Origin of the sequence: Bradyrhizobium iriomotense (genome assembly GCF_030160715.1) — a bacterium.
Classification (GTDB): Bacteria; Pseudomonadota; Alphaproteobacteria; order Rhizobiales; family Xanthobacteraceae; genus Bradyrhizobium; species Bradyrhizobium iriomotense.
In genome coordinates this window covers 1-81,126 of record NZ_BSOW01000038.1, presented here as the reverse complement: position 1 = coordinate 81,126, position 81,126 = coordinate 1, and the positions used below count along the sequence as shown (strand labels likewise).

Annotated in this window: 72 protein-coding genes, 1 tRNA gene and 6 pseudogenes; 47 read left to right on the top strand and 32 right to left on the bottom strand. The window is 59.2% G+C overall.

Annotated features, from left to right (window positions below; genetic code table 11):
* Nucleotides 1–412 precede the first annotated feature (412 nt).
* The 7 genes from QQL28_RS38090 to QQL28_RS38060 form a co-directional block, all read right to left on the bottom strand.
* Nucleotides 413–1,198: a DUF427 domain-containing protein gene (locus QQL28_RS38090; protein ID WP_284273941.1), complete on the bottom strand. Its 786-nt coding sequence runs from the start codon at nt 1,196–1,198 to the stop codon at nt 413–415.
* Nucleotides 1,199–1,259: 61 nt separating this feature from the next.
* Nucleotides 1,260–3,236, bottom strand: a complete 1,977-nt coding sequence (gene ftsH / locus QQL28_RS38085) for an ATP-dependent zinc metalloprotease FtsH (protein WP_284273940.1) — start codon at nt 3,234–3,236, stop codon at nt 1,260–1,262.
* 142 nt (nt 3,237–3,378) lie between these two features.
* Complete coding sequence (locus QQL28_RS46345) at nt 3,379–3,633, bottom strand: FAD-dependent oxidoreductase (protein ID WP_431309709.1); 255 nt, start codon at nt 3,631–3,633, stop codon at nt 3,379–3,381.
* Between the two features lie 306 nt (nt 3,634–3,939).
* A complete protein-coding gene (locus QQL28_RS38075; RefSeq protein WP_284273939.1) occupies nt 3,940–4,185 on the bottom strand; it encodes a DUF6894 family protein in 246 nt (81 codons plus the stop codon).
* A 364-nt stretch (nt 4,186–4,549) separates the two neighbouring features.
* A complete protein-coding gene (locus tag QQL28_RS38070) occupies nt 4,550–6,004 on the bottom strand; it encodes a sensor histidine kinase (RefSeq protein WP_284273938.1) in 1,455 nt (484 codons plus the stop codon).
* A 79-nt stretch (nt 6,005–6,083) separates the two neighbouring features.
* Nucleotides 6,084–8,195, bottom strand: coding sequence for a heavy metal translocating P-type ATPase (locus QQL28_RS38065; protein WP_284273937.1), 2,112 nt, complete (start codon nt 8,193–8,195; stop codon nt 6,084–6,086).
* A 244-nt stretch (nt 8,196–8,439) separates the two neighbouring features.
* Nucleotides 8,440–9,012, bottom strand: a complete 573-nt coding sequence (locus QQL28_RS38060) for an alpha/beta hydrolase (protein ID WP_348522551.1) — start codon at nt 9,010–9,012, stop codon at nt 8,440–8,442.
* 628 nt (nt 9,013–9,640) lie between these two features.
* Here QQL28_RS38060 and QQL28_RS38055 point away from each other — a divergent pair.
* The 13 genes and pseudogenes from QQL28_RS38055 to QQL28_RS37990 all read left to right on the top strand — a co-directional run bounded on the left by QQL28_RS38055 (nt 9,641) and on the right by QQL28_RS37990 (nt 21,497).
* Nucleotides 9,641–11,278: an ATP-binding protein gene (locus tag QQL28_RS38055; protein WP_284273936.1), complete on the top strand. Its 1,638-nt coding sequence runs from the start codon at nt 9,641–9,643 to the stop codon at nt 11,276–11,278.
* Nucleotides 11,197–11,895: a response regulator transcription factor gene (locus QQL28_RS38050; protein ID WP_431309708.1), complete on the top strand. Its 699-nt coding sequence runs from the start codon at nt 11,197–11,199 to the stop codon at nt 11,893–11,895. Before QQL28_RS38055 ends, QQL28_RS38050 begins: the two co-directional genes overlap by 82 nt.
* A gap of 205 nt (nt 11,896–12,100) precedes the next feature.
* Entirely contained in the window at nt 12,101–12,574 is a 474-nt protein-coding gene (locus QQL28_RS38045) for a response regulator transcription factor (RefSeq protein WP_284273935.1), read from the top strand.
* A gap of 136 nt (nt 12,575–12,710) precedes the next feature.
* Complete coding sequence (locus QQL28_RS38040) at nt 12,711–13,055, top strand: hypothetical protein (RefSeq protein WP_284273934.1); 345 nt, start codon at nt 12,711–12,713, stop codon at nt 13,053–13,055.
* Between the two features lie 16 nt (nt 13,056–13,071).
* On the top strand, nt 13,072–14,049 hold the full coding sequence (locus tag QQL28_RS38035) for a helix-turn-helix domain-containing protein (protein WP_284273933.1): 978 nt from the start codon (nt 13,072–13,074) through the stop codon (nt 14,047–14,049).
* Nucleotides 14,050–14,138: 89 nt separating this feature from the next.
* A pseudogene (locus tag QQL28_RS38030) lies at nt 14,139–14,998 on the top strand (alpha/beta fold hydrolase).
* Nucleotides 14,999–15,058: 60 nt separating this feature from the next.
* Complete coding sequence (locus QQL28_RS38025) at nt 15,059–16,033, top strand: zinc-binding alcohol dehydrogenase family protein (protein ID WP_284273932.1); 975 nt, start codon at nt 15,059–15,061, stop codon at nt 16,031–16,033.
* A gap of 204 nt (nt 16,034–16,237) precedes the next feature.
* The gene (locus QQL28_RS38020) at nt 16,238–16,726 is read left to right on the top strand and encodes a YkgB family protein (RefSeq protein WP_284273931.1); all 489 of its coding nucleotides are present in this window, start codon (nt 16,238–16,240) and stop codon (nt 16,724–16,726) included.
* 492 nt (nt 16,727–17,218) lie between these two features.
* Nucleotides 17,219–18,301, top strand: a complete 1,083-nt coding sequence (locus tag QQL28_RS46005; protein WP_348522550.1) for a DUF417 family protein — start codon at nt 17,219–17,221, stop codon at nt 18,299–18,301.
* A 275-nt stretch (nt 18,302–18,576) separates the two neighbouring features.
* A pseudogene (gene hemA / locus QQL28_RS38005) lies at nt 18,577–19,761 on the top strand (5-aminolevulinate synthase); the annotation flags it as partial.
* Between the two features lie 213 nt (nt 19,762–19,974).
* On the top strand, nt 19,975–20,706 hold the full coding sequence (locus tag QQL28_RS38000) for a heme ABC transporter permease (protein WP_284273930.1): 732 nt from the start codon (nt 19,975–19,977) through the stop codon (nt 20,704–20,706).
* A gap of 3 nt (nt 20,707–20,709) precedes the next feature.
* Nucleotides 20,710–20,889 (top strand): heme exporter protein CcmD, encoded by a 180-nt coding sequence (gene ccmD / locus QQL28_RS37995; protein WP_284273929.1) that lies wholly within the window; start codon nt 20,710–20,712, stop codon nt 20,887–20,889.
* The gene (locus tag QQL28_RS37990) at nt 20,886–21,497 is read left to right on the top strand and encodes a DsbE family thiol:disulfide interchange protein (RefSeq protein WP_284273928.1); all 612 of its coding nucleotides are present in this window, start codon (nt 20,886–20,888) and stop codon (nt 21,495–21,497) included. Before ccmD ends, QQL28_RS37990 begins: the two co-directional genes overlap by 4 nt.
* 242 nt (nt 21,498–21,739) lie before the next feature.
* Here QQL28_RS37990 and QQL28_RS46340 read toward each other — a convergent pair whose 3' ends face one another.
* The 3 genes from QQL28_RS46340 to QQL28_RS37980 are packed head-to-tail and all read right to left on the bottom strand — an operon-like array spanning nt 21,740 to nt 23,394.
* Nucleotides 21,740–22,024 carry a DUF6510 family protein gene (locus QQL28_RS46340; RefSeq protein WP_431309707.1) on the bottom strand — a complete coding sequence of 95 codons (285 nt, stop codon included), beginning with the start codon at nt 22,022–22,024 and terminating at the stop codon, nt 21,740–21,742.
* A 4-nt stretch (nt 22,025–22,028) separates the two neighbouring features.
* Nucleotides 22,029–22,790 (bottom strand): ferredoxin reductase, encoded by a 762-nt coding sequence (locus QQL28_RS37985; RefSeq protein ID WP_284273927.1) that lies wholly within the window; start codon nt 22,788–22,790, stop codon nt 22,029–22,031.
* Nucleotides 22,777–23,394: a sulfite oxidase-like oxidoreductase gene (locus QQL28_RS37980; protein WP_284273926.1), complete on the bottom strand. Its 618-nt coding sequence runs from the start codon at nt 23,392–23,394 to the stop codon at nt 22,777–22,779. Before QQL28_RS37980 ends, QQL28_RS37985 begins: the two co-directional genes overlap by 14 nt.
* A gap of 242 nt (nt 23,395–23,636) precedes the next feature.
* Here QQL28_RS37980 and QQL28_RS37975 point away from each other — a divergent pair, with 242 nt between their 5' ends.
* The 10 genes from QQL28_RS37975 to ureG all read left to right on the top strand — a co-directional run bounded on the left by QQL28_RS37975 (nt 23,637) and on the right by ureG (nt 31,779).
* Nucleotides 23,637–24,422, top strand: a complete 786-nt coding sequence (locus tag QQL28_RS37975; RefSeq protein WP_284273925.1) for a cytochrome P460 family protein — start codon at nt 23,637–23,639, stop codon at nt 24,420–24,422.
* Between the two features lie 90 nt (nt 24,423–24,512).
* Nucleotides 24,513–25,046 carry a cytochrome P460 family protein gene (locus QQL28_RS37970; RefSeq protein ID WP_284273924.1) on the top strand — a complete coding sequence of 178 codons (534 nt, stop codon included), beginning with the start codon at nt 24,513–24,515 and terminating at the stop codon, nt 25,044–25,046.
* Between the two features lie 58 nt (nt 25,047–25,104).
* Nucleotides 25,105–26,382, top strand: a complete 1,278-nt coding sequence (locus tag QQL28_RS37965; protein ID WP_284273923.1) for a lactonase family protein — start codon at nt 25,105–25,107, stop codon at nt 26,380–26,382.
* A 114-nt stretch (nt 26,383–26,496) separates the two neighbouring features.
* Nucleotides 26,497–27,408 (top strand): urease accessory protein UreD, encoded by a 912-nt coding sequence (locus QQL28_RS37960; RefSeq protein WP_284273922.1) that lies wholly within the window; start codon nt 26,497–26,499, stop codon nt 27,406–27,408.
* Between the two features lie 25 nt (nt 27,409–27,433).
* Nucleotides 27,434–27,736 carry an urease subunit gamma gene (locus tag QQL28_RS37955; protein WP_284273921.1) on the top strand — a complete coding sequence of 101 codons (303 nt, stop codon included), beginning with the start codon at nt 27,434–27,436 and terminating at the stop codon, nt 27,734–27,736.
* Nucleotides 27,737–27,745: 9 nt separating this feature from the next.
* The gene (locus QQL28_RS37950; protein ID WP_284273920.1) at nt 27,746–28,324 is read left to right on the top strand and encodes a HupE/UreJ family protein; all 579 of its coding nucleotides are present in this window, start codon (nt 27,746–27,748) and stop codon (nt 28,322–28,324) included.
* A complete protein-coding gene (locus QQL28_RS37945; RefSeq protein WP_284273919.1) occupies nt 28,321–28,662 on the top strand; it encodes an urease subunit beta in 342 nt (113 codons plus the stop codon). Before QQL28_RS37950 ends, QQL28_RS37945 begins: the two co-directional genes overlap by 4 nt.
* A gap of 12 nt (nt 28,663–28,674) precedes the next feature.
* A complete protein-coding gene (gene ureC / locus QQL28_RS37940; protein ID WP_284273918.1) occupies nt 28,675–30,378 on the top strand; it encodes an urease subunit alpha in 1,704 nt (567 codons plus the stop codon).
* A gap of 37 nt (nt 30,379–30,415) precedes the next feature.
* The gene (locus QQL28_RS37935; RefSeq protein ID WP_284273917.1) at nt 30,416–31,114 is read left to right on the top strand and encodes an urease accessory protein UreF; all 699 of its coding nucleotides are present in this window, start codon (nt 30,416–30,418) and stop codon (nt 31,112–31,114) included.
* A complete protein-coding gene (ureG, locus tag QQL28_RS37930; RefSeq protein WP_284273916.1) occupies nt 31,111–31,779 on the top strand; it encodes an urease accessory protein UreG in 669 nt (222 codons plus the stop codon). Before QQL28_RS37935 ends, ureG begins: the two co-directional genes overlap by 4 nt.
* 7 nt (nt 31,780–31,786) lie before the next feature.
* On the opposite strand, the gene QQL28_RS37925 is transcribed toward ureG, so the two are convergent.
* Both QQL28_RS37925 and QQL28_RS37920 read right to left on the bottom strand, forming a co-directional pair.
* Nucleotides 31,787–32,368 carry a sensor histidine kinase gene (locus QQL28_RS37925; RefSeq protein ID WP_284273944.1) on the bottom strand — a complete coding sequence of 194 codons (582 nt, stop codon included), beginning with the start codon at nt 32,366–32,368 and terminating at the stop codon, nt 31,787–31,789.
* 817 nt (nt 32,369–33,185) lie between these two features.
* On the bottom strand, nt 33,186–33,887 hold the full coding sequence (locus QQL28_RS37920) for a response regulator transcription factor (RefSeq protein WP_284273915.1): 702 nt from the start codon (nt 33,885–33,887) through the stop codon (nt 33,186–33,188).
* 605 nt (nt 33,888–34,492) lie between these two features.
* On the opposite strand from QQL28_RS37920, the gene QQL28_RS37915 reads away from it, so the two are divergent.
* A complete protein-coding gene (locus QQL28_RS37915) occupies nt 34,493–35,161 on the top strand; it encodes a response regulator transcription factor (RefSeq protein WP_284273943.1) in 669 nt (222 codons plus the stop codon).
* A 32-nt stretch (nt 35,162–35,193) separates the two neighbouring features.
* Entirely contained in the window at nt 35,194–35,655 is a 462-nt protein-coding gene (locus tag QQL28_RS37910) for a response regulator transcription factor (protein ID WP_284273914.1), read from the top strand.
* Between the two features lie 45 nt (nt 35,656–35,700).
* On the opposite strand, the gene QQL28_RS37905 is transcribed toward QQL28_RS37910, so the two are convergent.
* Complete coding sequence (locus QQL28_RS37905) at nt 35,701–41,232, bottom strand: trifunctional serine/threonine-protein kinase/ATP-binding protein/sensor histidine kinase (protein WP_284273913.1); 5,532 nt, start codon at nt 41,230–41,232, stop codon at nt 35,701–35,703.
* 348 nt (nt 41,233–41,580) lie between these two features.
* On the opposite strand from QQL28_RS37905, the pseudogene QQL28_RS37895 reads away from it, so the two are divergent.
* The 5 genes and pseudogenes from QQL28_RS37895 to QQL28_RS37875 all read left to right on the top strand — a co-directional run bounded on the left by QQL28_RS37895 (nt 41,581) and on the right by QQL28_RS37875 (nt 46,177).
* Nucleotides 41,581–42,448: pseudogene (locus tag QQL28_RS37895) on the top strand (branched-chain amino acid ABC transporter permease).
* A gap of 28 nt (nt 42,449–42,476) precedes the next feature.
* Complete coding sequence (locus QQL28_RS37890) at nt 42,477–43,673, top strand: substrate-binding protein (protein ID WP_284273911.1); 1,197 nt, start codon at nt 42,477–42,479, stop codon at nt 43,671–43,673.
* Nucleotides 43,674–44,744 carry a branched-chain amino acid ABC transporter permease gene (locus QQL28_RS37885; protein WP_284273910.1) on the top strand — a complete coding sequence of 357 codons (1,071 nt, stop codon included), beginning with the start codon at nt 43,674–43,676 and terminating at the stop codon, nt 44,742–44,744.
* Nucleotides 44,731–45,465 (top strand): ABC transporter ATP-binding protein, encoded by a 735-nt coding sequence (locus QQL28_RS37880; RefSeq protein WP_284273909.1) that lies wholly within the window; start codon nt 44,731–44,733, stop codon nt 45,463–45,465. The genes QQL28_RS37885 and QQL28_RS37880 overlap by 14 nt, the downstream gene beginning before the upstream one ends.
* A gap of 10 nt (nt 45,466–45,475) precedes the next feature.
* On the top strand, nt 45,476–46,177 hold the full coding sequence (locus QQL28_RS37875) for an ABC transporter ATP-binding protein (protein WP_284273908.1): 702 nt from the start codon (nt 45,476–45,478) through the stop codon (nt 46,175–46,177).
* 474 nt (nt 46,178–46,651) lie between these two features.
* Here QQL28_RS37875 and QQL28_RS37870 read toward each other — a convergent pair whose 3' ends face one another.
* Both QQL28_RS37870 and QQL28_RS37865 read right to left on the bottom strand, forming a co-directional pair.
* Complete coding sequence (locus QQL28_RS37870; RefSeq protein WP_284273907.1) at nt 46,652–47,404, bottom strand: site-specific integrase; 753 nt, start codon at nt 47,402–47,404, stop codon at nt 46,652–46,654.
* Nucleotides 47,405–48,408: 1,004 nt separating this feature from the next.
* The gene (locus QQL28_RS37865; RefSeq protein WP_284273906.1) at nt 48,409–50,235 is read right to left on the bottom strand and encodes a sensor histidine kinase; all 1,827 of its coding nucleotides are present in this window, start codon (nt 50,233–50,235) and stop codon (nt 48,409–48,411) included.
* A 505-nt stretch (nt 50,236–50,740) separates the two neighbouring features.
* Here QQL28_RS37865 and QQL28_RS37860 point away from each other — a divergent pair.
* From QQL28_RS37860 to QQL28_RS37850, 3 genes and pseudogenes are all read left to right on the top strand, one after another.
* Nucleotides 50,741–51,119 (top strand): annotated as a pseudogene (locus QQL28_RS37860) (NUDIX hydrolase).
* 1,053 nt (nt 51,120–52,172) lie between these two features.
* Nucleotides 52,173–52,355 (top strand): hypothetical protein, encoded by a 183-nt coding sequence (locus tag QQL28_RS37855; RefSeq protein ID WP_284273905.1) that lies wholly within the window; start codon nt 52,173–52,175, stop codon nt 52,353–52,355.
* Nucleotides 52,356–52,504: 149 nt separating this feature from the next.
* Nucleotides 52,505–52,894 (top strand): response regulator, encoded by a 390-nt coding sequence (locus QQL28_RS37850; protein WP_284273904.1) that lies wholly within the window; start codon nt 52,505–52,507, stop codon nt 52,892–52,894.
* 422 nt (nt 52,895–53,316) lie between these two features.
* Here the strand turns inward: QQL28_RS37850 and QQL28_RS37845 are convergent, their stop codons facing one another.
* Complete coding sequence (locus QQL28_RS37845; RefSeq protein ID WP_284273903.1) at nt 53,317–53,559, bottom strand: hypothetical protein; 243 nt, start codon at nt 53,557–53,559, stop codon at nt 53,317–53,319.
* A gap of 588 nt (nt 53,560–54,147) precedes the next feature.
* Here QQL28_RS37845 and QQL28_RS37840 point away from each other — a divergent pair.
* The gene (locus tag QQL28_RS37840) at nt 54,148–54,327 is read left to right on the top strand and encodes a hypothetical protein (protein ID WP_284273902.1); all 180 of its coding nucleotides are present in this window, start codon (nt 54,148–54,150) and stop codon (nt 54,325–54,327) included.
* Nucleotides 54,324–54,563: a hypothetical protein gene (locus tag QQL28_RS37835; RefSeq protein ID WP_284273901.1), complete on the top strand. Its 240-nt coding sequence runs from the start codon at nt 54,324–54,326 to the stop codon at nt 54,561–54,563. The genes QQL28_RS37840 and QQL28_RS37835 overlap by 4 nt, the downstream gene beginning before the upstream one ends.
* A gap of 536 nt (nt 54,564–55,099) precedes the next feature.
* Here QQL28_RS37835 and QQL28_RS37830 read toward each other — a convergent pair.
* The 5 genes and pseudogenes from QQL28_RS37830 to QQL28_RS37810 all read right to left on the bottom strand — a co-directional run bounded on the left by QQL28_RS37830 (nt 55,100) and on the right by QQL28_RS37810 (nt 59,577).
* Entirely contained in the window at nt 55,100–55,351 is a 252-nt protein-coding gene (locus QQL28_RS37830; RefSeq protein WP_284273900.1) for a hypothetical protein, read from the bottom strand.
* Between the two features lie 69 nt (nt 55,352–55,420).
* Nucleotides 55,421–56,416, bottom strand: a complete 996-nt coding sequence (locus tag QQL28_RS37825) for a catalase family peroxidase (RefSeq protein ID WP_284273899.1) — start codon at nt 56,414–56,416, stop codon at nt 55,421–55,423.
* Between the two features lie 224 nt (nt 56,417–56,640).
* Nucleotides 56,641–57,809, bottom strand: a pseudogene (locus tag QQL28_RS37820) (saccharopine dehydrogenase family protein).
* 462 nt (nt 57,810–58,271) lie between these two features.
* Nucleotides 58,272–58,835: a hypothetical protein gene (locus QQL28_RS37815; protein WP_284273898.1), complete on the bottom strand. Its 564-nt coding sequence runs from the start codon at nt 58,833–58,835 to the stop codon at nt 58,272–58,274.
* A gap of 412 nt (nt 58,836–59,247) precedes the next feature.
* Nucleotides 59,248–59,577: a hypothetical protein gene (locus QQL28_RS37810; RefSeq protein WP_284273897.1), complete on the bottom strand. Its 330-nt coding sequence runs from the start codon at nt 59,575–59,577 to the stop codon at nt 59,248–59,250.
* 473 nt (nt 59,578–60,050) lie between these two features.
* On the opposite strand from QQL28_RS37810, the gene QQL28_RS37805 reads away from it, so the two are divergent.
* From QQL28_RS37805 to QQL28_RS37790, 4 genes are all read left to right on the top strand, one after another.
* Entirely contained in the window at nt 60,051–61,178 is a 1,128-nt protein-coding gene (locus QQL28_RS37805; protein ID WP_284273896.1) for an ABC transporter substrate-binding protein, read from the top strand.
* Between the two features lie 19 nt (nt 61,179–61,197).
* Nucleotides 61,198–62,217, top strand: coding sequence for an ABC transporter permease (locus QQL28_RS37800; protein ID WP_284273895.1), 1,020 nt, complete (start codon nt 61,198–61,200; stop codon nt 62,215–62,217).
* Complete coding sequence (locus QQL28_RS37795; RefSeq protein WP_284273894.1) at nt 62,211–62,999, top strand: ABC transporter ATP-binding protein; 789 nt, start codon at nt 62,211–62,213, stop codon at nt 62,997–62,999. The genes QQL28_RS37800 and QQL28_RS37795 overlap by 7 nt, the downstream gene beginning before the upstream one ends.
* Nucleotides 63,000–63,150: 151 nt before the next feature.
* Entirely contained in the window at nt 63,151–63,951 is an 801-nt protein-coding gene (locus QQL28_RS37790) for a class I SAM-dependent methyltransferase (protein WP_284273892.1), read from the top strand.
* Nucleotides 63,952–64,138: 187 nt separating this feature from the next.
* Here QQL28_RS37790 and QQL28_RS37785 read toward each other — a convergent pair whose 3' ends face one another.
* Nucleotides 64,139–64,588 carry a hypothetical protein gene (locus QQL28_RS37785; RefSeq protein ID WP_284273890.1) on the bottom strand — a complete coding sequence of 150 codons (450 nt, stop codon included), beginning with the start codon at nt 64,586–64,588 and terminating at the stop codon, nt 64,139–64,141.
* 7 nt (nt 64,589–64,595) lie between these two features.
* Nucleotides 64,596–65,870, bottom strand: a complete 1,275-nt coding sequence (locus QQL28_RS37780) for an adenylate/guanylate cyclase domain-containing protein (protein WP_284273888.1) — start codon at nt 65,868–65,870, stop codon at nt 64,596–64,598.
* A gap of 344 nt (nt 65,871–66,214) precedes the next feature.
* Here QQL28_RS37780 and QQL28_RS37775 point away from each other — a divergent pair, with 344 nt between their 5' ends.
* The gene (locus QQL28_RS37775) at nt 66,215–66,487 is read left to right on the top strand and encodes a hypothetical protein (protein WP_284273886.1); all 273 of its coding nucleotides are present in this window, start codon (nt 66,215–66,217) and stop codon (nt 66,485–66,487) included.
* Nucleotides 66,488–66,759: 272 nt separating this feature from the next.
* Here QQL28_RS37775 and QQL28_RS37770 read toward each other — a convergent pair whose 3' ends face one another.
* From QQL28_RS37770 to QQL28_RS37745, 6 genes are all read right to left on the bottom strand, one after another.
* Nucleotides 66,760–67,281 (bottom strand): hypothetical protein, encoded by a 522-nt coding sequence (locus tag QQL28_RS37770; RefSeq protein WP_284273883.1) that lies wholly within the window; start codon nt 67,279–67,281, stop codon nt 66,760–66,762.
* A gap of 225 nt (nt 67,282–67,506) precedes the next feature.
* Nucleotides 67,507–68,469, bottom strand: coding sequence for an alpha/beta fold hydrolase (locus QQL28_RS37765; RefSeq protein WP_284273881.1), 963 nt, complete (start codon nt 68,467–68,469; stop codon nt 67,507–67,509).
* Between the two features lie 315 nt (nt 68,470–68,784).
* Nucleotides 68,785–69,276, bottom strand: a complete 492-nt coding sequence (locus QQL28_RS37760) for a DUF3237 domain-containing protein (RefSeq protein WP_284273880.1) — start codon at nt 69,274–69,276, stop codon at nt 68,785–68,787.
* Nucleotides 69,277–69,302: 26 nt separating this feature from the next.
* Nucleotides 69,303–70,616: an MFS transporter gene (locus tag QQL28_RS37755; RefSeq protein ID WP_284273879.1), complete on the bottom strand. Its 1,314-nt coding sequence runs from the start codon at nt 70,614–70,616 to the stop codon at nt 69,303–69,305.
* A complete protein-coding gene (locus QQL28_RS37750; protein WP_284273878.1) occupies nt 70,616–71,272 on the bottom strand; it encodes an RNA-binding protein in 657 nt (218 codons plus the stop codon). Before QQL28_RS37750 ends, QQL28_RS37755 begins: the two co-directional genes overlap by 1 nt.
* A 249-nt stretch (nt 71,273–71,521) precedes the next feature.
* The gene (locus QQL28_RS37745) at nt 71,522–71,923 is read right to left on the bottom strand and encodes a nuclear transport factor 2 family protein (RefSeq protein ID WP_284273877.1); all 402 of its coding nucleotides are present in this window, start codon (nt 71,921–71,923) and stop codon (nt 71,522–71,524) included.
* A 107-nt stretch (nt 71,924–72,030) separates the two neighbouring features.
* On the opposite strand from QQL28_RS37745, the gene QQL28_RS37740 reads away from it, so the two are divergent.
* The 4 genes and pseudogenes from QQL28_RS37740 to QQL28_RS37725 all read left to right on the top strand — a co-directional run bounded on the left by QQL28_RS37740 (nt 72,031) and on the right by QQL28_RS37725 (nt 74,986).
* Nucleotides 72,031–72,396, top strand: coding sequence for a LysR family transcriptional regulator (locus QQL28_RS37740; protein WP_284273875.1), 366 nt, complete (start codon nt 72,031–72,033; stop codon nt 72,394–72,396).
* A gap of 18 nt (nt 72,397–72,414) precedes the next feature.
* Entirely contained in the window at nt 72,415–73,299 is an 885-nt protein-coding gene (locus QQL28_RS37735) for a DUF6537 domain-containing protein (protein WP_284273874.1), read from the top strand.
* Between the two features lie 6 nt (nt 73,300–73,305).
* Entirely contained in the window at nt 73,306–73,668 is a 363-nt protein-coding gene (locus QQL28_RS37730) for a YciI family protein (protein ID WP_284273873.1), read from the top strand.
* Nucleotides 73,669–73,754: 86 nt separating this feature from the next.
* Nucleotides 73,755–74,986 (top strand): annotated as a pseudogene (locus QQL28_RS37725) (acetyl-CoA C-acetyltransferase).
* Between the two features lie 680 nt (nt 74,987–75,666).
* Here the strand turns inward: QQL28_RS37725 and QQL28_RS37720 are convergent.
* A complete protein-coding gene (locus tag QQL28_RS37720; protein WP_284273872.1) occupies nt 75,667–75,843 on the bottom strand; it encodes a hypothetical protein in 177 nt (58 codons plus the stop codon).
* A gap of 1,393 nt (nt 75,844–77,236) precedes the next feature.
* On the opposite strand from QQL28_RS37720, the gene QQL28_RS37710 reads away from it, so the two are divergent.
* A complete protein-coding gene (locus QQL28_RS37710) occupies nt 77,237–78,871 on the top strand; it encodes a recombinase family protein (protein WP_284273871.1) in 1,635 nt (544 codons plus the stop codon).
* On the opposite strand, the gene QQL28_RS37705 is transcribed toward QQL28_RS37710, so the two are convergent.
* Nucleotides 78,842–78,914: transfer RNA gene (locus QQL28_RS37705), tRNA-Arg, on the bottom strand. The two genes, QQL28_RS37710 and QQL28_RS37705, sit on opposite strands and share 30 nt — an antisense overlap.
* A 185-nt stretch (nt 78,915–79,099) precedes the next feature.
* On the opposite strand from QQL28_RS37705, the gene QQL28_RS37700 reads away from it, so the two are divergent.
* Nucleotides 79,100–79,519: a CopG family transcriptional regulator gene (locus tag QQL28_RS37700; RefSeq protein ID WP_284273942.1), complete on the top strand. Its 420-nt coding sequence runs from the start codon at nt 79,100–79,102 to the stop codon at nt 79,517–79,519.
* A 4-nt stretch (nt 79,520–79,523) separates the two neighbouring features.
* Complete coding sequence (locus QQL28_RS37695) at nt 79,524–80,708, top strand: extracellular catalytic domain type 1 short-chain-length polyhydroxyalkanoate depolymerase (RefSeq protein ID WP_284273869.1); 1,185 nt, start codon at nt 79,524–79,526, stop codon at nt 80,706–80,708.
* 212 nt (nt 80,709–80,920) lie between these two features.
* Here QQL28_RS37695 and QQL28_RS37690 read toward each other — a convergent pair.
* The coding region (locus tag QQL28_RS37690; protein WP_284262526.1) for a transposase at nt 80,921–81,126 on the bottom strand (206 nt) is incomplete at its 5' end.

Sequence of the window (81,126 nt, the reverse complement as noted above, 5' to 3'; positions counted from 1 at the left end):
ACGACAAAGCCGAGCCCTTCGTCTGGACCAAGAAAAAGGTCCGTCAACGCCGCTTCAAAGGCCGCCGTATCACTCAGCTCTGATTCCGGGTACTAGGGCTGGACGTTCGTCTCCTTGGAGAAGCGGCTTATTCGGAGGAAAGAGGACCGTCCTCTTGATCCACATAGGGGTCTCTGCTGCAAGAGCCGGGAGGTCATGATCGGGCAACCAGCCTGCAACGATAGCCCTCGCGTAGTCGCGGCCGGCCCAGCAGTCCACTCTCGTAGCCCGCGAGCCAGCTGCCGCGAGTCCATTCAGTCACCTGACCGACGACGTTGATGCGGAGCCGTTATCGTTTCGCCGCGATACGACGGATCAGCCCACCCGGATCGCCTCGTCGCAGGCTCTGCCGCTTCAAAGCGAACTCTCGACGTTAAGAGAACGGCGTGATTGGTCGATCTTGCAGCACCCCATCGACGTACAGATCGACGTGCTCGTTGTAGAAGCTGAGCAGGTTTTCGATCTTCGGGCACTCGGGAATTGGCGCCGGATAACTCCACACGATGTCCTTGACGAGCTTATCGCCCACCCGAGCCGACCAGTAGCGCGCAACGCCTTTATACGGGCACCGACTGACAGACTCAGTGGGCTCGAGCAGATCCATGCGCACGTCCAGCTTCGGAATGTAATAGCGGGTCGGCAGCCCAGTCTCAAAGAGGAGGATGGGCCGGAGAGTTTCACCCAGTGTCACGCCTTCAATCTCCACCCGCACGTGCCTTGAGCTGTGAACCGTGTCGACTCTCGTATACGGATCTCGAGGATGAACAAAGACCTGCTCGTCCTCCTCGAACCACGCGTCCATCTCATTCCAGAAGAAAGTGAGGTGGCCTTCGAGTGCGGCTCGATAGCCTGTCGGCGTGATGTAGGCGCGGGCCGCATTGTCCGCGATACGATCCTTCACCACCACGCGCCAGCGAATGGTGTCCGCCGCTTGCTGTAACTGCTCTAGATACTCCGTCCCGACATCCGCAATTGGAAACCAGTAAGCCGGTGGCCGCTTCGTTTCATAGACGAGGAGAACGTGTTCGCTGTCGGCGATCAGCTTGCCACCAAAGTACGTCCGTATCCGGCGAGAGCTGCGTTCGATGTGTACTCCCTCCTTCAGCCGGGCCCGCTCCTCAGCAGCTGGAACGATCGGTTGCGCGAGTGGCTCAGTCATCTTGAATCTCCTTCCTCTTGGAACGACGGACCCGACAAGTGAAGATGCAGGAACGAATCCGTCAGCCAACTGTTTCGGGCTGCTTCGTTGTAAGCCGGATCGCAGGGAACTGATCCGCGGTCAACGTCTCGCGGGCAAGTAGCAGGCGGCCGCCTTCGTCGAGGTCGACACGCCGTGTGCGTAGGATGGCAGTCGCCTGCTCGAAGGCCTTCGTGATGATGTCGCGCACCGCCACGTCGATCTCGCGCTCGGTCGTCTCGGAGGCGTCGACGCCGCTGGTCGAAGTCCCAAGGAACGGCTGCGGCGCGGCTGAGTAGGTGCGCTGGCCCACCGTTTCGTCCATGCCGAACCGGGTGACCATCTGCAGCGCGATATCGGTTGCACGCTGCAGGTCGTCGGCCGCGCCGGTGGAGACTTCACCGTCGAAGATCAGCGCTTCCGAAGCGCGCCCGCCCATCAGCACGGCGATGCGGTTGGCGAGATCGTGGCGGGCGAGCACGAAGCGATCCTCGGTTGGGCGCTGTATGGTGTAGCCGAGCGCGCCGACGCCGCGCGGGATGATCGAAACCTTGTGCACCGGATCGACGCCGGGAAGGCTCGCGGCGACCAGCGCATGCCCCATCTCGTGATAGGCGACGCGGCGGCGTTCCTCCTCGCCCAGAACTCGGCTCTTCTTTTCCAGTCCCGCCACGATGCGCTCGATCGCCGCGGTGAAGTCGGCGAGCGTCACCGCTTCGGCGCTGCGCCGGGTCGCCACAATGGCGGCCTCGTTGACCAGGTTGGCAAGATCGGCGCCGGTGAAGCCGGTGGTCAGTCCGGCGATCTGTTCGAGGTCCACGCCCGGGGCCAGTCGTATCCTGGCCACGTGCACCTTGAGGATTTCCAGCCGGCCGGAGCGGTCGGGCCGGTCGACCAGTACCTGACGGTCGAAACGGCCTGGTCGCAGCAAGGCTGGATCGAGGACCTCCGGCCGGTTGGTGGCACCGAGCAGGATCACGCCGGTCGTCGGGTCGAACCCGTCAAGTTCGGCGAGCAACTGGTTGAGCGTCTGCTCCTTCTCGTCGTAGCTGCCGAATGCGCCGGGGCCGCGGCTGCGGCCGAGCGCATCGAGCTCGTCGATGAAGATGATGCAGGGCGCTGCCTTGCGCGCCTGCTCGAACAGATCGCGCACGCGCGCCGCGCCGACCCCGACGAACATCTCGACGAACTCGGCGCCGGAGATCGAGAAGAACGGAACGCCAGCCTCGCCCGCTACCGCGCGCGCGAGCAGCGTCTTGCCGGTGCCGGGCGGGCCGACCAGTAGGATGCCCTTCGGGATGCGTGCGCCGAGCCGGCCGAAGGAGGTCGAATCGCGCAGGAAGGCGACTACTTCCTGCAGCTCGAACTTCGCCTCGTCGACGCCGGCCACGTCCCTGAAGGTGGTCCTGGTGTCGGTCTCGACATAGACCTTGGCGCGCGACTTGCCGATCGACATCAGGCCGCCAAGGCCCTGGCGTTCCGCCACACGGCGGAACCCGTAGGTCCAGATCAGATAGAAGATGAAGATCGGCAGCACCCACGACAGGATGGTAGAGAGGAAGGTCGACGACGGCGCGCCGGTGATGACGACGCCGTGGGCGCGCAGCTTGTCGGCGAGCCCGGGCTCGACGCGGACCGTGTAGAACATCTTTCGGCCGTCCGGGAACGGCTCCTTCAGGATCCCCTGGATAGTCTCCTGTCCGATCAGCACTTCCGCGATCTTGTTCTCGCCGACGAGCCGCTCAAATTGGCTGTACGGAATGGTGTCGACCTGAGTGAAGCGCAGCAACAGGAACTGGACCAGCAGCACGCCGAGGAAGGCCGCAAAGATGTACCAGGTCGCAAACTGGTGCTTGCGCTCCTCCGGCTCCTTCGGTGTGCTTCTTTCCGTCTTGCTTGTTCCAGGCCCGGGGCTGGGCGCCTCGGCATATCCAAGCAATTTCAGAAATCGCCAGCCTGGCGTTGACTTTTTCGTATCTTTCGACGGTTGATCGAGCATGTCGGTTTCCGTCGGCGACATGTCGCACATCGCCATTCTAACTGACCCACCGCCATCCACAATTAGAGTTCTGCGCGTATGGAGTCCAGCATAGCGGCGCCGGATTCGAGCAAGACCAATCAAAGCGCGGCAAACGACAAACAGTCAGTGTGTGCCGTGGCGATTAACATGCTCGGCGTGCGGAGAAGCCTCGATGCCAAATGCAAGAAGACCGCCATCGACTGCGACCGTTGACGCCGATTCGAGAGAACGATCCGATGACTAGCATCTTCTTGGGATCGCAGCCGCGTAGGGCGCAGGTGCCGCCAAACGGGCGATGGTCAATCATCGCGACCGAGCGCCCCGCTTTACGCATGCGCCCCGCTGCCGCCTGCGCGGCGGTACCAGTGCCGATGACAAGAAGATCATACGCATCCATGGGTTATCTCCAGCGGAAGCGGCGGCCATAGACTCCGATCGGACGACACAGTGTCATTCGCCCCTTGTTAGACTCCGCCACCTGCTCGGAAATGTCTCTTCCTCTATTGCTCTGAGATTCGCGTGATTGCGCCTGAACGGCCCGCATCATGATTCCATCCCGAGTATCGGGTGTAAATCGGCGCCAAAGCATGACCCCGTCAGCGTCACGAGAATCAAGGAGTTGTCGTGCCGATCGACGTTGGGACCGCGCGCTGCTGAACAAGCGGCGAAGCGCATTTGATAGCGCCGAGCTTTGCATATGAAGTCACCGATAGCTCTCAATGTGCTTGCCCTGTACGAACGCGAACGGCACCACGAAAATCTCGCTACCAAGCTCGTCGCTGACGTGCAGGACCCAGTCCCGGCAATCCCTTGCGCTGTTTGCCACGATGAGAGACCGAACAACTCCTGCGGCGTGGTCACGCGCTTCAATCAGATTGTCCACAGCTGCGCCGCATTGATCAATCAGTACCCCCCGATTACTAGAACAATGGAAATAGACGTGGGTCACATTCGGCCTCTTCGATCGCTTCCTCTCAACTTGGTGATCCGCGTAGCGCCGCAGCTGCAAGGCCGTTTTAAGATATCGGCCAAAACTCAAGCTGGCTTTTCCATTTCTCTCGCAGATGTATCGATGATGCTATTTCTGGTGTGCTAATGGGTTAACCAGTAGCCATCGAGGTAGAGGTCCGACGACTTTTGGTCAGCCAGCCGTTTCATTGTTCTGTCGTCGCGTCGGTTGCCGTCAAGTTGTCTGCCTATCAGGGCAGATCGGAAGAGGCCGGCCGACGTTCAATACGGCGCGGATGACCCAAATCGGAGCTCCGCGTCAGCCCGCGCTATGCGCGGATGGTAATCAAAGACAGCGCACGAGATCACAACGAGTTGTCCGGGCGCACAGGCAGCGTGAATGCAAATGCAGCCCCTCTGTGCTCGGCTGCGGTTGCCCACAATCGTCCATCGTGCGCCTCAATGATTGAACGGCAGATCGAGAGGCCTATTCCCAAACCGCTCGGCTTGGTCGTGTAGAAGGGAGCAAAGACTCGATCGATGCTCTCAGGCGCCATGCCGGGGCCTGAATCCTGCACCACGACGAGTACTTCTTTCTGATCGGCTTTGTCGGTCTTAATTAGCAGCTGTCGCGTCCCTTCGTCTGAGCCGCTCATTGCTTCGAGCGCGTTTATAACCAGGTTGAGGACGACTTGTTGCAGTTGGACTCGATCCCCTAGAACAGGCGGCAGGCCCTCGGTGAGCTGCGTCTCAACGGAAACACGGTTCTTGGCCGCTTCGTGCTGGGTCAGTGCAACGACCTCGAGGATCGCTTCGTTGATAACCAATGCGTCTCTTCGCTGAGGGGCCTTCTTGACGAAGGAGCGTATCCTGTCGACGATCTCTTGGGCGCGTTTGACATCCTTGGCGATCCGTCCGAGCCGCTCTTTTGCCTTCGCGAGATTCGGCGGCTCGGCGCTCAACCATCGCAATGCGCTCCCGGCGCTAACAGCCGCGGCCGTGATCGGCTGAGCGACCTCATGCGCAATCGACAAGGACAGCTGCCCGATCGCGGAAACGCGGTTTGCGTGCGCTAATTCTAGCTCAACCTCGCGATGCCTTTGCTCGCTTTCGCGGAGCGCCAGTTGTGCGTTCTTGCTATCGGTCAGATCGAGCACGAAGGCAACACCTTCCTTTGGCGTTCCTTCGAACATCGCCATTCCGACCAGTACCGGCACACGACGACTGCTTCTTTGTATGTATTCCGTCTCGTATGGGTGGACCACTCCGGACGCGTTTAGCCCGGCCAGCCGCTGCTCGTCGACTCTGTGCGTTTCGGCTGGAGTCAATTCCGTCCAGCCCAGGCGGTTGGAGATGAGCTCGTCGCGCACGTATCCAGTAATCCGGAGAAAGGCCTCATTCGCGTCAACGATCCGACCATCAGGACCCCAGATAAAGATACCGACGATGTTGGCGTCGATCAGGCGGCGAACTCTCGCCTCCCGCCTTTGAAGTTCGACGAGAAGTTCGATAAAGCCGATGGATATGGAGACCACCGCAAACGGAATGACTAGCCAGCCGAGGTTGCGATGAAGAGCCTCCATGGCCTTTATTGCTTCGTCCATCGCAGTGACCATGGGAAGGACGTGCATGATCGCGAGGTCGGCGGCATAAAGTAAGGCAACAGCCAGCAGTCCCGAGTTGATCAGCAGCAGGCTGATTCGCGGCCGTTCGAAGCGCTTTCCAGGATTGATCAGGCGGCAACGCCATATGCCATAGACGGTCACCCCTATGATCAGGAGATCGACAGCCGTCATCAGAGGCACGGAATTCGAGATCATGGCTTTGTCCGGAAATCGCGGTCGAATGAACTTGACAGGCGCGACCCTCGTCTACCGGCCGCCCTATCTCGCCGCAGAGCTACTTTCGCGGCTGTGTCGCAGTACTGCCGCCGTTCGCAACCAAGGTTCGGGCACGCGCGAGCAACTGCGCGTTGATGGCGACGATGATCGTGCTTGCTGACATGAGGGCGGCGCCGACGGCTGGACTTATGACGATCCCCCACGGATAGGCCACGCCGGCGGCCAGCGGAATCGCGACAATGTTGTAGGCCGTCGCCCACAAAAGATTCTGAAGTATCTTTCTATAAGTCGCGCGCGAAAGCGCCACGATGGTGAAAACGTCGCGGAGATCGCTGCGCACCAGAACGATATCCGCTGACTCGACCGCGACTTCGGTTCCGGCGCCAATCGCAATGCCGAGATCGGACTCGACCAAGGCTAGTGCATCATTGACACCATCGCCGATCATCGCAACAGTGACGCCGCGCGCCTTCACCTCGCGGACTTTCTCAAGCTTTTGGTGCGGCAAGACTTCAGCGAAGTAGTCGTCAAGGCCAAGTCGAGCGGCGACCGACTTGGCAACCGCCATGGCGTCGCCCGTGATCATCATGCAGCGGATTCCCATTGCCTTGAGGCGCGCGATTGCATCGAATGACTCTTTGCGAATAACGTCGGCAAGCGCGACCGCGCCGACTGGCTTATCATCTATCAGTAGGTAGACGACGGTATTGCCTTCGTCGCCCAGCTCGTCGATACGCTCGTTTGGCGCGTCCAGTCCTCGCTTGCGGACATAGTGGGGACTCACGACTCTGACGCTATGTCCTTCAATCACGGCCTCAGTACCTTGGCCTGGCAGATTTTTGAAATTCCGGACCGGCTTCGGCGTGACGCTGCGGTCCTTGGCACCCCGCATGACGCCCTGCGCGATCGGATGCTCTGACTGACTCTCAAGCCCTGCGGCCCACGCTAGTATCTCGCGCTCGGATAGATCAGACAGCGCAACGACTCCCACTACGCCAAAGCGGCCTTCCGTCAAGGTGCCGGTCTTGTCGAACAGCGCCGCACCCAGGCCATGGGCGCGTTCGAAGGCCGCGCGATCGCGGATAAGAAGACCACGCTGCGCCGTAAGCCGCGTGCTCACTGCAACGACCAAAGGGACCGCGAGACCGAGCGCGTGCGGGCAGGCGATGACCATAACGGTCGCCATGCGCTCGATCGCGTAGTCAAAGCCGAAGCCAAAAGCGAGCCATGCGACGAGCGTTGCGCCGCCGACGGATAGAGCAATGTAGGTCAGCCACAAGGCAGCGCGATTGGCCAGGTCCTGGGTCCGAGAGCGGGTCTCCTGCGCCTGTTGGACCAGCGCAATGACCTGAGCCAGATATGTCTGATCCCCGGTCTTGCGCACAACAACGGTCACAACACCCTCGCCGTTCACCGCCCCGCCGACAGCCTCCCGGCCCACGGTCTTCTCGACAGGTCGCGACTCTCCGGTCAGCATCGATTCGTTGAAGCCGGAGTAGCCCTTGGTAATCACGCCATCGATCGGTACTCTCTCGCCAGGCTTGACCAGGACGCGGTCGCCGGGCCGCAATTCTGCGATCGGGACATCTTCGGCGTCATCATTCGGTTTGAGCCGGTGTGCGGTCGCCGGTAGAAGTTGAACCAGCGCCTCCAAGGCGCGCGAGGCTCCCAAGACGGATTTCATCTCGAGCCAATGTCCGAGGAGCATGACATCGACGAGCGTCGCCAGCTCCCAGAAGAACACCGTTCCGGGGAGACCGAAGACCACTGCGCTAGAATAGAAAAACGCCGTCGAAATAGCGACCGCAATTAGCGTCATCATGCCTGGCTGGCGCGCCCTGAGTTCGTTGTGGATTCCCTTGAGGAAGGGCCAGCCGCAGTAAAGATAGACCACCGTAGAAAGACCAAAGAGGACGTAAGACTCTCCCCTAAAGGCAAGCCGCTCGCGCAGGCCGAGCAAGTCCTGCACAAGCTGTGACAAAGCAAGAATCGGAACGGTGAGAATCATCGCGACCCAGAATCGATTCCGGAAATCTGTAACCATCGCCGCGTGGCCGTTTCCGGCGTGGCCGTGATCCATATGCATGTAATGGTGCGCGACGGGGCTCATGTGGCCCATATTCGCATGATGCATTGATCCATGAGCCTCGAGCTGACGTGCAGATCTCATCATCGCACTCCTCGTCGCGGGTCAACACGGACCGCTGTCGAAAGGAAACCGCAACATTGCGATGGAGACCGCCGCAAGTCGATACGCCGCGGCTTCAAATTCCGCAATACTGAGAAAATCACCGCAAAGAAAATACTGGCCACCGCGATCTTGAGAATCGACTGGCGGCACCTATCGACGGGCAACCCGCTCGGAAATCCCATCGGCGACGTTGGAAGCAGTACGCCAGCCGATCGCTGGGTCTCTAACTACTCGGACGGGCGGCCGAATTGGTTATAGCCTGGAGAATTATTTCGACGACCAATTCTGGCGCGGTGACCGACGGTGTGTGGTCGACTTCTTCCGATCGAATTGTTGCGCTCATACGTTGTGCCAAGAATAACTGTGTAGCCGGGGCGATCATCCGATCTTCTTGAGCAACAAGATACCAGAACGGTTTTGCTTTCCATGCCGGCTTGGGTGCCTTTTCCTGAATGCATGCAAGAGCAATGGGACGCTGCGTCGCCGCGAGGAGGGCAGCCTGCTCGGGTGAAGCATCTTGACAAAAGGCAGTGCCAAACCGTTCGTCGGGCATGCAGAGGAATCCATCGGTGTCAGGCGTGAGTTGTGGCGCCTCCGGATGCAGGTTCTCACGATAGAATACCTCACCAACCGTCTGGCTTTGATCGGGCGTCAGGGCCGCAATGAAGACCAGAGATTGGACCCTTTCGTTGATACTTGCTCCTATGACGGCGCCAGCATAGGCATGCGCGACAAGCACCACTGGACCATCGGTGCGTTCCAGCGCGCGCTCAAGTGCAGCGATATCATCTGACAAGGACGTTAGCGGGATCGAAGCACAAGGATCCTCAGTCCCTTGAACTGCAACGACGTGATAACGCGTGCCCAGTTAAAGCCGTCGGCCCAAGCGCCGTGAATCAGTACGACTCTAGATGTTGTCCCGGATGCGTTCATAACCATTTCCCTCCTCGCTGACTAGCTTTCGGCTGATTTTGATTGTGAAGCTGCGCAATGGACGGATCGAGATTGTTTTCGATACGATCCCCCGCTCCGACTTCGCCCTCCTGAACCATTCTAAATCAAAAGCCCGGCCGATGATGCGACGCCAGCAGCGCCAGCATCTCGGTGGGCCGCCGGATCCGAGAAACCAAGGACGTATGAGCTACGCCGTGTGTGTAGTGGCAGAACACTTTCAACCCGGCTAGTAACTTGCATGGCTGGATCTTAGCCATGCGACTCCCGCCTAACGGCGGGCCAGCTTTGATCTAACCCAAGTCCTTTCGCGAGTTGCTGAGATTTGGTTACAGGCACACAAAGAAGTTACTCGCCAACCGCGGTGCAGTTGCGTGACGGGATGTGATGAAGCCGGACGCTCCAAATCGGGCATGTACGGCCGCGTGGTGGGATATTTTCCGGCACTAATCGAGGATGAGAGAAGTCTCGCTATGAGGCTTGAGAGCGAAACGCACGAACTAGAGGCGATCGCCAAAGCGTTCCAGATAATCTCGAAAGAGATGAGCTACGAAGGCGTGGCCAGGGCACTCCTGAAGGAAGCGCTCAGCTATTCCGGGGCCGCCCGAGGCGGCGTTTTGCTTAGCAAGGGGGGTGAACTGCTCGCCAAGGCAGATGCAAGCTTTCCTCGTGAAAGGGCGGAGTTCTTTACCTCTCACCCCGTGGCCGGCGAATTCCGCCTGCCGGCGGATATCAGCGAAAGGGTCCTTGCTCGGCAAGAGACCGTCGTCAGACAAGCCAGTAGTAGAGGCTCGGCGCTCATTGATCCCGTCGAGCCACCGCCGCAAAGCATAACCCAGCTGTGCCTGCCCCTGGTTCATCAAGAGCGAACAATCGGGGTTCTCTACCTGGAATCGGAGCGCAGGGAGACATTCACGTCCAGGTGCATCTCGATGATATCCATGCTGGCTTCGCAGGCCGCCGTCTTCTTCGAATCCACGCAGCTCTTCGAGGCACTCCGTGAGACCAATTTGTGGATGGTCAAGGGTCAGCAGATCGGCCGGATGGGCAGCTATCGCTGGAACACGCGGACCCTGCTCTCGCGAGCATCGCGCGAATGCTACCGCATATTCGACGTCGACCTTGACGTAAATCCGGTACCGTTCGAAGTGTTTAAGAGCCGCATATACCCTGATGACCTCCCTGATTTGGAGCAAGCGCTCGCGGAGGCCGTCAGTGCCAAGTCGCCGTTCAGTCACGAGTACAGAGTCGTCCATAGAAATGGCTCGATCCTGCATGTCGCCGCTGTAGGACAATTCGACCTCGGCCCCACCGGCGACGTGGAACTGGAAGGGATTATCACCGATATCACTGAACGGAAGGCCGCGGAACAGGCGCTCACGGATGCGCGAAATGAACTCGCTCGAGCCGTCCGTCTCGCATCGCTCGGCGAACTCGCAGGCTCCATTGTTCACGAGATAAATCAGCCTCTGACCGGAATCATCATGAGCGCGGAGGCTTGCCTTCGGTGGCTCGCACGGGAGCCTACCGAGCCTGGTGAAGCTCGCAAGTCCGCGCTGCGCGTCATTGAACAGGGACGCCGGGCGAGAGACGTCGTCACTGGCCTCAGGTCCTTGGCGCGCGCTGCGCAGCTCAAATTTACCGACGTTCAGATCAATGACGCCATCGAGGAGATTCTTCTTCTCTTGAAAAGAGACATTGAACGCGCCGACGTCACGCTCAGGACGGCCCTCGACAGGTCGAAACTCATTGTCGAGGGGGATCGAGTGCAGCTTCAGCAGGTCGTTCACAACCTCGTGCGCAATGCAATCGACGCCATGATCGCCACCAACGAAGGGCCTCGCCTTCTGACTGTTTCTTCAAAGGCGGCCGAAGGGCATGTCTCTGTTGAGATCGCTGATACCGGGATCGGCATCGCCTCCACGAACAGGGAGCGACTGTTCGATGCGCTCTACACGACCAAAGGTGACGGTCTGGGCCTTGGCCTGTCGATCTGCCGCAAAATCATCGCTGTCCATGGAGGGCGTCTATGGGTGGAGGAGAACACGGCTCATGGTGCGACATTCACTTTTACCCTCCCGCTTCGCCCATCGGCCACCGTGAGCAACTGAAAGTGTCGTCGTCAGTTTTTGTTCATGTCGTCGACGACGACCAGGCGGTCCGGGAGTCACTTGGAGACCTGCTCCGGTCGATGGACTACCAGGTAATGCTTCATGGATCTGCCTCAGAGTTTCTCAGTGCCGAATTGCCGGACGCGCCGGCATGTCTGGTACTTGACGTTCGAATGCCGGGCACAAGCGGCCTGGAGCTACAGGAGTACATGACGCGCATCAATATTTCGATGCCCGTTATCCTAATGACGGGCTTTGGCGACATTCCAATGTCTGTGAAAGCTATGAAGGCCGGTGCGGTCGACTTCCTCACCAAGCCGATACGGGAGCAGGATTTGATAGATGCCGTCGCCACCGCGGTTCGAATAGACCAGGGCCGGCGCAACGACCTCGTGCATATTATTCGATTGCGAGAGCGGTATAAGCTCCTGACGCCGCGTGAAAGGCAAGTGATGGTGCTTGTGGCGACCGGGTTGATGAACAAGCAGGTCGCGAGCGAGCTTTCCATCCGCGAAGCCACCGTGAAAATGCATCGCGGCAGCGTCATGCGAAAGATGGGAGCAAGATCTGCAGCTACGCTCGCTCGGATGGCGGAAGCTCTCAACATTCAGAGGTAAGGCGCGACCGTAACCTTGGTACCAAGAGTACCGACCAAGGTATGGGCCTGAGCATCACAACCGAGAGATTGCGGCCATGCGCGATCGAAAGCATGGTTCGGCTAAACCTTGTGCTGCCAATCGGCACCGGGGAGCCGTCTGCTCACAGGGGAGATGATGCAATGCGCATCCCTTCTCGATTGCATAACAGCCACGGTCTGTTCGAATGCCGGACGATCAGCGATTCAGTTTCAGCGGGGAGGGCGTCTTTCTCCTATTGTGCTTCCACGATTTGGCGCACTTGGCGAGGGTGCGGCCGGTGACAAGCCCGCTCATCGCAGTCGTCGACGACGATGATGCGCTATGCTCATCCCTTGTGGACCTGATGCGCTCCATCGGCTATCGCGCCGAGCCCCATTACTCCGCAGAGACGTTCCTGGCGTCAGTCAACCTACTCAACGTGCACTGCATTGTGGCCGACGTTCATATGCCCGGAATGAGCGGACTTGACCTCGCCCGAAAGCTTCGAGAACTGGGCATCATGACGCCCGTGATCCTCATCACGGCGCTACCTGACATGCATCTGGACGGTGAAGCGATCTCGGTCGGCGCGCAATGTCTTCTCCGAAAGCCGTTCGAAATAGATTCCCTGCTTGATTGCGTGGAGAGGAGCCTCCCCGATGAACGCCCCATGCGATAGCACCGCTGCCTCCTCCCATTTCGGAGTTCGTGCACGGCGGACGGAACGAACAGGTGTCCGACCGGAGAATTGGGACAGGCGCTCTCACGCCAAACGCCACAGCTACGTTCCAGCGAGATCGTTCGGGGTGTGGGTGATGGCGATTGCACGCTATAAGTGGATCGACCGCCTTCGTGACGCCTCTCGAGTCCTCGCAGTATCGCTGGACGATGAAATGCTGCTCGATGACCAAGGGGGAACGGCCATGAGCGCCGCCGTCCTTGATAATCTGCTAGGCCAGTTAAAGCCCGCACAAGCGAGCGTGATCCGCCTCGTAAAGCTGAGAGGTCTCAGCATCGCACGTGCTTCCGGCGCAGCCGGTCAATCAGCAGCGCTGGTCAAGATCAACCTCCATCGATCTCCGAAAAAAGTGGCTGCCTTGGCGTCTTATCCGCAACGAGAGATGGAAACGAGTGGTCTAACGCAAGCGAAAGCAGAGTAGGGCTGCGAGAGGGCACATGAATTACGCTTCTACCGGCATCGCACAGAGTCAGGCGAGAGCTAACACGGACTCGCGGTTACCAAGCGAAGGCAGCGTCTTAAATCCGACCGTTAAGATCATCCCTGCCGAATCTATCGAACGTTTCGGTACGGGCTGCCGCTGGTGGTTTTCGGAGAGCGTCCACGTTCCGATCGGATGCAAAATCGAGTTTCGCTTTCAAGGACCCCTGCATTTGCTCGCATTGTACAAAGAAGGTACGCGTCGGAACGGTGAAACATGGATTGATGGCCTACCCTCATCAAGGCTTCGAAGTTTTGCGCATAAGCTTACCTTCGTGCCTGCGGGATGCGCTTATCGAGAATGGCATGAGAGCGGCGCTTCCACTCGAGTAACGTTTCTGTATCTGGACCCTGCTGCGTTCGGGAAATCGGACGACAGCGAAGGCGCGTTCCAGCCCAGAATATACTTCGAGGATTCTCTTGTCTGGGAGACAGCATCGAAATTGAAGAACACGATTGAGGGCGGTCAGGCTAGAAGCATGCCGTACCTGGAGGCGCTCTCTGGCGTCCTTGCGCATGAGTTATCTTGCGTGAACGACGAGGTAGTCCGCGCGCCGAAAGTCGATCGCGGAGGTCTCGCTGGCTGGCAAAGACGCGCCGTCGTCGGCTACATTGAAGCTCACTTGGGGAAACAGGTCTCGCTTTCAAAGCTTGCGGAACTTGCGGGACTTAGCCAGCATCATTTTTGTCGAGCGTTCAAGCAGTCATTCGGAATTCCACCGCATCAGTATCAAGTGCAGCGCCGCATGGAAGTCGCGAAGTCGCTCCTGGCGAATCGAACGAGCTCAGTCACGGATATTGCGCTCAGTTTAGGGTATGCGCAGACCAGCTCTTTCAGCACTTCTTTTCGCAAGACGACGGGCTGGACACCCACGGTGTATCGCAGGGAGTTTCAGTCAGCCGACTCAATGGGTCATGCAGCAGTTCACGAGTGAACGGGACGCTTTCTCCTTCACAGGCTTTGGAGGGAGACTAACGGCAAATCCTGTGCGGACGAGTTACTATGCAAGGTGAGAACCGTGTCATGACCAAGGTTCGTTATGGGAAGGCCGATGTTGACGGGCTTAAGGTGTTCTACCGGGAGGCCGGGCGTGTTGATGCACCAGCACTGCTGCTACTTCACGGATTTCCAAGTGCCGGCCACATGTTTCGCGACCTGATCCCGGCATTGTCGGATCGCTTTCGCATCGTTGCGCCGGACCTGCCCGGCTTCGGCCAATCGGACATGCCGTCTCGCGACAAGTTTTCGTACACCTTTGGCAAATTGGCGGAAGTCATCGAGCGTTTCACGGAAGTAATCGGACTCGTTCGCTTTGCGATCTACGTCTTTGACTATGGGGCGCCAACAGGCTTTCGACTGGCTATTCACCATCCGGAGCGGATTCGGGCAATCATCTCGCAGAACGGCAATGCCTATAAAGAGGGGCTGAGCGACGGTTGGAATCCCATCCGCGCCTATTGGCAGGATCCCTCGCAGGCCAATCGGAGCGCGCTCCGATCCTTCCTCGCGCCCGAGACGACGATTTGGCAATATACGCATGGCGTGTCCGACGCGACCCGCGTGTCTCCGGACGGCTATTCGCTCGACAACTTCTATTTGACCCGCCCCGGGGCAGCGAGGTCCAACTGGACCTGTTTGGCGACTACAAGACCAACGTCGCACTTTACCCCGCTTTTCAGGAGTACTTCCGCAAGTACAAGCCGCCCTTCCTGGCGGTTTGGGGCAAAAACGATCCCTTCTTTCTACCGTCAGGCGCTGAGGCATTTAAGCGCGACATTCCAGGTGCGGAAGTGCGCTTCTTTGACACCGGCCACTTTGCCATTGAGACGCATTGCGAGGAAATCGCCGTGGTGACCCGCGAGTTTCTCTCGCGTTCGAAGTGAAATCGATAGGTAGCCGCAACTGCACGGCCCTTGTGGCACGTGCTTCCAGGGAGTGGTTTGATGCGTGCAATTGTTCTCGAAAAGTTTGGTGACCTAGATAGTCTGGTCATCAAGGAACTCCCGGAGCCTGAGCCGAAGGCAGGACACGTCGTCATCCAAGTAAAAGCGTTCGGCATTAATCATGCTGAAATGCACATGCGCAGGGGCGAGTGGGCCGAGGCAGCTCCCGTCATCGGCATCGAGTGCGTGGGCATCGTAAGGTCCTGTCCGGGTGGCGAGTTTCCGATCGGCGCGAAAGTGGCCGCGCTGATGGGCGGTCTGGGTCGCACCATCAACGGCAGTTATGCCGAGTATACCCGCGCACCAGCTTCAAACGTGGCATTGATCGAGTCTCACCTGTCGTGGGCTGAACTCGCAGCGATTCCTGAAACTTATGCAACCGCGTGGACCTGCCTGTTCCGCAATCTGGAGATCGAGAGGGGGCAACTGCTGGTCATTCGTGGTGCAACCTCCTCATTCGGCCAGGCCGCGCTCAAGATGGCAATCAATGCCGGAGCCCGGGTGATCGCGACGACCCGAAACCGCCATCGCTTTGCCATGCTTGAAAGGTTCGGGGCCTGGCGCTGCGAAATCGAGCAGCGTGATTTGTCGAAACATATCCGAGAGGCCAAGAAGATCGATGCGGTGCTCGACCTGGTGGGTAATTCGGTCATGCTCGATTCCCTTGCTATGCTTCGCCGCGGCGGCCGTTCGTGTTTGGCCGGTTGGCTGGGCGGCCTCGACCCCATCCCCGACTTCAATCCGCTGCTGCAAATGCCGAGCGGCGTTTATCTGACCTTCTTCGGCAGCTTCGTGTTCGGGATCCCGGGCTTTCCACTCTCGGATGTGCCTCTTCAGCAGATTGCCGCGGACGCTGCCGCGGGTCGGCTCGACGTCAAGCCGGTCAGAATCTTCCGTTTCGAAGAGATTCGCGAGGCCCATCGCGTGATGGAGGCCAACGAAGCCACCGGCAAGATGGTTGTGGTTCACGCCTGAGGCCGCATCCGGAGGTGCGATGGGCGCTCCGTTGGCTGCCGCCGACGCTTCTGCAGAAGTGTTTCCTGTTCCACATGCACATCATCGTGAACCAGGCAACCGCGCATGGGCGTAACGAACGCCCCGCAGACTCGTAGGCGTCGTCATGAGCGCACGTCATCTTGCCTGCTGCGATCAATCTCAATCAACGAAAGAGCCATTCGCATGAAAAAGTCTTTCAACATCGCTGAACGAGGGGGAGGGTCCTATCGTCTGCTGGCCATCCTCCGATGGGCCATGGTTGTCATCTTTGTATCGTTTGGCATGCAGAAGTTCACTTTGCAGTCGGCACAGGGTATCGTCCAATTCATCAGCAACAGCCCGTTCATTTCGTGGCTGTCGGTGCTCGGTTTCCGGGGAGAAGCGTACTTCCTCGGTGTTGTCGAGTTTGGCATTGCGGCGCTTCTCGCGGCGGGCGCATTCAGTCCGATCTTATCAGCCGTTGGCTCGCTGATGGGTGTGATCACGTTCTCCATTACTTGGTCATTCTTTTTCACAACGCCCGGTGTCGTTAAGTGGAGCTTGTCGACTGACCCGATGGCCTGGAACCTGGCCGGCGAGTTCATATTCAAGGATATCGTCTTGCTCTGCGTCTGCGTCGTGCTGTTCCTGGCTTCCTTGCCGCAATCTGTCATCCGATCATGCACCGTTTAGGAGGAACCTACGAGCGCCCGTTTTGAGGTGTCCACGGGACAAGGCGAGAGCTGTGTGCCGCCAACGGTGTTCCTTGTCAGTGATATCTGACCATCACATCTCTTCACTAGTTAGCGACGTCGTCTCTGTCGGTCCTGAGATTTCCTTCGCAGGTTGGCTCCTATGGGCCTCGGCCCGCAATGGGCGCGCGCTCCTGATCGAGGTGCCGGCGAGATCTCCTCGGTCAAGACCGTTGCGCGTGTGGGCATGGGCGGCGGTTATATCTGCGGTCGCCGCGGCGCTGCCGATCGCTTCGATAGAGAGAGATGTCTCTCATGCCTTGAGCTTAAGCGAGTTTGCTGTCATTTGCGCGGTCTTGCTTCCAATCGCAGATTGCGCGGTCCGTTTTCGACGCCGTGCATTGCGAATGCTAAGCGGCAAAATATACGTTACCCGGAGACGCAACGGCTGAAGTCAATGTGGAGAAGCGATTGAAGTGCGGAGAATGAAAGCGTGATTCGAATCGCATCCAACAAAAACGGGACGACGATGATGAACCGCCATTTGCAGGCGTTGGCAAAGTCCGATCTCTTCAGGGGGAATCTCGACTATCACCTAATTCGAGCGTCAATGGTGATTGTATTCCTGTTGTTCGGGTATCAGAAGTGGTTTGAGTACGAGGCTCAGGTGCTGGTGCCCTATATCAGCAACGGGCCCCTGATCTCGTGGCTATATCCTGCCTTCGGCATCCGCGGGGGTAGTTGGTCCTTGGGCGTTATGGAATGGCTAATTTGCTCACTTCTCTTCTGGGGGTTTTGGAATAGGCAAGCAGGAATCCTTGGGGCTCTCGGATCATGCGCTACATACGTGGCGACCGTTACGATCATTCCTTTCATGCCGGGCGGATGGGACGAGGTGGCCGGCGGTTTTCCAGCCATGACCGGTAACGTTCCATTTCTCATGAAAGATGTCGTGCTTCTTGCTGCTTCATTCTACCTGTTGAAGCAGGATGTCGTAGGGGCGATACAGTCCTCCGACTGTACTGGCACAATAAGATACCCAATCAAGCGTCTCGCAGGGGCAATGGCCGCGCTGGGCCTTCTGCGCGCGGATCTTGAATACCATCTGCTCCGTGCCGCGATGGTGATCATATTCGCGTTCTTTGGCTATACGAAGTGGCATCAGTACGCGGCGCAGGCGATGATCCCATTTATCAGCAATAGTCCTTTCATTTTCTGGCTGTATCCAGCGTTTGGGCTGCGTGGAGGTGCCCGCTTCCTGGGTGCGTCGGAATGGACAATCCTGGCTCTCTTGTATGCGGGATTCTGGGACAAGAGGTTCGGACTTCTGGGGGCCATTGGTTCAACCGCAACCTTCATTACGACCTTTACGATCATCCCCTTCCTGCCAAATAAATGGGATCCGGCGGCCGGGTTTCCTGCGATGGCCGGTCTCGTACCATTCCTGATGAAGGATTTGGTCCTTCTTGCAGTTTCAATATATTTGGTGAAACAGGACGTGATCAGGCTGGCTCTCTCCAGCAGGGATGCCGAGATGGTCCGACCGCGCGTCGAGGGAATTACTGCTGCAGTTTGAATGGCGGCTCTTACCGTGCCTCAGCTTCGTCGGTCTCAGCTTCGCTTGAGGATCCCACCTCGCAAAGGCTCTCGTACCACGTCGCTTTCATCGATTGAGCTTGTGCCAGCTTGCCAACATTAGGCAATGCCCCCAAAGCCTGAGCAATTCAACAACAGACGCTACAATCAAAATGGACTACCGTCGTGTCTGGCAGCTTGGCTTCGCGACTCTTGCGAAAGAGTGCGAGCGGCCGCGAGTTGGAATTGGCATTCATTGCGGCTTCCAGGTGGCTCATGAACTATGATGCGTATTTTTGCGAGCGGCTCGATGAACTGCGTAGAGAGGGGCGGTACAGAGTCTTCGCCGATCTGGAACGAAGGGCCGGCAAGTTTCCGCGCGCAACCTTGAATTCCGACCGCGGGAAAAAGGAAGTGGCGGTCTGGTGTTCTAACGATTACCTTGGAATGGGCCAGCATCCACTCGTTCTGGAAGCCATGCACAACGCACTCGATAGTTGCGGGGCGGGTGCCGGGGGCACACGGAATATCTCCGGCACTAATCACTACCATGTCCTGCTCGAGCGCGAGCTCGCCGATCTTCACCAAAAGGAAGCCGCGCTGCTGTTCACCTCGGGCTACGTCTCGAACTGGGCTGCGCTCGGCACGCTTGCGTCGTGCATGCCAGATTGTGTTGTTCTGTCTGACCAACTGAATCATGCTTCGATGATCGAAGGCATTCGAGGCAGCCGCGCTCCGGTCAGGATCTTCGCGCACAACGATCCCGCGGACCTTGCGCGAAAACTCGCCGAGGTCGACGCAGATGCGCCCAAGCTGGTGGCGTTTGAATCCGTCTACTCCATGGACGGCGATATCGCACCTATCGCAGAGCTGTGTGATGTTGCCGAGTCGTATGGCGCCATGACCTATCTGGACGAGGTGCATGCTGTAGGTCTCTATGGACCGCATGGGGGTGGTGTCGCCTCGCAAAAAGGTCAGAGCCATCGGCTCACCGTGATTGAGGGAACGCTCGCTAAAGGCTTTGGGGTAGTTGGCGGCTATATCGCGGCGTCCGCGGCGTTGTGCGACTTTGTGCGCAGCTATTCGTCGGGCTTCATCTTCACAACGGCTCTGCCGCCGCACATAGCCGCTGGGGCGCTTGCAAGCGTTCGCCACCTGAAATCAAGTTCGGTGGAGCGTGAAGGCATGCACGATCGCGTTGCCCTGCTGAGGCGTCAATTGGATGATCACGGCGTTCCGCATTTGCGCAATCCGAGCCACATTGTGCCCGTGATGGTAGGGGATGCATATCTTTGCAAACACATCAGTGACGTGTTGCTACATCAATACGACATCTACATTCAGCCGATAAACTATCCGACTGTACCACGCGGTACTGAGCGGCTTCGTATTACGGTTTCACCATTTCATTCTAATAGGGACATCGAGTACTTAACCACTGCTCTCGCTGAAATCTGGTCAAGTGGTCTGCCCGACTATCCCTCCCCTCTGGACCGGCTTGGAATATATCGAGATCGGGCCCCCGGTTCCGCCTTGATCGATCTGGAGGCGCGTGTCGCGCGGCCAGATATTGACTCGATCATGGACGTTTGACCGCAATCTGGAATTTGTCGGGCGTTCCGTTTTGCGGCCATCACCTAGAAGCCGGGACCTGCCGCTACTGTGATGAAGCCGATGACGCTGATCGACCTCGCCAACCCCACAAAATTCCTGTCGCAGACGGCGCGCATGCTGCCATGGTTGGCGGGCGCGACCGCGATCTTGCTGCTGGTCGGCTTCTATCAGGCGGCGATGGCGCCCGACGATTATCAGCAGGGCGCCACCGTGAAGATCATGTTCATCCACGTTCCGAATGCGTGGCTCTCAATGTTCGTCTGGGGCGTGATGAGCTTGGCAGCACTGGGCACGCTGGTGTGGCGGCATCCCCTGGCCGACGTCGCAGCCAAGGCCGCCGCTCCGATCGGGGCGGCCTTCACCTTCCTCGCGCTCGTGACGGGTTCGCTGTGGGGCCGGCCGATGTGGGGCGCCTATTGGGAATGGGATGCGCGGCTCACCTCGGTGCTGATCCTGTTTTTGATGTATCTAGGCCTGATCGCGCTTTGGCGCGCGGTGGAGGATCCGTCGAGGGCGGGGCGGGCGGCTGCGATCCTGACGCTGGTCGGGGCGATCAACCTTCCTATCACCAAATTCTCGGTCGACTGGTGGAACACGCTGCATCAGTCGGCCTCGGTGATACGGAAGGGTGGGCCGATGCTCGACCGCGCCTTCCTGATTCCGCTGCTGATGATGACGATGGGGTTCTCGCTATTGTTCATCACGTTGCACCTGGCGGCGATACGCAACGAGATTTTGCGCCGCCGCGTGCGGTCCTTGCAGATGATGCAAGCCAATCAGCGAGCGGCGTAGGCCATGTCGCTCGGTCCCTACGCCTCCTTCGTCGTGATCTCGTACGCGCTGGTGGCAGCCGTGGTGGTGATCCTGATCGTCTGGATCACGATCGACTATCGCCGCCACCAGGAACGGCTTGGCGAACTCGAGGCCAGAGGCGTTGTCAGGCGCTCCGGCCGCGGCGCGGCGGACATCAGATGAGCAGACCGACAACCGCAGACGCATCATCGCGGCCTCAGTCCTGGCTGTTGGCGTTACCGCTGCTGGCATTTCTGGCGCTCGCTGCGATCTTCTGGTTTCGCCTCGGTGACGGCGATCCCTCACGGATCCCTTCCGCCCTGATCGGCCGTCCGGCGCCACAAACCGCATTGCCACCGCTACAAGGCCTCGTCAGGGATGGTGCCCAGTTGCCCGGGCTCGATCCTGCCGCCTTCAAGGGAAAGGTCAGCATCGTCAACGTCTGGGCGTCCTGGTGCGTGCCGTGCCACGAGGAGGTGACGCTGTTGACCGAGTTGAGTAAGGACACGCGGCTGCAGCTGGTCGGCATCAGCTACAAGGATGCGCCCGATGAAGCCCTGCGCTTCCTCAGACGCCACGGCAATCCCTTCGGCATCGTCGGTGTCGACGGCAACGGCCGCGCCGCGATCGAATGGGGAGTCTATGGCGTTCCGGAGACGTTCATTGTCGGCCGTGACGGGAAGATTGTGTACAAACTGGTGGGTCCCCTCACGGCCGACAATATCGGTGGTGCGCTGAAGAGCGAGATTGACAAGGCCGTGAGGGCGATTTGGGTTGTTGGAAACCCGTAACCGAAGCGGGCAGCGACAGAAAGGCGGCCGGCCGCATACCGACCGGCCGCAGTCACCCGATCGGGGAGGCGGGAGGAAACACCGGGTGCAGATAGAACTACACGGTGCGCCGGAACGGGGCTGTTTCAAAATCTGCGAGTCTGGCGACGCTTTGAGCTGGTATTAGAACATCGCATCCGGCTTCGCGCAGCCTTTAAGAGCCCGCTGCGCCGCCGCTCGTTTCCGACAGATGCGCAGTTTGCTTAATTCGACACAGGCGCTGGAAATCGGACATTTCGGGCGCCGCTCATCTCAAGCCACAGACCGTGCGGTGTGTCTACCACTCTGATAAGCACATTATCACAATCGGGACACGTCAGGACGGCTCCCATGGGGGCTGCATACACAGTCAAAGCGCCTATTCCAGTCACGCCGTCGCATGCTTCGCACCGGATTCTTGCCAGCGTGACATCCGGAACGAAAATTTGCTGAACCAGGCGTGCTGCGGCATCGCCGCCGAGCAAAAGGTCGGAGACATTGTTTGGCATGATTTCATCCTCCTGATGGCCCGAAGCGTTCCGTTTTGATGCTTAGAGAGTCGAATCCGAGCTCCACCAGGAAGTCGGAAGCGCTCTCGACAAAGGCAGTAGGACCGCACACGTAAATCGCGGGGTTTTGTGCGGGCGGAAAGCAGTTCGTTGCAAGCAACGTCCGGTCAACCCTTCCTCGATGGCCAGCCCAATCCTTTGCTTTCTCGCGCGTCAACGTATAGACAACGCGTAGGTTGGTGTCGTTGCGCGCCATCCCATCGAGTTCGTTCTGATAGACGATGTCTCCCCGGCTTCTCGCCGAATAAATCAGGACAGTCGGCGTACGACATGATGACCTGTCGCGATGGCGAAGCATCGCCATTAGGGGCGTAATGCCGGTCCCACCCGCGAGAAGACAGAGCGAGCCGCTGGAGCCGCTCGTCCAGACAAAATGGCGGGCGATAGGTCCCCGCAACTCAAGCCGATCGCCGACGCGCAGCTCGTCCAGAAGGTAAGGTGAAACTTCGCCGTCCGTCACTCGCTCCACTGTCACCGTCAGCAACTTGTCTTCAGGCGGAGAAGCGATCGAATAGCTGCGCTGCGCTTGATAGCCGTCCTCCGCCGTGAGCCGGATATCGATATGCTGACCGGGCAGATGCCCCGTCCAGTTGACCGGCTCCAGCATAAAGCTCTTGACGCGATGCGTTTCGGCTACGATGTCTCGCACCTGAGCGAGCTGCCATTCAAGCCGTTCGGCTAGAGCAGAAGTATCAATCACCGTCATATCTCTGCTCTTTCCAGGGGTCACCGTAATTATGATACCCTAGCGACTCCCAAAAGCCGCGCTCGTCCGTTGGCATCAAGCGAATCCTGCGCAGCCATTTTGCGCTCTTCCAGAAATAGAGATGCGGTACCAGCAGGCGAGCAGGGCCGCCATGGGCGGGCGCGATTGGCAAGCCGTCGTAGTGGGTAGCAACCATGCCTTTGCCGCCGATCAAGTCGGCGAGTGGGATGTTCGTTGTATAGCCGCCGCCGCAATGAGCCATGACATAGGGCTCGGGCGGTCCAGAAAGCCCAACTGCTTTCAGAAGATCGTCGAACGTGACGCCTTGCCAGGTCGTGTCGAGTTTGGACCATTTGGTAACACAGTGGATGTCGGTCTTGATGGTGGTCTGGGGCAGCGCTTCAAACGCTTCCCAAGTCCACACACCCAACAATGAGCCACCAAGTTGAAGCGCCAATTTCCAATCAGAGACCTTTATTTGCGGAGTAGGCCCGGCCGAAAGGATCGGAAAATCGGCCGTAACATATTGCCCGGGCGGCACGCGATCCTTCGCCTGTGTTTGTCGCTTCGATCGGAAGCCGTGAGAGATATGAGCTTCATCCATCGCATTTTGCCTTTCACACTGATTTGAATTTTGCGGCCAAGAACCAGAGGCTGTTGGTTCTCCAAATGACCGTTAGTCCTAGACATGAGGCGAAGCGATGGCCTGTCGATGGGCCTCAGGCAGAATCCGTCAAGATTGAATAAGCCAAAGCAATCTCGCAGGCGCGGCCCCCGCGGCAGCCCCGCATCTCCACCGTCATGAAGGTCAGCAGCGCCGACGCGAGTTGCATTCGGAGAGTACAGATGTGGGTCGGTGCCAATTGCCGGCAAGCCAAATGCATCAAGATCGAAAAAGCGGCGGCAATCGCCGACGCGCGCGACGCCGACCAAGTCGCTATTTCAGGTGTTGTGCGCCAAGCGAGAGCTCATCGGCCGTCGACGCGAGTTCGCGTCGGGACCAAGGACGCAGGAGAGAACATGATGCGTATTGGATATAAGACAGCAGCCGTCGTCGTTGTGAGCAGTGCGATCGCGACAGCCGTTTTCTTTGGATCGCTCAAGAATGGTAACGCCCAGTCCGCGACGCGCTATTTGCCGGAATACACGGCCGACGGGCAGCTCCTCCTGCCGAAGAACTTCCATGAGTGGGTTTATCTCGGATCTCCGCTCACGCCCAACGCCCTGAACGGCGGCATGGCCGGTTTCCCGGAGTTTCATAACGTCTACATCGAGCCTGGCTCGTACGCGATATACAAGAAGACCGGTGAGTTTCCCGAAGGGACGATCTTCTTCAAGGAGCTTCAACTTACCTTGCCCGGCCAAAATCCGGACGGATCTCGAACCGAGCCGTCGGGCAGGGGCTACTTTCCCGGACCTTTTAACGGCGCCGACGTGACGGTGAAGGACTCCAAGCGTTTCGCCGACACCAATGGATGGGGTTACTTCAACTTCAATCATCATGAGCCGAAGGCCGCGATGGCGAAAGTAAAAGCGAAGGAGGAATGCGCGTTTTGCCACATCGCATATGCCAAAAAGGACGAGGTGTGGACCCAGTTCTATCCCCTGTTGGACAAGTTGGACAGCAAGTGATCTTACGCGTTCGTCACCACGATCCGAAGGAAGTGAGTTATGAGAGCCGCTCGCGTCAAGAATCTCGGAATTTCGGGAACTGTAGCAGCGGTGATCGCGATCGTCGGATATGGCGCGATAAGGGCGACCGCGGCGGCAGATCCGTCGTCCGCTGCGACAGTCGTTGACGCGGCCGGTAAGCTGCGCGTGCCGCAAGACTATCGCACTACATATCAGTCGCTTGGAAGCTGGGCCATAGCGGCAGATGAAGGCCGAGGCTCCAAAGAGGTGCACGTCGTGCTCGCCTCGCCCGGGTCCATCGAGGCCTATCGCAAGGACGGTCATTTTCCCGATGGCACGGTGCTCGTGAAAGAGGTGTTCAGGACGGCAACAAAAGAGTTGACGACCGGCACTGTCAGCCGTGCGGATCAGCTGAAGGGCTGGTTTGTGATGGTGAGGGACAGCGCTGGACGTCATCCAGGCAATGACTTGTGGGGCGATGGCTGGGGCTGGTCGTGGTTCGATGCGACCGATCCATCAAGGTCGAAGTCCACCAATTACATGTTTGAGTGCAAATCCTGTCACGTGCCGGCACAGGCATCCGACTGGGTCTACGTCGACGGATACCCAGCACTGAAGCGATAGGGGACGCTTCGTGCAGTGACAAACGACCCCTGGTTCAATCCAGCCAACGGAGTGAGAGATGGCAAAAGAGGCGATGATGACGAATGAGATGTCCAGGGCGAAAGGACAGCCTGGACATCTCTACATGCAGACCAACGAGGTTGCGAATGCGATCGTTCACTATGAGCGGAAAGCAGACGGCTCTCTTGCCGAGCTCGAGCGCATCAGCACTGGAGGTGCGGGGTCGGGTGAATACAAGCCGATCAGCGGCCAGGAGAGCGCGCCCAATGCCTTTGAGGGCGCGGGAAGCATCATTCTCACACCGGATCGGCGCTTTCTGTTCACCACAAACGGCGGTGACAACTCCGTTTCGGCTTTTCAAGTGACTGCAGAAGGGCGCCTCAAGCTCATCGACGTCAAGCCGACGGGTAACCCCGTGGAAGGCAGGAGCGGCACCGCCAAATCGCTCGCATTCTCGCCCGCCACTCGCACGCTGTTCGTGCTGCACTCGTTCGGCCCTGATCACCTCCGGCTGATGTCCGTCGACGCGGAAGGCAAACTGAAGCTGCGACCGGAGCGATATACGGTCAATACCTATAGCAAGAGGAACCGCGTAGCCACCATGGTGGTGGTCTCGCCCAACGAGGAGCTCGTTATCGTCGGTACGACATTCGACGAGCCAATCGCGCACACGGGCCTGTATCCGGATGGATCGCCTATTCTCTGGGTTCAGCGGGCTGGTGGAGCGCTGCATTCGATTGCATCGAATGCGCCGGATCCGGACGGCCTCGCCGCATTCCGCCTGCAAAAGGATGGTTCGCTCGGCACGGCCAGGTTCTATGACGCGAAGGGTGGCTCTCCATTCTACATCGCGTTCCTGAAGGCACGGCCGAATGCCTTCGTCATCGGATACGCCGTCGGTGACGGATGCTCGATCGGCACCATCCAGCAAGACGGCACGCTCAACATCGGCTCGCTCGTGAAGATCGACACGAGCGCAGGGGTGCCATCCGAGCTGTGCTGGCTGGCAGTCTCCCCGGATGATCGAACGGTGTACGCGACGAATTTCGGCTACAGCAATATCTGCAGCTATCGCATCAACGGAGGTGGTCTGGAGATCGCCAAGGATCCTGCATGTCCCCGCGTTCCGGGAGACGGCACCGCCAGAGGACTGAACGGAACGGTGACCAGCGGCCCCGCCGATAGCTGGATCACGTCGGACGGCGCGTATCTCTATCAGATCTACGGCAATGCCGCGAAGCTGGTTGGCTATGCCACTCAGTCCGACGGGTCGCTGACGGAGGTCACCAGCGTCAAGATTCCCTACAACAGCCCCCAGGGGCTGGCGGGATTCTGATTTCATCACAGAGACGGAGTTGGGCGTGACGAGGTGAGATGTCACGCCCAGCTTCTTGTCAGCCCGACGTGTAAATCCTGCTCAACGTGCCAACCCATCACAGGCCTCGAACGGATGCTTGAAACGACGCACCAGCTCGGTCATCGAGAAGAGACGGGGGCGCCCGGAGGAGAGGGCCCGTCTAAGGAAGACATTCGCGATGTTGATCTCGAGCGCGCCAGTGGTTCCGGCCGCCTTGTGCTCGCAAGCGAGGGGACCGGCACCCGGATCGCGGACATCTATCAGAAGTTTCCCATAAGCCTCATGCTTCCGAAGATCGATGATCACCCTTGCAAGGAGGTCGTCATTATAAACGCCTCCGGTGGCGTCGCCGGCGGAGACCGCCTCGAAATCGAAGTGGCCGCGCTCGACCATGCATCGGTCTCGGTCACGACGCAGGCGGCTGAGAAAATCTATCGCGCCTTGGATCGGCCTGCGCGAATCTCGACCAGGCTAAAGGTGTTCGACAGCGCAAGGCTTGCCTGGATTCCGCAAGAGACGATTGTCTTCAACGGGGCGCGCATTGTCCGCCAAACAGAGATCGATCTTTCCCCTGGAGCTGAAATTATCGCACTCGAGTGGCTGGTCCTCGGTCGCATTGAGAGTGGAGAAGAAGTCCTCAGCGGGTACATCTTGGACAGTTGGCGTATCAGGCTGAATGGTCGTCTTGTGTGGGCCGACGGCTTTCTTGTCGCAGACGAGACGTTTGCGCATCTACATAGAAGAGCATTGCTCTCCGGGTGGAAGGCCACCGGAACGCTGATCTATTTCGGCCCGCGCCTGGACGCGCGACTGGGAATCCTGCGTGAGATAGCAGCTTCGCTTGATTGTCAGTGCGCAGCAACAATCGTCGGCGCGATCATTGTTGTGAGAGTAGCCGCAGAGGCCGGCGCTGACCTCAAACAAGGACTTCGCAGCCTGCTTGATCGATTCAGCCTGGAGCTCGGGCCGGGACCCTTCGGAGTGCCGAAGATGTGGTCGTGTTAACCGGCGTCGTTGGAGGAAGACAGCTTTGAATCTAACCCCACGGGAAAGGGACAAGCTGATGATCGCTCTCGCGGCGATGGTCGCGCGAGGCAGGCTCACCAGAGGCCTGAGGCTGAACTATCCCGAAAGCATCGCGCTGATTGCGGACTTCATCATGGAGGGCGCTCGCGACGGGAAATCAGTTGCTGAGCTGATGTCCGAGAGCGGACGGGTCCTCACTCGAGACCAGGTCATGGAGGGCATTCCGGAAATGATACGCGAAATCCAGGTGGAGGCTACGTTTCCTGACGGGACGAAGCTTGTGCCGGTGCACAACCCCATTCGATAGGAGTGACCGATGCGCTTGATCTTTATTGGCATGGTGTTGTTCGGGGCGCTCACCGCGCCGGCCCTCGCGCATACCGCGGTGGGACCGACCGATTCGTTCGGCGCTGGATTTGCGCATCCCTTTGGCGGCGCGGATCATCTCATTGCAATCACTTTGGTCGGACTCTGGAGTGTGCTTGCGGGTGGCCGTGCCATCATCGCATGGCCTGTGACATTTGGGGCAGCAATGTTGGGTGGCTTTGCAGCGGCGAGCGCGGGCCTGCAAATCAGCTTCGTCGAAGCGGCCATTTGCCTCTCCGTGGTCCTGCTCGGAGCCTTCATCGCTCTCGAAGTACGGGTGTCGGTCATGCCCGGGATCTCGGCGATCGGCATCCTTGCATTCTTCCATGGGCATGCTCACGGGACCGAAGCCGCGGCGGCGAAGCTCGTTCCTTATGCGGCAGGTTTCACGTTGGCGACCGCGGTGCTCCTTTTCGTTGGCATGGGAACCGGTTTCTGCGCAGGGAGCCTGCCCGGAACGGTCGTGGTGCGAACAGCAGGTGGATGCGCTGCTCTCATCGGGTTGTCTCTACTTGGAGGGCTGGCATGATTCCCGGCGAGGTTATTCCAGGCGCAGGTGATATCGTCCTCAACAAGGACAAGGCCGCCGTCTCGGTCAAGGTCGCAAATACCGGGGATCGGCCGGTTCAGGTCGGCAGTCACTACCATTTCGCCGAAGCAAACGAGGCCCTCGCATTCGACCGAGAGGCTGTCCTGGGCCATCGCCTCGATATTCCAGCAGGGACTGCCGTAAGGTTCGAACCTGGCCAGTCGCGGGAGATTTCCTTGATCCCGTATGGCGGAGCTCGCCTCGTTTATGGCTTTTCGGGCGCCGTCATGGGGCCTTTACCGCCGGTCGGCGGTGCAGCGTCCGCAAGCAGCAAATAAAGGCAAACCTGGATGCCCTATACATTTGGCCGCGCAGCCTATGCGCAGATGTTTGGTCCGACCGTTGGAGACAAGGTTCGCCTTGCAGATACCGATCTGCTCATCGAGGTGGAGAAGGATTTCACGATTTACGGGGAGGAGGTCAAATTCGGCGGCGGAAAGGTCATCCGCGACGGTATGGGCCAGTCGCAGCGATCACGCAGCGAGGGGGCCGTCGACACCGTCATCACGAACGCCCTGATACTCGACCATTGGGGCATCGTGAAAGCCGACATCGCTGTAAGGGATGGGCTGATTGCCGTGATCGGCAAGGCCGGCAATCCCGATGTGCAGTCTCATGTGGACATAATCATTGGGCCTGGCACCGAGATCATCGCAGGAGAAGGCAAGATCATCACCGCCGGTGGGATCGATACGCACATCCATTTCATCTGTCCGCAGCAGATCGACGAGGCGCTCTATTCCGGCGTGACGACCATGATGGGGGGAGGGACAGGACCCGCGGCCGGGACGACAGCCACCACGTGCACACCGGGGCCCTGGCACATCCAGCGCATGCTCGAGGCGGCCGATGCTTTCCCGATGAACCTCGGCCTTTTCGGCAAGGGCAACGCAAGCCGGCCCGCCGGTATCGTCGAGCAGATCGAAGCCGGGGTATGTGGTCTGAAGTTGCATGAAGATTGGGGCGCGACTCCCGCTGCTATTGATTGCTGTCTTTCCGTCGCAGACGACATGGATGTGCAGGTCATGATCCATACCGATTCCCTGAACGAAGGGGGCTTCGTGGAGAATACAGTCGCCGCATTCAAGGGCAGGACGATCCATACGTTTCACACGGAAGGCGCGGGAGGTGGACATGCGCCTGATATCATCAAGGTGTGCGGCGAGCGAAATGTGATTCCGGCCTCGACCAATCCCACGCGGCCTTACACGGTAAATACCCTTGATGAAGCGCTCGATATGCTGATGGTTACGCATCATCTCGACCGTCGTATTCCGGAAGACGTCGCCTTCGCGGAAAGCCGCATCCGTAAGGAGACGATTGCCGCCGAAGACATTCTGCACGACCTGGGAGCCTTTTCGATCGTGTCATCCGACAGCCAGGCGATGGGGCGCGTTGCTGAGGTGATCACGCGCATGTGGCAGACCGCGGACAAGATGAAAAAGCAGTTTGGAAGACTATCCGAGGAGAATGGTCAGAACGATAACTTCAGAGCTCGGCGTTACGTTGCGAAATACACCATCAATCCTGCGATTGCTCAGGGCATTGCCGGCTATGTCGGCTCGATCGAAGTGGGCAAGATCGCTGACATCGTCATCTGGGATCCGGCCTTTTTCGGCGTAAAGCCCGACATGGTTCTCAAGTCGGGCATGATTGCTGCCGCCATCATGGGTGACCCCAATGCTTCCATTCCGACTCCCCAGCCCGAGTACTATCGACCGATGTTCGGCGCATTCGGCCGCTCCGTCGGCAGAAGCTCGATGACCTTTGTCAGCCAGGCTTCGCTGGAAAAGACGCGGCAGCTCGGACTGACGAAGCAGGTTGTTCCGGTTTCGAACACGCGAACGATCGGCAAGCATTCGATGGTTCTCAACAACGCCATTCCTCATATCGAGGTCGATTCTGAAACCTACGAGGTGCGAGCAGACGGCCGGCTGCTCACTTGTCCTCCGGCAAGAGTGGTCCCAATGGCTCAACGCTACTTCATGTACTGATGAGCGCGGTGCTATCGGATCTGCAGTTGGAGGATCTATGACTGCTGAAGACCTGCCGTACTCGCCTCGAGCATTCGTGCGTCTGCAGGGCTGGCTGTCGCCCTCATTCCCGAGCGGAGCGTACAGCTATTCGCATGGTCTCGAATGGGCAGTCGAAGCCGGCGACATCCACGACCGCTCGAGCCTGGTTGACTGGCTTGAGGCCGATCTTTGCTACGGTTCCGGGCGCAATGAGGCGATCTTCTTCAGCGAGGCATGTCGGTGCGTGATCGCGAGCAACCACGCTGGATTGACGCGCGTCGCGGAACTGGCGGCTGCTTTCCGTGGGACATCGGAATTCGCGCTTGAATCATCCCAACAGGCGACCGCTTGCCTCACCACACTTCGCCAGGTCTGGCCCCATCCTGTCCTGGACTCGTTCCTGGAAATGAACTGTCAGCCGGTCCTGGCCGTTGTCCTGGGTGCTCGGTCGGCAGCCGAACGAATCCAGGTGCGCGCGGCGTTGCCGGCATTTCTGCACAGCTACGTCGCCAATCTCGTACTCGCCGGCGTGAAGTTGATCCCCCTCGGGCAGACCGACGGTCAACTCGCCATCGCCGCGCTTGAAGACGCGGTCTTGTGGTCCAGCGCGCAAGGCGGCCGCGCCACGCTCGACGATCTGGGCTCCGCGGGATTCATGGTTGAGCTCGCCTCCATTGCCCATGAAACCCAATACACAAGGTTGTTCCGGTCATGACGGCAATTGAAAGCAGAGTGGCTCCGGCACATCACGGTCCGTTCCGCGTCGGGATCGGAGGGCCAGTCGGTTCGGGCAAGACGGCGCTGGTCGAGGCGCTATGCAAGCATCTCCGGGATTTCTATGAAATCTACGTGATTACCAACGACATCTACACGAAGGAAGATCAGCTCATCTTGACCCGCGCGCAAGCACTGCCGGCGGAGCGCATCATGGGTGTAGAGACAGGCGGCTGCCCGCATACCGCGATACGCGAAGACGCCTCCATGAACCTCGCCGCGATCGCGGACATGAATTTGAGATTCCCGCAAGCAGAGCTGTGTTTCGTAGAGTCCGGTGGAGACAATCTGGCGGCAACCTTCAGTCCCGAGCTTGCGGACGTTACCATCTATGTGATCGACGTTGCCGCAGGCGAAAAGATTCCACGCAAGGGCGGCCCCGGTATAACACGATCGGATCTGCTCGTGATCAACAAGATCGATCTGGCTCCCTTGGTGGGCGCCAATCTGCAGGTTATGGAATTGGATGCCAGACGTATGCGAGCTACGCGGCCGTTCGTTTTTTCTAATCTGAAGAGCGGGCAGGGCGTCGATAAAATCGCTGACTTCATTCTGCGAAAGGGCGGACTATCTGCCAGCAGCGACGAACCATCCCTGACCGTCTAGCTCGTCCTCACTCACAGCTCCGATGATGGGTCGATTTCGGCCAAAAGGCGACAAACAAGGCCAGCCGGAGCAAATCGAGATCAACTTGCGCTTCAGACAGCGCCTTGGAGATGAGGCGCATGCCAAATCCCCTGTGCCGAGGCTTTCTCACCTTGGGTCCGCCCGACTCGCGCCATTGCATGGCAAGAGCTTGGCCGCCCCCATGGGGTAGAATATCCCAAAGCATCTCAACAGCTCCGGAGGTCGACGTCAGGGCGCCGTGCTTGGTGGCGTTGGTCGCGAGTTCGTGGAAGATCATGTAAAGTGATAAAGCGAGACGTGTTTCGAGGACAACGTCGGGTCCGGAAAGCACAATCCGGTGGTCCGGAATCGTGAAATGTGGCCTTAAGGCTCGCACGAGCAGCTTCGCAAGCGGGACGTGATGTTCGTGTGCGCTTTCTATCAAACCATAGGCGTCCGAGAGAGCTGCGAGTCTTACCGTGAGAGCGTCTCGATGGTCGTCTGTCGTTTTCGCCTCAGTATTGATGGCTATACATTGAACAACACTGAGCAGATTGCGGATCCGATGCTGAAGTTCTTTGACCGGCAGTTCAGGAGAAGCATCTCTCTCTCTCTCTCTCTCTCTCTCTCTCTGAGAGCAGAACTTCGTGACGCCGAACCACCGCCGCGACCTGGAATGGGTCGGAAATGGTCGGTCGCATAATGTTCACCCGCTACGATACTGTCGACACGATTCGTCAACAGCGACGGCAGATGATTAGCCTTCTGTCGAACGAAGCGTCCAGAAGCCTCTGCGTCGCATTAAAGTCCGTAATGCGCTTTTGTACGGCATCGTCCTCGGCGGAGTTCGGAACAAAGGCGCTGCCCCGTGGCTGTACACGTACACTCTCTGCCGACCCTGGGGCTGCCGCTGGAGGCTGGGCAGAGAGAGGTTCGGCCATTACGGCCGGCGATATGAAAGTGAGAGTGCATAGGACAGTCACTCTGAGTAAATGCATGATGGCGTCCTTGGATAGTTGACTACATTCCATGTGCTCTGAGGTCACTCTGTGAGCAGACAAAAGCTACCGCGCGCATCTAGCGCCTGTGCCACCGGTCCCGTCCATAATCCAGAACAAGACCAAGCAGCGCAGCGCGCACTATGGCGATCTCGCGGACCTGTCCCGACGACAGTCCAGTGCGACCATTCGTGGAGTCGACCTATCGTGAGCGGATTCGCCGCCACCTGCTATTCCTGGATTGTTGCGGTTGAGGTGATCTTGTCACGTTAGCATTGCCTCGCACGTCGCGCGGATACGAGGAATGTCGGGATGTAAAATCATCGGTCGGCCGACGTGCTGGCGGCGAGCGCGGCGTTTTGAGCGGCTCCGGCCATGGCACGACATATTCAACTGTGCCGGGAGAGGTTACTCCGGGTGTGAGGGCGATGAGGCGTCCGGACGACGGGAGATGGTAGTGTTTTGCATTTGTGTCGATAGTGATCCATCGCGCATCACGCATATCCCCAGCCGGTCCACCATCCGCACCAGATCGGCTATCGATCGTGCCCCCATCTTGGCCATAAGTCGGCTGCTGTGAACACGAGCCGTGTGCGTGCAGACTCCCAGGTGCTCCGCGATCTGCTTGGGACTTTGTCCTGAAGACAGCAGCGTCATCGTCTCCCTCTCGCGAGGCGAAAGCGATGTGAGCCGACCATAGAGCACATCCAAAGTCTGGCTCTGCAATCGTGCCGAGCGATCGCGCTCGACACCGCGTTTCACTGCGTCGAGCAGTTCCTCATCGATGAAGGGCTTGGTAAGGAAGTCCACGGCACCGGCTTTCATCGCTCGAACCGACGTCCTCACGTCGTTTTGAGCGGTAAGAAAAACCAGGGGCGTTTCGCGTTTGGCCTTTGCCAGCCGGAACTGGAGATCGAGACCGCTCATGCCGGGCAAGGGAACATCCAAAACGATGCAATTGACCAGTTTAGATGTGTTGCTGCTCAAATACTCTTCGGCGGATGTGAAAAGACTGGCGGTCAGGCCCGCCGCTCCGATCAAGACCTGCAATCGAGCCTGCAACAAGTCATCGCTGTCGATAATAGCAATTGTTGTTCGTTTATCGGTCATGGATTGTCACCAACCGTATTGTTGGGTTGTGCCCGAGCGGCTCAAAGGCGCGGTCGCCGGTAGGCGTTATCCAGTCATGTTCGAGATGTCGCAGCCACGGCCGCCTCATGCATCGGCCGGTGTTGCCGGTTCCGCCCGACAATAACCCGGGGTTTCGATGCGCTTGACGACGTTTCTTGGAGCTTTTCGAGCTCTACTGCTTCAGCCGGGTTGCTGCGTTTTGACCAAATTTGGCAGAACTGGAGGTCGTCTTGCTTGAGAGCCGGTCCTGAACTTTAACGCGCGACGGAACGGAGGTCGGACATCCGCGCAGGCATTTTTCGGTTTTCGTCGCGGCGGACCTTTGCGCGTTCAAGATTGTCGACGTTCCCGTCACCCAATACAAAGGGTGGCGTTGGTTGCTGGCCCGTTCGAAGAGCAGCTGCGGGTTTCGTAGGTCTGGTTGGTTACGGAGGAAGCGGCCATGTCCGGTTCATCACGTGTTTGTGTTGTGAGTTTGGAATCGGAAGCGGGTCCGGGCGGGCGGGAAAGCATCTTGCCACAGGACCATAGCCTATTTAGCCTGATACCGGGGCTTGAGTGATATGAAAAACGGATCCCGGGCGATGGTGAAAGGAGCGACTTCTGGTTCCTTAGTCCCGGCTGGAGAGGACTCGATCGTGTTCGTGGTCGATGACGACCCTCTTACCCGTGGCTCACTTAGCAGTTTGTTTCGGTCAGTCGGATTAGGTGTAAAGGCGCTCGCATCCGCAACAGATCTGTTGGAAAATCCACTCCCCAGCGTCCCCAGCTGCCTCGTCCTCGATGTCAGATTGCCTCGGCTGAGCGGGTTTGATCTGCAAACCGAACTCACTCGAATGGGAGTAAAGATACCCATTATCTTCATTACCGGCCACGGGGACATTCCGATGTCGGTCAAGGCAATGAAAGCCGGCGCGGTTGACTTCCTGACCAAGCCGTTTCGTGATCAGGAGATGCTTGACGCAGTGACCGGGGCTCTTCAGCGCGATCGGGAGCGTCGTATCGAAGAGCAGTCCGATTCGGACATACGAGCCCGATTTGAGTCCCTGACCCCTCGAGAACGCGAGATCATGGCGCTGGTGACAGCGGGCCTCATGAACAAGCAAGTCGGTGGCAGAATTGGCATAAGCGAAATGACAGTGAAGATTCACCGTGGCCATGTCATGCGAAAGATGGGCACAAAATCACTGGCCGATCTGGTGCTTATCGCTGAAAAGCTAGGTATTCGTGGGCAAGATCGAAGAGAAGACTAACACCGAGGTCGTATTTCCAGCAGGGCCGCTCCGTGGCACTGTCTGCCGGGTTAGGCGTGCGGCAGTGGCTTATCTATCGGTGGTGGAATGAACGGTTGACAGAGAATCCTCTCATATCGATCGTAGATGACGACGATCTGTTTCGCACGGCCATAGAAAAGCTCGTGAAGTCGCTCGGGCTGGAAGTTCGTTCATTTTCGTCAGCTGAGTCGTATCTCCAGTCATCATGGGTGAAAACAACCCGCTGTCTGATAGCGGATATCCAAATGTCAAATATGAGCGGCCTCGAGCTACAGGAGCATTTGTCTCATCTTGGCTTCGACATTCCCATCATTTTCGTAACCGCCTACCCGGACGACGCTGTAAGAACGAAGGCAATGAACGCAGGAGCAGTCTGCTTCCTTCAGAAGCCGATCGACCTGCAGGGGCGACGCCTTGCCGACTGTTTGCAGGATGCACTCAGCAGGACAAAGCGACCATCTGCGGGTACATAGCACTTCGCGAGGAGTTGCCCGCGCCCCAAGCGCTCGATTTGCTGATTAGCCACCGCCCGACGAGAATGCAGGGAGTGTGAATTGAAATTCAGCGCCATGGGGTAGGCTCGCGGTCGCCTGCAACCTTCCCTCATGCGACTCAATAATCGAACGGCAGATTGACAGTCCCATTCCCAAGCCTCCAGGTTTCGTGGTGTAGAAAGACTCAAATATCTGCTCTGCGCTTTCAGGAGGAAACCCAGGTCCGGAATCCCGCACCGCGACTAGCACCGCATCCGAATGCGTCTTTTCGGTGCTTATCAGCAATTCGCGTGATCCCTCGTCCATTCCGCTCATGGCTTCGATGGCATTCATGAAAAGGTTGAGCATAACTTGTTGCAGCTGGACACGATCTCCCCAAACTGGAGGCAAGCCTTCCGCGAGCTGCGTTTTCACTGAAACTGCATTCTTTGCAACTTCGGCGCCGACCAGAGCCAGAACTTCCAGTATTGCTTCGTTGATGTCGACTCTATCCTTCCGAGGTGGCGCTTTCTTCACGAGAGCCCGGATCCGATCGATGACCTCGCCTGCCCGTACACCGCTCTCCATGATGAATTCAAGCGCCTGCTGAACCTCCTCCCAATTTGGAGGCTGGGCTCGGAGCCAGGACAAGCCGGCATTGGCATAGGTTATCGCGGCCCCGATCGGCTGATTGATCTCGTGGGCGATCGATGCCGTGAGCTGCCCCATCATCGCAACTCGGTTCGCGTGTGCGAGCTCCATCTGCGCCTCGCGGTACCGCTGCTCGCTCTCGCGGACGGCCCCTTCCGCCTGCTTGCGCTCGGTCAAATCCACCACGAAGGCGACACCCTCGTTGCCGCCTTCTTCGAACACCGCGGCGCCAACCAGCACCGGCACGCGGCTCCCGTCTTTGCGGAAGAACTCCTTCTCGATTGGTTGCTGGACCCCGTTCGCTCTTAACTCGGCTACGGCCTTAGCATCAGTGTCGCGCCATTCCGGCGGCGTCAGGTCCGCATTGAGAATACGGCCCGATACAAGATCTTCGCGGCTGTATCCCACCATGCGGAGAAAAGCGTCATTCGCGTTGACAATCGCACCGCTGAGCGTCGCAATCACGATACCGATAATGTTGGCATCGACCAAACGCCGGATCCTGGCTTCGCGCTCTTCGAGGTCAGTGTAAAGACGTGTATTCTCCAGGGAGATTGCGGCCTGCGCTGCAAGCAGCTTCAGCACCGCGATCCGAGTCCGAGTGAAAACGTGGGGCGTCAAGTTGTTTTCAAGGTAGAGCACACCGATCAATTTTGCCTGCTTGAGCAACGGCAAGCAGAGAACAGAACGGGCGTGATGCTGACGGACATATGCATCCGCAGAGAACGGGTTCTGGGCTGACGCATCGTCGAGAGTCACGCTCTCCTTGGTGCGCACCACATACCGGACGATCGAGTTCGGCACGGCGCCTATGACCGCTTCTCTCCGGCGCACAATGACCGTGTCCCGGTTTGTTTTGGCTTCCGCTTCGATCCGCTGCTCATCCCCTGCCGCGAGAATCAACAGACCTCGCTCGGCCCCCGAGTGCTCGATCGCTGTGCGCATGAGCGTGTCGATTAGTGTCTCCAGCACGATCTCGCCCGAAACGGCTTGTGAAACTTTGATGACGGTAGCGAGATCCAGGTGTTCGACCGGTGCCAGGATCGTGCTGGTCGGACCGGGGGGCCTTTCCTCCCTGAGGTGAGGATAGAGCTGCTCGAGTTGCCGTACCTTGCCGTCGGCTCCCCAACAGAGATAGCAGTACCGGGCGTCTCGCAGGTACGTATGCGCGATCCTCTCAAAGCCGCGTGCTGCGTAGAAGCGCGCGGCGAGCTCATTGGCGAGCGCCTCATTGTGCACAAATCCGTTAGCCCGCGCCGAATGGATGGCCTGTTCGTAGAGCCGCTCGGCATCGAGCTCGCGGCCTTGAACGCGTGCGATCTCCGCGCCCACTAGTGCAGCGCGGTTTTCAAAATTCTCCGGGCAAATCTCCGCCCATACTTCGAGCTGCTTGTGGTGGGCGGCCAGAGCGTCGAAATGCTGCTGTCTCTGGTCGGGAAATGCGGAATCCCAGGATGCCGCGTGGGAAAGCGCACCGTAGAAATGAAACTCTGCCGTTTCGAATTGTGATGGTGATGTCCAAAGTACCCGTTGCGCTCTCGATGAGGCATCGACGGCCGAAGCATATTCCCCGGCAAAGAAGCGGGCTTGTAGCTTTCGGATCGAGTACCAGCACTCGACTTCCGCCAAAGCCGGGCTATTGGCCAAATGGCGCTCGAATCGAAGCTCATCGAATCCCTCATCGTCGAACGAGCCAAATTTCGAGGTCAATCCGCGAAGCGTCCGGATAAGTCCGAGTTGCGCGGTGACTTGGCCAATGACGAGGCCAAACCGAGTCTTGTGTGCAAACTCAAGACCGTTCTCGGCTTCACGTTGCACCTCCACGAGCTGATCTCCCGCCGCGAGAAGGTTCGTGATCAGGTGGTTGCAGCTGTAAGCTGCATAGGTCAAGTCACCGATTTCATTCGCGGCATCGAAGGCGCGGCGCACCAGATCGCGGCGGGCCGCGACATGTCGGGTCCAGGGCGTAACGTTATCTCCAAAGACCATGAAGGTTCGAGCCTGAAAGCGCTTTAATCCGCGCTTTTCGACTAGGTCATAGCCGAGCCGACCGAATTGAGAGCCAGCCGTATAATTGCCGAATCGCGGTCCGGCTATCATGGCAAGATATACGTAGGCAACACACGCACCGTCGCTGTTGCCCCGCTCGAGGCTGAGATTGACCGCCATGCAGGTGATCAGGGAGTGAAGGTTCGCATCCGTAAACAATGCCGGGGGCATAGCCTTGGTCAGAACATCCAGCGTCGCCAGGGACGCAGGATCGCTCATCAAGGGTAACTCGACGAGCTCCTCGATCTTGCGGCTTCCCAGCTGGGACCAGATCCGCTCATATTCTCGTTCTGCTTCCTCTTCTGTCGGACGCAGCGAGCATTCAACGCCGAGATGCCGGAGGTAGTCGAGGCAGACAGCGACCGCGCGATCGCTCTGATCGAGGGCCGTGTACAGATCGACGCGCAAGCAGGTGACGGTCGCTAATTCGACCGGGTTCGCGGCGCGCGATGAAAGTATACTTAAGCGCTCTTCGGCGGCCGCCAACTGACCTGTCAGGAATTCACATTCGCCTCGCTGCAATTCGAGCGGGAAGATGAGGTCATGTCGGCGCTCGCAAGAACCGTCCACCAACAGTGCTGCGCCAGCGACGAGATACTTTAGCGCCGAGGCATAGGCCGTGGAAGCCTTCGCGCGCTTGCCCGCGATGAGGTTGAGGTCGGCCAGTTGCTCGCGTTCCTCTTGCGAGGTAATTAAGTCCGCGCCGCGGTTGAGTTGATTGACAAGGTCGAAAATCGCTTCCTCCCTCTGTTCTGGAGGGGTATGGGCCGCGAGCAGCCTTCCTATTCGGAGATGGGCCTCGGCGCGCAACTCTTCCGGGATCAAGGAATAGGCTGCTTCTTGGACGCGGTCGTGTAGGAACTTGTAGGAATCTTCCGAGCGGAGGATGAGGCCGGTTCGGACGGCTTCCCAAAGCTTGCGATGCATTTCCTCCTGTGAATCCTCGTAAACCATCATAAGCAGGGCAAATTCTGCGCTATTGCCCAGACAGGCAAGCAGCTGCAATGCCATCTGGGTTTCGGCGGGTAGGCGGTTCAACTTCGTCACCATGAGGTCCACCACATTATCGGTGTAACCTTCCGCGTGAATCCGATTCAGATCCCAGCACCATTGCGCCTTGGCGTGATCGAAAGTAAGCAGCCCCTCTTCGGCAAGCGCGGAAACGAACTGAATGGCAAAAAATGGGTTTCCGGCCGTTTTCTCGTGCACCAGCTGTGCCAAAGAGATGGACCATTCCGGCTTGGAGCGAAGAGAATCTCCAATCAGCCGTCCCACGTCTTCACGACCAAGGGGCGCAAGTACAATCTCCTGAATGGTCGCTCCAGCTTTGCGGATTGCTTCGAGCGCGCGCATTAGCGGATGGGCGGAATTGACTTCGTTGTCCCGGTAGGCGCCGATCAACATCAAGTGCCGTACATCCGGTTGAGTCAAAAGGTCCTCGAGGAAATCGAGCGTCGCAGCATCGAGCCATTGCAAATCATCGAGGAACAGAGCAAGCGGATGTTCGGGCCGTGCGAATACGCCGATAAATCGCCTGAAGACAAGCTGGAAGCGGCGTTGAACTTCTTGTGGGGGAAGCACAGAGACCGGCGGCTGCTCTCCAATGATGTGTTTCAATTCCGGGACTAGGTCCACGATGAGCTGTCCGTTCGGACCTAGCGCCTCACGAAGGGCGTCGCGCCAGCTGCGCAGCTCCACTTCGCTCTTGCTCAGAAGCGGCCGGACAAGGCTCTGAAAGGCTTGCGCCAAAGTGGCATATGGGATGTCACGCTTGTACTGATCGAACTTGCCCGATGCAAAAAGGCCGCGCGGCAGGACGAGCACCTTGTGCAGCTCGTTGACAACGGAGGACTTGCCGATACCGGCATATCCGGAAACCAGTAGCAATTCCGGCGTGCCAGTCGCCACGACGTGGTCGAAGGAGGCCAGCAGTGCTTCGATCTCTCGCGCGCGCCCGTACAACTTCTCGGGAATCAATAGCCGGTCTGGCGTGTCGTTTTCGCCGAGCGGGAATTCCTCAACGCGGCGTTGAGTCTCCCATTCCGCAAGGCAGCGCCGAAGATCACTCTCAACGCCGGCCGCTGTCTGGTAGCGTTCCTCCGGGGTCTTGGCGAGCAGCTTCATGATGATTGCAGAGACAGCGGGCGGGACATTCTTGACCCGCTCGCTTGGTGGCGCTGGCTTTCTGGCGATATGGCAGTGAACCCACTCCATGGGATCGGAAGCGGTGAACGGAAGACTGCCGGTCAGCATTTGGTAGAGCGTGACTCCGAGTGAGTAGAGATCACTCCGGGAGTCGATCGAGCGGTTCATCCGCCCGGTCTGTTCCGGCGCCATGTAGGCGAGGGTTCCGGCGATGAACTCGGGCGGGTCAGGTGACTGGCGCTCGCGCTGAAGGCGCGAAGCGATGCCAAAGCCTGTTAGCCAGACCTGCCCCATCGCAGAATTCACAAGGACATTGGTCGGCTTGATGTCCTTGTGAACGAGACCACGTTCGTGTAACCGGCCGAGCGCGGCCGACAAGGCGACCCCGAGACGCAGGAATGTTCCAAGCTCCATGGGCGGAGCGACAACGCGTTCAAGCGGCTCGCCCCCCGGGTCCTTGAGCACGAGAATAGCCTGACCGCGCTCGCGCAGGAACTCCAGCGGTCGCGCCGCCCACGAATCGTCAAGGTCGTCCCTCAGCCCATACTCGTGTGCGAGACGGTTGAGAAGGTCAGGCGTCGAGTGCTCTGCGGTCGGATGCACGGCCAGAACGAGTTGCCGATCGCCCTCGGCACCGTCGTGCCATCTTCTGCAGACAACACGTTCGCCGTCCTGCCATAACACTTCTCCAACGCTATTCTGCTCGGCGCCAAAGCAGGAGGATGAGTTCACCTACCGAAATCCTCTATCACGCCGGCGGTCGCCGGGCTGTGAGGGCCCGATACTATCACTCCTCCGCATAGCATCACTCCTCCATGTAAGAGGGGGGGCAGGCTGCTCAAAGGGGATTTGCGACGGCCGAACGTACCATGAACAATCCCGTATTGGCGCGCCGGACCTAGCCCTGCCGCGCGCCCAAGGCGGAATGCCCGACAGGCTACTTGACCAGAATCTAGTTTTCGGTAACCACTCGGCGAGCGGAGGCGATTGGAGAAAACAGCGTGGCGTTCTAGTCTTGCTGAGTACGACGGGCGACCCGCCACCTGCGGGCCTTCCGATCCTCCGGGCAGGCGAAGCGACATGGAAACCGCGCTGAACGCCACCTTCGAGGTTCTGAGCTTCGGGGCCGTCATTGTCCTCGTGGTGCTGGGACTCGGCATCATCGCCGGCATGATGGGCATCTTCAACTTCGCCCATGGCGAGTTCGTTCTGCTCGGCGCCTACACCACGTATCTCTTCCATAGCATCGGATTGCCGGTCTGGCTCGGCATGCTCGCGGCGCCACTCGTGGTGGCGACTATCGGCTTCATTCTCGAGCGCCTTGTTATCCGGCGCTTCTATGCCAACCCTCCCGTTGCAGATGCTCGGAACCTACGCGCTCGGCCTTATCCTTCGGGAGTGCGTGCGCAGCCTCATTGGCGGTTTTTATATCTCGGTCCCGGAGCCGATCGCCGGCTCGCTCACCGTCGCGGGCGTGCAACTTTCGCATTGGCGGCTCGCAATCGTCGTCATCACCACGGCGGTGATGCTCACCAGCTACCTGCTGCTGACCCGGACTTCCTTCGGGCTGCGCGTCCGCGCGGCGCTCGAGAACCCGTCTCTCGCCCGCGCGTCCGGCATCTCGACGAACGCCCTCTATGCCGTCACTTTCACCTTCGGCGCGGCCCTCGCTGGCCTCGCCGGCGCACTGGTCGTGCCGGTGTTCTCGCTTTCTGCCGATCTCGGCATCCGCTTCCTCATCCAGGGCTTCCTCGCGATCATGCTGGGCGGCACTGGCACGTTCGAAGGATCGGTGGCGGGTGCCGCTATCGTCGGCGTCTTGAGCGCGGCGCTACCCTGGGCAGTAGCGCCGGCGCTGGCCGACGTCCTGGTCTTCGTCATCGCGATCGTTTTCGTCAAGATCAAGCCGGGAGGCCTTTGGGGGAAGGAGAGTGTGAACCATGCGTAAAGAGACTAAGGCTAGCCGCGTCGCTCCCATGATGGGCCGACGGCGTTTTCTACAGGGTGCCGCCTGGATGAGCGGATCGATCGCAACCTGCGTCAGCGGCTGGGTCATTCGGCCCGACTGGGCGAATTCTGCGGCGGCACCGATCAAGGTCGGTATCGCCACCGACCTTACTGGCCCCATCGCCTACGTAGGCAACGCCACCGCCAACGTCGCCAACATGGTGGTGAAGGACATCAACAATGCCGGCGGCATTCTGGGTCGCCCGATCGAACTCTTCATCATAGACACGGCTTCGACCGAATCGGTCGCCGTCGCCAATGTCCGCAGACTCATCCAGCGCGACAAGGTCGACGTAGTGCTGGGCGGCATCACCAGTTCGATGCGCAATGCCATCAAGGACGTAATCGTCACGCGCGGGAAGACGCTCTACATTTATCCAGAGCAATATGAGGGGAAGGAATGCATGCCCTACCTCTTTTGCACCGGACCGACCCCAGCGCAGCAATGCGACCAGATCATCCCCTGGCTGATCAAGAACGGCGGCAAGCGCTTTGCGCTACCGTCCGCAAATTACGTCTGGCCGCACGTCCTCAATAAGTACGCCCGTGAGCTCATCGAGAAGAACGGCGGCGAGGTGATTTTCGAGGAATATTACCCACTCGACCAAGTGGAATACGGTGCTACCATCAACACCATCATGAGCAACAAGGTCGAAGTGGTGTTCAACACCATTATTGCACCGGGTGTAGGACCCTTCTTCAAGCAGCTCTACCAGGCTGGCTTCGACAAGCGCGGCGGGCGGCTCGCCTGCGTCTATTATGACGAGAACGCGCTGAACCTCAACGCACCCCACGAAATTGAAGGGCTGGCCAGCTGCCTCGACTACTTCCGCGCCGTGACGGCCCAGGATCCGGGCAGTGCTAGAATCCAGGCGGAATACGACGAGCAATTCCCCGGCAAAATCCTCTTTGCGGGCGCTGCGACGGGCATGTATCGCGGCCTGAAGCTCTGGGAACTGGCGGTGAAAGAGGCGGGCAATCTGGACCGCGAGCATGTCGCCGCGGCGCTCGACCACGCCAAGATCAGCGAGGGACCGGGCGGGCCTGCTCAAATCGTGCCAGGTAAGCGTCACTGCAAGATGAACATGTACACGGCCGTCGCCAAGAACGGAATTTTCGAGATAGTCACGCGCAGCGAGGGTCTCGTCGATCCGATGGAGTGCTAAATGCTGACCGACCATACGGCCGCAGCATCGTCAAACAGCTCCGGATCGCTCCGCAATCGCCGGCGCCAAGTGATTCCGAGACTGGAGATCGTGCTACTTGTCGTGTTCGCGGCGGCGCCGATCATGCTCGCCGACTATCTCACCGTCTTCGTTACGCGCGTCCTCATCCTAGCGATGCTCGCACTGAGCTTCGATCTCGTCTGGGGCTACTCCGGCATCCTGAGCTTCGGGCAGGCATTGTTCTTTGGCGCGGCAGGATACGGCGTGGCCCTTCTAGCTCGCGACCTTGAGATTACATCCATTTTTGTCGTCCTGCCGGCTGCGCTCGCCATCGGTCTGATTTTGTCGTTTGTCATCGGGGCGTTCGTGCTGCTCGGGCGCCATCCGCCGACCACGATCTTCGTCGCATTGGGCACCCTCACCGGCTCCTACGTGGCCGACCGGCTGGCGCGCGACTGGTATTATCTCGGCGGGCAGAATGGCATCCCCTCAATCCCGCCGATGACCGCTGGTGGCTACGTATTTGCCGAGGGGCCCGTCTATTATTATCTCGCCTTCACCGTGCTTGCGATCGTCTATCTCGTTTGTCGCTTCGTGGTGCGTTCGCAGTTCGGACTCGCGCTTGCGGGCGTACGCGAGCACGAGGCGCGCATCGCCTTCTTCGGCTACGAGGCGCCGCAGCTAAAGCTAATCGTGTTCTCTCTGGCGGGAGCGATTGCCGGATTCGCAGGCGGCCTCTACGCCTTCCATGAGGGCTTTGTGTGGCCCAATATGCTGGGTACGGTGCTATCGACGCAAATCGTCCTCTACGCGCTTTTGGGCGGCGTAGGCACGCTGATCGGCCCCGTCATCGGCGTCATCGCCATCGAATTCGCAGGCTTCTGGCTCGCCGATAGCTTTCCTAAGATCTGGCCCATTATCCTCGGGCTGCTGCTGCTCGTCGTCACCTTGTTTTGGCCCAACGGACTGATCGGGCTCGTGGTGTCCGAGCAGGAGCGGGTCGGCAGCTTCGGCCGCCCCTTTTTGCCGCCTCGTCGGGTGGCCGCAGGAGCGGACGATGCCGCTGCTTGAAGTATGCGGGGTTACCAAGGCTTTTGGACGACTCATGGCCTTGCGCGGCGTTGACCTAACTGTTGGCGAAAACGAATTTCACGGTCTGATCGGTCCCAACGGCTCTGGCAAGAGCACACTGCTGAAATGCGTAGCCGGCGCCGAGCTGCCGACTAAGGGGACTATTCGCTTCGCACGGCGGGACATTACCGCGGAAGCACCAGCACAGCGGGCGCGCGCCGGCCTCAGCCTAAAGTTCCAGATCACCAGCGTGCTCCCGGCGCTTACCGTCTATGACAACGTGCTCCTGGCGCTGCAGGCGCGAAACCCGATCTCTAGTCTGATCTTTTCGCGCACGCGCGGGACGCTCCATGAACGAGTTATGCACGTGCTTGAGCAGTTTCGGCTGGTCGAGCGGTCCACGGAGCGAGCGGCCGCGCTGTCCCACGGTCAACAGCAGTGGCTCGAAATCGCGATGGCTCTCGCCTGTGAGCCGCGGCTGCTCTTGCTCGACGAACCGACTGCCGGAATGAGCTTCGAAGAGAGGCGCGTCACCGGCGAGCTGCTGATAGCGCTCAAAGATCGCTGCTCCCTAGTCATCGTCGAACATGATCTCGATTTCATCCGCAGTATTTGCGATCGACTCACCGTCCTTGATCAGGGCAACGTGGTCGACTGCGGAACGGTCAGCGACATCCAGAGCAGCGCCAAAGTGCGGGAGGTCTATCTTACCCGTGTCTGAGCCCTCACCCGTGTTCGAGCCGCAGTTCCTTCAAGTCCGCGAGCTTTCTGTCGCATACGGCCGCAGCCAGGTCCTGTTCGACATAACGCTGGCAGCGCCACGGCATGGCGCCGTGGCAGTGCTCGGTCGCAACGGCGCTGGCAAGACGACCTTGCTGAAGACAATCGTCGGCGAGCTCACGGCCCGCAGCGGGACCATCGCCATGGATCTTCACGACATCACGCGGCTGCCAACCGAACGTCGGGTTCGTTTGGGTCTCGGTTATGTGCCGCAGGAGCATGCCGTCTTCGACCGGCTGACCGTGCGCGAGAACCTCGAGGTGGCTGCGCTGCTGAACCGAGACCTGTCGCCGATCGATCAGGTGCTCGCCTGGTTCCCGAAGCTCGGTCAGCGCTTGGGGCAGCCGGCAGGAACGCTTTCGGGCGGCGAGCGGAAAATGCTGGCGATCGGCCGGGCCATCTTGTCGAGGCCCAAGCTCCTGCTGCTGGACGAACCTACGGAAGGTGTGTGGTCCGGCGTCATAGAGGAGATTGCCGAGCGCTTGCGGGAGCTCATCAAAAATACCGCCGTCGTCATCGTCGAGCAGCACCTCGAGCTCGCCCTGAATTTGGCGGACTACACCTATGTCCTCGATCGCGGACGCGTCGTTCTTGAAGGTCGCGCGTCGGCGGTGCGCCACGATCCGAAGCTCCTGCACCTCCTGGCACCATGAGAGCGCTGACGTGAGCGATTGCCCTGTGTACGTCGTGGCCGAACGCAGAAAGCGAGAGCCGCAGCTCGATCATGGTTTTCAGTTGATGCCGAAAATAATCTTCGCTTCTCCGACCGACTGGATGCACTCTGGGGTGTTTCCCTCTACGCTAAGGAGTTTTGTACGCGCCAATGACCCCTTTGCGTAGGAGAAATCTCGATCCATTGAGAGCCCCACGGAGTAGACCGTCCGCGCAACTTCTCATGGCGAAAGAGGTTTGCTGCCGTGGCCCCTGGTCGATGGTCCGGCGTGCTTCATCATCTCGGACTAACTGCGATTGGCCATCGCGGCGTGTTCGATGGCAGGAGAGCTAAATCGCTTATGTGCCTCCGATCACCGTTTCGACATGCCGCGGAACCAGCGGCACGATTGCCGCGCGAGCGAGATCTTCTAGAGCTGTGGAAATGTATTTGGCGTAGTGCCGCTCGATCATTTTCACGGAAGTATTGTGCAGTTTAGCAACGTGCTGAATAGTCGGTTTCGCAAGCCGCGGACGATGCTGGAATGTCGCAACGCGTAGGGAATAGCTTCTGGTAGCTTTGCGTGCTCGCGGATAGAACGCCAGGGGCGAGTGAGTTCTGCCGTTTTCCACGGACCACGTTTTGACCTTCTCCAAACCATGGTACCAACTTCCTGGTCATAGCTCCATCGTTCAAATAAAGTAGCCTCTTTGGGGCGGTCCAAATTTCCCTGCGACAATGCCTCAATGATGTCGTCGCCCACTGGAAACGGGACGGACCCACCGTTGCCGCCACGGCCTTTGTAGGAACCTGGCACCATCAGGCGATGCTCTTCTGCCTGAACATCGCCGACGCGCATTCGTCTTGCTTGCGCAAATCGCGCACCGGTTGCTGCCAGGCACACGACGAGGCGATACAAGTCGCCTTCGAATCCCTGCTCGCCGTCGATCTCGCGTGCGGCTCGAAGCAGGTTGCTGACCTGCGCATCTGTTAGGATCTGGTTGTCTCGCGCGACGGATACTTCATCATCATCGTCGATGCGTTCAGCTTTGATCTTTTCGTACGGATCGCGATGACTGCGTATGAATGCGTTTTCGTTCTGCTGTGCGGCGGTCCTGGCGAATTCAGAAATCCCCTCCATAGACTGCCGTTTATCCTTCGGAAGCTTCGCCCATTGGCGAATGATCTTCCGGCGGGCTTCGCGTTGCTTTTCCCTTAGGTCAGGCATCGGTACGCTCCTTTTTTGGAAGTACATGGTCCATCGTACTTGATCTCGTGAAGCCAGTTGGGACCGGAAGGAAACTTGGCGGCCCTGGTCGGCGCGCAAAGCTCATACAAAATCGGCCTGAGATAGGTCGGCCAAATTGTGAAGCAATCCGGCGGGGATCACTGCACGCTGAAGCCGCCGCGCGGCGATGGCCTCGGATGACGCGGCGCGCCTCCTAGCCTCCGCATCTCAACATATCCTCGCATTGTCTCCGTCGTCGCAAATGCGGCCGGGCACGCCCCGGACCGATCGACCGAACCATATTGGAATGCCCTCCCAGACAATCCAGCAGCCGCCGGGGCCGGTATTGAATATATCACAGGGCGTGCCGTATGCTGTGATGCGCGTTCGCCCGGCTGCGAATTTCTCGCGAGCCACGGCGGCCGTTGTAAGCACGGTGATCGCGATCAATCCAGTCGCCAAGAGCTTGATTGTGGTCATCGCGCTTGTCCTTTAACCCTTGATGGGGCTGCAACCTTAGCCTGTTTCCGCAGCCAGTGAAGGACCGGATACGCTTGCTCGTCCGCATCCTGCCCGACGAACTTCGCCGATGTTGTCCCCGGCGAAAAACCGCCCACGTCACGGGTCACTGCACCCGGAACCCGCCGCGCAGGATGCCGTGGTGCTTGAGCCAGGCGTCAACGTCGCGGTGGTCGAACGTCCGCTCATCACCCACAAGCGGCGCAAGAGCGGACATTCGCTACCGACGCGATGAGCCCATTCTGTTGGAAAGTCGAAAATGCGACCAATGCAATATTCTCGCAAAAGCTTGCTCGCTTCTGATCTCTCCTGAGAACGCGTTCTTCAAGCGATGTCCTTAGCGGGTCAGTCGCGTCGGTTTTACCGCCCGCCGATAGCTTCTGGTCTATCCCGATAACCGGACGTTTTCGGTGTCGACCGCCACTTCGAAAAAGGGCCAACAGGCGACATTTCAAAAAACGAGCGCGAGCGGTAAGAGGCGCGTCTTACAAACCTTCAGCGAGTGGCAGGCTGATATGAAACACGGCTCCGCCTGTTGCCTGATTGTCTGCCCATATGCGACCACCGTGGGCCTCGACGATTGTTCGCGCAATCGACAACCCAATCCCCATCCCCTCTGCCTTTGTCGTGAAGAACGCTTCAAACACTTGCTTTGCCTTATCCGGCGGAATGCCGGGACCGGCATCGGAAATAGACACTTCACCAAGACGGTCGTTGCGCGTGGTTTGAATGCTGATTTTGCGCTTGCCGACTGGTATATCGGACATTGCATCCATTGCGTTTACAATGAGGTTCAATATGACCTGCTGTAGCTGAATTCGATCAGCCTTGATGGGTAGAGGCGTCAGAGCGAGGGCGTTGGTCAATTCGACTTGCCGCGCAACGGCGAGTGCAGAAAGAAATTCCTCAGTTTCGCGAACAAGTTCGTTCAGGTCGATATCGCTGGATTCAAACGGCGCTTTCCTCAACATACTTCGCAAGCGACGAATGACTTCACTGGCGCGATCTTGATCACGCCGGATATCGATAGCTATCTCTTTGAGATCTTCGAGGTCCGGCGATGGCGACCGAAGCATCAATTCCATCGTCTCAGCGTTCGTCTGAATAGCGCCTAGCGGCTGGTTGATTTCATGCGCAATTGAGGCGGTCAATTCGCCCGCCGTTGAAAAGCGATTGACACGCGCAAGCTCGGACATGCGCTGCCGCGACTGTACTTCAGCGTATCGACGCCGATGTCGCTCGTGGAGGAGAAGAGAAATCAACCCACCCTGCAATACGATAACCCCGAACGTTAGGGCAATGGGCCAAGCGTAATCATGCCATACACTGGTTTCACGGAAGTGGATTTCCGTATCTGGCGGCAAACCATGTTCACTGATGCCCCAGCGCTGCATCTGTCGCCAATCGAATACTGGCTTGGTAAATTCACCTACAACAATTGGGTTCGCAGCAACGCTGGCATCATCGAGAATCCGGGCGGCGAGGGCCGCCACCTCCTGACCGTAGGCAACATTGTTCAGAACAAACCCACCTGTCGCACCAAATCCGATTAGCGATTCCACATCGACCAAAATCGGTCGGTTTGCCACCCTAGCAATCACAGTTAGAGCATCAGGGGAGGAATAACGTGTTCCTTCATCATCGATGAAAAGGGAGGTGTAGAAGATCGCGGTTTTGTCTGGGAGTGAAGCTCCACGAGCGGCCTGCACATTCAAGGGTAAGCCGGTCAGATTGATCAGTTCTGTTTGGCCAGCCAAGGCTGGAAGCTCTTTCAGATACTGAAGTCGGTAGGGGTCCTTCGTGAGCGATCCACCCAACACAGCAAGGCGCTTGAGGTCGGGAACGAGGATATGCGCAACTGTCATCGTTGATTTAATCGTTCGCCGCATAACCAAACCAGTCATATTGCGGTCAGGTTCGAGTCTGGCAGCGGTCATCTCGTCGATCGCAGCGAACACGACGGGCACGTCTGGCCATAGTTCTGATCGCCAACGCCTCACAAGGTCTAAGGCTGACGCCCCCACAGCCACAATGACACCAAAACGCACATCACTATATTTTTGTTGAACATAGGTCCGCAGAGTGGCTTCCTGTTTCCGACCGGAAAATCGCTTCAAATCGAGGGTCTCACCGAATACCGCCACGCTCGGTCTGAAATTGTTGAGGGCTGCTCTCAATGTGGCGGAAAACGTCGTAGGAATCCCGCTAGACGGATCAGGCTCATCGATAACAAGAGCAGTGCGCGGCGACGGTTCCGCCACCGCCAATGTCGCCGTTACGGCCAGCAACCAAACAAGTACTAGTGTTCGCATTTTCTTTGCAAACGCGGTGGGCGAGGACGAACGCCTGACTTAAGCGGGTACGCCACCTATTCCTGCGTCCATCTTAGCAGGTTTGAGCGGCAATGTCCGCTCGGGGTCAATCTCGACATTCTTGTAGTTCGCTAGCCACGCCCGATCTACCCCTAACTTCAGACATCCCGCTGCACTGCGCCAACTGAAGCGATGGGCCAACAGGCGACATCCTGCACGGCAGCGGAACCAGAAGGTGTCGCTGGCGACTTCATCGGCGGAGCCACAAGATGATGATGGCGACCACGATCGGAGCCAGTCCACTGGCCAGCGCGAACCAGAACTTAGGTTCTTCGAGAATGTCGAAGATGTCGAGCATGCTCCGGAAAATAGCGGAGCCTAGGCGCGCGGTCACGATCCGTGAGATTTACCCCGGGATAGTACGGAGCCGAAAAAACACCCATGATTGCAGATCAAACCATCCGCTCTAGACTGACATCGACTTGTCAGATCGATTCGACGGGATATGGCGAAATCCTCAAAGCTCGTTGCTGCGAAGAAGGGGCGCGTGCTCCTCGTCAGACGACGGCGCGATAGGCTCTGGATGTTTCCAGGCGGCCGCAAACATGCTGGCGAGAGTGAAAGAAAGTGCCTTCGTCGTGAGATCAGGGAAGAACTGCCAAGGCTCAAACTTGGGCCGCTGAAGTTGTGGAAGGAAGTAAGGAGCAAAAATCGCCAATCCGGACGAAAGATGAGCGATGCGATCTTCGTGGTCAAGCAGGCCTCTGGTCCCTTGGAAGATCGGTGACAAAAAGGAAATCGATAAGGCGGTGTGGCGCAAGCCGCGACGGATCAGGCTAACGCCGACATCTCGCTACATTCGGGACAAGCTGTTTCCGAGCTAGCCATGTCCGCTACACGTTCGGGCCGCCCTCGATACGTTCCCCTTTGAGCTCATGTCTCCCGCGCTTCTAGCAGTCCGTCGCCTTTTTCTGGGACGGTGCGGGCTCAGCCGCCCCGGCCGTCGCTTTCTTTGATTGTTCAGTGGGTTCGGGACGGGTCTGCTCGACCGTGCCTGCCGTCCTATCCGGCGACTGCGCGGAAGGTGCGGGCTGGTCGTCGTCGATTGCTCGGCAACGGTGGGCTGGCTCTGCATCTGGCGCTGCGCGTCTTCCGACGATGTTGCGGTATGCTCCGAGGCTTTGCTCATCGAAGATGTCGGCGGTTGCTGCTTGGAATCGGTTGCAGTGGAGCCGGTGGTTTGTCCGGTATAGCCCGGGACATTCCCTGATCCTGCATCGCGGCTCGCCGTGTCGCAGGGGCCGGCATTCACCGGGCTGGTGCTGACGGCGAGCACGGCGCCCAAGATCATAAGTCTGTAAGTAATCATTGCCCTTCTCCTTAGTTGGAGGCTGGACGATTGAACAAGGGTCTGGGGCCTTCTGTTCCGAACGCGCGTGAGAGGAGCGCAAACATGGACGAGTGGCTGTATTCCCCGAGCCAAAATCGCGCCGAACATCAATGCACAGGAGCGGGTCGGCTTCCCTTGCACCAAATATCTCAATAGGCGCGGTGCGCGGGCCCGCAGTTTCTCACGCTCCTAAAGCACAAGAAGAAAGACCGCCTGTGCTGCCACAAGCGGCCCAAGTCTAGGGAGGAAACGCCCAAGGAGGGCAACGATAGCGGGAGCGCTACCGCACACCACAATAGATAAGACGATCGCGATCGGCTCAATTGAACCTAGGTAAACTTCGATCATCTAAAGGGGGCACGGACCGATACGAAGGTATATGGCGCTCGTTGTGGTCACTCACATAAAAAAGTAGCGAACGCGTGTGCATTGCTGCCGAATGATGTACGCAAATTGTCGGCCGCGCATCGGCGGGCCATAGCCCAAAACGCATTGCCAAGCTGGCTGTTCGTGCTAGGAAGCGCCTTCCCAAAAGCAGGAAGACGTAATGGCCAAGAAAACTAAGAAAATTGTCCGCCGCGAATACACCGCAGCGGACGTTAAGCAACTGCGCGCCCACTCCAAGGCGCGCACGCCTGTTGTTAAGATCGCCAAGGAAATGAAACGCACTGTTGGCAGCTTGCGCCAAAAGGCGCTGTCGCTTGCCATTCCGTTGGGGCACGTCCGCTAAGGGCGAAACTGGCTTCACTGTGGCGCGTGCAACGCCGTGCGCGCGCCGGTTTCTTTCCGCAAAGGCGCGGAAGTTGGAACATAATGTCGGAACGTTTTCGCTAATAGGCATTTGTCCTACTGAGCGGAACATTGCGATAGGTGGTAAAGATGATCCACCAAGCCCCCATGAAGGGCTGCCGCGTTCTCATCGTTGAAGATGAGTATTTGGTCGGTGACGACCTTGCAGATGCGCTACGAACGCGCGGCGCCCAAGTGATCGGACCTATTCCCGAACTCGCAGCAGCATTGTCTGTCTCTCACGATAGCTTTGATGTCGCCGTGCTTGACGTGAACCTGCGCGGCGAAACCAGCTATCCGTTGGCGGATGAACTTATGCGCAACGGAAAGCCATTCGTTTTCACGACTGGCTATTGTGCCGACATGATTCCCAGCCGGTTTCAGAATGTCCGCCGGTGGGAAAAGCCTTGGCAGCTTGAAGACGTAACGGCCGACATCGCCCAGATGTGCAGTAAGCATCAACCGCCTGTTGCAGCGTAGCGCCGTCGTCTCATTCCCGGCCGTCGTTCTTCAACTCTTCCCGTTTATTCGAAGCCACCAAACGAGTTCTGATCTATCCCCGGTAAGCGGACCATTTCGGAGCCGAGTCGGACTTCGCCGTAGGGCCAACCGGCGACATCCGAAAAAGAGGCCGCCAGCTCAGGCGGCCCTTTATCTAAATCGCTTTTTCGGTTTCGGTCTTGCGTGCTGGTTTGTTTTGGAAGTTTCCGTCCGAAGTTCTTGCGCTTCCTTGGCCAGCCTTAGCTCCCTGAGGCGAGCCATGTTTTGGCGAATATCAACAGACTTCTTCGCCTCTTCTTGCATGACCACCTCGTGATGTGCGACTGCAAGGCGCTCTCTGTTCAGCTTGGCGCAGGGATCGTTCCTGATCGTCGGTCATCCTGTGCCTCCGGCGTACGGCCTCACTTCGAGGCTTTGGTGATCTTGTGCTCCAAGTGGCCGGTCTCATGATCACGGCGGAGCTGGCTCAACGATGTCTCGTTCAGCTTAGGTAGAACCTCGCCGAGCTTCTCGGTATCAGGATAACCGGCTGCGAAACTTCGGCCGTACATTTTGCGCAATGTGCCAATGAGGGTGTTTCCGTGTTTGGCGCTGATTTCTCCATCCTTGTTGCGGTGGCGATTGTCGAGAGTGGCCTTGCTCATGCTGCCCTCCATAGTGCCCGCGCCGACAGCATTCACCCGCGGACACCAAATCGCAACAACACCTGCTCGGGAACTGCACTTCTGCACTGCGTAGCTTTAGATGGCAGCGGGCGATCGGCTCATGGAACGCTTGTTTTAACTCGTTCCGCCTCCGGTCAATGCGGCCACGGACACCTAATGCGTATTCGAGACGTATTAGGTCACGCCTGCTGACGCACTCCTAAGCTCTTTCGGACCCAGTCGCGCCGCTGCAGCGCTCGTTTTGCTTTCACGAACCTGAGCCAAGGGATGCATTGCATCACAGCATGGTCCACGCTAGAGCAGCCGTAAATCTTTAGAGGCGGACACATGGCATATGCCTATAAGCTGAATGAAGACGTTCTCCACCAGCCCCAACGTCCACAAGGACGTGCCGCAACTGATCCACCAATGATTTACACCATCGTTCAACTCATGCCCATCGAGGCAGATGGACGTCTTAGATATCGCATCAAGAGTAAGTCGGAGAAAATCGAGCGGATAGTTACGGAAGATCAGCTTTCGTACTCTCAGTGATCTAACGCGCTTGATGACGGTAGGAGTCCAGTCGTGCTGAATGATCGAGAAAATATCCTGCGTGCGCTCCGCGAGAAGCCGCTCAAAATGTACGAGGTCATGAAACGCGCCAATGTCGCGAATGAAGAAGCTTGCCAAGCCCTCCTCTTGAAAATGCGAGACGAAGGCTTGGTGAAGTTCGATATCCACAAGGGACGCTGGCTCATCGGATGATTCGAATCGCGGCGACCATCCAGACAGACGACTCGCTGCATGCGCGCACTGCATTTCATCCGCCCGGATTCAGCTATCTAGTGTCCGACATGGTTCATGTCGCGTCGGTTTCGTCTGACTTCGCCGATGGCCGTCTGCCCTCAATTGCCGCCGCGATGCTGACCACTGCGTTGTTCCGCGGTGAGCCAAAAATCAAACATACGCAGTGCCAAATCCGGACCGATGACGTGCTGTGAGCGAGTGGGACTACACGTATAGGCCGGCCTTGGGGAAACGCCGGCCCAGAGGGGCAGAATCTCGTATGCGCTCAGGCCGCGATCAAGGCGATTTGGGCGGAGAGATGAGGTGGCGTGTCGGCGCACGGTGGCACGCTGCCTTGAGCAGGTCCCGGTTGACATAATCAACGATATTGCAGAAGCCTGGCGCTGCTTTCCGCGCGATAGCGTCGCGAATTCGTAAACCGTCAGCTCCGGTCAGCTTTGGTCTACCAGACCCCTAAGGCTTCTCGTCCAAAAGCATGCAATGGTGGTTGCAGATCGAGGGCAAATCTCGACAGGGAAACGTTACGCTCAGGCTGCAAGGCGGCCTGACCCACATCTCGGGAATGCAATGTCTACAAAGACGACGCCACAAAGTCCAAAACGCAAGAAATCAAAAGCGATCTCGCCGTGGGCCTCCGCGGCATCAACGCTATCGGTGGCCACGCAAAACCTAATTAACATGTGCGCAGTTGCCGCCGTCGCGGGCACAGTTCTGCTCGGGCTTCTTGCCGCTAAGCATTTTTGACGGGCAGCATTCGCGTATCCCTTGTTATGGAAGAACTCGGTCTTTGGGTTGCTAGACGACCACGCGAGTGCCCCTCACGCACGGTCGAATACGCGATGTCAGCATTGATTTCAGAACGCCAGAACCACCACTCAGCAGGTCCGCTGAGCGCCAAAAAGCCGATATCGCCATAGTCAGCCCGTCGGGCGTTCTTCAGCGGATCATCGCTAAGATCCGTATCCGGTTTTTCGACGCCCATGCGAGAAGCGTCTTGCCGTGTATGATCGCCGCCCATCGCGCTACGAACACCACGGAATTGTCGGACGATCTATTTGGTACGGCGGCCGAACGATTCGGCGTAGGCCTCGGTGCGTGTATTAATGATCGGGTCGTCCGAAGCGTCGATGCCGGTCGTCACATTGGTCGGTAAGAACAGCAACTCGCTCTCGACCTTCTTGGTATCCAAAGCCTTGATGACCGCGATTTCGCCGAGTTCTACCGTCGACCGGCTGTCCGGCCAAACTTTCGTGGCATCCGTAGTCGGATCATCGGAGGCGGCAACCTGTACCAGAAGATGGAATTTGACAGGCCCTTTTTCGAGCGATGCCCGTAGATTGTCGGCTAATGCATTCGGAGGACGCGTCGTCGCCTCCTCATCGCTCACGTAGGCGGGTCCGCTCTCGGGCACGATGCGGTAGCGGCCGAACTTGCTTGTTCCTTGCGCATTGGTGAACTTGAACGCGTTAACGCCAAAGAAGGGCTGCGTGCCGTAGCTGACCGCTACAGGCCGCGGCGTGGTGACAAACGCGGACGCGGCCGGGTGGGTCGACAAGAATTTCTCGACCGGCGTCGGCTTGGGCACGTCGGGACCGCTTGCGGCGACCGCCTGAAGCAGAGCCAGAAAATCCTCGCCGGTCGCCACCGGAAACCCGTTTGCCGATATGCAGACTATGTCTTGCTCGCTGCCATCCGAGAGACGGAACTTGATCGCCATGCCGCGGATACGGTCGGTCGAAGGGTGGGTGTCGGGCGCGTCAGGGACGCCGCCCGCATTTGAGAAGCGAATGACCAGCGGCGTGGGAACACCTTTGAGAAAGGCAGCCGAACTGAAGGTGTCGGCGCCTTGTGCCGGCGTGAAGGTGCCTTCAAACACGGCGCCCTTGGCGTGGTTCGCGCGAACGCCCGGATGCTGGCCGTAAAGTGCGTTCATTTGATTGACCAGCCGAACGCCAAGCGGCTCGTCTTCGGCGCCGGCGCCGGTCGCGCCTGCCGCCGTCAGCGCGGAGAATGCGATGCCCACAGCAATGCTTTGAAACGATCGCATGAACTATCCTCCTGTTTTACGAGGGAGCGCATAGGAAAGCTGCTTCAGGCTAGCGAAAAATCCCGCCCAGAGTGGATAATCTAAACTAAAACGCGGCCCCAAAGTGGTCGATATCTGGTCGAGCGTTACGCCATTGCCGATCGCAATCGGTGTCTTTTCACTCACCGGTTCGGCGCGCACGGACGACGGCTGCGACCGAAACAAGATCAGTTCTGAGCGTTACCTCAACGCGCGCTGAAGGTGAGGCCGGCGCGCTCCTTCAGGCGCTCGCACAACGCCGGACCCATCTGCGCGCCCCCGCGTCCAGATGCCGCCCTCGCCCTGCACGTCGCGCACGAGGCAGAGAGCGCTTTCGGCGATCATCTTGCTGGTCGAGCCGTAGCCCGGATCGCGGTCACCCGTGACGACCACCTCGACCCGCCCGCCATCCGGCAGCTCGCCGAGGAAGAGAATGTCGTAGAAGCCCTTCTCGCGCTCTTGCCGAGTCGGGCCTGCGCCGGGTTTGAGACCGCCGGTTCGGAACAAGGAAGCCATCGTGGCGAACGTCTCCGTCGTCACGCGACCGAGTTCCCCAAATCCCGGCGCGACCATTATCTCGTCGTAAACGAAGTCCGTGCCGTAGGGATGACCCAACAGGAAATTCGTGCGGTGCACGTTCTTGGTGTTGATCGGCGCCATGGGGAACGGCACGAGCCACGCGTTCATGCTCGGGTCGTATTCGGGGATGAGGCCCGACGGCTGAGTCGGCCCGGTGAAACCCGGCGTCAGCGCGAAGGGATCGCTCAAGAGCCGGATCAGGGACGGGTCGCGCGCCGCGGCGGCCAATGTCGCCTGAGCACTTGCCGCGGTACCGCCCGACATGCCGCCTTTCACCTTGCGCAAGCGGGCTTTGACCCGCCGCGCCGGGCGTCCGAATTTCTCGCGCGCCCTCTCCTGCAACGTGAGCACGCCGACATCGAACGGGATGGAATCGAAGCCGCAGGAGAAGGCGATGCGCGCGCCGGTCGTTTCGCCTCTTCGTGATGGGCGTCGATCATGCGCTGCATCCAAATCGGCTCGCCGCACAGATCCACATAGGCTGTTCCCGTGGCAGCGCAGGCCGCCACGAGTTCGAGGCCGTGGAGCTGATAAGGCCCGACCGTCGTGATGATCACGGCTGCACGATCGCACATCGAACGCAGGCTGGCCGGCTCGGCGGCATCCGCCTTAACCAAAGGCAAATCATCTGGCGCGCCAATCCCGGCACGCACCTTCTGGAGCTTGTCGTCGAGCGTCCTGCGATCGCCCAGGACGGAGCTTCGCCGCCGCGATATGACGTTGTCAGATATTCAGCGATGAGACGGCCGGTGTAACCCGTCGCACCATAGACGATGAGGTCGAAGTCCCGCTTCACGACGTTGGTCCTCCTCAAGACCCGGGAGAGCAATCCTCAGATCCGTGTGCAATCGCACTGTATGCTTCCCGGCCACTGTCGCCAGGGGCCACGCAACATTCGCTACCAACTCGCGTTTGACGGAGGATACCACAGTTCCCGCCTTCGGGCGCGCGACTGTCCGATTCGGGTTAAAATCGGCAATTCTCTGATCAAGCAGAAGATTTCTGCTTAGCACCAACAGCCGGCATCTGTGCCTTTATCCAAACGGGAGCGGTGCCCAAAACAGGCGGGACTGTTGCGCGGTGCCACGCTCAACTCACACCGAGGCTGAAACAATCGGCTTTACGGTCGCATGCAATTCCGGATGTTTCATTGCCGTCCACCAAGGACCTGTGACTCAAGCGGGAAACGTTCTCATTGCAACTGCAACTCTCCTCCCCGCTAAAGCGCGGATGCATGCTTGGGGGGTGGTCGCCATGATCAGGCCACTGCTGTCAACCTTCTATCGGCATCAGGGCTGGCGCAAAGCAGACGCTTGCGAATGGCCTCTTCAACGAGCGCAAGCGCTTCCTTGGCTTGTCGCGCTGCGGCTTCAGCAACTTCGGCACGAAGCTCTGCAGCCGTCACCTTATCCTTTTGGGCTTGAATGCACGACTGGGCTTGCTCAAGTGCTCTGCACGCATCCTGCAACTTGTGTTCGGCGGTGATGATGAATTCACGTTGCGCCCGCTCGGCGGCGTCAGCTCGCATTTCAGCAAGCCGCAATCTTTCCAAGGCGCTTGCGCAAAGCGACTGCGCGCGGGCTTCGGTCTCGCGGGCGTGCTCCTCCATACTGCGGAAGACATCGGCCGCCTGATACACCAGCTCTAGCGCTGTCGCTCCCTTGTCGGGTGTCGACGCTGGAGGGAAGTCTAGGACGTTCTCGTCCCTCCCAACTGACGCTCTGGAATTACGCTGCGCCATGTAATTCAAGCCCCGTCGCGAAACGCATACACGAGCAGCATCATGAAAAGCTATGGTTAACGAATGGTAAAGAGCGGTCATGCCGGCACTCCGAGGTTACCGCATCCGAGCAGCATCTGGGGCGTATTCGTGATGCTGTGGATCAGGACGCGTTTGAGGCCTGCTACCTCTACCAACGGCGCGAAAGCGGACATCGTCCGAGGTCCAAGTCGGATCCAGAATCGGACCTGCCCCGGCGGAAACCACACTGGTCAGCTTTAGCTCCAGCAGCAGACCTAGATCAGCCAGCTACGACGACGCCAGACGCCTACCGCCGTTCGCACATCAAATGTTATGGAAGAAGCGGGCCGTTGGACGACTTGGCGCATACTGAAACGTCCGCTACGCGCGCAAGTACTGCGGTCGACGACGACGCGAGGCTCTGCGTGCCATCCTCTAACGCAAGCGCCATCTCTACGCGCTAGCGCAGCAGATAAGCGAGATTTGCTCGAGGTCATCTGGAGGCAACAGTCTCCTCGAACAGCTCAACCTTGCCGCACGTGTTGTCTGTCAACGCAAAAACCTCGAATAAATCGATCTGTGGCTTCGTGCCGTAGCGCTGGATAATGCCCTCGAGCCACGGCCCGGTGTAGAACGCCTCGGCGTCCTCGATGCGCTCCCACTGATACACGCCGCCCGCCCAGCCGCTTTCGGACCAGATGAAGTGCTTGCTGACCAGCCCCGTCACCTCGCGAAAGTTGGGTGCGATCTTATGAAAGTGCTCGCGACACGCTGCGTAGTCGATCTGCGGCGGCAGCTTGTATCGTACGACGGCGGTAATCATGCGACCTCCTTGTAAGGATGCCCGGCGCAACATTGATGACATTCCCGCGGTCAAGCAAGCGAAGCGGGAAGCCGACATGGGTCAGAGGCGCAAAGCCTCACCAGTCGCTTCTGTTGCTACGACAAGCCGACTAGTCCAGAGCATGCTGCCTTATCCTGCATGGTCTTTGGAGCGGCGTCGCTCAATTCGCGCAACGCAGCCTCCATGCTGGTGCGTGTGCACGACCGGAATATCGATCATCTCCTCGCGCCGATCGCGATCACAAGCGACAGACGGCGCCGTGAGTAGGTCAATACGATTGACAAGAGCCTCAATTTGTCGCGGCTATCTCCTTCCAATTTTTTGCGTTAATGTGAATCTCTTCATACCCTTGTAGCAGACGGGCTCGGATGATGCCCGAAGAGAGGCGAGCTAAGGGCCCGCGATGCGCCACCCGGTTCTATTCCACTCACACGCGAGTTTGGGAGCGACACATGGAAAAGCGCGAAATTGGCAACAGCTTGACAAAAGGTCCGTCCGAAGCGAAGCGGGGCGCCTTCTCCCGCCGCTCGGTGCTGACATTGGTTTGCACCCTCGGCGCCGCCGCGCCGTTTGGATTCGGAGCGGCTCGCGCGCTGACAGCATCCGGGACTGGATCGCTGTCTTATATTCCTGGCGAGTCTTATATTTGCCGCGCCGCAGCGAACGGTGAAGAGCTGCAGGGCCCACCCCGCCAACTAAAAATCGCCTGGAACGCGAACGCAGCGTGCACGGTCGCTGCGGCAGTCGCAAAGGAACGGGGTATCTTCGCCAAGCACAACCTCGATGTCGATTTCGTCAATTTCGGCGGTACGACCGACCAGTTGTTGGAGGCAATTGCAACAGGCAAGGCGGATGCCGGTTTGGGATTGGCCCTGCGCTGGCTCAAACCGCTTGAACAAGGTTTCGACGTGCGGATCACTGCCGGCGTGCACGGCGGCTGCATTCGACTTCTCGGCTCCAAGGCTGCGAATATCGATAGCCTGGAGTCCCTGCGCGGCAAGGCTATCGCGATTAGCGATCAAGCGAGCCCAGCGAAGAACTTCTTTTCGATCTACCTCGCCAAGAAGGGCATCGATCCGGCCCAAGAGGTAGAGTGGCGCCAGTACCCGGCCAATCTGCTCGCGCTTGCGGTCGATAAGGGCGAAGTGCAGGCGCTAGCCGAGATAGATCCGCTGCCCTATCTCTGGCTTAAGGATGGCAAACTTAACGAGATCGCGACGAACTTAACGGGTGAATTCGCCGATCGAACCTGCTGCGTCCTCGCGATACGAGGCAGCCTCACCCGAAGCGAAATGCCGGTGGCAGCCGCTCTGACACGATCGATACTGGAAGCGGCTGACCGAGTTGCCAGCGATCCCGCCGACGCTGCAGCAATCTATTCGGGCTACGGCGGGAGAGGGTCCGTAGAGGATCTCGCCACGATGTATCGCAGCCATACTCACTACAATCATCCCGTCGGGGCGACGCTCAAGAAGCAACTTTTACTCTACACCGATGAACTCAAGGCAGTGAACGTCATCAAGCGAAGCACTGACCCGGCCAAATTCGCCGAGCGGATTTATCTTGACGTTCTAAGCTGACCGATTGGGAAGATCCGCAGTGAGCTCGGTCATCAATGAAGTGCCGAGGCCATCAGAGAAATCGGGTTTCGGCTTTTTTGAACGTTCAGCCACTGGGCCGTTAATCGGCGGACTGTCGGTGGCGGCTTCATGGTCTATGGTCGCCGCGCTCACTGCGTTCTGGCCGGATAAACCCGAAAACGATTGGACCTACACGGGCGGTTTTGCCATTGCCTGCGGAGCATTGGCTGTCGCCATTGCCGTGGCGGCTTTTGCCGGCGTTCGTTTTGCTGCTTTTCAGCGCCTCAAGCGGCTTTTCCCTTGGCTGTTCGCGCTCGCGCTGTTCTTGGCTGCCTGGGAGGTCGTGACAGCAAAGCTCGGATTGCTTCCGTTGCCATTCTTTCCGCCGCCGCAAGCCATCGTCGAAGTCGTAATCGACGACTGGGGGCGGTTGGTTGAAGGCATCTTCGCCTCAGCTCGCCTGCTTGCGACCGGTTATCTTATCGGTGCGACGGTGGGGTTCGTGACTGGCGTCGCGATCGGCTGGTCGCGGCTCGTCGGCTATTGGATCCACCCAATCTTGCGGTTCGTCGGGCCGCTGCCCGCGACGGCCTGGCTGCCGCTCGCATTTTTCGTTTTCCCGTCGAGCTTCAGTGCCAGCATTTTCCTGATTGCGCTCGCCACCGGGTTTCCGGTCACCGTGCTTACCTGGTCGGGCGTCGCCGGCGTGAAGAGCGCCTATTACGATATTGCGCGAACGTTGGGAGCAACCCAGCGCTTCCTCGTGCTCAAGGTCGCCATTCCGGCGGCAATGCCACATGTCTTTGTTGGCCTGTTCATGGGTCTCGGCAACTCGTTTGCGGTTCTTGTCGTAGCCGAAATGCTGGGCGTTAAGGCGGGGCTCGGCTGGTATCTGCAATGGGCGCAAGGTTGGGCGGCTTATGCCAATATGTACGCCGCGCTGCTGCTCATGGCGTTCTTGTGCTCCGGACTGATCACGCTGCTGTTCCGCTTGCGGGACCGCCTGTTATCCTGGCAGAAAGGTCTGGTGCGATGGTAGCGGTGATCGCAAGCGATCACGCGGCCCGTGGATCGACGCTAACGCTCCGCGAGGTGAGCCATCGCTTCGATCTCGAAGGGCAGCCCCTGCCGGTATTGGACCGCATCAACCTGCAGGTCGGCCGCGGCGAATTTGTCGCTCTCCTGGGACCGAGTGGGTGCGGAAAATCGACCTTGTTGCGGCTGGTCGCGGGACTCGACACTCCAACAGCCGGCTCCCTGGTAACGGATGGAAGGGAAATCGAAGCACCCGATCCGTCGCGCGTCGTCGTTTTTCAAGATCCCACGCTTTATCCATGGCGGACGGTATGGAGCAACGTTGCGCTCGGTCTGGAAGCCCGCGGGTTGCTGCGCACCCATCGGGGACGTATCGAAGACGCGTTGCGCCTGGTTGGGCTCACTGGCTTCGCCAATGCCTACCCTCACCAGCTTTCCGGCGGCATGGCGCAACGTGCGGCTCTGGCGCGTGCGCTTGTCAACGACCCGAAGCTGCTCATTCTCGACGAACCCTTGGGCCAGCTCGACTCGCTGACTCGCATCGCGATGCAGGCCGAACTTGTATCACTTTGGCAGCGCTCGAGCTTCACGGCGCTGCTGGTCACCCACGATGTCGAGGAGGCGCTCTTGCTCGCCGGCCGCGTCATCGTGCTGAGCCACCGACCTGCACGGATCAAGGCCGAAGTCGTCAACAGCCAGCCCTATCCTCGCCACCGGGGCGATCCGCACTTCGTTGAGCTTCGTCGCGAGGTGTTCGAGCAGCTCGGCCTCGATGAGGCATGGTAGCCGTCAAAAAGGGCTCGCCGTGACGGATCTTGTCATACGCATCATAGAGCAGCCGCATGGCGTGCTCGCTGCGATTGCAATGCGATTGCTGTTTCGGCTTAGCAGCCATCCCGTCGAGCTCGAACGATTTGGGAAACGAACGGAGACTTCGATGACCTCGGAATTCAACGTCCACAACGCCGCGGGCTATGAGCAGCTCATGGGTCGCTGGAGCCGAAGACTCGCGCGGCAATTCACCGACTTTACAGGGGTTACTGACGGCGAAAAAATTCTCGACGTCGGCTGCGGCACCGGGAGCTTGACCTTCGCGCTCGCCGAAGCCGCCGACCTCGCCGAGATTGCCGCGGTCGACTATTCACCAGTCTTTGTCGAGGAGGTGATCCGGCGCAACACAAACCCGCGAATAAAAGTCCGACAGGCGGATGCCTGCGCCCTGCCTTTCGAGGATGGAACGTTCGACCGCGCTTTGGCGCTTCTCGTGCTCCACTTCGTTCCCGAAGCCGGCAAGGCAGTAGCCGAGATGCGCCGCGTTGTTCGGTCGGGCGGCGTGATCGCGGCTGCGGTGTGGGATCATCTCGGCGGCATGCCCGGCATGCGCATGATGGTCGACACGGTGGCGGCACTCAGTGAAAGCGGGCGCCAGCTGCGCAGTCGCTATTGCTTTCAACCGATGATGCAGCCGGGCGAACTGCGCGGGACTTTTGCCGAACAGGGTCTCGTGGATATTGAGGGAGTGGAACTGATGATCCGCATGGACTACCAAAGCTTTGCCGATTATTGGGCGCCGATTGCCGCTGGCGAAGGGCCGCTCGGCAAGTATGTGGCAGCGCTCGACGCTGCGGAACGAGCCCGCACCGACGCCGCCGTCCGCGCTGCCTACGAGGCTGGCCGGCCCGATGGTCCGAGGTCCTTTGCAAACGTCGCGTGGGCCTGCCGTGGCATCGTTCCATAACTCGACGGTCAGAGCCGTCTCTTCCGAGGTCCTGAACCCGAAATCGCACCTTACATCATTCGGATATGAGACGTTATGGAAGAAGTCGGCTAATGGCCGACATCCGCTTTGCCGCTTTCAGCGGACCTACAAACATTTAAGTCGAACGGCAGCGTTGGGCCACGAGCGGGCATTCAATTTCCGGCATTCACTCAGGCAATCCGGCAAGCCTGTATGCTTTCAGGGCCGTGGCCTTGGCCTCTGGAACCCATCGCAATCGCTTATCCCATTCACTGATCCGAAACGTTGGTTCAACGACTAGAAGCCCCTCGCAGGATTGACGGGCCTCTTCGATCCTATCGGACATCGCAAGGGCTGTGATCAGCGCTCGGTGATGGCCCGGCACGTTGCCGTTCAGTCGGATGGCCTGCCTTGCAGCCGCAATTGCTTGTTCATGATCGCCGAGTTGATTGAGGGCGCTTGCCGTCACGCCCACGCGGTCGTGTTCAGTTGGATCGCGGGGACTTAGAGCCTGTGCTTGTCTAATGCAATCGATCGCCCGCCTCGGCCTTGCGCAATAGAGGTTGGTCCAGCCAGCTTCCATCCATGCAATGGCAGAATAGGGATAGTCGCGGCAAGCCTGTTCAGCCAACTCCATGCCGGCCTCATGCTCTCCGAAGCAAGCAAAAACAACGTCCCGCCATAGCCATGGCTTCCACGTTGAACGGATCAAGTTCCAACGCTCTGCGCGCGTGGCCCAGGCAATCCTCAATATCTGCATCATTGTCAGATGATCGTCCGGAGGCGACCCGATACCCCTTCGCATTTGCTGCCGCCACGGCTGCTGACGCGAAACCCGGATCGATCGCCAGCGCCTTTTCCGCCAACGTGACCGCGTCGTTGAGCCCCGATGCCGTCATCTTGCGAAAGGCGAACTTGGACCGGAGCAAGATTTCGTAGGCGGTGAGATTGGAGGGCTTCGTGAGTGCCCGCGCTATTTCGGCCTTGCCGATTTGCGGTCCGATGGTGCCAACGACGTTTGAGACGATGCGGTCCTGAAGTTCGAAAACATCGTCCAGCTTACCATCATATCTCTCCGCCCAAAGGTGGCGGCCGGTATCGGCCTCGATCAACTGGCCGGTGATACGGACTTTCTGCCCCGCCCTCCTGATTGACCCTTCGAGGACATATCGAACACCCAGATCGCGGCCAACGACGCGGATGTCCGGCGACTTGCCTTTGTAGGCAAAGGAAGAATTTCTTGCGACGACGAACAGGCTGGGATACCTCGCCAAGGTCGTAATGATGTCCTCGACCATTCCATCGGCAAAGTATTCCTGATCAGGGTCGCTGCTCATGTTGTCAAAGGGAAGAACGGCTATCGATGGTCCTTCCCGCATGATACCAGCGGCGGCTTGGTCGCTCTCGCTCGTGGCAGATCCTTTGGCGCCATTGTATCGCCAAACGCGGATCGGCTCAGCGATGTTCTTTAGGCTCTGGTATCCGCCATCTTCGAAAGGCGCCTCAAGCCTGGTGCGTATCTGCCGAAAGGTGTCGTCCGAAATACAAAGCCCTCCCGGAGCGGCGATGGTCTCTAGCCGTGCCGCTATATTCACGCCATCGCCGAAAATATCATCATCGTCGATGATGACGTCCCCTATGTTGATCCCGATCCGAAACTTGATAGGTCCGGCAGCCTCGTCACATCGTGCTGCCATTGCACTCTGCACTTCGATCGCACAGGCTACGGCATCGACCGCACTTGCAAACTCGACCAACAATCCATCGCCGGTTGTCTTAACGATGCGCCCGTTATGCGAGGAGATCGATGGATCAACGACGTCGCCACGAATGGACTTTAGTGCGGTCAGCATCCCGATTTCGTCGGCCTCCATGAGGCGAGAGTAACCAACGACATCTGCCGCCAGTACCGCCGCCAATCGCCGTTCTACCCGGCCGCCTGCCACGAGCCCCCGCTCACCTTGTTGGTATCAGGCACATAACAGCACAGATGCCTCAATATCACCAGCCGTCGATTTCGTGGAAGGACCGCTAAGGGTCATCTCCGGACCTCCGCGCGCCTCAGAGTGATGTCCGCTTTTGCTGCGACAGCAAACATTAGCGACGGGGCACCGTCGAAGGGTGGTCGTACGATGGCTTGCCATGATGAAGTAGACACCCGGTTCGTTGATGCCAGGGATGTGACTAATCGTGTGGCCGCTATTTGTTGGGGCGCTGCGGCTGGGCGTTAACTAAGTAGGCGGGGGTATTTGGAGAAAAAGCGATGCGTTCCATTTTGGCCGTGAGCCTTCTAATCACCCTGTGCGGCTTTGCGAATGCGGCGCCGGTGCATCACCGGCGGCACGCTATTGTTCGTTCCGATCAGGGCATGTTCGCATCAAGTCCCGCTTCGGGTTTTGCCTACGCGTCACCTCAGCCGCCGACCCACTACCGGTCCGGACCCTACCATGGCTACAATGAACCCTATTTTGGCGCTTCTCAGGGTTACGCGCCTGGCGAAAAGGAGCGATTTCTCGGCAGTGTATTCAGCCCGTGAATGCTCGTCGCCAGAAAATCATGTCCATCTCGTCGGCGATGCCTTTGCACGAAGACCTCGGCGCGATCTGCTAAACATCGACGCGATGGGTCATTCGCGTCAGTGTAGCCCTGCTGCGGTGACTTCCGGTCAACCCCGGCGAACGGACATCTTCGGCACCGCTCGGCATGTCTCAAACGGGCCAATAGGCGACGTTCCCATTCTCCGAAGTTACGAACAAATGCCCGGCGTATTCCTCGCCATCAAACAGATTCCGCTATTAACGCAGAACGCTATTTGCTGTCGGTTTCCCGCCAAAGTGTCCAGATCCAACCCACGAAGGTCGCGACCAGCACGGGATAGGCGTAGGTCGGCAACGGTGTAGACGTTGGCTGCAGCGGCTCACCCCAGAAAATTCTTGCCGCGGTCACAATAAATAGGACCGCGCTCAAGATGCCGAGGATTCTGATTGGCATGGTGAATAGCTTTGGAACGCTGATAAGGAGAAGCGCCGTTGCCCAAAGAGCGGTGCCAGCGGCAAATGCCGGGATGCTACCCGCAAGACCTGCCGCAGGGGCTGAAAGCAAGATGACACCCTCGCCGATGGCAAAAACCAGAAAGCCGCCGGCGACAACGTCATTTCCTGCTCGAAAGTATTTTGTGGCGAGCATTGCTGCGGCCATCACAAGCCCCGAGCCGTCGATCGCCCACAGAATCGCCTGCACGTTTTGTTGCGTTACCATCGCCCCCGCCATTCCCAGGGTACCACCAAGTGCAAGGCCTACGGCCGCGATAACGTTGATCGAACGATGCATCTTCTTCCCCCAAAGCGGTCTAACAAAACTACGCTGCCGACAATGGGAGAACAAGCGGCGATCAATGTCGCAGTTGGGTCACAAGCCGCAAACCTCAAATTGAGAAGAACAGGTCCGCTCGTCACCCGTTAGCCGATGTGATAGCGGACATGCTGCGAGTTCGCCTGCGGGCCAGACGGCGACATTGCGTTGCTTGCCGCGTCTACGCAAGTCCCCGTTCGCGATCTATAACTGTTTCAGGAATTCCAGGAGCGCATTGCTTACGTCTTTGGCGCGCTCTTGCTGAGTCCAATGACCGCAACCTTTCAAGACTATTGTCTCGCGAAGCAAGGGCACGAACTGTTTCAGGCTAGGGACGAGATGGCTCCAACTCGGCGATCTGTAAACCCCGTCTCGATCGCCAACGACATAGAGTGCCGGGACCTGAACCTTTGCGCCGGACCATGGTGCGAGCAACTCCCAATTGCGATCAATGTTGCGATACCAATTCAAACCTCCTCCAAAGCCGGTGCGCTTGAACTCCTCAACGTAAAATTCGATGTCACTGTCCGTGAGCCACGGCGGCAATGATTGGGTCGTAGGCTTCCCATCAAGCCACCCTCCCTCACTAGGAAGCATCGTGAGCGACGCAGGATCTTCAACCGGCGCATCGCCGGATAGAGCAAACAATGTTGTCTTGATTGCGTTGTGGACGTCTTTTTCGAGTTCTGCCTCGGCAACGCCCGGCGTCTGGAAATACAGTTGATAGAAGCGCTGCTTTTCGGTCCTCGGCATGACGGTGCTTGGTCGGTTGGGACCACGCACCTGAAACGGCACGCTCAAGCCAACGACAGCTCTAAATCGATCCGGTCTAATCAGAGCGCAGCGCCAAGCGACCGGCGCTCCCCAATCATGTCCGACAACGACTGCTTGATCCGTGCCGATCGCGTCGAGCAATCCGACCATGTCTCCGGTCAAATGCAATAGAGTATATTGATCGATCGCATCTGGTTTGTCCGTCTGCCCGTAACCACGCATGTCGGGCGCGATGGCGCGATATCCGGCGGCAGCGAGCGCTTCCAATTGGTGCCGCCACGAATACCAGCACTCCGGAAAGCCATGGCAGAGAAGCACGGTGGGGCCGCTCCCTGCTTCGGCCAGGTGCATTCGAATGCCATTTGTCTCGATAAATCGAAGCGAGATCGTCATTGCCAACCTCCGCAAGATCATTGATCTGATAGCTAATCAGTCACATTGTGAGCTCCAGCCACAACCGAAGTGGCTCCGCCGACACCCAGTCGAACGGCGGACCGCCAAAACGACATGCTCTACGAATTTATTTTCGAGCCCGCACCGCGCCTCCGGCAGCATCGGCGCAAGGTCGGCTTCGGGTCAATCGCGTCGACCTGGTCGGATGCCGGCCACTTCCGCTCTAACCCGAAAAGCCGACGAAGCGTCCGGCCAACACATCCAATTCATTCGTCTCGCCCGTTGCCGGCATGCCGTGTCTGCAGACCGTCCCAGTCAGAGAACTTCGAAGAGGCTGTAGAAGACGCCAGACGGTGTCCGGTAACCGACTCCAACTGCGATGATGCCGTTGAGCCAATCATGCGCCGGCGCCGCGGTCTCGAACGTGGGGTTGGTTCGGAAGTAGTAAGTCGACGGGTCGACGTCCTCGCCTTTGTTGACCCGCTCGATGATAGCAGCGGGACCATGGCGTAGCCCCTTGTAGGTCATGCCGATCATCGCGCCGTTTACGGCTTCGAGCACCAGCCTTACCTCGAGCAGAGTGCTGCCGTCGCTGCGAACGGTCTGCCAGTCGTTTCCTCCGGGCAGCACCTTGCCCGACAGCCGTTCGCCTTCGAAGATGCCACCTGGAACCACGCCAACCCGCCGGAAGGCGCCAGGCGCCCCGCCAATGATCTGATAGGGCTGGACGTCCATGTGCATTACGAAAAGCGGCCGGGTTTGGAGCGCCAGCAGCGATGGCGGTAAGTCTGTGGGAATGGCAAGCATGTGACCTCCGGTAATCGTGCTGGAATTCAAGGGCAGTGCGGACCCGGCTGTCCGGATTGCAGTCGCCTTTTTGGATGGGATGCGTCTGAACGCAGACGCCCTCTGAAAAGCGCAGCGCAGATCGCGACCGACGCAGCCTTTGGTGGCTCGGCATCCGCGGAACCAGGCCCGGTTTTGTCGCTAAGACTGTAGAGGAGCGCAGACAGAGGCAGCAGCACGCCAAGGATGACGACGCCCGGCCAGTCGAAGTGTACAAAGCTCCAAGCTGCGATGGCCGCCGCCGCCGACCCGCCGCCGAAGAAGACCGCGATATAGAGTGCGTTCATCCGGCCCCGCTTCTCCGGCGCCAATGCGTAGATCGCCCGCTGCCCGAAAACGAGGTTCGCCGCGACCGCGCCGTCTAGCACGATTGCTGCAAGCACGACGATCGTGACGTTTCCCCTGCTGGCCAGGAGCGTCGCGCCGTACGCCAGAATCGCGAGCATCATGGCGCCCGCCGTCACCGAGCGGCCATAGCCACGATCGACTAAACCGCTCGCGATCGGCGGTGCAATCGCGCCGGCAACGCCCGCAAGCGCGACCCAAGCGATGCCGCGTTGCGAGAGGTTGAACGGCGCTTCGGCGAGCCACAGAGGAACCGCCGTCCAGAAGCTGATAAAGGAGCCGAACATCGCCGCGTGGTAGTATGCTCGGCGCCGCAGTATCTCCGTCTTGCGAAAGATGTCTCCCATCGATCGCATAAGCTCACCATAGGTCTGGGCACCGGACGGCCGACGAATCGGCAGAGAAATGAACAAGACGGCGGTCATCAGCGCCATCAGAGCAGCGGCGATGAGGAAGACTGAGCGCCACGCCAGTTTGTCCGCGACGAAGCTTGATGCCGGCCTAGCCAGCATGATGCCCAGCATCACTCCGCTGACGAGTTTCGCAACGGCCCTTCCCTGCCGCTCCGCGGGCAACAATTGGCTGACATAGGGCATGATGATCTGGATCGCGCTCGCCGAAACGCCCGAGATGAAACCGATCCCCAGAAACAGACCCGGCTGGCTGGCGCACCACAGCAGGGCCAAGCAGATTGCTTCGGTCGCCATCATCACAAGTATGAGCCGGCGATTTTCGACGAGATCACCTAATGGCACCATCAGAAGAAGCCCGATGCCATAACCGGCCAGCGGCAGCGTGGTGAGCAGGCCGGCTTGCTGCCGAGCCATCCGGAAGTCGGCGGCAGCGAGGTCCGCAATCGGCTGGACGAAATAGAGATTTGCGATCAGCAGGCCGCAAGCGACTGCAAGCAGGGGAATCAGCCGCGATATAAAGGCGGGTGACTGATTGCTCTCCATCAGCATACTCGCGTGAACATGGCGACTACCGCGGCCTCGAGCTGGTTCGTGGCACCGGCTGTCTCGATGACCTCGGCCGAACGGCTGCCGCGCAGGCCTGCGGTCGTTGGACGTCCATCGCGCACAAAAGTGTAGAAACCGGTCACAAGATAGGCGCCGAGCGCATCGATGTGCTCGCCTTGCTGCGCCAGAACCTTCTGGAAGGTCGGCGTTGCGAAAAAATCGCGGGCAGCGCGGGCGCTTGTGAACGCCACTTCGGCAATGGCAAGGTTGAGCCGGTCATCTTCCACGATGTGCTCGACGTTGGGAGACGGCGGCGCCGGATGCTCATTGCTGTACCGCTCGGGCAGGTGCAGCTTCCATTTCTGGACGGCCTCGGACCGTGCAAGCTCGGCGCTGGTCTCCGCGAGCCAGGCGGAGGCTTGCGGACCCGGCCTCCGATTCATGTAGACATGCACGCGATGATAGCGGTCCGGACCGTTGCGGGCACCGTCCTCTTCCCGGTCGACATAGGTCAGCGAGCCGTTGGGAAGGACATAGGCGATTGCCTCGCCGATGAAATTGACCTCGTCGCCATAAAGGATCGCGCCGGCTTTCGCGAAAGCAGTCTGATCGTCGAGACTGACGAATCCGAGTTCGGCCGAGCCGTCGAGCACTGCCTTGATCGGCGAACGCCATCGGCGAGCGGCCAGAGATTGGCAGTGTGGTTGCGGTCGAAATGCTGCTGGACATAAAAGTCGAGGCCGGGAAGCCGCGAGCAGAGCGTCGCGTGAACGTCGCGCCAATAGCTCGTGAACAGATCGTGCGGCAAACCCTCGCGACGGCGAACCGAGGCGTAGATGTTGTGGCGGACCGTCTTGTCACGCGCCGAGTAGTCCTGCGTAGACATGGTGACTCCGGATGCGTCAATTCTGATGGGGGTTGGCTTGATCAAGCAGGATCTTCGGATCGAAATAGGCGACGAGAAGCCGTACCGCCTTGCCTTCCTTGATGTCCCAGTGCTCGGAGATGATCACCGACTGGTCGGTGCCCTGCACGACGATGTCAATCAGCGCCACGACATGCTGACCTTCGGCAGTCAGACTGATGTAGCGCATCCGGGCGAAGTCGAGGGTCGCAGCGACCTGCGGCAGGATGGATAAATACTGCGCCTTGCCAAAATTCCCGCCCCAGGGAAGCGATGGTGGGACAAAAAGCTCGAAATTCTCCGCGAGCCGGTCGGCGAAGCTGGTGATCTCGCCTCGTGCGCCGCCGTCATAGAAGGATTTCACAATCGCCTTCGGCTCGATCGTAGCTGCATCCCTCATCACGGTTGTTTCCCTAGGCCTCAGCCGGACGGATCAAGGTCGGGATATGCCCTGCCTGCGGGGGCAGACCGCGCGCCCAGTGCCGCTCCGCTATAAAGGCGGCTGGTGTGCCTGAAAAAGACTTTGTAAGCTGGTCCCATGCCCGCGAGATATGGGAGATTGCAATGGAGCTACGGCATCTCCGCTACTTCATCGCCGTGGCCGATGCCGGAAGTTTGACGGTTGCCGCCGAACAGAAACTGCACACGTCCCAGCCGTCGCTCAGCCGGCAAATCCGCGATTTGGAAGCGGAAGTCGGCGTTCAACTGATCCATCGCAGCGCGCATGGTGTCGAGCTGACGCCGGCCGGAAAAGTCTTTCTTGACCATACCCGCATGGCGCTGGTCCAGGCGGAAGCGGCCAAGGAAGCCGCTCAACGCGCAGCCCAGCCGGCACGACCGTCATTCGCGCTTGGCTTCATGTCGGGAGCCTAAATTGGCCTGCTGCCGGAAGTGGAGCGCGTGCTGCGCGAGGAGTTTCCCGGCATCGAAATCCGCCTGTCGAGCGATTACTCTCCCGTGCTCGCCAAGGCCCTGATGAGGCGTAAGCTCGATACGGCTTTCATCCGGCCGGAGGAGCACATGGAAGATTTGAACTACACGCGCGTCCGCACGGATCCGCTGGTCTTTGTGTTTCCGAGCGACCATCGCCTGGCCTTGCTGACGGCTGTTGCGCCACAAGAGATCGCGAACGAAACCTTCTGTCTTCCGTCCAAGGCCGCGGCGCCTGCCGTGCGCCGCGTCGTCGTGGAATATTTCAACCGGGCCGAGCAGCGGCTCGGCCTAAGCGCCGATCTGCCGCTGACGCGCGCGGTCGCGGACAGTCTGTTCAAGCTGATGGCCTACAAAGACGAGTACGAGGTCGCCCGGCTATATCGGTCGCCGGAATTTGCGGCCGCGCTGAAGAACCGGTTCGAGGGCGACGTCACCCTGCGCTTCCATCTTGCGCCGCCTTTCATTGCGAAGCCCGGCCCGAACGGCGCCGCTCCGCGCAAGCTCAGCTTCGGCCCGTGGATGATGCATCTGTTTGCGCTGCTCGCATCGCTGAAATTCCTGCGCGGCACGCCGTTCGATCTTTTTGGCTACACCGAGGAACGCAAGACCGAACGCCGTCTGATCGGCGACTATGGCGCGCTGGTCGAACGGCTGCTGGCCGGCCTGTCACCGGCCACCCTCGATACGGCGGTGCGCCTTGTGGCGCTCCCCCAGAAGATCAGGGGGTATGGTCACGTCAAGGCCAGGAGCCTCGCCGGGGCGGAGCGGGAGAAGCAGAATCTGCTCGCTCAGTTCGATGCGATCCGTGCGCCGCTCGCCGGGCGGAACAGGGGAGCGGCGTAGAGGATCATGCTGACGGTCGTACGATGTCTGTACAGGCCCGGCGGCGCGGAGGAGCGGCTGCACATCCGCGACGTCCATGTCGAATACATGATCGCCAATCGTCATCTTCTGGAGCAGGGCGGCGCGCTGGTCTCGCCGGAAGGCGCGGTCGAAGGCATGTTCCTGATCCTGCGGCACGACAGCCGCGCGGCGGTCGAGGCCTTCCTCGCCGGCGAACCCTATACGCGCGCAAGCCTGTTTGCGACCACCACGATCGAATGTTTCGATCGCTTCGTGCCGCATGCGGATCCACACTTCCTCGAGAAGCTGCTGGTGGCCGCGCGGGAATGGATCGCCGCCAAACGGCGGAAGGCCGGAGCGAAGACATGATGCCGCCGAACGCCTAGTCGCGAATTAGCAGCCCGCTCCCGGCCACTCTAATCCCTCGTCACGACGAACATCTTCTGGAGAATATCATGGTTGACGCGCTGATCATCGATGCATGTCGAACGCCCAGAGGCATCGGCAGGGCCGGCAAGGGTGCGTTGTCAGGCATCCACCCGCAGCAGCTCGGCGCCACTGTACTGCGCGCGCTCGCCGACCGCACTGGGATCGACACCTCCGATGTCGACGACATCATCTGGGGCACCAGCGCGCAGGTGGCCCAGCAAGGCGGCGATCTCGGGCGGATGTCCGCGCTCGACGCCGGCTATGACGTGCGCGCCAGCGGCGTCACGCTGGATCGTTTCTGCGGCTCGGGCATCACCAGCGTCAACATGGCGGCCGCCTCGATCATGGCCGGGATGGAGGATCTCGTTATCGCCGGCGGATGCGAGATGATGTCGATGGAAGGCCGGCGCGGCCAGGGCCCGATGATGATGGATTCGGGCAACCTGCGCCTGCGCGCGAGGCATCCGCAGTCGCAACAGGGCGTCTGCGCCGATGCGATCGCGACCATGGAGGGGATCACCCGACAGGACGTCGATGCGTTCGGACTTGAAAGCCAGCGGCGGGCGGCCAGGGCAATCTCGGACGGCCATTTCAAGAAGAGCCTCGTGCCCGTCTATCGCGAGGACGGCACGCTTGCGCTCGATCGCGACGAATATCCGCGACCGCAGACGACGATGGAGAGCCTGGCTGGTCTGAAGCCGGCGTTCCCGACGGTGGCGGACACGCCGATCGACGACAAGGGCACGACCTATCGCGCGCTGATCCTGCAAAGATATCCCGATCTCGACATGATTTCGTGCACCATGCCGGCAATTCGTCGGGCGTGGTCGACGGCGCCGCGGCGATTCTGCTGGCATCACCGGCTTACGCGAAAGCGCATGGGCTGAAACCTCGGGCGCGCGTGGTCGCGATGGCGAATATGGGTGACTCGCCGACGCTGATGCTTAACGCGCCGGTTCCCGCAACGCGCAAGGTGTTAGCCAAGGCGGGGCTGACTATCGACGACATCGATCTGTTCGAGATCAACGAGGCGTTCGCTGTGGTTGCTGAGAAGTACATTCGCGACCTCAAGCTCGACCGCGACAAGGTGAATGTGAATGGCGGCGCGATCGCGCTGGGCCATCCGATCGGTGCGACTGGCTCGATCCTGATCGGCACACTGCTCGACGAGATGGAGCGGCGCAACCTCCAGCGCGGCCTAGTGACCATGTGTGCCGCTGGCGGCATGGCACCGGCGATTATCATCGAGCGGGTATAGGCCGGTTAATCAGTCGCTAGGATCCGGGGTGCGTCGTCCAATTGTACTTGCCCAATGGTCAGTTTGAGGTGGAGTAGATCGCGCATAAGCGAATTGCCTGCGCATGGACAGTTTTTCTTCAGAATGCTTACTCGCTCGATTGGGCCAGAACTTGGCGTTCAGCTTGGGTTCCGCCCATCGCGCTGTTAAACAAAGAATAACTGGCGCGCCACGGCCGATGAAGATGGGCACTACTCCCTCGCGATTCCCCTATGATGCTGCAGCCCGCGATGCGCTCCAATTGGCAAGTCTGCGATGCTCTGCCATCTAGCACTACGCATCGTCGATCCGCCGATGTTGCGGGTGGTCCGCTTACCCCTCAATAGCGGTAATCTCGATCAGCCTCCCAGATAGAGGCGAAGGGCCAAGAGGCGGCATCCCAGGTTTGGACTGATAAGAAAGAGGCCGCCAATTGAGGCGGCCCTACTGGCTCTCCGAAGGCGGTTCGGGCCTGTGCCGGCCCAACAGAATGGATGGATCAGACTCCGCCAAAACCTTTTTCGACAATTTGATGAGCTCCCGGGCACGCTCTACCAGCTCGCGATCATACTCGCTGGGGCGATAAATCTGTACTCGGGGCAACAGTCGGTGTTTTTCGGGCATGGGTGTCAAACCGTCACCGACTTAGAAACGCAAAACACTTACTTAGAGTTCCATATCGCGCGGCGAAGGGTAAAGCGGGCTTCCTGCTCACGGCGGTTCCTCTCGCATTCCGCTATCATTTCTCGGCGCTGATCAACAAGCTCCCGACTTTTTGCAATCGCCCGGTCGGAAGCATCGAACAAGTCTTGAGTTTCCCGGCTAAACGGCTCGGCCATTGCGCGTTCCCTCCACTATGCAGGCGGGAGCGCAATCGGTCTCTCAGCCACCGACGCCTACGGACAGGCCCTTGGCCGGTGATATAGGCATAATGCGCCGATATTCGTTTGGTTGCGAGTGAAAATCGGCCAGTCCCTAAGGCAGGCCTTACTTCGGCGGCTGCAGGGCCGGCGATGCAGCCACTCGTTCATATGAGAGGCAGTTTCGGCGTGCCCCGCTTTGCGGATAAGTTCTTCGCGTAGAGCGCCGGGCGGAAGCAGCTTGGCTTCTTCGCGTAGGCGCTTCGCTTCTTCGGCAAGGCGGCCTTCAAGGGTAAGGGTTTGTTTGAAACGTCGTCGACGCTGCATGGCACAACCTCGGGCTTACGGGTCCTAATCCGTAGGGTTCAGCACTTCTGATCCTAATATGCAGATGGTGGGGAGTCAGTTCCCTAGTAGACAGCGAGCATCGGCTGTTCACAATGGCGGACACATCGCGTCCAATTGGGCCGTTCTGCCTAGCTCCTTCCTGCACCCGAATTGCTTACGACCGGCGCAACCGCGGCAGCTCCGGCGTTCTGTCCTCGACCGGCTAGGAGACATGAGTTGCATCTGCAGTCGACAATGACCCAGGATATCAACTGCGCCAAATCCGCGCGGAACCTGCTCCCGTTCTGCTTGTCCTGGTTTTTGCCCGATGGCGGTTTGGCGAAGGACAGCGCAGGACCGGCGAGGCGCAGACCACCGACCGCTTGATAGCAGGATAAAGCGACCAAGGTGCGCGGCGGTCGATCGTCAGATAGTGCAGAAGCTTATCGCAATTTTTCTGGCATCTCCGCACATTGCAAGAGTCCGGGTTCTCCTTTGCGCTCAAGAGGTCAGTGCAATGTGCGGCCGAGACCGACCTGACTTGGCGGTGCTGAGTGATCGGCGCTTGGAATGGCGCTGCCGGACCAGCCGACGCCCGTCAAGGCTCGCGCCTCGCGCGCCCGGCTCCGCCGGCTGACGGCCTTGACGGGCCTCGCCTGTCCCGGCGTTTGACCGCCACGCGCTGATGGCTCAGCGCGAGCGAGACGCCGCTCCTCATCGAAAAAACTCGGCGGACAAATTTGCGCCGTTCTCTCGATGAAGTCTGCCTGCCGCAGGGGCGCCATGGCTCATCATCAAAAATCTCGATCAAGACGAACGCGGCCGTTGGGTCCATTGCCCGACGACCTCTACGACCATTTGCGGCCACCAGTTCGGCGAAGGCGCCGCCCCGCAAAGAAGAAACAATCTGAGTGGACCGTGACCGACGACTGGCCTCAGGAGGTCCCAATCACCGAGGCCGAGATCGAGGTCTTTGAGGCCTGGTTCGGCGATCTGTTCGACGAATTGTTTTCGACCCGCCACTGACCCCTTTTCGGAGATCGCCATGACGATGCCGGTTCGCGCTGCCCTCTACCTGCGAGTCTCGACCGGCCGGCAGGCGGAGAACGATCTTTCCATCCCGGACCAACGCCGCCAGGCCAAAGCCTATTGCGCCTCGCGCAGGTGGGAGATCGTCGCCGACTATGTCGAGCCCGGCCTATCCGCGACCGATGATCGGCGGCCGGAATTCCAACGCATGATCGACGCAGCCACCACCAAGCCGCCGGCGTTCGACGTGATCCTGGTCCATAGCTTCAGCCGCTTTTTCCGCGACCAGTTCCAGCTCGAGTTCTACGTCCGCCGCCTCGCCAAGGCCGGCGTCCGGCTGGTCTCGATCACCCAGGAGCTCGGCGACGATCCCATGAGCAACATGATCCGGCAGATCATGGCGCTGTTCGACGAGTACCAGTCCAAGGAGAACGCCAAGCACACGCTCAGGGCCATGAAGGAGAACGCCCGGCAGGGTTTCTGGAATGGGGCCTTACCGCCGATCGGCTATCGGATCGTGGAGGCCTCCGAGCAGCGCGGGCACCGGACCAAGAAGACCCTTGAGATCGATCCCGTTCAGGCCGAGACAGTGCGCCTGATCTTCCGCCTCGCCCGAGAAGGCAACGGAAGCTCGGGACCGATGGGCATCAAGTCCATCGCGACACATCTGAACGCCGTCGGCATCCGGACGCGCGACGGCGGAAAGTGGGGCCTCGATGCCGTCCACAAGGTGCTGACCAGGACGACCTACATCGGCCGGCATCGTTTCAATACCAAGTTCTGGAAGACCCGCGAGCGCAAGGCGGAAACCGAAATCGTGGAAATGGCGGTGCCGGCAATTGTCGACAAGGATGAATTTGAGGTCGTCCAAATGCTGCTCAAGAGCCGAAGCCCGGCGATGACTGCACCAAGGATCGTCAGCGGCCCGACCCTCCTTACCGGCATCTGCTTCTGCGCTGCTTGCGGTGGAGCGATGACGTTGCGCACCGGGAACAGCGGGCGTTACCGCTACTACACCTGTTGCACCAAGGCGCGCCAGGGCGAGACCGGTTGTCCGGGCCGCACAGTCCCCATGGAAAAACTCGACAACCTGGTCGCCGAGTACATCGAGCAGCGTTTGTTACAGCCCAAGCGTCTTGAGCAGCTTTTGTCACACGTACTCGATCGCCGCACCGAGCGCGCCGAGCGACGAAAATCGCACATCGCCGACTTGCGCAAGCGGGCGGCCGAGGCAGACGCCAAACTCAAGCGGCTCTACGATGCGATCGAGAACGGTGTCGCCGATCTCTCTGACCCCATGCTGAAGGACCGCATCGCTGAACTGAAGGCCACGCGCGATCAGGCCCGCCTTGACGCAGAGAGGGCCGAGGAAGCGATTGATCGCGGCGGCCCGACCATCACGCCACAGACCCTCAAGACCTTTGCCAGGACAGCCCGCAAGCGGATTCGGACCGACGGCGGCGGCTACCGCCGCGACCATCTCCGCGCATTCGCCCAACGCGTCGAAGTCGACCAGAAAGAATTGCGCATCATGGGATCGAAAAGCGTACTTCTGCGCACGCTCGTCGCTGCTTCAAGCGTAAAAACGACGGGTTTTGGCGTGCCCAGTTCTGTACCGAAGTGGCGCACCCGACACGATTCGAACGTGTGACCTTTGCCTTCGGAGGGCAACGGCCGCATGCCGCAACCTTTGCCAGGGGGCCGTCCTAACCGAACTGTCGCGTTGTCTGCGACGACGCCGTCAGAGATACGCTGTCGTTGGAGTTTCGGCCGATTAGCGGTTCCGACTCCCACTCATTCCTGCCCCTTGAAAATTGCTTTCGAACATCCATATGACATCCAAGTACCATCCAACTGGATGGCAAAATTGGATGTGTCCATGGCCGATAATGTGCGCGAACTGCGACCCAGGACTCCCGACACCGAGAAAATTACCATCAACCTTGGCTATGTCGACCTCGGTCACGTCGATCTCATGGTGCAGGAGGGGTTCTATTCGAACCGGACCGATTTCATCCGGACGGCTATTCGAAACCAGCTCGAACGCCATGCAGATGTCGTCAGGCAATCCACCGCCCGAAAGAGCCTGGACCTCGGGCTGAGAAATTACACCCGCGAGGATCTCGAAGCGGCGCGGCGTGCCGGCGAGATGCTGCAGATCAATGTTCTGGGCCTGGCCACCATCGCCCAAGACGTCACCGCCGAATTGGCCCGCGCCACCATCGCCTCGGTCTCGGTGCTGGGCGCGCTGCACGCAACTCCCGCGGTCAAGGCTGCTCTCGCCGACAGGATGAGGTGAAACGATGTTGAATCAAGACATGGTTCGCGAAGCAACCCGCCTCACACGAGCCGGCCAACTGGTCGAGGCCACCGCGCTCCTGCAGCGCATGCTCCGCGGCGAGCGTGACCCAGGACCGGCATCCCGCAGCCACGCCCCGAATCCGCTGGCGAGGTTTGAGCCGCCGACCATCGACGCAAAGGCCCGCCTTGTCGAGGAGAGCCAAAGGAGGCCGCCCGCCCAGGCCGCCACTGTTCGAGGACACAAACGTCCCGCACCGCTCGACGGCATGAGGGCGTTCTCCGGGCTCAGTCTGCGAGGTCCGATCGGACGCGCTCCGCCGTCTACGTCGGACATCGTGCCAGATGGTACAAAATTCGTAGAGGGCACTTTCAGCAACGCCGCGGGAAGCCGGACCTACAAGCTGTTCATCCCGAGCCGTTCTCGGGGAGAACAACTTCCTCTGGTCGTCATGCTTCACGGCTGCACCCAGTCGCCGGACGATTTCGCCGCCGGCACCCGGATGAACTTCCTGGCGGAAGAGCAGAATTGCTTTGTGGTCTATCCCGAACAGCCGAGCGGAGCCAACCAGGCGAAGTGCTGGAACTGGTTTCGCACAGGCGACCAGCAGCGGGGCAGGGGCGAACCCTCGCTGATCGCGGGCATCACCCGCCGGATCATGCGGGACTATTCGATCGATCCGAAGCGCGTCTATGTCGCGGGTTTGTCGGCCGGCGGGGCCGCTGCCGCCGTCATGGGAGCGACGTACCCCGACCTCTACGCAGCGGTCGGTATTCATTCGGGCCTCGCCAGGGGGGCCGCCAACGATCTTCCCTCGGCACTCGTCGCCATGCGGCAGGGGGGCGGGTCCGGAGCAACCGGGAAGGGCGGTTCTCCTGTGCCGAGCATCGTTTTCCACGGCGATCGCGACACCATCGTGCATCCCAACAACGGCGAACGGATTATCGAGCAGTCCGCCAAGGCGACGACTTCGACAACGAAGGTGCTTCGCGGACGAGTACCGCACGGCCATGCTTATAGCCGCACCGTCTTTACCGACGGGGACCGCCCGGCGATCTCCGAACACTGGAACATCCATGGTGCCGGACACGCGTGGTCGGGCGGCAGTCCCGCCGGCTCCTACACCGATCCGCGGGGGCCGGACGCAACGAGGGAAATGCTGCGCTTCTTCCTCGAGCATTCGCTCTGAGTTTATCTTTCAATGGGAGTTGACTGACACTCTCTCCGCCGCACGGTAGCGTCCGAGCCCTGCCGCAAGATGCTTGCTATATCATCATTGGATTGCAAGTGAGCGTCTGGTTCGCCTTCTCCTCGTTCGAGAGTTTCCGGGCGGTCACTAGGATGAGGAGGTCCCGAATGGCCGTCGACTCCTCCGGGGCAAACCCCTAAAGCGTGATGGCATTAAGTTCGATAGCCTGAATTTTTGAGGTAGTTGGCGCATTCCTCGGATGTGAAGGCATCGAGTGCGTGGCCGATTGCGGCGCAGACCGCGTCGACGGTTCGCGCGGCGGCTTTGCGGACGAGGTGCTTGAGCTTGGCAAAGACCTGTTCGATCGGGTTCAGGTCGGGCGAGTATTTTGGCAGGAAGAAGAGTTTGGCGCCGACCG

Bases quoted from the DNA above. Each gene is read 5' to 3' on its own strand.
- QQL28_RS38090 (WP_284273941.1), bottom strand. From the start codon at position 1,198: ATGACTGAGCCACTCGCGCAACCGATCGTTCCAGCTGCTGAGGAGCGG.
- ftsH (WP_284273940.1), bottom strand. From the start codon at position 3,236: ATGTCGCCGACGGAAACCGACATGCTCGATCAACCGTCGAAAGATACG.
- QQL28_RS46345 (WP_431309709.1), bottom strand. From the start codon at position 3,633: ATGGATGCGTATGATCTTCTTGTCATCGGCACTGGTACCGCCGCGCAG.
- QQL28_RS38070 (WP_284273938.1), bottom strand. From the start codon at position 6,004: ATGATCTCGAATTCCGTGCCTCTGATGACGGCTGTCGATCTCCTGATC.
- QQL28_RS38065 (WP_284273937.1), bottom strand. From the start codon at position 8,195: ATGAGATCTGCACGTCAGCTCGAGGCTCATGGATCAATGCATCATGCG.
- QQL28_RS38055 (WP_284273936.1), top strand. From the start codon at position 9,641: ATGAGGCTTGAGAGCGAAACGCACGAACTAGAGGCGATCGCCAAAGCG.
- QQL28_RS38050 (WP_431309708.1), top strand. From the start codon at position 11,197: ATGGGTGGAGGAGAACACGGCTCATGGTGCGACATTCACTTTTACCCT.
- QQL28_RS38045 (WP_284273935.1), top strand. From the start codon at position 12,101: ATGCCGGACGATCAGCGATTCAGTTTCAGCGGGGAGGGCGTCTTTCTC.
- QQL28_RS38040 (WP_284273934.1), top strand. From the start codon at position 12,711: ATGGCGATTGCACGCTATAAGTGGATCGACCGCCTTCGTGACGCCTCT.
- QQL28_RS38035 (WP_284273933.1), top strand. From the start codon at position 13,072: ATGAATTACGCTTCTACCGGCATCGCACAGAGTCAGGCGAGAGCTAAC.
- QQL28_RS38025 (WP_284273932.1), top strand. From the start codon at position 15,059: ATGCGTGCAATTGTTCTCGAAAAGTTTGGTGACCTAGATAGTCTGGTC.
- QQL28_RS38020 (WP_284273931.1), top strand. From the start codon at position 16,238: ATGAAAAAGTCTTTCAACATCGCTGAACGAGGGGGAGGGTCCTATCGT.
- QQL28_RS38000 (WP_284273930.1), top strand. From the start codon at position 19,975: ATGACGCTGATCGACCTCGCCAACCCCACAAAATTCCTGTCGCAGACG.
- ccmD (WP_284273929.1), top strand. From the start codon at position 20,710: ATGTCGCTCGGTCCCTACGCCTCCTTCGTCGTGATCTCGTACGCGCTG.
- QQL28_RS37990 (WP_284273928.1), top strand. From the start codon at position 20,886: ATGAGCAGACCGACAACCGCAGACGCATCATCGCGGCCTCAGTCCTGG.
- QQL28_RS46340 (WP_431309707.1), bottom strand. From the start codon at position 22,024: ATGCCAAACAATGTCTCCGACCTTTTGCTCGGCGGCGATGCCGCAGCA.
- QQL28_RS37985 (WP_284273927.1), bottom strand. From the start codon at position 22,790: ATGACGGTGATTGATACTTCTGCTCTAGCCGAACGGCTTGAATGGCAG.
- QQL28_RS37980 (WP_284273926.1), bottom strand. From the start codon at position 23,394: ATGGATGAAGCTCATATCTCTCACGGCTTCCGATCGAAGCGACAAACA.
- QQL28_RS37975 (WP_284273925.1), top strand. From the start codon at position 23,637: ATGTGGGTCGGTGCCAATTGCCGGCAAGCCAAATGCATCAAGATCGAA.
- QQL28_RS37965 (WP_284273923.1), top strand. From the start codon at position 25,105: ATGGCAAAAGAGGCGATGATGACGAATGAGATGTCCAGGGCGAAAGGA.
- QQL28_RS37960 (WP_284273922.1), top strand. From the start codon at position 26,497: ATGCTTGAAACGACGCACCAGCTCGGTCATCGAGAAGAGACGGGGGCG.
- QQL28_RS37950 (WP_284273920.1), top strand. From the start codon at position 27,746: ATGCGCTTGATCTTTATTGGCATGGTGTTGTTCGGGGCGCTCACCGCG.
- QQL28_RS37945 (WP_284273919.1), top strand. From the start codon at position 28,321: ATGATTCCCGGCGAGGTTATTCCAGGCGCAGGTGATATCGTCCTCAAC.
- ureC (WP_284273918.1), top strand. From the start codon at position 28,675: ATGCCCTATACATTTGGCCGCGCAGCCTATGCGCAGATGTTTGGTCCG.
- QQL28_RS37935 (WP_284273917.1), top strand. From the start codon at position 30,416: ATGACTGCTGAAGACCTGCCGTACTCGCCTCGAGCATTCGTGCGTCTG.
- ureG (WP_284273916.1), top strand. From the start codon at position 31,111: ATGACGGCAATTGAAAGCAGAGTGGCTCCGGCACATCACGGTCCGTTC.
- QQL28_RS37920 (WP_284273915.1), bottom strand. From the start codon at position 33,887: ATGACCGATAAACGAACAACAATTGCTATTATCGACAGCGATGACTTG.
- QQL28_RS37915 (WP_284273943.1), top strand. From the start codon at position 34,493: ATGGTGAAAGGAGCGACTTCTGGTTCCTTAGTCCCGGCTGGAGAGGAC.
- QQL28_RS37890 (WP_284273911.1), top strand. From the start codon at position 42,477: ATGATGGGCCGACGGCGTTTTCTACAGGGTGCCGCCTGGATGAGCGGA.
- QQL28_RS37885 (WP_284273910.1), top strand. From the start codon at position 43,674: ATGCTGACCGACCATACGGCCGCAGCATCGTCAAACAGCTCCGGATCG.
- QQL28_RS37880 (WP_284273909.1), top strand. From the start codon at position 44,731: ATGCCGCTGCTTGAAGTATGCGGGGTTACCAAGGCTTTTGGACGACTC.
- QQL28_RS37870 (WP_284273907.1), bottom strand. From the start codon at position 47,404: ATGCCTGACCTAAGGGAAAAGCAACGCGAAGCCCGCCGGAAGATCATT.
- QQL28_RS37865 (WP_284273906.1), bottom strand. From the start codon at position 50,235: ATGCGAACACTAGTACTTGTTTGGTTGCTGGCCGTAACGGCGACATTG.
- QQL28_RS37855 (WP_284273905.1), top strand. From the start codon at position 52,173: ATGGCCAAGAAAACTAAGAAAATTGTCCGCCGCGAATACACCGCAGCG.
- QQL28_RS37850 (WP_284273904.1), top strand. From the start codon at position 52,505: ATGATCCACCAAGCCCCCATGAAGGGCTGCCGCGTTCTCATCGTTGAA.
- QQL28_RS37845 (WP_284273903.1), bottom strand. From the start codon at position 53,559: ATGAGCAAGGCCACTCTCGACAATCGCCACCGCAACAAGGATGGAGAA.
- QQL28_RS37835 (WP_284273901.1), top strand. From the start codon at position 54,324: ATGATTCGAATCGCGGCGACCATCCAGACAGACGACTCGCTGCATGCG.
- QQL28_RS37830 (WP_284273900.1), bottom strand. From the start codon at position 55,351: ATGGGCGTCGAAAAACCGGATACGGATCTTAGCGATGATCCGCTGAAG.
- QQL28_RS37825 (WP_284273899.1), bottom strand. From the start codon at position 56,416: ATGCGATCGTTTCAAAGCATTGCTGTGGGCATCGCATTCTCCGCGCTG.
- QQL28_RS37815 (WP_284273898.1), bottom strand. From the start codon at position 58,835: ATGACCGCTCTTTACCATTCGTTAACCATAGCTTTTCATGATGCTGCT.
- QQL28_RS37810 (WP_284273897.1), bottom strand. From the start codon at position 59,577: ATGATTACCGCCGTCGTACGATACAAGCTGCCGCCGCAGATCGACTAC.
- QQL28_RS37805 (WP_284273896.1), top strand. From the start codon at position 60,051: ATGGAAAAGCGCGAAATTGGCAACAGCTTGACAAAAGGTCCGTCCGAA.
- QQL28_RS37795 (WP_284273894.1), top strand. From the start codon at position 62,211: ATGGTAGCGGTGATCGCAAGCGATCACGCGGCCCGTGGATCGACGCTA.
- QQL28_RS37790 (WP_284273892.1), top strand. From the start codon at position 63,151: ATGACCTCGGAATTCAACGTCCACAACGCCGCGGGCTATGAGCAGCTC.
- QQL28_RS37785 (WP_284273890.1), bottom strand. From the start codon at position 64,588: ATGGAGTTGGCTGAACAGGCTTGCCGCGACTATCCCTATTCTGCCATT.
- QQL28_RS37775 (WP_284273886.1), top strand. From the start codon at position 66,215: ATGCGTTCCATTTTGGCCGTGAGCCTTCTAATCACCCTGTGCGGCTTT.
- QQL28_RS37770 (WP_284273883.1), bottom strand. From the start codon at position 67,281: ATGCATCGTTCGATCAACGTTATCGCGGCCGTAGGCCTTGCACTTGGT.
- QQL28_RS37765 (WP_284273881.1), bottom strand. From the start codon at position 68,469: ATGACGATCTCGCTTCGATTTATCGAGACAAATGGCATTCGAATGCAC.
- QQL28_RS37760 (WP_284273880.1), bottom strand. From the start codon at position 69,276: ATGCTTGCCATTCCCACAGACTTACCGCCATCGCTGCTGGCGCTCCAA.
- QQL28_RS37755 (WP_284273879.1), bottom strand. From the start codon at position 70,616: ATGGAGAGCAATCAGTCACCCGCCTTTATATCGCGGCTGATTCCCCTG.
- QQL28_RS37745 (WP_284273877.1), bottom strand. From the start codon at position 71,923: ATGAGGGATGCAGCTACGATCGAGCCGAAGGCGATTGTGAAATCCTTC.
- QQL28_RS37730 (WP_284273873.1), top strand. From the start codon at position 73,306: ATGCTGACGGTCGTACGATGTCTGTACAGGCCCGGCGGCGCGGAGGAG.
- QQL28_RS37720 (WP_284273872.1), bottom strand. From the start codon at position 75,843: ATGGCCGAGCCGTTTAGCCGGGAAACTCAAGACTTGTTCGATGCTTCC.
- QQL28_RS37710 (WP_284273871.1), top strand. From the start codon at position 77,237: ATGACGATGCCGGTTCGCGCTGCCCTCTACCTGCGAGTCTCGACCGGC.
- QQL28_RS37700 (WP_284273942.1), top strand. From the start codon at position 79,100: ATGGCCGATAATGTGCGCGAACTGCGACCCAGGACTCCCGACACCGAG.
- QQL28_RS37695 (WP_284273869.1), top strand. From the start codon at position 79,524: ATGTTGAATCAAGACATGGTTCGCGAAGCAACCCGCCTCACACGAGCC.